General features: G+C 67.8%; 98 protein-coding genes, 1 pseudogene and 1 riboswitch (2 of these 100 only partly in view). Of the genes and pseudogenes, 61 read left to right on the top strand and 38 right to left on the bottom strand.

The features are described 5' to 3' along the window. The 4 genes from ON22_RS14185 to ON22_RS14170 all read left to right on the top strand — a co-directional run. Positions 1 to 11: the 3' end of an HAD family hydrolase gene (locus ON22_RS14185; RefSeq protein ID WP_033241745.1), read on the top strand. Its footprint begins 682 nt before the window's first position; only the last 11 of its 693 coding nucleotides appear in the window; its start codon lies beyond the left edge, outside the window; its stop codon occupies positions 9 to 11. A gap of 224 nt (positions 12 to 235) precedes the next feature. Then, complete coding sequence (locus ON22_RS14180) at positions 236 to 1,096, top strand: HalD/BesD family halogenase (protein WP_033241746.1); 861 nt, start codon at positions 236 to 238, stop codon at positions 1,094 to 1,096. Positions 1,097 to 1,143: 47 nt separating this feature from the next. Continuing rightward, on the top strand, positions 1,144 to 1,947 hold the full coding sequence (locus ON22_RS14175) for a class I SAM-dependent methyltransferase (RefSeq protein WP_051157636.1): 804 nt from the start codon (positions 1,144 to 1,146) through the stop codon (positions 1,945 to 1,947). A 71-nt stretch (positions 1,948 to 2,018) separates the two neighbouring features. Beyond that, positions 2,019 to 3,833 carry a choline/carnitine O-acyltransferase gene (locus ON22_RS14170; protein ID WP_033241748.1) on the top strand — a complete coding sequence of 605 codons (1,815 nt, stop codon included), beginning with the start codon at positions 2,019 to 2,021 and terminating at the stop codon, positions 3,831 to 3,833. Positions 3,834 to 3,883: 50 nt separating this feature from the next. Here ON22_RS14170 and ON22_RS14165 read toward each other — a convergent pair whose 3' ends face one another. Continuing rightward, positions 3,884 to 4,534 (bottom strand): TetR/AcrR family transcriptional regulator, encoded by a 651-nt coding sequence (locus ON22_RS14165; RefSeq protein WP_051157608.1) that lies wholly within the window; start codon positions 4,532 to 4,534, stop codon positions 3,884 to 3,886. 173 nt (positions 4,535 to 4,707) lie between these two features. Between ON22_RS14165 and ON22_RS14160 the strand changes: the two genes are divergently transcribed. Further along, entirely contained in the window at positions 4,708 to 4,971 is a 264-nt protein-coding gene (locus ON22_RS14160) for a phosphoribosyl-ATP diphosphatase (RefSeq protein WP_030521337.1), read from the top strand. A gap of 40 nt (positions 4,972 to 5,011) precedes the next feature. Further along, positions 5,012 to 5,863 (top strand): ATP phosphoribosyltransferase, encoded by an 852-nt coding sequence (gene hisG, locus ON22_RS14155; RefSeq protein ID WP_033241749.1) that lies wholly within the window; start codon positions 5,012 to 5,014, stop codon positions 5,861 to 5,863. 64 nt (positions 5,864 to 5,927) lie between these two features. On the opposite strand, the gene ON22_RS14150 is transcribed toward hisG, so the two are convergent. Further along, positions 5,928 to 6,824, bottom strand: coding sequence for a RecB family exonuclease (locus tag ON22_RS14150; RefSeq protein WP_081595580.1), 897 nt, complete (start codon positions 6,822 to 6,824; stop codon positions 5,928 to 5,930). A 73-nt stretch (positions 6,825 to 6,897) separates the two neighbouring features. On the opposite strand from ON22_RS14150, the gene ON22_RS14145 reads away from it, so the two are divergent. Next, positions 6,898 to 7,731, top strand: a complete 834-nt coding sequence (locus tag ON22_RS14145) for a tRNA (adenine-N1)-methyltransferase (protein ID WP_033241750.1) — start codon at positions 6,898 to 6,900, stop codon at positions 7,729 to 7,731. A 71-nt stretch (positions 7,732 to 7,802) separates the two neighbouring features. Here ON22_RS14145 and ON22_RS14140 read toward each other — a convergent pair whose 3' ends face one another. After that, positions 7,803 to 8,345, bottom strand: coding sequence for a nuclear transport factor 2 family protein (locus ON22_RS14140; protein WP_033241751.1), 543 nt, complete (start codon positions 8,343 to 8,345; stop codon positions 7,803 to 7,805). Positions 8,346 to 8,525: 180 nt separating this feature from the next. On the opposite strand from ON22_RS14140, the gene arc reads away from it, so the two are divergent. The 5 genes from arc to ON22_RS14115 all read left to right on the top strand — a co-directional run bounded on the left by arc (position 8,526) and on the right by ON22_RS14115 (position 13,710). Further along, positions 8,526 to 10,286 carry a proteasome ATPase gene (gene arc, locus ON22_RS14135; RefSeq protein WP_033241752.1) on the top strand — a complete coding sequence of 587 codons (1,761 nt, stop codon included), beginning with the start codon at positions 8,526 to 8,528 and terminating at the stop codon, positions 10,284 to 10,286. Between the two features lie 205 nt (positions 10,287 to 10,491). After that, entirely contained in the window at positions 10,492 to 12,030 is a 1,539-nt protein-coding gene (locus ON22_RS14130; RefSeq protein ID WP_231507974.1) for an ArnT family glycosyltransferase, read from the top strand. A gap of 79 nt (positions 12,031 to 12,109) precedes the next feature. Then, a complete protein-coding gene (locus ON22_RS14125) occupies positions 12,110 to 12,478 on the top strand; it encodes an arsenate reductase family protein (RefSeq protein ID WP_033241753.1) in 369 nt (122 codons plus the stop codon). A 64-nt stretch (positions 12,479 to 12,542) separates the two neighbouring features. Then, positions 12,543 to 12,923, top strand: coding sequence for a hypothetical protein (locus ON22_RS14120; RefSeq protein WP_231507988.1), 381 nt, complete (start codon positions 12,543 to 12,545; stop codon positions 12,921 to 12,923). A gap of 109 nt (positions 12,924 to 13,032) precedes the next feature. Beyond that, positions 13,033 to 13,710: a TIGR00266 family protein gene (locus tag ON22_RS14115; RefSeq protein WP_033241754.1), complete on the top strand. Its 678-nt coding sequence runs from the start codon at positions 13,033 to 13,035 to the stop codon at positions 13,708 to 13,710. On the opposite strand, the gene ON22_RS37555 is transcribed toward ON22_RS14115, so the two are convergent. Beyond that, positions 13,707 to 14,387: a hypothetical protein gene (locus ON22_RS37555; protein ID WP_197039609.1), complete on the bottom strand. Its 681-nt coding sequence runs from the start codon at positions 14,385 to 14,387 to the stop codon at positions 13,707 to 13,709. The two genes, ON22_RS14115 and ON22_RS37555, sit on opposite strands and share 4 nt — an antisense overlap. Before the next feature lie 52 nt (positions 14,388 to 14,439). On the opposite strand from ON22_RS37555, the gene ON22_RS37550 reads away from it, so the two are divergent. Continuing rightward, positions 14,440 to 14,706: a hypothetical protein gene (locus ON22_RS37550; RefSeq protein ID WP_033241756.1), complete on the top strand. Its 267-nt coding sequence runs from the start codon at positions 14,440 to 14,442 to the stop codon at positions 14,704 to 14,706. A gap of 452 nt (positions 14,707 to 15,158) precedes the next feature. Here the strand turns inward: ON22_RS37550 and ON22_RS14100 are convergent, their stop codons facing one another. From ON22_RS14100 to ON22_RS14075, 6 genes are all read right to left on the bottom strand, one after another. Further along, positions 15,159 to 15,764 (bottom strand): dihydrofolate reductase family protein, encoded by a 606-nt coding sequence (locus ON22_RS14100; RefSeq protein WP_051157607.1) that lies wholly within the window; start codon positions 15,762 to 15,764, stop codon positions 15,159 to 15,161. 1 nt (position 15,765) lies between these two features. Next, positions 15,766 to 16,689: a helix-turn-helix domain-containing protein gene (locus tag ON22_RS14095; protein WP_033241757.1), complete on the bottom strand. Its 924-nt coding sequence runs from the start codon at positions 16,687 to 16,689 to the stop codon at positions 15,766 to 15,768. A 139-nt stretch (positions 16,690 to 16,828) separates the two neighbouring features. Beyond that, positions 16,829 to 18,160, bottom strand: a complete 1,332-nt coding sequence (locus ON22_RS14090; RefSeq protein ID WP_081595578.1) for a YhgE/Pip domain-containing protein — start codon at positions 18,158 to 18,160, stop codon at positions 16,829 to 16,831. Positions 18,161 to 18,420: 260 nt separating this feature from the next. After that, a complete protein-coding gene (locus ON22_RS14085) occupies positions 18,421 to 20,010 on the bottom strand; it encodes an FAD-dependent monooxygenase (RefSeq protein ID WP_033241758.1) in 1,590 nt (529 codons plus the stop codon). Positions 20,011 to 20,469: 459 nt separating this feature from the next. Further along, positions 20,470 to 21,078: a TetR/AcrR family transcriptional regulator gene (locus ON22_RS14080; protein WP_033241759.1), complete on the bottom strand. Its 609-nt coding sequence runs from the start codon at positions 21,076 to 21,078 to the stop codon at positions 20,470 to 20,472. Between the two features lie 65 nt (positions 21,079 to 21,143). Next, positions 21,144 to 22,328, bottom strand: coding sequence for a DUF418 domain-containing protein (locus ON22_RS14075; RefSeq protein WP_033242362.1), 1,185 nt, complete (start codon positions 22,326 to 22,328; stop codon positions 21,144 to 21,146). 126 nt (positions 22,329 to 22,454) lie between these two features. On the opposite strand from ON22_RS14075, the gene dop reads away from it, so the two are divergent. From dop to ON22_RS34650, 11 genes are all read left to right on the top strand, one after another. Further along, positions 22,455 to 23,954, top strand: coding sequence for a depupylase/deamidase Dop (gene dop / locus ON22_RS14070; RefSeq protein ID WP_033241760.1), 1,500 nt, complete (start codon positions 22,455 to 22,457; stop codon positions 23,952 to 23,954). A 167-nt stretch (positions 23,955 to 24,121) separates the two neighbouring features. After that, the gene (locus tag ON22_RS14065) at positions 24,122 to 24,316 is read left to right on the top strand and encodes a ubiquitin-like protein Pup (protein WP_030521323.1); all 195 of its coding nucleotides are present in this window, start codon (positions 24,122 to 24,124) and stop codon (positions 24,314 to 24,316) included. Then, entirely contained in the window at positions 24,313 to 25,185 is an 873-nt protein-coding gene (gene prcB, locus ON22_RS14060) for a proteasome subunit beta (RefSeq protein ID WP_033241761.1), read from the top strand. The genes ON22_RS14065 and prcB overlap by 4 nt, the downstream gene beginning before the upstream one ends. Then, the gene (prcA, locus tag ON22_RS14055) at positions 25,182 to 25,919 is read left to right on the top strand and encodes a proteasome subunit alpha (protein WP_033241762.1); all 738 of its coding nucleotides are present in this window, start codon (positions 25,182 to 25,184) and stop codon (positions 25,917 to 25,919) included. Before prcB ends, prcA begins: the two co-directional genes overlap by 4 nt. Positions 25,920 to 26,231: 312 nt before the next feature. Continuing rightward, on the top strand, positions 26,232 to 27,590 hold the full coding sequence (pafA, locus tag ON22_RS14050) for a Pup--protein ligase (protein WP_033241763.1): 1,359 nt from the start codon (positions 26,232 to 26,234) through the stop codon (positions 27,588 to 27,590). A 51-nt stretch (positions 27,591 to 27,641) separates the two neighbouring features. Then, on the top strand, positions 27,642 to 28,637 hold the full coding sequence (locus tag ON22_RS14045) for a helix-turn-helix transcriptional regulator (RefSeq protein WP_086007727.1): 996 nt from the start codon (positions 27,642 to 27,644) through the stop codon (positions 28,635 to 28,637). Then, positions 28,634 to 29,602: a helix-turn-helix transcriptional regulator gene (locus ON22_RS14040; protein ID WP_033241764.1), complete on the top strand. Its 969-nt coding sequence runs from the start codon at positions 28,634 to 28,636 to the stop codon at positions 29,600 to 29,602. Before ON22_RS14045 ends, ON22_RS14040 begins: the two co-directional genes overlap by 4 nt. 164 nt (positions 29,603 to 29,766) lie before the next feature. Beyond that, positions 29,767 to 30,021, top strand: coding sequence for a Sec-independent protein translocase subunit TatA (tatA, locus tag ON22_RS14035; protein ID WP_033241765.1), 255 nt, complete (start codon positions 29,767 to 29,769; stop codon positions 30,019 to 30,021). 167 nt (positions 30,022 to 30,188) lie between these two features. Beyond that, entirely contained in the window at positions 30,189 to 31,157 is a 969-nt protein-coding gene (tatC, locus tag ON22_RS14030; RefSeq protein WP_033241766.1) for a twin-arginine translocase subunit TatC, read from the top strand. 79 nt (positions 31,158 to 31,236) lie between these two features. Next, on the top strand, positions 31,237 to 33,942 hold the full coding sequence (locus tag ON22_RS14025; protein WP_033241767.1) for a DEAD/DEAH box helicase: 2,706 nt from the start codon (positions 31,237 to 31,239) through the stop codon (positions 33,940 to 33,942). Positions 33,943 to 34,019: 77 nt separating this feature from the next. After that, on the top strand, positions 34,020 to 34,862 hold the full coding sequence (locus ON22_RS34650) for a DUF4333 domain-containing protein (RefSeq protein WP_051157633.1): 843 nt from the start codon (positions 34,020 to 34,022) through the stop codon (positions 34,860 to 34,862). Between the two features lie 260 nt (positions 34,863 to 35,122). Here ON22_RS34650 and ON22_RS14015 read toward each other — a convergent pair whose 3' ends face one another. Beyond that, positions 35,123 to 36,091: a 5'-3' exonuclease gene (locus ON22_RS14015; protein ID WP_033241769.1), complete on the bottom strand. Its 969-nt coding sequence runs from the start codon at positions 36,089 to 36,091 to the stop codon at positions 35,123 to 35,125. 71 nt (positions 36,092 to 36,162) lie between these two features. Here ON22_RS14015 and ON22_RS14010 point away from each other — a divergent pair, with 71 nt between their 5' ends. Continuing rightward, a complete protein-coding gene (locus tag ON22_RS14010; protein WP_033242364.1) occupies positions 36,163 to 37,296 on the top strand; it encodes a M24 family metallopeptidase in 1,134 nt (377 codons plus the stop codon). A gap of 39 nt (positions 37,297 to 37,335) precedes the next feature. Here the strand turns inward: ON22_RS14010 and ON22_RS14005 are convergent, their stop codons facing one another. Continuing rightward, positions 37,336 to 37,740, bottom strand: coding sequence for a pyridoxamine 5'-phosphate oxidase family protein (locus ON22_RS14005; RefSeq protein ID WP_033241770.1), 405 nt, complete (start codon positions 37,738 to 37,740; stop codon positions 37,336 to 37,338). Positions 37,741 to 37,824: 84 nt separating this feature from the next. On the opposite strand from ON22_RS14005, the gene dprE2 reads away from it, so the two are divergent. The 4 genes from dprE2 to ON22_RS13985 all read left to right on the top strand — a co-directional run bounded on the left by dprE2 (position 37,825) and on the right by ON22_RS13985 (position 41,471). Further along, on the top strand, positions 37,825 to 38,589 hold the full coding sequence (dprE2, locus tag ON22_RS14000; RefSeq protein WP_033241771.1) for a decaprenylphospho-beta-D-erythro-pentofuranosid-2-ulose 2-reductase: 765 nt from the start codon (positions 37,825 to 37,827) through the stop codon (positions 38,587 to 38,589). Positions 38,590 to 38,719: 130 nt separating this feature from the next. Further along, the gene (locus ON22_RS13995) at positions 38,720 to 39,964 is read left to right on the top strand and encodes a bifunctional cobalt-precorrin-7 (C(5))-methyltransferase/cobalt-precorrin-6B (C(15))-methyltransferase (RefSeq protein WP_033241772.1); all 1,245 of its coding nucleotides are present in this window, start codon (positions 38,720 to 38,722) and stop codon (positions 39,962 to 39,964) included. Positions 39,965 to 40,080: 116 nt separating this feature from the next. Then, positions 40,081 to 40,704 (top strand): DUF8020 domain-containing protein, encoded by a 624-nt coding sequence (locus tag ON22_RS13990; RefSeq protein WP_033241773.1) that lies wholly within the window; start codon positions 40,081 to 40,083, stop codon positions 40,702 to 40,704. Further along, positions 40,701 to 41,471, top strand: a complete 771-nt coding sequence (locus tag ON22_RS13985) for a cobalt-precorrin-6A reductase (protein ID WP_051157632.1) — start codon at positions 40,701 to 40,703, stop codon at positions 41,469 to 41,471. The genes ON22_RS13990 and ON22_RS13985 overlap by 4 nt, the downstream gene beginning before the upstream one ends. Positions 41,472 to 41,541: 70 nt before the next feature. Here ON22_RS13985 and ON22_RS13980 read toward each other — a convergent pair whose 3' ends face one another. The 3 genes from ON22_RS13980 to ON22_RS13970 are packed head-to-tail and all read right to left on the bottom strand — an operon-like array spanning position 41,542 to position 44,520. Further along, complete coding sequence (locus ON22_RS13980) at positions 41,542 to 42,078, bottom strand: PadR family transcriptional regulator (RefSeq protein ID WP_033241774.1); 537 nt, start codon at positions 42,076 to 42,078, stop codon at positions 41,542 to 41,544. A 52-nt stretch (positions 42,079 to 42,130) separates the two neighbouring features. Continuing rightward, positions 42,131 to 43,888 (bottom strand): precorrin-2 C(20)-methyltransferase, encoded by a 1,758-nt coding sequence (locus ON22_RS13975; protein WP_033241775.1) that lies wholly within the window; start codon positions 43,886 to 43,888, stop codon positions 42,131 to 42,133. Further along, entirely contained in the window at positions 43,885 to 44,520 is a 636-nt protein-coding gene (locus ON22_RS13970; RefSeq protein ID WP_051157606.1) for a precorrin-8X methylmutase, read from the bottom strand. The genes ON22_RS13975 and ON22_RS13970 overlap by 4 nt, the downstream gene beginning before the upstream one ends. A gap of 321 nt (positions 44,521 to 44,841) precedes the next feature. On the opposite strand from ON22_RS13970, the gene ON22_RS38380 reads away from it, so the two are divergent. Both ON22_RS38380 and ON22_RS13960 read left to right on the top strand, forming a co-directional pair. Next, positions 44,842 to 45,498, top strand: a complete 657-nt coding sequence (locus tag ON22_RS38380; RefSeq protein ID WP_269322773.1) for a CatB-related O-acetyltransferase — start codon at positions 44,842 to 44,844, stop codon at positions 45,496 to 45,498. 133 nt (positions 45,499 to 45,631) lie between these two features. Further along, positions 45,632 to 46,243, top strand: coding sequence for a lipocalin family protein (locus tag ON22_RS13960; RefSeq protein ID WP_231507992.1), 612 nt, complete (start codon positions 45,632 to 45,634; stop codon positions 46,241 to 46,243). A gap of 86 nt (positions 46,244 to 46,329) precedes the next feature. On the opposite strand, the gene ON22_RS13955 is transcribed toward ON22_RS13960, so the two are convergent. After that, positions 46,330 to 46,740: a PPOX class F420-dependent oxidoreductase gene (locus tag ON22_RS13955; protein WP_051743100.1), complete on the bottom strand. Its 411-nt coding sequence runs from the start codon at positions 46,738 to 46,740 to the stop codon at positions 46,330 to 46,332. 115 nt (positions 46,741 to 46,855) lie between these two features. On the opposite strand from ON22_RS13955, the gene ON22_RS13950 reads away from it, so the two are divergent. Then, positions 46,856 to 47,281 (top strand): nitroreductase family deazaflavin-dependent oxidoreductase, encoded by a 426-nt coding sequence (locus tag ON22_RS13950; RefSeq protein WP_033241776.1) that lies wholly within the window; start codon positions 46,856 to 46,858, stop codon positions 47,279 to 47,281. A gap of 10 nt (positions 47,282 to 47,291) precedes the next feature. Here the strand turns inward: ON22_RS13950 and ON22_RS13945 are convergent, their stop codons facing one another. Next, positions 47,292 to 48,419: an NDMA-dependent alcohol dehydrogenase gene (locus tag ON22_RS13945; RefSeq protein ID WP_033241777.1), complete on the bottom strand. Its 1,128-nt coding sequence runs from the start codon at positions 48,417 to 48,419 to the stop codon at positions 47,292 to 47,294. A gap of 235 nt (positions 48,420 to 48,654) precedes the next feature. On the opposite strand from ON22_RS13945, the gene ON22_RS13940 reads away from it, so the two are divergent. Further along, entirely contained in the window at positions 48,655 to 49,506 is an 852-nt protein-coding gene (locus ON22_RS13940; RefSeq protein ID WP_033241778.1) for an oxygenase MpaB family protein, read from the top strand. 15 nt (positions 49,507 to 49,521) lie between these two features. On the opposite strand, the gene cobG is transcribed toward ON22_RS13940, so the two are convergent. Continuing rightward, positions 49,522 to 50,703: a precorrin-3B synthase gene (gene cobG, locus ON22_RS13935; RefSeq protein ID WP_033241779.1), complete on the bottom strand. Its 1,182-nt coding sequence runs from the start codon at positions 50,701 to 50,703 to the stop codon at positions 49,522 to 49,524. A 528-nt stretch (positions 50,704 to 51,231) separates the two neighbouring features. Between cobG and ON22_RS13930 the strand changes: the two genes are divergently transcribed. Next, positions 51,232 to 52,671 carry a wax ester/triacylglycerol synthase family O-acyltransferase gene (locus ON22_RS13930; RefSeq protein WP_051157603.1) on the top strand — a complete coding sequence of 480 codons (1,440 nt, stop codon included), beginning with the start codon at positions 51,232 to 51,234 and terminating at the stop codon, positions 52,669 to 52,671. Positions 52,672 to 52,712: 41 nt separating this feature from the next. Here the strand turns inward: ON22_RS13930 and ON22_RS13925 are convergent, their stop codons facing one another. Continuing rightward, positions 52,713 to 53,738, bottom strand: coding sequence for an alpha/beta hydrolase (locus tag ON22_RS13925; protein ID WP_033241780.1), 1,026 nt, complete (start codon positions 53,736 to 53,738; stop codon positions 52,713 to 52,715). Positions 53,739 to 54,602: 864 nt separating this feature from the next. Between ON22_RS13925 and cobN the strand changes: the two genes are divergently transcribed. Then, positions 54,603 to 58,235: a cobaltochelatase subunit CobN gene (gene cobN, locus ON22_RS13920; protein WP_033241781.1), complete on the top strand. Its 3,633-nt coding sequence runs from the start codon at positions 54,603 to 54,605 to the stop codon at positions 58,233 to 58,235. 307 nt (positions 58,236 to 58,542) lie between these two features. Here the strand turns inward: cobN and ON22_RS13915 are convergent, their stop codons facing one another. The 4 genes from ON22_RS13915 to ON22_RS13900 all read right to left on the bottom strand — a co-directional run bounded on the left by ON22_RS13915 (position 58,543) and on the right by ON22_RS13900 (position 61,565). Continuing rightward, positions 58,543 to 59,034 (bottom strand): hypothetical protein, encoded by a 492-nt coding sequence (locus ON22_RS13915; RefSeq protein WP_033241782.1) that lies wholly within the window; start codon positions 59,032 to 59,034, stop codon positions 58,543 to 58,545. A 258-nt stretch (positions 59,035 to 59,292) separates the two neighbouring features. Continuing rightward, on the bottom strand, positions 59,293 to 59,784 hold the full coding sequence (locus ON22_RS13910) for a hypothetical protein (RefSeq protein ID WP_033241783.1): 492 nt from the start codon (positions 59,782 to 59,784) through the stop codon (positions 59,293 to 59,295). A 220-nt stretch (positions 59,785 to 60,004) separates the two neighbouring features. Continuing rightward, entirely contained in the window at positions 60,005 to 60,778 is a 774-nt protein-coding gene (locus ON22_RS13905) for a nucleotidyltransferase domain-containing protein (RefSeq protein WP_033241784.1), read from the bottom strand. Between the two features lie 34 nt (positions 60,779 to 60,812). After that, positions 60,813 to 61,565, bottom strand: coding sequence for a TetR/AcrR family transcriptional regulator (locus tag ON22_RS13900; RefSeq protein ID WP_033241785.1), 753 nt, complete (start codon positions 61,563 to 61,565; stop codon positions 60,813 to 60,815). Positions 61,566 to 61,619: 54 nt separating this feature from the next. Here ON22_RS13900 and ON22_RS13895 point away from each other — a divergent pair, with 54 nt between their 5' ends. Next, positions 61,620 to 63,077 carry an MFS transporter gene (locus ON22_RS13895; protein WP_033241786.1) on the top strand — a complete coding sequence of 486 codons (1,458 nt, stop codon included), beginning with the start codon at positions 61,620 to 61,622 and terminating at the stop codon, positions 63,075 to 63,077. 211 nt (positions 63,078 to 63,288) lie between these two features. Here ON22_RS13895 and ON22_RS34645 read toward each other — a convergent pair whose 3' ends face one another. Further along, positions 63,289 to 64,119 (bottom strand): SDR family NAD(P)-dependent oxidoreductase, encoded by an 831-nt coding sequence (locus ON22_RS34645; protein ID WP_081595559.1) that lies wholly within the window; start codon positions 64,117 to 64,119, stop codon positions 63,289 to 63,291. An 81-nt stretch (positions 64,120 to 64,200) separates the two neighbouring features. On the opposite strand from ON22_RS34645, the gene ON22_RS34640 reads away from it, so the two are divergent. The 4 genes from ON22_RS34640 (at position 64,201) to ON22_RS13870 (ending at position 67,393) form a co-directional block, all read left to right on the top strand. Beyond that, on the top strand, positions 64,201 to 64,755 hold the full coding sequence (locus tag ON22_RS34640) for a TetR/AcrR family transcriptional regulator (RefSeq protein ID WP_086007726.1): 555 nt from the start codon (positions 64,201 to 64,203) through the stop codon (positions 64,753 to 64,755). A gap of 357 nt (positions 64,756 to 65,112) precedes the next feature. After that, positions 65,113 to 66,060, top strand: a complete 948-nt coding sequence (locus tag ON22_RS13880; protein WP_063820589.1) for an endonuclease/exonuclease/phosphatase family protein — start codon at positions 65,113 to 65,115, stop codon at positions 66,058 to 66,060. Between the two features lie 50 nt (positions 66,061 to 66,110). Next, positions 66,111 to 66,347: a hypothetical protein gene (locus ON22_RS13875; protein ID WP_051157600.1), complete on the top strand. Its 237-nt coding sequence runs from the start codon at positions 66,111 to 66,113 to the stop codon at positions 66,345 to 66,347. Positions 66,348 to 66,595: 248 nt separating this feature from the next. Then, positions 66,596 to 67,393 (top strand): polysaccharide deacetylase family protein, encoded by a 798-nt coding sequence (locus ON22_RS13870; protein WP_033242375.1) that lies wholly within the window; start codon positions 66,596 to 66,598, stop codon positions 67,391 to 67,393. Positions 67,394 to 67,399: 6 nt separating this feature from the next. Here the strand turns inward: ON22_RS13870 and ON22_RS13865 are convergent, their stop codons facing one another. Further along, complete coding sequence (locus ON22_RS13865; RefSeq protein WP_033241787.1) at positions 67,400 to 68,638, bottom strand: cytochrome P450 family protein; 1,239 nt, start codon at positions 68,636 to 68,638, stop codon at positions 67,400 to 67,402. Between the two features lie 234 nt (positions 68,639 to 68,872). Between ON22_RS13865 and ON22_RS13860 the strand changes: the two genes are divergently transcribed. Next, entirely contained in the window at positions 68,873 to 69,700 is an 828-nt protein-coding gene (locus ON22_RS13860) for a mycofactocin-coupled SDR family oxidoreductase (RefSeq protein ID WP_033241788.1), read from the top strand. Positions 69,701 to 69,746: 46 nt separating this feature from the next. Here the strand turns inward: ON22_RS13860 and ON22_RS13855 are convergent, their stop codons facing one another. Next, a complete protein-coding gene (locus ON22_RS13855; RefSeq protein ID WP_033241789.1) occupies positions 69,747 to 70,010 on the bottom strand; it encodes a helix-turn-helix transcriptional regulator in 264 nt (87 codons plus the stop codon). 75 nt (positions 70,011 to 70,085) lie between these two features. Here ON22_RS13855 and map point away from each other — a divergent pair, with 75 nt between their 5' ends. Continuing rightward, positions 70,086 to 70,853 carry a type I methionyl aminopeptidase gene (map, locus tag ON22_RS13850; protein WP_033242376.1) on the top strand — a complete coding sequence of 256 codons (768 nt, stop codon included), beginning with the start codon at positions 70,086 to 70,088 and terminating at the stop codon, positions 70,851 to 70,853. Between the two features lie 103 nt (positions 70,854 to 70,956). Here the strand turns inward: map and ON22_RS13845 are convergent, their stop codons facing one another. The 4 genes from ON22_RS13845 to ON22_RS13830 all read right to left on the bottom strand — a co-directional run bounded on the left by ON22_RS13845 (position 70,957) and on the right by ON22_RS13830 (position 75,001). After that, a complete protein-coding gene (locus tag ON22_RS13845) occupies positions 70,957 to 72,333 on the bottom strand; it encodes a metallopeptidase TldD-related protein (RefSeq protein ID WP_033242377.1) in 1,377 nt (458 codons plus the stop codon). A 20-nt stretch (positions 72,334 to 72,353) separates the two neighbouring features. Next, a complete protein-coding gene (locus ON22_RS13840) occupies positions 72,354 to 73,904 on the bottom strand; it encodes a TldD/PmbA family protein (RefSeq protein WP_033241790.1) in 1,551 nt (516 codons plus the stop codon). 66 nt (positions 73,905 to 73,970) lie between these two features. Next, positions 73,971 to 74,444 carry a redoxin domain-containing protein gene (locus ON22_RS13835; RefSeq protein ID WP_033241791.1) on the bottom strand — a complete coding sequence of 158 codons (474 nt, stop codon included), beginning with the start codon at positions 74,442 to 74,444 and terminating at the stop codon, positions 73,971 to 73,973. A gap of 17 nt (positions 74,445 to 74,461) precedes the next feature. Then, positions 74,462 to 75,001: an RNA polymerase sigma factor gene (locus ON22_RS13830; protein ID WP_033241792.1), complete on the bottom strand. Its 540-nt coding sequence runs from the start codon at positions 74,999 to 75,001 to the stop codon at positions 74,462 to 74,464. Between the two features lie 257 nt (positions 75,002 to 75,258). Between ON22_RS13830 and ON22_RS13825 the strand changes: the two genes are divergently transcribed. Further along, entirely contained in the window at positions 75,259 to 75,849 is a 591-nt protein-coding gene (locus ON22_RS13825) for an SDR family NAD(P)-dependent oxidoreductase (protein ID WP_051157599.1), read from the top strand. Positions 75,850 to 75,876: 27 nt separating this feature from the next. On the opposite strand, the gene ON22_RS13820 is transcribed toward ON22_RS13825, so the two are convergent. Beyond that, entirely contained in the window at positions 75,877 to 76,644 is a 768-nt protein-coding gene (locus ON22_RS13820; protein WP_033241793.1) for a TSUP family transporter, read from the bottom strand. A 232-nt stretch (positions 76,645 to 76,876) separates the two neighbouring features. Here ON22_RS13820 and ON22_RS13815 point away from each other — a divergent pair, with 232 nt between their 5' ends. From ON22_RS13815 to ON22_RS13805, 3 genes are all read left to right on the top strand, one after another. Next, complete coding sequence (locus ON22_RS13815) at positions 76,877 to 78,046, top strand: sensor histidine kinase (protein ID WP_033241794.1); 1,170 nt, start codon at positions 76,877 to 76,879, stop codon at positions 78,044 to 78,046. Between the two features lie 28 nt (positions 78,047 to 78,074). Continuing rightward, positions 78,075 to 78,734, top strand: a complete 660-nt coding sequence (locus ON22_RS13810; RefSeq protein WP_033242379.1) for a response regulator — start codon at positions 78,075 to 78,077, stop codon at positions 78,732 to 78,734. Positions 78,735 to 78,873: 139 nt separating this feature from the next. After that, positions 78,874 to 79,395 (top strand): FxsA family protein, encoded by a 522-nt coding sequence (locus ON22_RS13805; RefSeq protein WP_051157631.1) that lies wholly within the window; start codon positions 78,874 to 78,876, stop codon positions 79,393 to 79,395. A 28-nt stretch (positions 79,396 to 79,423) separates the two neighbouring features. Here the strand turns inward: ON22_RS13805 and ON22_RS37965 are convergent, their stop codons facing one another. Both ON22_RS37965 and ON22_RS13800 read right to left on the bottom strand, forming a co-directional pair. Continuing rightward, positions 79,424 to 79,558, bottom strand: coding sequence for a hypothetical protein (locus ON22_RS37965; protein ID WP_255218533.1), 135 nt, complete (start codon positions 79,556 to 79,558; stop codon positions 79,424 to 79,426). Positions 79,559 to 79,601: 43 nt separating this feature from the next. Beyond that, complete coding sequence (locus ON22_RS13800) at positions 79,602 to 80,174, bottom strand: PadR family transcriptional regulator (protein ID WP_033241795.1); 573 nt, start codon at positions 80,172 to 80,174, stop codon at positions 79,602 to 79,604. 100 nt (positions 80,175 to 80,274) lie between these two features. Here ON22_RS13800 and ON22_RS13795 point away from each other — a divergent pair, with 100 nt between their 5' ends. Continuing rightward, the gene (locus ON22_RS13795) at positions 80,275 to 81,024 is read left to right on the top strand and encodes a DUF8817 family protein (protein WP_033242381.1); all 750 of its coding nucleotides are present in this window, start codon (positions 80,275 to 80,277) and stop codon (positions 81,022 to 81,024) included. Positions 81,025 to 81,359: 335 nt separating this feature from the next. Here ON22_RS13795 and ON22_RS13790 read toward each other — a convergent pair whose 3' ends face one another. Further along, complete coding sequence (locus ON22_RS13790; RefSeq protein WP_033242382.1) at positions 81,360 to 81,758, bottom strand: PPOX class F420-dependent oxidoreductase; 399 nt, start codon at positions 81,756 to 81,758, stop codon at positions 81,360 to 81,362. A gap of 85 nt (positions 81,759 to 81,843) precedes the next feature. Between ON22_RS13790 and ON22_RS13785 the strand changes: the two genes are divergently transcribed. From ON22_RS13785 to ON22_RS13765, 5 genes and pseudogenes are all read left to right on the top strand, one after another. Next, on the top strand, positions 81,844 to 83,442 hold the full coding sequence (locus ON22_RS13785; protein WP_033242383.1) for an amidohydrolase: 1,599 nt from the start codon (positions 81,844 to 81,846) through the stop codon (positions 83,440 to 83,442). 544 nt (positions 83,443 to 83,986) lie between these two features. Further along, entirely contained in the window at positions 83,987 to 85,564 is a 1,578-nt protein-coding gene (gene lnt / locus ON22_RS13780) for an apolipoprotein N-acyltransferase (protein WP_051157630.1), read from the top strand. Between the two features lie 374 nt (positions 85,565 to 85,938). Then, positions 85,939 to 99,438 (top strand): non-ribosomal peptide synthetase, encoded by a 13,500-nt coding sequence (locus ON22_RS13775; protein ID WP_081595555.1) that lies wholly within the window; start codon positions 85,939 to 85,941, stop codon positions 99,436 to 99,438. A gap of 57 nt (positions 99,439 to 99,495) precedes the next feature. Next, positions 99,496 to 100,484: pseudogene (locus ON22_RS13770) on the top strand (ATP-binding cassette domain-containing protein). Between the two features lie 122 nt (positions 100,485 to 100,606). Next, positions 100,607 to 101,389 carry an ABC transporter permease gene (locus tag ON22_RS13765; RefSeq protein WP_086007731.1) on the top strand — a complete coding sequence of 261 codons (783 nt, stop codon included), beginning with the start codon at positions 100,607 to 100,609 and terminating at the stop codon, positions 101,387 to 101,389. Between the two features lie 125 nt (positions 101,390 to 101,514). Here the strand turns inward: ON22_RS13765 and ON22_RS13760 are convergent, their stop codons facing one another. Further along, entirely contained in the window at positions 101,515 to 101,850 is a 336-nt protein-coding gene (locus ON22_RS13760; protein WP_033241797.1) for an RNA polymerase-binding protein RbpA, read from the bottom strand. 423 nt (positions 101,851 to 102,273) lie between these two features. On the opposite strand from ON22_RS13760, the gene ON22_RS13755 reads away from it, so the two are divergent. Next, positions 102,274 to 102,597, top strand: coding sequence for a hypothetical protein (locus ON22_RS13755; RefSeq protein WP_081595554.1), 324 nt, complete (start codon positions 102,274 to 102,276; stop codon positions 102,595 to 102,597). A gap of 316 nt (positions 102,598 to 102,913) precedes the next feature. Here ON22_RS13755 and ON22_RS13750 read toward each other — a convergent pair whose 3' ends face one another. Beyond that, a complete protein-coding gene (locus ON22_RS13750) occupies positions 102,914 to 103,627 on the bottom strand; it encodes a M23 family metallopeptidase (protein ID WP_033241798.1) in 714 nt (237 codons plus the stop codon). Between the two features lie 187 nt (positions 103,628 to 103,814). On the opposite strand from ON22_RS13750, the gene ON22_RS13745 reads away from it, so the two are divergent. Then, the gene (locus ON22_RS13745; protein ID WP_033241799.1) at positions 103,815 to 104,132 is read left to right on the top strand and encodes an ArsR/SmtB family transcription factor; all 318 of its coding nucleotides are present in this window, start codon (positions 103,815 to 103,817) and stop codon (positions 104,130 to 104,132) included. Between the two features lie 28 nt (positions 104,133 to 104,160). Here the strand turns inward: ON22_RS13745 and ON22_RS13740 are convergent, their stop codons facing one another. Next, positions 104,161 to 105,138, bottom strand: coding sequence for a glycosyltransferase family 9 protein (locus ON22_RS13740; RefSeq protein WP_033241800.1), 978 nt, complete (start codon positions 105,136 to 105,138; stop codon positions 104,161 to 104,163). 234 nt (positions 105,139 to 105,372) lie between these two features. Next, positions 105,373 to 105,510: riboswitch (cobalamin riboswitch) on the top strand. Between the two features lie 110 nt (positions 105,511 to 105,620). On the opposite strand from ON22_RS13740, the gene ON22_RS13735 reads away from it, so the two are divergent. From ON22_RS13735 to ON22_RS13715, 5 genes are read left to right on the top strand one after another with little or no spacing between them, the layout of a single operon-like run. After that, on the top strand, positions 105,621 to 107,147 hold the full coding sequence (locus ON22_RS13735) for an ABC transporter substrate-binding protein (RefSeq protein ID WP_033241801.1): 1,527 nt from the start codon (positions 105,621 to 105,623) through the stop codon (positions 107,145 to 107,147). After that, the gene (locus tag ON22_RS13730) at positions 107,144 to 107,908 is read left to right on the top strand and encodes a class I SAM-dependent methyltransferase (protein ID WP_033241802.1); all 765 of its coding nucleotides are present in this window, start codon (positions 107,144 to 107,146) and stop codon (positions 107,906 to 107,908) included. Before ON22_RS13735 ends, ON22_RS13730 begins: the two co-directional genes overlap by 4 nt. Positions 107,909 to 107,939: 31 nt before the next feature. Continuing rightward, positions 107,940 to 108,890: an ABC transporter permease gene (locus ON22_RS13725; RefSeq protein ID WP_033241803.1), complete on the top strand. Its 951-nt coding sequence runs from the start codon at positions 107,940 to 107,942 to the stop codon at positions 108,888 to 108,890. Next, positions 108,887 to 109,768, top strand: coding sequence for an ABC transporter permease (locus tag ON22_RS13720; RefSeq protein WP_063820587.1), 882 nt, complete (start codon positions 108,887 to 108,889; stop codon positions 109,766 to 109,768). The genes ON22_RS13725 and ON22_RS13720 overlap by 4 nt, the downstream gene beginning before the upstream one ends. Further along, entirely contained in the window at positions 109,761 to 111,260 is a 1,500-nt protein-coding gene (locus tag ON22_RS13715) for an ABC transporter ATP-binding protein (RefSeq protein ID WP_033241804.1), read from the top strand. The genes ON22_RS13720 and ON22_RS13715 overlap by 8 nt, the downstream gene beginning before the upstream one ends. A gap of 62 nt (positions 111,261 to 111,322) precedes the next feature. On the opposite strand, the gene ON22_RS13710 is transcribed toward ON22_RS13715, so the two are convergent. Continuing rightward, positions 111,323 to 113,008 carry a hypothetical protein gene (locus ON22_RS13710; protein ID WP_156052197.1) on the bottom strand — a complete coding sequence of 562 codons (1,686 nt, stop codon included), beginning with the start codon at positions 113,006 to 113,008 and terminating at the stop codon, positions 111,323 to 111,325. Positions 113,009 to 113,118: 110 nt separating this feature from the next. Here ON22_RS13710 and ON22_RS13705 point away from each other — a divergent pair, with 110 nt between their 5' ends. Both ON22_RS13705 and ON22_RS13700 read left to right on the top strand, forming a co-directional pair. Continuing rightward, positions 113,119 to 114,666, top strand: a complete 1,548-nt coding sequence (locus tag ON22_RS13705; RefSeq protein WP_033241806.1) for an acyl-CoA carboxylase subunit beta — start codon at positions 113,119 to 113,121, stop codon at positions 114,664 to 114,666. Between the two features lie 100 nt (positions 114,667 to 114,766). Then, positions 114,767 to 115,343, top strand: the 5' portion of a protein-coding gene (locus ON22_RS13700) for a TetR/AcrR family transcriptional regulator (RefSeq protein WP_033241807.1). Its footprint extends 17 nt past the window's final position; the window shows 577 of its 594 coding nt (coding positions 1-577); it begins with the start codon at positions 114,767 to 114,769; its stop codon lies beyond the right edge, outside the window.

The raw sequence follows: 115,343 nt of genomic DNA, 5'->3' as shown, positions 1-115,343 counted from the left end.
AGACCTGCTGACGCCTGGCCGTGCTTTCCTCTCGGTGACAATCGGCCGCCCCGGAGAAGGGCAGGCATCGGAAGTGCACTGTCCAACCGAGTGCGCCAATAAACGGTGCGGAATGACAACGTTGCGCTGCGAATGGTGTTGCGGATCAACAAAACCGGATGGTCCGTGACCTGTCTCACCAGGCATCTCGCGGATTCGCCGGGCGTGTCGGCCTTCCGGCGGCAACAATATCGCTATGGCCGCCACGGTGACCTTGGACGAGATCGTCGATACTTCCCGCTACCCGCTCGCGGAGCCCGATACGCCCGGCTGGCATGCCGCAGTCGGGGCCGCGCGGGCCGATCTCGCGGAGGACGGTTGCACCGTACTGCGCGAGTTCATCCGGCCGGAGCTGCACGCTCTGCTGGCGCAACAAGGGGAGCAGATGGCTCCGCACGCCTACTACCGGACCGAACGGGTGAACGCCTACAACATTCCGCTCGATACCGAACTGCCCGCGGACCATCCGGGCCGGATCATCTTCGAACGCGGTAATGCCTTCGTTCCACGCGACCGGATCCCGGCCGGCGCGCTGATCCACCAGCTGTACACCGGCACCGAATTCCAGCGGTTTCTCGCCGCCTGCTTCGGCCGGCCACACCTGCATGAATTCGCCGACCCGCTGGCCGGCCTCGTACTGAACGTGGTGGCCCCCGGCAATTCGCATCCATGGCATTTCGACACCAACGAGTTCACCGTCAGCATGCTCACGGCGGCACCGGAATCGGGGGGTGTGTTCGAGTACTGCCCGAATATCCGCTCCCCGCATACCGAGAACCTCGGCGATGTGCACGCCGTGCTCACCGGCAGCGGCGGCGGACTCATCCGGCGGCTGGAACTGCGCCCCGGTGACCTGCAGCTTTTCCAGGGAAGATTCTCACTGCACCGGGTGTCGCCGGTGCAGGGCGCGACCCCTCGGCATACGGCGATCTTCGCCTACAGTGACCGCCCCGGTGTCATCGGCACCGTGGAACGTACCCGCCAGCTCTTCGGGCGGGTGCTGCCGGACCATCACGCTGCGGCCGACGCCGTCCGTGGCGACCGGCTGCTGGATTGATCAGGGACCCGATCGAGTGGGTACCGCCCTACCGAGAGGAACACAACGTGCCAGTGCCGTTGCACACCACCGGGAAAGCATCCTTCGACGATATCTACTCGAGGCCCGACCCCCGCGACTACTACGCACGCATGTCCGAACTGGGTTATCGGATACCGGAACTGGCCAAACCGTATCTGCGTGAGCAGATCGCGGAGTATCAGGCGGTGGCCGGGTCTGCCCCCACGGTGCTGGACATCGGATGTTCCTACGGTGTGAACGCCGCCCTGCTCCGCCTGGATATGAGCCTCGCCGAGCTGGCCGGCTCCTATACCGAATCGGTGCTCGGGACCGGTGATCTCATCGCCCGCGATCGTGACCGTGTCCGCGACGCCACCGCCCTGCCCGGCGTCCGGTTCCTCGGAATGGACGCCTCCGCGCCGGCCCTGGACTACGCCCGGGCGGCCGGGCTGCTGGACAGCGTCGTGCACGCCGACCTGGAGTCCGCCGACCCCACCGACGAGCAACGCGCGATCCTCGCCACGGCCGAACTGGTGATATCCACCGGCTGTATCGGCTATGTCACGGAGAAGACACTCGTCCGGATAGCGACCGCCGACCCGGACCGCCGCCCCTGGATGGCACACTTCGTCCTGCGCATGTACGGTTTCGGTCCGGTCGAGGCGGAACTGGACGCCCTCGGATATCGCACCCGGCGGATGCCGGGCGAGTTCGCCCAGCGCAGATTCGCCTCCGACACCGAACGCGAGCAGGTACTGGACACCCTCAGCACCAACGGCATCGACCCCACCGGCCTGGAGTCCGAAGGCCGGCTGTATGCCAATCTCTATGTGTCCCGGCCGGTTTCGTAATACGACGAAACCGTGCGACACCGGGACCAGCCCGACCGTCGAGCAGCACCGACCCGAACCGGAGAGACGACTTGACCGAACGCACCTTTGCCGCCGAAGACCAACTGCCCAGGGTCCCGCTGCCCACCCTGGAGGACAGCTGCGCCCGCTTCGTGCAGTGGTGTACGCCCCTGCTGACCGCCGAGGAACTGGCGGCCACCGAGAACGCCGTGGCCGATCTGCTGCGGCCCGACGGCGCCGGCCGGACCCTGCACGCGGCCCTGCGTGAATACGACGAAACCCCCGGCGTCGGCAGTTGGCTGGACCGGTTCTGGCCGTCGCGCTACCTGGGGCGGCGCGACCGGATCGCGCTGAACGCCAACTTCTTCTTCCTGTTCCGCGACGATACCGCGCTGGCCGCCTCCACCGCGGCGGGGCAGGCGGACCGTGCCGCGGCGCTGGTCGCGGCGGCCGTCGACTACAAACTGGCCCTGGACCGGGAAGAAATCCCGCCGGTCACCCAGCGCGGGCAGCGGTTGTCGATGTGGCAGAACAAGTACCTGTTCTCCGAAACCCGGATCCCCGGCGCCGAACAGGACACCGTGCGCGTGCCCTACACCGAGGAGTGGCCGGGTCCGTCCGACGCCCGCCACATCCTGGTACTGCACCGCGGCAATATGTTCCGGCTGGATGTGCTCGGCGCCGACGGCGACCCGTACGCCTACGAGGATCTGCTCGGCGGTCTGTGCGCCATCCTCAAATCCGCGACCGAACCTGCGCCCGCCGGGACGTCGGTGGGACATCTGACCACCGCGGCCCGGGCCGACTGGGCGCACGCCCGCGCCGAACTGCTCACCGATCCACACAACGCCGCCGCGCTGGATACCGTCGAAACGGCGCTGTTCTGCGTCTGCCTCGAGGATTTCGCGCCCCGCGACGAACTGCACGCCAGTGACACCCTCTTGCACGGTGACAGCGCCAACCGCTGGTTCGACAAATCGGTGTCGTTCATCGTGTTCGCCGACGGCCAGACCGGGATCAATATCGAGCACTGCGGGCTGGACGGGACGACCGTGCTGTCCTTCGTCGACGCGCTGCTGGAAACACCGGTGACCGGGCATACGGAACGATCCGGGGCACGGGACCAGGGGCTGCCGCCGGTCGAACAGATCGAATTCCGGCTCACCGATGAGCAGCGCGCCGCGGTGACCGCCGCCGGTGCGGCCTTCGCCCGGTACGCCGCCGATAACGCCACCACCACGGTGTCCTTCAACGATTTCGGCACGGCCCGTGCCAAACAGCTCGGCATCTCGCCCGACGCCTTCGCGCAGCTGAGCTATCAGCTGGCCCACCGCCGCAGCAAAGGTCTCACCGGCGCCACCTACGAATCCATCGCGACCCGGCAGTACCGCAACGGCCGGACCGAGGCGATGCGGGTGATCACCCCGGAGATGATCGCCTTCGTCGACACCATGCAGGATCCCGCCGCCGATACCGCCGCGAAACTCGCCGCCGCCCGCGCCGCCGCCGGCGCGCATGTGGCCCGGGCCAAACAGTGCCAGTCCGGTGAAGCGCCGGAACAGCATCTGTGGGAACTCGAATGGATCCAGCGGCGCCGCGGCACCGAACTCGGCGTCACCGATCCCATCCCGCTGTATACCAGCCCCGGCTGGACGATCATGCGCGACGACTACCTCAGCACCAGTTCGGCACCGTCGGTGAACATCCGGTACTTCGGCTTCGGGTCCACCAGCCCGAAGTGCATCGGTATCGCCTACGTCCTGCTCCCGGACCGGTGGAACCTCTACCTGGCCACCCCGGCCGCGGTGGCCGGCGAGATGCACGCCTTCGCCGACCACCTCCGCACCGCGGTCGCCGAACTGGAGGAGTTGCTCGCCGAGCAGTAGACCGCGCCGGCCCAGGCCCGGACGGCTCCTGCCGTCCGGGCACCCAGCCGCTACATCCGCGCGTCGGACGCCGGCCGACTCGTCTCGGTGGGCTCCGGGTTTTTCGGCGCCTGCTGGATACCGGACAGGCCGGTCCAGCACAGGCCCGCGGTCGTGGCGACGGCCTCGTGCCGGGGGAGCGGCTTTCCGGTGAGAACCCAGTGCCGCGCACAGGACTGAGCGATCGCGACCACTTCCGCCGTGATCAGCCAGCCCCGTTCGGCCTGCGCCGGCGGATAGGGTGCCAGGGCCTGCAGGAGGGTATCGGTGCAGATCGTCGTGGCCTGGTGGGCCACCCGCTGCGCCGACGGCTCGTCGACCACCGCGGCACCGGCCAGCAGGGCGGCGCTGCGTGGATGGGTGTCGGCGAAATCGAATATCGCGGCCACCGTCGCCGATACGATCGATCGCATGCCCTGAGCAGGCGCGAGCGCCGTCGCGAGCGTTTCCCCCAGCACCCGCAGCGCCTCGTGCAGAACCGCCAGGTAGAGCTCCAACTTGCTGGTGAAGGAGTTGTACAGGACCGGTTTGCTGACCCCCGCCCGGCAGGCGATCTCGTCCATACTCGCCGCTCGGTAGCCGCACGCGGCGAACAATCCGGACGCAGCGGTCACGATCAGGTGCCGGCGCTCTTGCCGGGCCTGCGCTATGTTCTCGTCCACAGTCGGTGACCACCTCCTCGGATCCTCACAGTACCGATGACGTGGGTCCGGCCCGGCGGTGGCAGTCCGGGGCGGGGTACGGAGAGCTCCGGAGGCGGCCGGATGAGGGCTACGGCACAGCGGTGTGCAGTCGGGGACAAGCGTGCGGGGGTGGTCTGAAACAATGACCTGCCGTGAAGACTTTCGAGGCCCTGTTCGCCGAGCTCCAGGATCGCGCAGCCACCCGTCCCGCCGGGTCGGGTACCGTCGCCGCACTGGACGCGGGCGTCCATACCCAGGGCAAGAAGGTGCTGGAGGAGGCCGGTGAGGTGTGGCTGGCCGCCGAACACGAGGGCGACGAGGCGCTCGCCGAGGAGATATCGCAGCTCCTGTACTGGGTGCAGGTCCTGATGGTGGGCCGCGGGCTGCGGCTGGAGGACGTCTACCGACATCTGTAGACGCCCCGACCGTTCCCCGAAACCGAAAGGACCTGCCATCATGCTGCGCGTCGCAGTACCCAACAAGGGTGCGCTCTCCGAATCGGCCGTCGCCATCCTCACCGAGGCCGGTTACCGCAAACGCACCGATTCGCGTGACCTCACCGTCCTCGACCCCGCCAACCAGGTGGAATTCTTCTTCCTGCGGCCCAAGGACATCGCCATCTACGTCGGATCCGGGGAACTGGATCTCGGCATCACCGGCCGCGATCTCGCCCTGGACTCCGGTGCGCCGGTATCCGAACGTCTCTCGCTGGGATTCGGCGGCTCCACCTTCCGCTATGCCGCCCCGCAGGGACGCGACTGGACGGTGCAGGATCTGCAGGACAAGCGGATCGCTACCTCCTACCCGAATCTGGTGCTGGCCGATCTGGCCCGGCACGGAATCGAGGCGGAAGTGATCCGGCTCGACGGTGCGGTCGAGATCTCGATCCAGCTCGGTGTCGCCGATGCCATCGCCGATGTGGTGGGTTCCGGGCGGACCCTGCGCCAGCACAACCTGGTGGCATTCGGGGAGTCGCTGTGTGATTCCGAAGCGGTGCTCATCGAACAGGCCGAAGCCGACCGGGACGACCGGGCGCGTAACCAGTTGATTGCCCGGGTCAAGGGTGTGGTGTTCGCCCAGCAGTATCTGATGCTGGACTACGACTGCCCGAAGGGGCTGCTCGAACGCGCCGCGCAGATCACCCCCGGCTTGGAATCGCCCACCGTGGCGCCCTTGGCCGACGAGGGCTGGGTGGCGGTGCGTGCCCTGGTACCCCGCAAACAGGGCAACGAACTGATGGACCGGCTGGCCGATATCGGCGCCCGCGCCATCCTCGCCACCGATATCCGTTCCTGCCGCGCCTTCTGAGTTTTCGGCGCCGTCCCCGGCCCGGCATCGGCTGCCGGACCGGGGGCAGCGGCACCGAAAGGACTCAGTCCGATACCGATTCGGCGAAGGTCTCGGCGGCGGATTCGCCCTCGGCGGGCCGGCCGGGATACGGCGGCGGGGTTCCGTCGAACGCGGGGCAGAGTTTTTTGTAGGCGCAGTAATCACACAGCCAACCCGGATTCGGCGGAAAATCTCCGGTTTCGGCGGCCGTGGACACTGCTTCCCACAGGGCCATGAGGGTGCGTTCGAAGCGGAGGAGTTCGGCTTCCTCCGGCGTATAGGTGAGTAGCTGCGCGCCGGCGAGATACACCAGGCGCAACTGCGCCGGGACCACGCCGCGCAGACGGAGCAGCATCAGGCCGTAGAACTTGAGCTGGAACAGGGCCCGGGTCTCCTGATTCGGACCCGGCACCCGGCCGGTCTTGTAATCCACCACCCGCAGCTCTCCGGTAGGTGCCACATCGATCCGGTCCACGAAGCCGCGTAACGGGGCGCCGTCGGCGAGCTCGACCTCGAGCCGGGTCTCACAGGATTGCGGTTCGAAGCGACGCGGATCCTCCAGGCGGTAGTAGCCGCGCACCAACGTGCGGACCTCGCCGAGGAGTGTCTCGAGCTCGTCGTCGCCGTCGACCACCTGCGCCGCCTCCGGTTCCGCCGCGACCACACGCTCCCACGCGGGACCGGCGAGCGCCGCTGCCCGCTCGGGTTCGCGTTCGGCGGCCGGTAGGGCGTACAGATCCTCCAGTACCGCATGCACCACGGTTCCGCGAACCGCCTGCCGGGTGGCCGGTTCGGGGATCCGGTCTATCGCCCGCAGACGATACTTGAGCGGGCATTGTTTGAAATCGGCTGCGCGCGAGGGCGACAGCGCGGGCCGGGCGGGCCGGGGCGGTGCCTCGGGATCGGGACTCGCCGGGGGTGTGCTCGGAGGCGCTGACATACCTGGCAGGCTATCCGTCGGCACCGACACGGTGCCGCGCGCGAATACGCGGACATCGCGGGAACGGAGATTCATGACGGCCAGACGGACCGGGCCATTCGTCGTCGGCGACCGGGTGCAGCTGACCGATGCCAAGGGCAGGCTGTACACGGTGCTGCTGGAGCCGGGGAAGCAGTTCCACACCCACCGCGGCGCCATCGACCACGACGAACTGATCGGCGCCGAGGAGGGCACGCTCGCGCACTCCACCAACGGCACCCCGTACCTGGCGCTGCGCCCGCTGCTGACCGATTATGTGATGTCCATGCCGCGCGGGGCGGCGGTGATCTACCCGAAGGACGCCGCCCAGATCGTGCACGAGGGCGATATCTTCCCGGGCGCCCGGGTGCTCGAGGCGGGTGCCGGTTCCGGTGCGCTGACCTGCTCGTTGCTGCGCGCGGTGGGTCCCGAGGGTGCTGTGGAGTCCTACGAGATCCGGGACGATCATGCCGAGCACGCCGTCCGGAACGTGGAACGGTTCTTCGGGGAGCGGCCCGCGAACTGGGAGCTGACCGTCGCCGATGTGGCCGACTACTCGGGGGAGCCGGTGGACCGCGTGATCCTGGACATGCTGGCCCCGTGGGACGCCCTACCGGCCGTGTCACAGGCCCTGGTCCCCGGCGGGGTACTGATGATCTACGTCGCGACCGTGACGCAGCTGTCGAAGATCGTGGAGGCGCTGCGCGAACAGCAGTGCTGGACCGAACCGCGGTCGTGGGAGTCGATGGTGCGCGGCTGGCACGTGGTGGGTCTGGCGGTGCGGCCCGAACACCGGATGCAGGGCCATACGGCCTTTCTGGTGAGCGCTCGGCGGCTGGCGGAAGGTGTGGTCACCCCCAAGCCGCAACGGCGCCCGTCCAAGGGCTGAGCGGCACCAAGGCGGTGTGAAAACGAGCGGGTCGCGGTGGAGTTCCACCGCGACCCGCCTCGTTGCAAGGGTTACGCCGGAGCGCAGGGAATCTGTGCGAAGCCGAGCAGCAGGCAGGCCCCGTCGTCGGACAACTTCCAGGCGCCGTCGTCTTCCTCCCAGGTGACCGGCGCCGGCGGCGCGCTACCGCCCCGCGGGCTGGTGATGGTGGTCTGGCCGGTGGCCGTATCGCCCTCGACGGTGATATCGGTGACGGTGTAGCTGAGCCCGCGGTAGTTCTGCAGGGCGGCGTTGAGCTGCTCGAGCAGGCCGCGCCTGTTCTCGCCGTCGACGATGAGGTTCACCTTCTCGTCCACGGTGACGTCCGGATTTGTGATCTGTTCGAGGATGGACTGTAGGCTCTGCGCGGTGGGTGCGTCCGCGGAATCGCCGTGCTCGGGGTCGTCGCCGTGATCATGCGCCGACGCGCTGGTGGTGACCGCGACGCTGGAGGTTGCAGTGGTGCCGGTGTCGTCATCGGATCCACAGGCAGTCGATCCCAGCGCCAGTGCAACGGCCGCGGCTGTCGCCGCCGCGATGCGGAACAGCCTCGGTGTCCGTGCGGGAAGGTGCATAGCTGGCAACCTTTCGGCTAGTCGGTGGGGAACCCCACCGGTCGAGGGTTAGGGCAGGCTAACATGGTCTGACCAGCATGATGGTCGCGGGCCAGATGTGATCACCACGAAATCATGTCGGACAGCGCAAACGGGTCGCGCCCGGTAGCGTTGATAGACCGGGACTGGGAGGAGCAGCACATGAGCCCCATCGAGAATTCGGATTCGGCGGCCTGGAGAGAACTCGAGGCAGTACGCGCCGAAGCGGCTGCACTCCGGAGGCAACTCGCCGACTCACCGGATCGCTCACGGGAATTGGAAGCCCGTATCGATTCGCTGACCATTCGCAACACCAAACTGATGGATACCCTGAAGGAAGCGCGGCAGCAACTCGTCGCGTTGCGTGAGGAGGTCGACCGGCTCGGTCAGCCGCCCAGCGGTTACGGGATTCTGATCGGTGTCTACGAGGATCAGACCGTCGACGTATTCACCTCCGGCCGCAAGATGCGCCTGACGTGCTCGCCGAACATCGATACGTCCACTCTCGCCTACGGCCAGACCGTCCGCCTGAACGAGGCGCTGACGGTGGTGGAGGCGGGCACGTTCGATTCCATCGGTGAGATCGGCAGCCTGCGCGAAGTCCTCGACGGGGGCCGCCGTGCCCTGGTCGTCGGGCATGCCGATGAGGAGCGGGTGGTGTGGCTGTCCGGTCCGCTGTCCAAACTCGCCGAGGCCGACGATCTGGACGATCCGGATTCCCCGATCCGCAAGCTGCGGCCGGGGGATTCCCTGCTGGTCGATACCAAGGCCGGGTTCGCGTTCGAGCGCATCCCCAAGGCCGAGGTCGAGGATCTGGTCCTCGAAGAGGTGCCCGATGTCGGCTACCACGATATTGGCGGCCTGGGCCGGCAGATCGAGCAGATCCGCGATGCCGTGGAGCTGCCGTTCCTGCACAAGGACCTGTTCCGCGAGTACGCATTGCGGCCGCCCAAGGGCGTCCTGCTCTACGGCCCGCCCGGCTGCGGTAAAACGCTGATCGCCAAGGCGGTGGCCAATTCACTGGCCAAGAAGATCGCCGAGGCGCGGGGCGAGGATGCCAAGGAAGCGAAGTCCTACTTCCTGAACATCAAGGGCCCCGAACTGCTGAACAAGTTCGTCGGTGAAACCGAGCGCCATATCCGGATCATCTTCCAGCGGGCCCGGGAGAAGGCCTCCGAGGGCACGCCGGTGATCGTGTTCTTCGACGAGATGGACTCGATCTTCCGGACTCGCGGGTCCGGTGTCTCCTCCGATGTGGAGACCACCGTGGTGCCCCAGTTGCTCAGTGAGATCGACGGTGTGGAAGGGCTGGAGAACGTCATCGTCATCGGCGCCTCCAACCGCGAGGATATGATCGACCCCGCGATCCTGCGGCCCGGCCGCCTGGACGTGAAGATCAAGATCGAGCGCCCGGATGCCGAATCCGCGCAGGACATCTTCTCGAAGTACCTCACCGAGTTCCTGCCGCTGCACGCCGACGATCTGGCCGAGTTCAACGGCGACAAGGTGGCCTGCATCCGCGCGATGATCGAGCGGGTGGTGGACCGGATGTACGCCGAGAGCGAGGACAACCGCTTCCTGGAGGTCACCTACGCCAACGGTGACAAGGAGGTCCTGTACTTCAAGGACTTCAACTCCGGCGCCATGATCCAGAACATCGTGGACCGGTCCAAGAAGTACGCCATCAAATCGGTTCTGGACACCGGCAATCCGGGTCTGCGGATTCAGCATCTCTACGATTCGATCGTGGACGAGTTCTCCGAGAACGAGGACCTGCCCAACACCACGAATCCCGATGACTGGGCCCGTATCTCGGGTAAGAAGGGCGAACGGATCGTTTACATCCGCACGCTGGTCACCGGCAAGAACGCCAGCGCCAGCCGGGCGATCGATACCGAATCCAACACCGGCCAGTACCTGTAAAGGCACTGCTGTCAGGGCCGCGCTCCGCTGGGGCGCGGTCCTGATTCGTTTGCGGCCCAGGCCGGTCCGGTACCCCGGGCGATAGTCCTGTGGGTGGATATCGCGACCCCCGATACCCGACCCCGGGTCGTTCCGGAGGTGGACGGCAGGGACCTGGTGGCACGGATATGTTCCGAGGGACAGGCGCCCACCATCAGGAGATTTCGTGACCACCACCCGCATGGCAGGCCCGCCCCGTCGCGAGACCGCGGCCCTGCCCGCATTCGCCACGGCGCCGGTGCTCGGTGTGGGCGCCGTATCGGCGCTCGTTCTGTTGTTCTCGGCAACCCGCTACGGCTATTTCGGTGACGAACTGTACTTCCTGGCGGCCGGTCGGCGATTGTCCTTCGGTTATGCCGATCAGGGACCGGTGCTGCCCGTCCTCGCCTGGCTGATGGACGGACTCGCGCCGGGTTCTCTGGTGGCGCTGCGGTTACCGGCGATCGTGCTCGCCGTCGTCGCCGTTGTGGTGAGCGCGCAGATTGCCCGCGAATTCGGTGGCGGACGCGGCGCCCAGGTCCTCACCGCCGTCGCCTACGCCACCTCGCCGTTTCTGCTGCTGCAGGCGAAGAATCTGTCCACCAATGCCCTCGACACGGCTCTGTGGGTGCTGATCACCTGGCTGGTCGTGCGCTGGGTACGGACCAGGCGTGACGCTCTGCTGCTGGCCGCTGCCGCCGTGACGTCCATAGATATGCAGGTCAAATGGCTCATTCCGTTCTTCTGGCTGGCGCTGGCCGTCGGAGTCCTCGCTGTGGGGCCCCGCGAGCTGCTCCGCCGGCCGCTGCTCTGGGTGGGCGGGGTGATTACTGTGCTCGTTTCCGTGCCGGCACTGGTGTGGCAGGCCGAGCACGGCTGGCCGCAGCTCGCCCTGACCGCCGCGGTGCGCGAGGAACAGCAGTACACGGGCGGCATGGTGGGGTTCGTTCCCTTGGCGGTGCTGGTCGCGGGGGCGCTGGGCGCGGTGCTGCTGTGCTACGGAGTCTGGTCCCTGCTGCGGCACCCGGGGCTGCGGCCGTACCGCTTCCTGGGCATCACCACGGTCCTGCTCGTCGTGATCTTCATGGTCACCGGCGGCCGGATGTACTACGTGGCCGGAATGTATGCCGCGATGTTCGCGGCGGGCGCGGTGGCGGCCACGGAGCTGGTTCGCCGGGCGTCGTCGCCGCTGCGCCGGCGCCTGCTCCTCGGGTCCGGGGCAGTGCTGACCGCCGTCTCCGTGCTGGTGGTCCTGGACTCCACGCCGTGGCGGCCGGCCGCGGATATTCCGGCGCCGGAGAGCGAGGCCGCGGCCGCGATGCAGATCGGTCTCTACGGCGAGTTCGGCTGGCCGGAGCTGGCCGCCCGTGTGGTCGCGGCCTATGAATCACTACCACCTCGCGAACGTGAGCAGTCCGCCGTGATCACCGGCAGCTATTGGCAGGCGGGTGCGCTCGACCAGCTGGCGGCCGACCGGCTGCCGCCCGTCCACAGCCCCGCCCGCGGATTCGGCTACTTCGGCGCGCCGCCGGAAACCGCGACCACCATGGTCTGCGTGGGCGGCGATCCCGAGCGGCTGCGGGCACAGTTCGCCGTACTGGAGCCGCTGGGCCGCGTCGATACGCGGCTCGGTTTCCTCGACAACACCAAGGACGTCACGGTGTGGAAATGCGCTGAGCCGCGGGTCGCGTGGTCGCGCGTATGGCCGGAATGGATGCATATGTGACCGTCGGACGCTCCCGTCCGGCCGGCGAGGACCCGGCGGATGCACAGGTCGTGGGGTACGTCGCGGTTAGGCTCGCGGTATGAGTACTCCGGAAACCGAGATCTGGCACAACCCCCGCTGCACCAAGAGCCGGGCGGCGCTCGCGCATCTGGACGCGGCCGGCGCGGCGTACTCGGTGCGCCGGTACCTCGACGATCCGCCGAGCGCGGAGGAGCTGCGGGCTGTCCTGGACCGGCTCGGCGCCGAACCCTGGGAGATCACCCGGACCGGCGAGGACATCGCCAAGGAACTCGGTATGTCCGGCTGGGGTCGCACCGCCGCGGACCGGGAACGCTGGATCGCCGCACTCGCCGAACATCCCCGGTTGATCCAGCGCCCGATCGTGTTCACGGCCGACGGGCGTGCGGTCGTGGCCCGCGACGAGGATGCCCTGCGGTTGCTGGAGTGAGTCCGCGTCGGTTTGCCGGGGTGTAACCCTGGTCCGTTCCTGTGTGACCTAAAACACATAGGAGGTGGTCTTCGGGCCTGATCGGATCAGCGTGGATCGCGCGACCGCTTGCCCCACGCGGTGGGAGGTAGTCATATCGGTCCTCGAGAAAACTCTCGTCCCGGCCTCGGTGGTGATACTGCTCGGGGCCGGTTCCCTGCTCGGCGCAGGAACGGCCGGGGCGCAGCCGGACCCGTTCTGCTCGGTCAACCCGGTCGCCGGTACCGCCGCGTACTCGCAGTGCGGCGGTCCGGTCTGGCTCCAGGTCCGGGTGGCCTGCTGGGCCTGGTGGAACTGGTTCAGCAGCTACGAGCGGTGGGGTAATCCGGCGTTCGGCGCGCAACAGTCGTGGATGAGCTGTGATCTGCCGTTCTCCATGCAGCGCTGGGAAGTGATCGTCCACTGAGCGTGGGCCGGATCGGGCGCCGACCTCGGTGAACGCGGTGCATGGCCGTTCGGGGGCGGTCGCGCACCGAACATCGGCCGGTGTCACACGGGGGCGGTAGTGTCGGCTCATGAAAGTTGAACTGCGGCACAACCCCTCGTCCACCGTGGCGCGTTGTGTGCTGGCGGGCGGGGAACCGGTGCGGGTGGAAAGCGGCGCCATGGTGGCGCATTCGGCCGGAGTGACGCTGGAAGCCAAGGCTGAGGGCGGTATCCTGGCCGGGATCAAACGTTCGGTGCTCTCGGGCGAATCGTTCTTCGTCTCCACCTTCACCGCACCCGCGAACGGCGGCTGGGTGGATGTGGCCCCCTCGCTGCCCGGTGACATGCTCGCGCTGCCGATCACCGCGGACCGCCCGTACTTCATCAGCCGCGGCGGCTGGATCGCGCATTCGGCCGGGGTGCGAGTGGAGAGTCAGTGGGGCGGTTTCGCGAACCTCTTCGGGGGTGAAGGTGGCTTCGGGCTCCGCGCGGAGGGCCAGGGGGAGGTGGTGGTCGGCGTGTTCGGTGCCATCGACGCATTCGATCTGGCGCCCGGCGAGCAGGTCAGCATCGATACCGGGCATGTGGTTGCCTACGACCTCGCGATGCAGTTCACCATCCGCCGCGCGGTTTCCGGGCGCTCGCTGCAATCGCTGAAATCGGGGGAGGGGCTGGTCTTCGATTTCACCGGCCCCGGCCGGGTGCTGCTGCAAACCCGCAATCCGCGGGCCTTCGCGTCCTGGACGGCTTCCGTTTCCGCCGGCTAGTGTCTCGCGCCGGGAATTCGTTGCAAATATGAGGCGAGCCGTTCCAGGATCTCATCAGAGGTCTTGGTCCAGACGAACGGTGTGGGGTTCTCGTTCCAGGCGGCTATCCAGTCGCGTATCGATTTCTCCAGTGCGGCAACATTTTTGTGGGCACCGCGGCGGAGTTGCTGATCGGTGAGCAGGCCGAACCAGCGTTCGACCTGGTTGAGCCAGGACGAATGGGTCGGGGTGAATGCATGTGGAACCGCGGATACGACGCGAGCCACTTCGCCACGGTCGGTGTCTTGTGGGTGCTGTAGTTGTCGCCGACCAGCAAAATCAACCAACCCGAACCCGGCCGAACGAACCCCACAACTCGAGAAAATAATCGAGGTTAACCTGTCGTCATGACAGCATGGGACCTCAACGGACACCGAGCCGACTTCGCGGAATACCCAGGGGGAGAACAGAACATTGACGGCTGACCCGACACCTTTCGGAGGCGGCAGTGGTGGCGGGCCTACCGGCCCCAACTGGCCGAAGATCGGCGGGATAGCCGCGGTCGTCGCAATCCCCATCGCGATCCTCGCGATCGTCGTGGAGTGGGCCACCAGCACGCCGCCCACCACTGCTGATTCCAGCAGTGGTGGGACATCGGTCATCAACTCCGCCCCGGCATCCCCGGTCTCGTCGACCACGCCTCCTGGACAGGAGTTGTGTGACGGTCCGAGTAATCTGCGGATCTGCGTGATGAAGGACAACTCCGGCACTCTCAGCTATTGGAGCACCACGAATGTCTCGGACGACTGCACCATCACGCTTGGTCTGTACGACGACGTCAGCGACGACCCCGGGCCGGTCTTCACGCCGACTGAGGGACCGTGTGAGCTGGACAAGTCGTATCGCCCAGGGCCCCTGGGCGACCCGACCGCCGGCCGCAAGTACCACTCCGAGCTGGCGGTGAAATGGGGCGACGGCAGAGTCGAGGTCTACAAGAGTCCAACTCTCGTGTGGTGATCCGACCGGCGGCGCCGTCCCGGCACAGGCCCGGGTGTCACCGGGCGGTTTCCAGGGGTCGTTGCCACACGAATTGATCAACTGGCTCCGGCCGGCGGCCTTGCTCGAGTTTTAACCTCCGAGCTGGTGTCTTGTGACCCCGGGTGATCATGGATGAAGCCCTTGGTTGATCATGTCCTCTTGCGACAGAAAGACTTTCGACCACCAAGGGCTTCAGGTGAACAGTGTGCACGACACCGGCTGCGCCGGCACGGTCGGGGACCTTTCTCGGGGTTTCGGCGGGAGTTCTACCAGTGCCTGGCTCGGCGGGCGGATGCGGCGTTCGATCTGGTGGATGCAGTGTTGTGCGCGGACCTCCCCGGAAAGCTGCGCCGCGACCTCGCGGAAACTCCAGAAACCACCAGCTGAGAGGTAAAAACTCGAGCTAGCAGGGTGCAAGGGGCCTACGGGGTCTACCGGGCAGCGTGCTCGCCCTGATCACCGTCTGCGGGCCCGGTTGTTCCGGCCGGTTCACGGACCATCTCATAACGGACGCAGGCGAATTCGCCGTTGGCCGCCACCTCGGTGACCCGCAGTTCCAGTTCGCGGGGCAGCAGTGGGGCGCCGGCGCCCAGGGTTACCGGGGCGATGGAGACGATGATCTCGTCCAGTAGGCCGTGGTCGGCGAATGCGCCCGCGAGTTCGCCGCCGCCGACGACCCAGAGGTTCTTACCGCCCGCCACCTCGGTCATCACCTTGTGCAACTCGGGAATATCCGCACGGGTGAAACGGATATCGGCGTCGGTGCGGGCCGGGAAGTCACGGTGGGTGCACACCCAGGACGGCACTTCGTAGGGCCACGGCTCCGCGCCTTCGTGGTCGAGGATCCACTGGTAGGTGTTGGCGCCCATGACGATCGCACCCACTCCGGCGAGGAATTCGGTGAAACCCATCGGCCCGGATTCGTCGGCTTCGCGCGACAGCAGCCAGTCCAGTGAGTGATCCGGGGTGGCGATATAGCCGTCCAGGCTGGTCGCCGTGTTGTAGACGGTGCGCGGGGAGGTCTGCGGGTTGGTCAATTCAGTCTCGCTTTCGTAGCCATTCGATCGGATCGCCCCAGCCGACGGCATCGTCGGCCGGTGCGTCCCCGCGAATCCAGTACCGCACCTGCTGGCGGCGATACGCGGAGTAGGTGAGCACATGGGCGATGACGCTGCCGAGCAGGAAACTCTCCGGCGGATCGCATAGTGCGTCGATCAGGGTGTCACCCCAGCCGCCGCGCCGATCGATCTCGCGGACTGTGTCCAGCCAGCGCGGGCCCACATCGTCGAGCCGGGCCAGCAGCGTGGGGATATCGTCGCCGCCGTGCTCGGGTGTATCTGCGCCGTCGATCGAGGCGAGCCACGATTCCTTGGTCCGGATCAGATGGTCCAGTACCGCGGCGATCGACTCCTCCGGCCCGTCCCACGGCAGTACGGTCGCCGCGCCGGCGCGGGAACACCGATACTGTTCCTCGCTCAATCCGGTCGCCGCTTTCAACAGCAGCCGAGTGTCGTCGAGATCGTGGTGCAGCAGCAGCGCGGTCGGATCCATATCGGACCGTCCTTTCGGTTCCCCTTCGACCCACAGCGACATGGGGGGATGGAAATGGATCCCGTTCGCCGCGGGCAACCAGCGGGGTGCCCGGCCGACCGGCGGCGGGGTCGCGCTCGGCGGATGACCGAACGCGCGGGTGAACGCCCGGCTGAACCCCTCGACGGTGTCGTAGCCCGCGGCGAAGGCCACCTCGGTCACGGTGGCGCCCGCGCCGAGCTGCCAGCAGGCCCGTTCCAGCAGTACGCGACGCCGCAGGCTCACCGGTGATTCGCCGGTGCCCCGGCTGAACTGCCGGGCGAAATGGAACGGCGAAGAGTAGACGCCCGCGGCCATCCGGCCGAGGGTGGTGTTGTCCTCGTCGAGAACGGCATCCAGTAGTTCGCGCAGTCGGTCGCGTCGGGTGGTCACGGATAGAGTCTGTCGGCTCGGCACACCGATCCGCTTGACCGATATTGCGCAGTGTCGCGCGGCAGCCCGCTCAGCGCTGTGACACTGTGCCGCTCAGCGCTGTGACACTGTGCCGCTCAGCGTCGTGACACCGTGCCGCTCAGCGGCTGCGCCGTTCCAGGCCCTTCCGGTCGTAGACGAAGGTGGTGACCGCGCCCAGGACGAGTCCTATCGCCAATCCGGCCAGACTCATCCAGACCGCGTGCACGAGGCCGTTGCCGAGGTCGAAGTACAGAATCGCCCGGACACCGAGATAGATCTGGTGCATCGGCTCGAAGGCGGCCAGCCACGCCATATACCGCGGAGTCGCCTCGAGTGGGATTGTGGCCCCGGCGGAGGGCAGGCCGAGAACGATGAACAGCACCAGATTGATCAGCAGACCGGCCGAGCCGAACGTCGCCAGAACAGAAAGCGCGGTCACCCCGACGGCCACGATCGCCAGCGTGCTGAACAGGAACAGCGCCGGGCCATGGGTGATCGGCATATTCAGCAGATGTCCGATTCCGAGGAAGACCCCGGAGACAATCGGCGCCGTCACCGCGATCACCCCCCATTTCAGCAGCAGCGTGCGGAGCCGCGAATGCGGCGCGGTGGGGTGGTGGACGAACCAGGGGCCGTACTCGGTGGGAATGAAACCGAGCGCCGAATCGACCATGGTGTGCACGATCATGGCGCCGGTGAACCCGGCCAGAACCACCAGCAGCGTGTAGAAGAACGCGGACAGTCCTTGCCCGGTCCCGTCCGGCAGCGGTCGGTAGGGCTCGGTGATCACGTCGATCGGATCCGCCAGGACGAGGCGGGCGGCGCCGCTGAGTTCGGGGCCACCGCCGGGCGCGGAACCCAGTTCGGCTTCGACAGTCGCGGTGAGCTGCTTACCGACCTCGGTGTCGACCTGCGTCAGGGCTCGATCGGTCACTGTTTGCAAGATCTGGGTGGCATAGGTGCCGGTGCGGGGGTTGGTGATCACGGTGATCGCCGGGCGGTCGATATCACCGGGAACCACCGAGCCGGCGCCGAGGATGGACAGTCGCTTCGACAGATCACTGGGCAACACGATCGCCCCGTAGATCTCGCCGTTGCCGAGCAGCCGCTGAGCCTCCGCGATACCGGTCACCCGCAGGTCGATCTTGTCCGCCGGAATCTGTTCGGTGAGTGCGCCGGTGATCTGGTCACCGATATTGATCGGCGTGCCGTCGCGTATCTCACCGTCGTCCTGATTCACCAGCGCGATCGGGAACTCGTGCAGGTTCTTCTCCGGGTCGATCACGTAGCCCAGGTACATGGTCGACAGCAGGCCCATCAGCGCGGTGATGACCAGGATGGGGCCCAGCCACGCCCGTACGGCGGTTCGGCGCCGGGTCGGTCCGGTCTCCGCTCGCGCCGCGACCGCGGTGCCGTTCTCCGACTCGCTGCCGGTGCCGTTCGGCTGCATCCCGTACTCCCTCCGGATCAGGGCGGCCGTCCGCGGGGCGTGCGCCGGCCGGTATCCGATCAGGATCATCGTGGCAGCCGGGCGGCAAGTACAGCCGGAACGCCGCAGTGTGTCGGACAACTCGACAGTGGCTCGGCGTGCGCGAATTCACCCTCGCGGGCCGGTTGCGAGCCCGGCCACCCAGTGGCGGGCGGCGGTCGCGTGCTGGTCGGGGCTTGTTCGCGACTCGACCGCTGGTGATCGACCGAGCCCCGGCGTCGTCAGACGATGTGCGGAGGAGCCGGTCGCGCCGGGCCGAGCCAGCGGTCGAGGGCCGTCTGCAGGCCTGTGATGGAATTATCTGTGGCCCAGGCGATATAGCCGTCGGGCCGGATGAGCAGGGCAGTCGCCTCGGTATCGGAGCTGGTGGCGGTGACGACCGCGAGATCGCCCCGGTTGCCCGCGGTCGCGGCGACCCCGGCTCCGAGATCCAGCAGCAGCGGGCGAGCGTTGTGCAGCAGATCGGCGACCCGCCGCGTACCGTCCGCGGTCTCCATGGCGAGATCGGGGACCAGGCGCCCCGCGAGCGCGTGGTTATCGCCGACGTCGTAGCGCACATCGGAGCCGGCGAGCAGATGCCCGATATGCCCGGCTACCTGGGGGATTTCGAGCAACTCGGCGAACAGTTCGCGCAGCGCGGTCACTTCCGGGCCGGGGGCCAGCAGCGCGGTCTGGGAGAGGCTGTGCAGGATGACACGTTCGGCAACCGGTCGCCGTTCGCTCTCGTAGGTGTCGAGCAGCCCGTGCGGTGCCGTTCCGCGCAGGTACGCGGCCAGCTTCCACCCCAGATTGACGGCATCCTGCAAACCCAGGTTCAGGCCGGGGCCGCCGATGGCCGAATGGACATGGGCCGCATCGCCGAGCAGCAGAACCCGGCCTTTCCGGTAGTGATCGGCCAGGCGGGTGTTCTGGTCGACGATACGCCGCAACGCATGTGGTCCCGGACCTGCCGGCGGCCGCATCGGCAGATCCGCGCCGATAACGCGGCGAACGCTGTCCCGCAGCTCGTCGAAGGTCATCGGGGTATCCGGCGCGACCGGCGCGGCATTGTGTTCGTGCACGCTGACCAGAGGTTTACCGGGGATCAATTCGGCGAATACGAACATCCCCCCGTTTTCGATCCTGTTGTGCCCGAAATGGAAGTATCCGGCGCCGGGAATCTCGAGCCCTCCGTCGGGCGTGCGGAGTTCGGCCGGGATCTCGGCGTGGCCCAGCCGGCCGATGTGGTTGCCGGCGGTGATCCCGGAGAAACCGATCCCGAGCTTCTTGCGGACCGGGCTGCGACCCCCGTCCGCCGCGACCAGGATCTGCGCGGTGACCCGGTAACTAACACCGCCGCAGCGGCTTACCGTCGCGGTGATCGCCTCGTCGGATTCGGTGAAATCCCCGAGGCTGTGTCCCCACCGGATATCGGCGCCGAGTTCGCGGGCGCGGTCGGCGAGCAGCCGGACCAGAACTGGCTGCGGGACCGGTAGGCCGTAGAGCGGGGTGTCCGGTACCTCCGCCAGTTCCAGTGTCATTCCGGCGAAGATATAGCGCGGCGCGGGCTCCGGAATCCCGGGCTCGATGGGGAAGCCGAGCCGCGCGAGTTCCGCCGCGAAACCCGGGTACAGCCCGCGCATATCGAGAAGCCGCACCACCTGGCCGACTAGCCCGTTGGCCTTGGGTTCATCACTCGGTCCGGGCAGCGGGTCGAGAACGACCGGGCGGATCCCGCCGAGCGCGAGTTCACAGGCCAGCATCAGTCCGTTCGGCCCGGCGCCGGCAATGATCACGTCGTGCTCGGATTCGTGGGTTCTGTTTTCGGACATGCGCGGACTTCCTTTTCGAGGCGGGACTTCGCCGTTCGGTTCGAGCGTCGAAATGTGGACAGCGGTGGCGCGCCTACAACTGGGAGGCGGGTGCGTAGGGCATGCGGGCGAGTGCTGGGGTGAGCGGGTGTCTGGTGGCCCGGGTATTCGGACGAATTTCGGCGGCTACCGGCAGGAGGAACCTCTGCAGTTCGTGGATGTTCGGTGGCTGCGTCCCGGCGATGCGTTGTATGGCGAGGGAGCCGTGTGAAGCCAGGGCGCGATCCCTGGCAGTCCGGCCGTGACGGCGTGCGGGTGAGCAGGTGTGTACGAGCCGGGCGAGGTCTCTTGCGGTCCGGTCGTGACGGTGTGCGCAGATGGGAACGGAATCGGGTCGGTGCGGCCGGACGGTATCGACGCCGGTTTCTGCCGGTGCCGAGGCGGTGGCGTGCCGTCCCGGTGCCGGAGTGCCCGGGATGTTCAGTCGGCCGGTGCCGGGAGCCCCTGGGACAGTTGCGCCAGGACCTCGCGCAGGACGGTCGTGACCGGGGTCGGCGGGTCGGAGTGCGAGTAGGCGTCGAGCGCGACCAGATAGGCGGCGTTGACCGTGGCCGCGACCAGTTCGGGGTACAGGTCGGTGGGCCGGGTGCCAGTACGCTGCGCGATCGCAACGGTGAGCTCGTCGCCGAGTGCTTTCGCCGCGGCGGCCTGCATCTCGGGTGCGGCCCGCAGTTTGCGGGTTTCGGCGAGCATCTCGGGTGTGGGCGGACCGCCGGCGCCGTCTTCGCGCAGGGGTTCGACGAGTGCCTCGGTCAGCGCGGTCCACAGGGGTTCGCCGGTCGGGCGGGTGAGTAGCAGGGCGGCGCTGCGGCGCAGGCGTTCTATATGCCGGTAGGCCAGGGCTTCGAATTTTCCGGCGAAGTAGTTGTTGAAGGTGCGTACCGATACCCCGGCGCGTTCGGCGATGTCCTCCCGGACCACATTGTCGATGCCGCGCTCGAACATCAGCTCCAGCGCGGCATCGCTGAGTGCCTTGCGGGTATCGCGCTTCTTTCGTTCCCGCAGGCCCGGGGGTGGTTTCTCGGCCATGCATCCAGCCTCCCATAAACCTGCCCGCTGGGCAATAATTCCTAGTGGGCAAAATTGTTGGGTTGCTACGACCCGGCGACCCGCCGATAGCCGGCATGCCAGAGCCATTCGACCGGCCCGCGTTCGAACCGGCGCAGCCAGAAATGCGCGAAGAGCGCGACCACCAGGACCACCACCAGATAGGTGGCGATTGTGAACGGGACCCGGGCGTCCGGCGCGAACCGCGCGGCCAGCCCGAAGCCCCAGCCGTAGCAGATGATCGCTGCCACCAGGTTCTGCAGGATGTAGCAGCTGAGCGCGGCGCGGCCGATCTCCGACAACCTCCGGCCGGTGAATCCGGTCGCGGGCCGGCGTACGTAGAACTCGGCGACCAGGGCCAGGATGGCCAGCGATACCAGCGGTGCGACCGCGTACCGGGTCACCAGCACCCAGTCACCGCCGCCGAACACGCCGAGCAGCAGATCGACAGGCGCGGCGATGCCGAAACCGAGCACCAGCAGCCGGCGGCGCAATCGGGTACCACCAGGCGCGAAGACACCCGCGTGGAACAGCCGGGCGCCGACGAGGAACAACGCGATCGACAGCGGCAGGATCAGCACCGCCTCGACCCGGAACAGACCGGCGTTCTCTATCCGGAACAGCACCAGGTCCCAGAACGATCCGTCGGCGTAAGGATTGGGCGACAGTGGTTCGGCGCCGGAACTGTCCGTGGACCCGGCCACGGTGAGACTCAGGGCGTACAACGCGATCAAGGTGAGGTGCAGGCACAGCATGCCGATCAGCCACCGTCCCTGGGCCCGCGGACTCCGGGCGAGCAGGAACGCGACGATCAGGGCCGTCACCGCATACCCCATCAGTACATCGAACTCCGCGATCAGCAGGAAATTGAGCAGACCGTCGAGGAACAGCAGCGCAGCCCGCCACGGATACTTACCGGGCCAGCGCCGGTCACCTCGCCGGGCCGAGGCCTGCTGGATGGCCAGACCGATCCCGAACATGACGGTGAGCAGCCCCAGGAACTTCCCCTGGGCGAGTTGCTGCAGCACCTTTTCCGCCCACATCCAGCCGTCCTCGGGGGCGGTGACGAGCCGGTTCAGGTACCCGACCATGCCCTCCGGGTCGGTGAGAATCCAGATATTGGTGCCGAGGGTGCCGAGAATGGCGATACCGCGCAGCACATCGAGCGCCACCAGGCGCGCGGGGCGCGGCGGTGCTCCGGCCGGTGCGGAATCGGCTGCGGTACTGGTCATATCCCGAGCATGGGCGCAGTGCCCCGGCCGGGCATCCGCCATAAGTACGACTCGGGGGATGATTCGCCGGAGCGGGCCGGGCGCCGATCGCCTGCCGAATGCGAATTGTCGCCTACGCTCGATAGCATGCAGCGCATCATCGGTATCGAGGTCGAGTACGGGATATCCACACCGACCGAACCGTCGGCCAACCCGATCCTCACCTCTACCCAGGCGGTACTGGCATACGCCGCGGCCGAGGGGGTGCCCCGCGCCAAGCGCACCCGGTGGGACTACGAGGTGGAATCACCGCTGCGCGACGCCCGCGGTTTCGATCTGAGCCGGATGAACGGCCCCGCGCCGGTGATCGACGCCGACGAGGTCGGGGCGGCGAATATGATCCTGACCAACGGCGCCCGGCTCTACGTCGACCACGCCCACCCCGAATACTCCGCCCCCGAGGTCACCGACCCCATGGACGCGGTGATCTGGGACAAGGCCGGTGAACGGGTCATGGAGGCCGCCGCCCGGCACGCCTCCAGTGTGCCCGGTGCGCCCCGGATGCAGTTGTACAAGAACAACGTCGACGGTAAGGGTGCCTCCTACGGCACCCACGAGAACTATCTGATGAGCCGGGACACCCCGTTCAACGCGGTCATTCTCGGGCTCACCCCGTTCTTCGTCTCCCGTCAGGTGATCTGCGGCTCCGGGCGGGTCGGCATGGGGCAATCCGGGGACAACGCGGGGTTCCAGCTATCGCAGCGGTCCGACTATATCGAGGTCGAGGTCGGCCTGGAGACCACGCTCAAACGCGGCATCATCAACACCCGCGACGAACCGCACGCCGACGCCGACAAATACCGCCGGCTGCACGTCATCATCGGCGACGCCAATCTGGCCGAGATGTCGACGTACCTGAAGGTCGGTACGACCGCGCTCGTCCTCGACCTCATCGAATCGGGCGCGGATCTGTCCGAGTTCCAGCTGGCCCGTCCGGTCACCGCGGTGCACACCATCAGCCACGACCCCACTTTGCAGGCGAAGGTCGCCCTGGCCGACGGCCGGGAACTCACCGGGCTCGCGATCCAGCGGCTGTACCACGAACGTGTTGCGAAATTCGTCGAGGAACAGGGCAACGACGACCCGCGTGTCCGCGATATCCTCGACAACTGGTCGATGATCCTGGACAAGCTCGAACGCGATCCGATGGAATGCGCCGACCTGCTCGACTGGCCGGCCAAACTGCGCCTGCTGGAGGGGATGCGCAGCCGGGAGGGGCTGGGCTGGGCCGCCCCCAAACTGCATCTGATGGATCTGCAGTATTCCGATGTCCGCCTCGACAAGGGGCTGTACAACCGGCTCGTGGCCCGCGGCTCGATGAAACGCCTGGTCACCGAACAGCAGGTACTGGACGCCATGACCAAGCCGCCCACCGATACCCGGGCCTATTTCCGCGGTGAATGCCTGCGCCGTTTCGGTGCCGATATCGCGGCCGCGAGCTGGGACTCGGTGATCTTCGATCTGGGCGGCGATTCGCTCGTGCGGATCCCCACTCTCGAACCCCGGCGTGGGACCAAAGCTCATGTGGGCGATCTGCTCGACGGCGTCGATACCGCCGCTGACCTGGTGCAGAAGCTTACCGCCTGACCGCTGGGCCCGGCCGGCACGCGGGTTTCCTCGCTTCGAGGTGGGGCGTAATCCGACTACGTGTCGGCCCGGCTGGGTAGTGTTGAATGACGAGCACACCAGGCTGCTCACGATTCGTCCGGTGCGAACGAGCGCCGGTCGGTGGAAAACAGAGGAGGTCGGCTGCGATGGCACAAGAGCAGACCAAACGCGCCGGGGGCGGCGACGATGACGAAGGCGTCGACGGCGTAGACGCCGCCGGTCAGGAGCGGCGCGAGAAGCTGGCGGAGGACACCGACGACCTGCTCGACGAGATCGACGATGTGCTCGAAGAGAACGCCGAAGACTTCGTTCGCGCCTACGTGCAGAAAGGTGGCCAGTGACCGCAGGTGACCCCTTGCGTCTCCATCTGGGGTACGCCCTGTCATCCTTTTCCGAACATTTGCGCCAGCACGCGCCGGATCTGCTGCCCAGCAACAGATTCGACACGCTGGGGCAGCCCACCGCCGCCGGGAATCCCGGCGGCGGTGCCGCGGGAGATATCGCACCGCACGGTACGACCGTGGTCGCGGTGTCCTACCGCGGCGGTGTGCTGATCGCCGGCGACCGGCGCTCCACCCAGGGCAACCTGCTGGCCGGTCGTGACGTGGAGAAGGTCCACATCACCGATACCTTCTCGGCGACCGGTATCGCCGGAACAGTGGGTATGGCCATCGAACTGGTGCGGTTGTTCGCGGTGGAACTCGAACACTACGAGAAGATCGAGGGCGTTTCGCTCACCTTCGACGGCAAGGCCAACAAGCTGTCGAAGATGGTGCGCGACAACCTCCCGGCCGCCATGCAGGGCCTGGCCGTGGTACCGCTGCTGGTCGGTTTCGACCCGCAGGTCACGGATCCGGACCGGGCCGGGCGCATCGTCTCCTACGACGTGGTCGGCGGGCGCAGCGAGGAGCGGTTCGGTTTCACCGCCGTCGGCTCCGGTTCGATGTTCGCCAGGACATCGTTGAAGAAGCTGTACGCCAAGGGAATAGACGCCGATCGAGCCTTGCGGATCGCGGTCGAATCCCTCGTCGACGCCTCGGACGACGATACCGCCACCGGCGGGCCCGATCTGCTGCGCGGTATCTACCCGACGGCGATCCTCATCGACGAGGAGGGTGCGGTCGAGGTGGCCGAATCCCGGCTCGAGGAGATCGCCCGCGGTATCGCCGCGGACCGCCAGGCCGCCGAAGAAGGGAGCGCACGGGCATGACCATGCCGCTGTATGCGTCCGCCGAGCAGATCATGCGCGACAAGACCGAGCTCGCGCGTAAAGGGATCGGCCGGGGCCGCAGTGTTGTCGTGCTCTCCTACGCCGAAGGTGTGGTGTTCGTGGCGGAGAACCCGTCGGCCACCCTGCACAAGGTGAGCGAACTCTACGACCGCACCGGGTTCGCGGCGGTCGGCAAGTACAACGAATTCGAGAGCCTGCGCCGCGGCGGCATCCTGCAGGCCGACCTGCGGGGTTACCAGTACGACCGGCGCGATGTCACCGGCCGGGCGCTGGCCAATGCCTACGCGCAAACTCTCGGGTCGATCTTCACCGACCAGCTCAAACCCTTCGAGGTGGAGATCTGCGTCGCCGAGGTGAGCTATCCCGAGCAGGAACCGGAATCGGTGCTCTACCGCATCACCTTCGACGGCTCGATCGTCGACGAACGCGACTATGTGGTGATGGGCGGTACGACCGAACCCATCGTCACCGCCCTGAAGGAGTCCTACCGGCCGGGCCTGGACCTGTCGGGCGCGATCCGGGTCGCGGTCGAGGCACTGCAGGTGACCGAGGGACCGGACAAGGAAAAGCGCACGCTCGGCTTCGATTCCCTCGAGGTGGCCACCCTCGAACACGCCCGGCCGCGGCGCGCGTTCCGCAGGATCGGCAATACCGCCCTCGAACGGCTGCTCGCCTCGTCGGGCGAGGGCGAGCAGGAGAACAGCGAAAAATAGCCGATAGGCCACGTCATCGAGACGCATCGACCGGATGCGGCCCGGTGACGTGGCCCGTGCAGTTCTCGGACCAAACCCCTCCCGGAGCCCCCAGGCGCCCCCGCTGGTGCCGAGAAGCGCATCAGGGCACCCGAGGCGGTCACCGCACCGGACCGCACCCGGCAGTACGGGCGAGCTCGGCGAGTGCTGGCAGCAGGGACCTCGAGGGGCCGAAACCGGCGGAGCCGAAGGCGCCGCAAAACAACACCTCCAAAATCATTACGTTTTTCGCACTCACCCGCAGGAATCATTCCGCGCTGTAACCTCGATAGTGTGCAGCGACGAATCTTGGGGATCGAGACCGAATTCGGTGTGACGTGCACCTTCCACGGGCACCGCAGGCTCAGCCCCGACGAGGTGGCCCGGTATCTGTTCCGCCGGGTGGTGTCATGGGGGCGTAGTTCCAATGTGTTCCTCCGGAACGGCGCCCGGCTCTACCTCGATGTCGGTTCGCATCCGGAGTACGCCACCGCCGAATGCGACAGCCTGGTCCAGTTGGTCACCCATGACCGGGCCGGGGAGCGAGTGCTGGAGGAACTGCTCATCGACGCCGAGCAGCGCCTCGCGGAGGAGGGTATCGGCGGGGATATCTACCTGTTCAAGAACAACACCGATTCGGCCGGCAATTCCTACGGTTGCCACGAGAACTTCCTGGTCGTGCGGGCCGGTGAGTTCTCCCGGATCTCCGACGTTCTGCTGCCGTTCCTGGTGACCCGGCAGTTGATCTGCGGCGCCGGGAAGGTGTTGCAGACGCCGAAGGCGGCTACGTACTGCCTGTCGCAGCGGGCCGAGCACATCTGGGAGGGGGTCTCCTCGGCAACCACCCGGTCGCGTCCGATCATCAATACCCGCGACGAGCCGCATGCCGATGCCGAGAAGTACCGGCGCCTGCATGTGATCGTCGGCGATTCGAATATGGCCGAGACCACCACCATGCTGAAGGTCGGGACGGCCGCGCTGGTGCTGGAGATGATCGAGGCCGGTGTGTCGTTCCGCGATTTCGCGCTCGACAACCCGATCCGCGCCATCCGCGAGGTCAGCCACGATCTGACCGGCCGTCGTCCCGTGCGGCTGGCCGGCGGGCGGCAGGCCAGCGCCCTCGATATCCAGCGCGAGTACTACGCCCGCGCCGTCGAGCATCTGCGCAACCGCGAGCGGGATCCGCAGGTCGACCAGGTCGTGGATCTGTGGGGCCGGACCTTGGACGCGGTGGAATCCCAGGATTTCGCCAAGGTCGATACCGAGATCGACTGGGTGATCAAACGGAAACTGTTCCAGCGCTACCAGGAGCGGTACGGGATGGAGTTGTCCGACCCGAAGATCGCTCAGCTGGATCTCGCCTACCACGACATCAAACGCGGCCGCGGGGTGTTCGATCTGCTGCAGCGTAAGGGTCTGGCGAAGCGGATCACCGAGGACGATGCGGTCGATGCGGCCGTGGACACGCCCCCGCAGACCACGCGCGCCAAGCTCCGCGGCGATTTCATCACCGCGGCGCAGGCCGCCGGCCGCGATTTCACCGTCGACTGGGTACACCTCAAGCTGAACGATCAGGCCCAGCGCACCGTGCTGTGCAAGGACCCGTTCCGTTCGGTCGACGAACGCGTGGACCGGCTCATCGCCTCGATGTAGTTTCGCGGCGTCGAAGGCGCCGCGTACCCGGCCTGCATTACGCTGTGTCGGGTGGCGATATCCAAGGTCGAGCGCCTGATGAATCTGGTCATCGCGCTACTGTCGACCCGGCAGTTCCTGACTGCGGAGCGGATCCGGGAGAGTGTCGCGGGGTACGAGGAGTGCGCCAGCGACGAGGCGTTCAGCCGGATGTTCGAGCGGGACAAGAACGAGCTCCGTGATCTGGGCATTCCGCTGGAGGTGGGCGCCTCGGGCCGGTTCTCGACGGTGGAGGGGTACCGGATCAACCGGGATGCCTATGAGCTACCCGATATCGATCTGAGCAGCGAGGAATCGGCGGCGGTAGCGGTGGCGCTGCAGATGTGGGAGTCCCCCGAGCTGGCGTCCGCGGCGGCCGGTGCGTTGCTGAAGTTGCGGGCCGCCGGGATCCATGTGGAAACCGATACCGCGTTCGCCGCGATGCCCGCGGTGCCGGCGCGGACGCGGGGGTCCGAACCGGTGCTGGGCAAGTTGCTGGCGGCCATCGACGCCGGTCAGGCAGTGCGGTTCGAGCATCGCGGAGCCAGTAACGCGCCGTATCTGATGCGTGATGTCGAACCGTGGGGGGTGGTCACCCTGCGGGGCCGGTGGTATCTGGTGGGGCACGATCGGGACCGGGACGCCGTGCGAACCTTCCGGTTGTCCCGTATCGGCGAAGAAATCACCCCTTACGGGCCGCGTAACGCGGTGAAGGCGCCCGCCGGAACCGATCTGCGGGGGATCGTCGCGCAGGTCACCGGGACCGCGCCGGTCACCGGGTCCGCGACGATCTGGGTGGCGCAGGGGCGCGGGCGGGACCTGCGCCGGATCGGTGAGGTCGTCGGCAACCGCAGTTTCGGTGGCCGGCCGGGCAGTGTGCTGGAGGTGCCGATCCGGTCGCAGCATTGGCTGGCCCGCCTGATCACCGGCTTGGGTCCGGACGCGCTGGTCCTCGAGCCCGCAGACCTGCGTGCGGATGTGGTGGCGCGCTTGCATTCGGTATTCGATAGGACCGAGGTGGCGCTGTGAGTACCCGGTTGTCGGCGCGGCTGTCGCGCCTGCTGAACATGGTGCCGTATTTCGTGGCCAACCCCGGTATCAGTGCCGCGGAGGCGGCAGGGGACCTGGGAGTCACCACCAAACAGCTCATGGCGGATCTGAATCAGCTGTGGATGTGTGGTCTGCCGGGCTATGGGCCCGGCGATCTGATCGATCTGTCGTTCTCCGAGGAGAGCGTGCAGGTCACCTTCACCGCCGGTATCGAGCGACCGCTGCGCCTGACCTCCATCGAGGCGACCGCGGTGCTGGTGGCGTTGCGGTCGATCGTCGATCTGCCCGGCATGGTGGATCCGACCGCGGCCCATGCGGCGATCGCGAAACTCGAGGCGGCGATCTCCGGGGGCGCACCGGCCGCGACCTCGGTCGGGCCCCCCGAGGAGGCTCCGGCGGTCACCACTGTTCGTTCCGCAGTGGCGGCGGGCCGGGCGCTGCGGCTCGAGTACTACTCGGCCAGCCGTGACGTGGTGTCGACGCGGGTGGTGGATCCCATTCGTATCGTCGCGGTGGACGACAACAGCTATCTGCAGGGCTGGTGCCGGGAAGCCGAGGGTGTGCGGCTGTTCCGGTTCGACCGGATCGAATCGGCCGAGGAACTGGCCGAACCGTCGCAGCCGCCGCAGGAGGCGCGGGCGACCGATGCGGGTCTGGATCTGTTCCAGGACGATCCCGCCGTACCGCTGGCCCGGCTGTTGATCGCTCCCGATTACGGCTGGGTGCTCGACCAGTATCCGATGCATCGAATGGCGGTACACCCGGACGGCAGCCTGGAGGCGACGATGCGGTTCGCCACGCTGGACTGGATGGCGCGCCTGGTCCTCGGGTTCGGTTCCGGAGTGACGGTACTGAGTCCGCCGGAATTGGTGGCGGCGGTCCGGGACCGGTCCGAGGCCGCGCTGGCGGCGTATCACGGCGCCGGACTGGACGAATCGGCCTGAACCGGACTGCTCCGCGCCGGCCGTGCGGGTGCCGCGGAAGCGGCGTGGCGGTGAACGGCGGTCGACAACGGCTGTGACATGCCTGTGAGTGGCCCCGCTCCGGTCCGGTGCCGGCATTACGGCAGGTAGCATCAGAGAGACCACAGTCTTGGGAGGTTTCCACAATGGGCTCTATGAGCATCTGGCACTGGGTGATCGTTGCGGCGGTGTTCTTGGTGTTCTTCGGCGCGAAGCGGATGCCCGAGGCGGCTCGCGGGCTCGGCCGGTCGCTGCGGATCTTCAAGAGCGAGGTGAGCGAGATGCACAACGACAGCAAGTCCGCGAGCACCGGTGTCGCCACGCCCGCTCCGGAACTGCCGTCGGGCCGGGAGGCGAACGCATCGCCCACCGAGAACCGGAGCGAGTCGAAAACGCTCTGAGACCCGTCCGGCGTGGGCCAGGGTTCGCCCGGGCCCGTTGCGACGGCTGTCCACCCGGCGCTGCCGACCGGGCACCGATCCCCACCCCGCGCAGGTGAGCGCCGGGGTGGGTTCAGTGCCGCAGGCCGAGCGGAGCGAGGCACGCTGATACGAGGGCATACACACATATGCGAATTCCGTTCGACCCCCGGCGCAGCAAACGGCGCACGAATCCCGACGGCACGATGTCGCTGGTCGAGCATCTCCGAGAGCTGCGCACCCGGCTGCTGATCTCCCTCGCGGCCATTCTCGTCACCACCGTCCTGGGATTCCTGTGGTATGCGAATTCGTTCCTCTGGATGGACAGCCTCGGCGAGGTCCTGCGCGGCCCGTACTGCGATCTGCCCGATTCGACGCGGGCGGCGTTGTCCCCGGACGGAGAGTGCCGGCTGCTGGCGACCGGGCCGTTCGAGCAGTTCATGCTGCGGTTGAAGGTCGGTATGACCGCCGGGGTGGTGATGGCCTGCCCGGTCTGGCTGTATCAGCTGTGGGCGTTCATCACACCGGGTCTGTACCCGAAGGAACGTAAGTACGGGATCGGTTTCGTGGCCTCCGGGTCGGTGCTGTTCGTGGCCGGCGCGGTCCTGGCCTACTGGCTCGTCGCGCACGCCCTGAGCTTCCTGCTCAGCATCGGCGACAATGTGCAGATCACCGCGTTGAGCGGTTCGCAGTACTTCAGCTTCATCATTCAGCTGCTGATCATCTTCGGGGTCAGCTTCGAGACGCCGCTGCTCATCATCGGCCTCAACCTGATCGGGATCCTCACCTACGAACGGTTGAAGGCGTGGCGCCGCGGCATCATCTTCGGACTGTTCGTTTTCGCGGCCATCGTCACCCCGCAGGACCCGTTCTCGATGCTGGCGCTGGCCCTGGCGCTGACCGTGCTGTTCGAGGTGGCGGTGCAGTTCGCGCGGATCAACGACCGGCGGCGGGCCAAACGCGCCGAACAGGAGCTGGGGACTCTCGACGACGAGCAGGCATCGCGGATCGGAGCGCCCTCCCCGGTCGACCCGGCAGCCCCGATCACCGCGGACGACCCGGTGCGCGCACCCGGCCCCGCCAAGGGTTCGGCACCGGACTATTCGGACACGCTCTGAGCCTCCCGGCGCCGCCGGGGCCGACCGCGGGATTTTATCGGCGCGACCGGTGTCGTAATCCTCCATTAGTCTCGGACACGTGACACCGAACGCGTCGCTGACCGCCGAACTGTCCCGGTTCGCCGCCGAGCTGACATTCGAGCTGGACCCGTTTCAGCGCCAAGCCTGTACCGCCCTGGAAAACGGCCACGGGGTGCTGGTGTGCGCGCCCACCGGGGCCGGGAAGACCGTGGTCGGGGAATTCGCGGTGCATCTGGCGCTGGCCTCCGGCGGCAAATGTTTCTACACCACGCCCATCAAGGCATTGTCGAACCAGAAGTTCGCCGACCTGACCGAACGGTACGGCCGGGGCCGGGTAGGACTGCTCACCGGCGATCAGTCCATCAATCCGGACGCGCAGGTGGTGGTGATGACCACCGAGGTACTGCGCAATATGATCTACGCGTCGTCGGATGCCCTGCGTGCGCTGTCGTATGTGGTGATGGACGAGGTGCACTACCTGGCCGACCGGTTCCGCGGCGCGGTCTGGGAAGAAGTGATCCTGCACCTGCCGCCCGAGGTGCGGCTGGTGAGCCTGTCCGCGACGGTATCCAACGCCGAGGAGTTCGGCGCCTGGATGGAGACCGTGCGCGGCGATACCGCGGTGGTGGTGGACGAGACCCGGCCGGTGCCGCTGTGGCAGCACGTGATGGTCGGCCGCCGGATGTTCGACCTGTTCGACAGCGAATCCTCCGATCAGCGCGTACTCGTCGATTCCGATCTGGTCCGCTACATCAAACAGCGGGAGGCCGCCGACCGGATGGATGGCTGGGGCGGTGGCGGCCCGCGCGGCCGGGGCGGCCCGCGCCGGTTCTTCCGCCCGATGCCCCGGCCCGAGGTACTGGCCCGGCTCGACGAGGAAGGGTTGCTCCCCGCTATCACCTTCATCTTCAGCCGGGCCGGATGCGACGGCGCGCTGGCCCAATGCTTGCGGTCGGGGCTGAATCTGAGCGGTGCGGCCGACCCCGAGGTCGTGGACGCGATCATCGACAAGCACACCGGCGAGCTGCCGCGCGCGGATCTGGAAGTGCTCGGTTACTGGGAGTGGCGCGAGGCGCTGCACCGAGGGCTGGCCTCGCACCATGCCGGGATGTTGCCCGCGTTCCGGCACACGGTCGAGGAGTTGTTCGTCAAAGGTCTGGTGCGGGCCGTGTTCGCCACCGAAACCCTGGCTCTGGGGATCAATATGCCTGCGCGCACCGTCGTGCTGGAGCGGCTGGTGAAATTCAACGGCGAAACGCATGCCGAACTCACGCCGGGGGAGTACACGCAGCTCACCGGACGCGCGGGCCGCCGTGGTATCGATGTCGAGGGGCATGCGGTGGTCCTCTGGCAACCGGAGGTCGATACCAGCGCGGTCGCCGGTCTGGCGTCCACGCGCACCTATCCGCTGCGCAGCTCCTTCAAACCGGGTTACAACATGTCGATCAACCTGATCGACCGGCTGGGGTCCGATGAGGCGCGGATGCTGCTGGAGCGGTCGTTCGCGCAGTTCCAGGCCGATCGTTCGGTGGTGGGTCTGGTGCGGGGTATCGAGCGCAACGAAGGCCAGTTGCGCAAACTTGCTGCCCAGCTCGGCGGCGAGGAGGGTGATTTCCTCGAATACTTCGGCCTGCGGGAACGGATCAAACAGCGAGAACGGCAGCTGAACCACCAGACCCGCAGTGACCGGCGTACCGCCGGTGTCGCGGCGCTCACCGAATTGCGGCGCGGTGATGTGGTCGCTATCGGCGCGGGCCGCCGGGCCGGTCTGGCGGTGATCCTGGAACCCGATGCCACACCGGGTGATCCGCGTCCGCTGGTGCTCACCGAGGACAAATGGGCGGGCCGGGTGTCGGTGGCCGATTTCCCGGTGCCCGCCGAACCGCTGGGCCGGATGCGGTTACCGCGCCGGGTCGACCATCGCACGGCCCGCACGCGCCGGGATCTGGCGTCGGCATTGCGCAGTACCGGGATCACCGCACCCAGCCGTGGCCGCCGCGATAAACGCGCCCGCGGTGCGGATGATCCGGAACTGGCGACACTGCGGCGCACACTGCGTGCCCATCCCGCGCATTCCCGGCCCGATCGCGAACAACTGGCCCGGGTGGGGGAGCGCTACAACCGGGTGCGCCGGGAGACCGAGGCCCTGCGGCAGAAGGTCGCGACAACCACGAATTCGCTGGCCCGCACCTTCGACCGGATCGTCGGCCTCCTGGAGGAACGCGGATTCGTGCACGACGGCGAGGTCACCGCGGACGGGCGGCGGTTGGCCCGGATCTATGCCGAAAGCGATCTGCTGGTGGCCGAATGTCTGCGCCAGGGGCTGTGGCGCGGGCTGGGGCCGGCCGAACTGGCGGCCGTTGTCTCCATACTCGTCTTCGAATCTCGTAGTGAGGGAGGCTATCTCGGGGCAAGCGGGCCGACGGCACCGATCCGGCGGGCGGTGGCCGATACCATCGCCCAGTGGTCCCGGCTGCGCACCGACGAATCCGAGCACCGGCTCGCGCCGACCCGGGAACCCGATCTCGGTTTCGTCGACGGAATCTACAAATGGGCCCGCGGTGATGCCCTTGTGGACGCCATGCTGGCCGGTGGGGATCAGGGCACGCCGTTGTCGGCCGGCGACTTCGTGCGCTGGTGCCGGCAGGTGATCGATCTGCTCGACCAGATCCACAGCACCGCAGACGATACCGAGGTCGCGGCCACCGCGGCCAAGGCCGTACGGGCGATTCGGCGCGGTGTCGTTGCCGTGGACGCAGCGTGAGACCATCGATTGTGATTTGATTTCAACCGCACGCGGGGGGCTACCGTGTGTTTGACGATGCGAGTGGAGGCAACCAGATGAGTGGGCCGTACGGACCGAACGACGCCCCGGGACCCGGGGAGGGACGTAACGATCCCACCCAGGTCTGGGGTGGGCAGCAGCCGCCCGGCGCAGCGCCGCAGTGGGGGAACCAGCCGCCCGCACAGCCCCCGAACGATCCACAGCAGGCGCAGGCCACCCAGCAATGGGGCAGTGGTGACCAGAGCGGTCAGCAGTGGCAGCCGCAACCGCAGCAGTGGAGTCAGCCGCAACCCCAACCACAACAGCCCCAGCCGCAGCAGTGGAGCGACCCGACTCAGCAACAGTGGGGTCAGCAGCCGCCGCCGCAGCAGTGGGGCGATCCGAATCAGCCGCAGCAGCCGCTACAGGCGCAGCAGCAGTGGGGTGACCCGACTCAGCAGCCGCAGCAGCCGCAGCAGCAATGGGGCGACCCGAACCAGCAGCAACAGCAGCAGTGGGGTCAGCAGCCGCAGGCACAATCCGGGCAGTGGGGGCAGCCGGCCCAGCAGCAGTGGGGTGCGCAGCAGCAGCAACCCACCGGCGGGGGCGGTAAGAAAACCGGCATGATCGTCGGGCTCGTGCTGCTCGGTGTGGTGGTCGTGGCCGGTGTGGTGGTCGCGATCCTGATGCTGACCGCCAAGGACGAACTCGATCAGGCCGCGGTGCAGACCGGGGTGGCCAAGGTGCTCGAGGAGTCCTACGGGATCGAGGACGTCAAGGATGTCCAGTGCCCGGCGGGGCAGGAGGTCGCGGTGGACGCGACGTTCACCTGCGATCTGAAGGTGGGCGGCGAGGACAAGACCGTCAATATCAAGATCACCAAGGAAGACGGGACCTACGAGGTCGGCCGACCGAGCTGATTGTCTCCGGTTGCGGCGCCGCGGTTTTCGGCCCGTTTCTGCTGGTGGCATTCGACCCTTGCGGCTTCGCTGCATGGCGTCGAGCGCTGACAGCAGGGGCGGGCCGAACTCTTTCCGGCCTTGCCGGACTCGACTCCGGACCTTGCCGACCCCATGCCGCTGGTTCACAGGGAAAAAATCTCCATATGACGATATGCGCATCTAACAGATGCCGCCGCCGGGGCACCCGGACCTTGTCCAGGCGCCCGGTAGTGGACCGGTCAGGCGCAGGCAGCGAGGGCGGCGATCAAACGTTTGACGGGGCTTTCGGCGTTGTAGGTGGTGGCCAATTCCTGCAGCGCCTCCGCGTCGGCCGGGATGGGGTGCAGGATATCGGGGCGGGACAGGATCACATCCGCGTCGCGGACCACCCGCACCACCGGGGCCGCGGCGTCGAGATAGTCGGCGGCGGCGCGGAGTTTGGCGCGGATGCCCTGGGCGAGCTCGGCGCCGGGATCGTCCACGGCGGCGCGTAACGCCTCGAGTGAACCGAACCGGCTGATCAGGGTGGCGGCGGTTTTCTCGCCGATTCCCGGCGCACCGGGCAGCCCATCGGACGAATCACCACGCAATGTGGCCATATCGGCATAGGCGGGGCCGGCGTTCACCAGCGGGACGCCGTATTTGGCCGCCATCTCGGCGGGGCCGAAGAGTTCGGCTTTGGCCAGTCCGCGACCGGCGTAGAGCACCCGCACCGGCGGTTCGGGGGTATCGCGTACGAGTTGCAGCAGATCGCGGTCACCACTGACCACGACCACCGGATCGGTGCGTTCGGTGGAGGCGAGGGTGCCGAGCACATCGTCGGCTTCGAGACCGGCCGCGCCGCCGGTGGCTATACCTGCGGCCGCCAGCACCTCCAGGATCATCTCGACCTGCGGCGTCAACCGGTCCGGCACCACTTCGGCACCCGGTTCGGCATCCGTGGAGGTATCCAGGCGATGCGTTTTGTAGGTCGGCACCAGATCCACCCGGAACTGCGGGCGCCAATCCAGATCCAGGCAGACCACCAGGCGGGCGGGGCGATGCCGGGTGATCAGGGCGGCCACCATATCGGTGAACCCGCGCAGGGCGTTCACCGATCTGCCGTCCGGCGCGGTGATCTTGTCCGGGATGGCGTGGAAAGCCCGGAACCACAGACTCGCTCCGTCCAGCAGCAGCAGTGGACGCGGTGCGGATTCGGTCGTAGTCACCTGCCGGAATCTACCGGGCCCCACCGACCGATCCGGTGTACCGCCCCCGGACACCGGGTAAGTTCGAGATCATGAGCGCGCACACGGAGTCACGGTTCGCGGCGGAAATCTACGAGCAGCGGCTGGAGCGGGCGGTACAACTGATCCGCGAAGCGCATTTGGACGCGCTGCTCATCACTCCCGGCCCCGACCTGCGGTATCTCATCGGTTCCTCCGCGCAATCGTTCGAGCGGCTCACCTGCCTGGTGATCACCTCCGATAAGGCCACACCCTCGGTCGTCGTGCCGAAACTGGAGGTCGCCGGGCTGCGGGAGTCTGCGGTGGACGAGCTGGGATTGCGCGTCCTGGACTGGGTGGACGGCGTGAACCCCTACGACCTGGTGCAGTCGGCACTGCATATCGGGTCGCGGGTGGCGGTCGCCGATGCCATGCCCGCGCTGCATCTCCTGCCGCTCGCGCACAGTTTCAGCGGGTTGCCCGTTTCCGCGACCCCGGTGCTGCGGGAACTACGCATGATCAAGGACGACGCCGAAATCGAGGCACTGCGGCGCGCGGGCGCCGCCATCGACCGGGTCCATGCCCGGATGGGCGAATTCCTGCAAGTGGGGCGTACCGAGGCCGAGGTCGGGAAGGACATCACCGACGCGATCGTGGCCGAGGGGCATACCGGGGCCGAGTTCGTCATCGTCGGCAGCGGGCCCAACGGTGCCATACCGCACCACGAGGTGTCGGACCGGCGAATCGCGGCCGGTGATGTGGTGGTCATCGATATCGGCGGCCCGGTGGAACCCGGCTACTACTCCGATTCCACCCGCACCTACGTGCTCGGCGAACCCGATCCGGAGATCGCCGCCCGCTGCGCCGAACTGGAACGGGCGCAGGCCGCCGCCGTCGCCGCCGTACGCCCGGGGGTACGGGCGGCCGCGGTGGATGCGGCGGCCCGCGAACCGCTCGAGGCCGCCGGGTTCGGTGCGGCGTTCGTCCACCGCACCGGGCACGGGATCGGCCTGTCGGTGCACGAGGAGCCGTATATCGTCGCGGGCAACGATCTGGAGCTGCGCCCCGGCATGGCCTTCAGTATCGAACCGGGGATCTATTTCCCCGGTGAATGGGGTGCGCGGATCGAGGACATCGTCGTGGTCACCGAGGACGGTTGTGTCTCGATGAACCAGCAGCCGCACGGCCTCACCGTCCTGCCCGCCTGACAATCTGTCGAGCGGAGGCTGCGGCCGGCGCCCGGGTCGTCAGGCGGTCCGCAAGGCGATCCCGCACAGCGCCCGGCGGACTTCGACCGCGAGTACCACCCGGGCCGGATTCTCCCGCGGGGTGCGGTAGCGCTCGGCGTAGCGGCGTTCGGCTTCCCGGACCTGCTCCGGTTCGTCGAGAACCGTGGCCGGGCCCTCCAGGGTGAGCCAGCGCCGGCCGTCGACCTGGCCCACCGAGGCATAGCCCGACCGTCGAATGTTGCGGGCCTTCACCGAGCTGCCGTTGGTGATCACGCGGACCAGTCCGGCGGCATCGTCCCAGGTGAAGCCCACCGGCACCACATGGGGCGTGCCGTCCGCACGCAGGGTGGTGAGGGTGGCCAGATGCCGTTCGGTGAGGAACTCGACGGCGGCGGCCGACAATTCGACTGTATGGGTTCCCATACGAGGACCGTAGCGGGTGACCTGGACCGGACTCGGGGGCTCCCGGTGCGGGTCGTGACCGGCCCCGGATGACAGACTGAGCGCATGGTTGTGCGTCGTAGACGAGGGATCGACCCGGGCACAGTGCTGGTGCTGGGCGGACGCAGCGAAATCGGGTTGCAGGTGGCGCTGCGGCTGGCACCCGGCCGGGCCGTGGTCCTGGCCGCGCGGCGGTGCGAGGAACTGCACACCGAAACCGCGGCGCTCACCGCGGCCGGGGCGACGGCCGTTCATCCGGTCGAATTCGATGCCGCCGATACCGCGAGCCATCCGGCACTGCTGGCCAAGATCGTCGCCGACTACGGCCCGGTCGGTGTCGCGGTCCTGGCGTTCGGCGTACTGGGTGATCAGGCCCTGGCCGAAGCGGACCCCGCCCACGCCCTGGCCGTGGTGCACACCGATTACACCGCCCAGGTCAGCGTCCTGACCGTACTGGCCAACGAATTCCGCGCCCAGCGCCGCGGACATCTCGTCGTCTTCAGCTCGGTGGCGGGGGTGCGCGTTCGGCGGGCGAACTACGTCTACGGGTCGGCCAAGGCCGGGCTGGACGGTTTCGCCAGCGGTCTGGCCGATGCGCTGCACGGCAGCGGGGTGCACCTGCTGCTCGCCCGCCCGGGATTCGTGATCGGCCGGATGACCGAGGGGATGAGTCCGGCGCCGTTCTCCAGCACGCCCGACCAGGTCGCCGACGCGGTCGTGGGTGCGCTGGGCCGTCGCGCCGCCCGGGTCTGGATACCCGGGATTCTGCGCCCCGTGTTTTTCGGCATGCGCCTGCTGCCCCAGGCGGTCTGGCGGCGGCTGCCGAGGTGAGCGCACGTGCCGGCCGCCGGCAGCATGATCCTTGCGTCGCCGGAGCCGGGTGGCGCCGCGTCGACCGGGAGCAACCGATACCGGCTCTCCGCGATCGTGGTGCTGCCGGAGCAACTCTGGGCGGCGCGGTATGAGCGCCGACCCGGCGATGCGGTGGAACGGGCCTCGTGTTCCCGTGGTCGGTATCGGTGCCGACGGCTGGGCGGGGCTGTCGGAGACATCGCGGGAGGCGTTGCGGGAATGCACGGTGCTGCTGGGGTCGGATCGGCAGCTCGCCCTGCTACCTCCCGAGATCATTGCCGACCGGCAGTCCTGGCCGTCTCCGCTGGTGCCCGCGTTACCGGGCCTGCTGGCGGATCTGCGCGATACCCGGCTCGGCATACTCGCCAGCGGCGACCCGATGTTCTACGGCATCGGCACGACCCTGGCGCGGTTGCTCGGCCCCGAATCGCTGCGGGTGCTGCCCCAGCCGTCGTCGGCCTCGCTGGCCTGCGCCCGGCTCGGCTGGCCGCTTCCCGAGGTCGGCATCGTGAGCGTGGTCGGCCGGCCGGTCCAACGGGTGCTGCCGGAACTGATCGACGGCCGGCGGATACTCGTCCTCAGCGCGGACGCCGGGACTCCCGCCGAGATCGTAGAACTGCTGCGCTCCCACGGTTTCGGGCCCTCCCGGGTGACGTTGCTGGAGCAATTGGGTGGCCCGGCCGAACGAATCGTCTCGGGCGTCGCCGCGGACTGGCGGGAAGTCCCCGGTGATCCGCTCAATATTGTCGCGATAGCGGTGACCGGCAAACCCGGGAATCCGCGTCGCACCCGGCAACCGGGGCTACCTGATTCCGCGTATACCGGCGACGGTCAGCTCACCAAATCGGAGATCCGGGCGCTGACCCTCGCCGCACTCGCACCGGGACCGGGCGAGACCCTCTGGGATATCGGCGGCGGTTCCGGCAGTATCGCCATCGAATGGTGCCGCACCCATCCGTCCTGCCGGTCGGTGATATTCGAAGTCCTGGACCGGCGCCGCGAGCAGATCACCGGAAATGCCCGCGCGCTGGGCGTTCCCGATATCGAGGTGCGTGGCGAGGCGGTTGCCGAACTCACCGGTGAGGCCGTAGCGGGCGCGCCCGACGCGATCTTCCTCGGGGGCGGCCTCACCACGCCGCAACTGTTCGATCTGTGCTGGTCGCGGCTGCCCGCGGGTGGGCGGCTCGTGGCCAATGCCGTCACCGCGGAATCGGAATCACTGCTGATCTCGTGGGCCGGGGAGCACGGCGGGGAATTACGCCGGTTCCAGATCTACCGCGGGGAGCCGCTGGGACGTTTCACGACCTGGCGTCCGCAGCTACCGGTGACACAGTGGTCTGTTGTGAAGGGCTGATCGGCCGCCACTGCGTGACTGTGACATTCGAATGGACGAATCGGACAGCGGGAGTATTCTCGGTGGGCGTTCCGAGCGTGGGTCACCGGGCTCGCGCGCAACCTCGGAGAACACAAGTGAAATACAAGAAATTCGCCGCCACCGCGATCATGGCGGCCGCGGCCACCGGGATCGCCGCCGGCACCGGCTACGCCGCTCCTGCCCCCGCGGCACCGGCCGTCGAACAGCAGGCGAACGCGGTACCGGAGGTCACCGGCCACGATGGCGGCGTCGATTACACCCTGGCCCTCGCCGAGGCCGGTAAATCGCTGGTCACCACGGTTTCCGGGGGTGTGTTCAGTCTGGACGCCGCCAACAACGCGGTGGTGCTGACCAATGCTGCCGGGGAACGTCTCACCAGTATTCCGCTGAGCCAGCAGGCCGGCGGCCAGGTCGTTGCCGTCGCCGCCACCATCGACGAGGACAGCAGCCGGCTGACCCTCACCCCGCAGGCCACCCCCGTGGCGGGTGCGCCCGCGCAGGCCCAATTCATCGGTGCCCAGCAGTGGTTCATGAACGAACTGCAGGACGCCTCGCTGGGTGCGGCCGTCGGTGCGGCCATCGGCGCGGGTATCGGGTTCCTGTTCCTGGGAATCGGCCTGCTCCCGGGTGCCATCATCGGCGCCGGAATCGGGCTCGCGGTGGCCGGTGGTCCGCCGCTGCTGGATTCGGCCATGGCCTACTTCAGCGGGCAGCCCTGAGAATTCTGCTGCTGGGCGGTACCGGGGAGGCCCGGGAGCTGGCCCATGCATTGGCCGGCGAGCGAGGACTCGAGATCGTGTCCTCGCTCGCCGGTCGCGTATCCGATCCGGTCCGTCCCGGCGGGACCGTTCGGGTCGGCGGCTTCGGCGGTGTCGAGGGCCTGCGGAACTGGTCGACGGGCAACGCGATAGAGCTGATCGTCGACGCCACCCATCCGTTCGCCGCGACCATGACCGCGCATGCCGCGCGGGCGAGTGTGGAGCTGGGCCTGCCGATGATCCGGCTGAACCGGCCGGGCTGGACCGCCGGCCCCGGCGATCACTGGTTGCGAGTCCCGGACCTGGCCGCGGCCGCCGAGGTATCCGCGGACACCGGTGACCGGATCCTGCTCACCATCGGCAGGCAGGGTGTCGGTGCTTTCGCCGGATACACCCGCCCGTGGTACCTGATCCGTGCCATCGATCCACCCGACGCCGCGCTGCCACCGTGTCACGAGATCCTGCTCGCCCGCGGTCCTTTCACAGTGGAGTCGGAAAGCGCATTACTGGCGCGACAACGTATCGAGGTGCTCGTCACCAAGGACAGCGGCGGTGCGGCCACCGCGGCCAAACTCGTCGCGGCCCGGGAAGCGGGTATTCCCGTGGTGATGGTCGATCGGCCGCCGACGCCTCCCGGGCTCGTCGAGGTCACATCTGTCGCCGCCGCGCGTGAATGGGTAGTCGATTATGCGGCTGCGCAACGTGATCGGACCTCGGAGCGCGGGTAGTGCCGTTTCGTGCGGCCACCCGGCCGATGCCGGACGAACCGGAACCCTGCACGGTGAGGCCCGTGGCGGTTCAGCCGCCCGCCGGGGCCAGGATTTCCGGTAACCGATCGAACCACTCCAGAACGGCACGCTCGTAACCGATCCCGAACTCGAGGGTGGCGCGCGCGTACGGGGGCATCGTCTGCGCCGACTCGGCCTGGTAATGGTCCAGCCGCTCCTGATGCACCTTTCGACTGTTCTCGATGATGGCGGCCAGATGGGCACGGTCCAGGTGGCCGCCGAAATGCAGGGTGAGCAGCAGCGGGAATCGGATGGTCTCCGCGCTCGGATCGCGGGCGATCCATTCGGCGAACTCCGCGCGCCCGGCCTCGGTGATCCGGTACGGGGTGCGTTCCCGGGCGCCGGTTTCGCCCTTCACCACCAGACCGGCCGCGTCCATCGTGGCCAGCTCCCGGTAGACCTGGCTCTGGGTGATGGTCCAGAAATCGCCGATCCGCTCCTGCGCGAGGGTCACCAGATCCCACCCGGACATCGGTCCGTCGTGCAGGAAACCCAATAATGAGGCGGCCGTGGAGTTCAATGGCCGCTTTCGATTGCCGTTCACCACGTAACCCCTTTCCCCGACGTTATTCCATAGTGGAATGCTATCGGATCGGGTTTCAGCCGTGATATCGCCGTGCGGTGAAAACCCGTGGCGCGTCGCCGCCACCGACCAGGGCGGTGGTGGAGGCACCGATGATCAGCAGGGTGCGCATATCCACCTCGGCCGGTTCGAGCTCGCCGAGCGGCACCACCCGCACCGACTCCTGTGGGCCCCCGACATCGCGGCCGAGAACCACAGGAGTTTCCGGCGCGCGATGTTCGAGCAGGATGTCCTTCATCGCTCCGACCTGCCATCTGCGTTTACTGGACGCCGGGTTGTAGATCGCGATCGCCATATCGGCGGCAGCGACGGCCGCCAGGCGGCGCGCCACCACTTCCCACGGCTTCAGGCGGTCCGACAGTGAGATGGTCGCGTAATCGTGGCCCAGCGGTGCGCCTACCCGGCTGGCTACGGCATTCGCCGCCGTCACTCCGGGAAGTACCCGTATCGGCACTCCGGCCCACTGCGGGCCGGCGGATTCCTCGAGAACCGCGGCTGCCATGGCGAACACTCCGGGGTCGCCGGAGGACACCACGACGACCTGCCCGCCGCGGGCGGCCAAGTCCAGGGCCATGGCGGCGCGTTCGGATTCCACTCGGTTGTCGCTGGCATGGCGGCGCTGACCGGCACGCAGCGGGACCCGGTCGATATAGGTGGTGTAGCCGACGAGATCGGTCGCGGCGGCGAGCGCCGCGGTGACCTCCGGGGTGGTCCACGCGGTATCGCCCGGGCCGAGTCCGACGACGACAACTTCACCCGTGCCCGTTCCGGGTCGAGTCGTTCCGGCGGGATCCGGTTCGCGGTGTGAGTCGTGGGCTTCGGATGCGGAGCTCGGGCCGGGGCCGGTTGCCGCTGTTGTCCATTCGCCGATATCGCGTGTCGCGGCACCGCGGTTTCCGTCCCGAGCCTGCAGGTCGCCGGCAGTATCGAGGTCCGGGGCCGGTTGTGGGATCGCGACTCCTGTGCCGGTCGAGTGGTGGCCGTGGTCCGCGCCGGTGTCGTCCGATGACATCGTCCCGGGACGTTTACCCACGGGCAGTACGGTCGTCGGTTCCGGTCCCGGGACGATGGTGATCGCGAAATAGGGGACCTGCGATTCGTCCACATCGCCGGCGGCCAAGACGCGTTCGCGGCCGGTGCTGGCCCGTTCCACGTAGTAGGCGCGGTCGAGCCGGCCGGAGTCGGCGAGCGCTTTGCGGACGGCCGGATAGGTGCGGCCGAGTTTCATGATCGCGGCCGCATCGCTGGCGGCGAGGCGGCGGGTGAGTTCGTCCGGTGCCATGGTGCCGGGGAGTACGGTGAGTACCTGCTCGCCCTCGACGAGTGGCGTTCCCAGCGCCGCTGTCGCCGCGCTCACCGAGGTGATACCGGGAATGATCTCCGCCTCGAACCGGTCGGCCAGCCGGCGATGCATATGCATATAGGAGCTGTAGAACAACGGATCCCCAGCGGCCAGCAACGCCACCGACCGGCCCGCCGCCAGATGCGCGGCCAGCCGCTCGGCGGCCGCGGCGTAGAACTCGTCGATGGCGCCCTGATAGCCGCCCGGATGGTCGGTGGTCTCGGTGGTCACCGGATAGACCAGATGCTCCTCGAGCTGACCCGGCCGCATATACGGTTCCGCGATCGCGCGCGAGATACTGCGGCCGTGGCGGGCACTGTGGAACGCGATCACATCGGCTTCGGCGATGATCCGCGCCGCCTTCACCGTCACCAGTTCGGGGTCCCCGGGACCCAGTCCGACACCCCAGAGTTTTCCGGTCCGCACGGTCATTCCTCTTCGCTCGCGATCGAGTTCAGGGCCGAGGCGGTGATCGCGCTACCGCCGCGCCGTCCACGGACCGTCAGATATTCCAGCCCCGAACTCTCGGTGAGGGCTTCCTTGGATTCGACGGCGCCGACGAAGCCCACCGGGATGCCCAGTACCGCAGCGGGTGCGGGGCCACCGGCCGCGACCATGTCCAGCAAGTGGAACAGCGCGGTGGGCGCGTTCCCGATGGCCACCACGGCACCCTCGAGGCGGTCGCGCCACAGTTCCAGCGCGGCCGCCGAGCGGGTGGTCCCGAGCCGGGCCGCGAGATCGGGGACCCGCGGATCGCGCAGCAGGCACAGGACCTCGTTGTCGGCGGGTAAGCGGGTACGAGTGACGCCCGACGCCACCATGTTCGCATCGCACAGGATGGGCGCGCCGCCCCGCAGAGCATCCCGCGCCGCCGCCACCACACCGGGCGTGAACGCGATATCGCCCGCCAGATCGACCTGGCCGCAACCGTGGATCATCCGCACCACCACCTGCGCGATATCCGCCGGAAACCGGTCCAGCTCGGCCTCGGAGCGAATGATCGAGAACGATCGGCGATAGATCTCGCCCGCGTCGGTGAGATAGCCGGTGCGTGTGTCGGACATGGGCACACCTTATGCGGGGCCGCGCCGGATGGGCAGGTGTGGGTCGGGCCGCCTGTACGGGCCCCGTGCCGCGCATCGCGTCCTGCGCCCTACGGCGCGTGCGGTCGCGCCAGAAGAATTATCTACCTCGCTCCGATCGGGCTCGATCTCCCCTGGGACGCGGGCACACTATGGCCGGATGACCGGCCGGTCGCGGATTCGCCAGGGGTGAAACGCGGACCGTTCGAGGGTTCGCGGGCCGGCCGGCGGCCCTGCTCCGTAGAGTCGGCACGGTCGGCCGGTGCTCGAAGCGCCGGCGTCGGTGCGAAAAGGGAGGAAGCATTGGCCGCGCCCGATCCGATGCAGTTGCATCCGTCCACACGTCCGGACCTGACGAATGTGGTGTTCCTGGCGAATCAGGTCGACTCTTCGTTCATCGAGGTGGGTGCGTTCACCTACTTCGACGACGAGGGCAGTGGTGTGCCGTTCCAGGAAGGCAATGTCCTCTACAACTACGGCCCGCAACGGCTGGTGATCGGCCGGTTCACCGCGATCGCGCCCCGCGCGACCTTCCTGATGCCCGGGGGCAACCATCCCATGGTCGGCCCGTCCACCTACCCGTTCACCATGTTCGGCGGTACGTGGGCAGAGAACACCCTCGAGGTTTTCACCGCGATCGATCCACTGCCCGATACGGTGATCGGCAACGATGTGTGGATCGGCCGGTCGGCCACGATCATGCCCGGGGTAAAGATCGGTGACGGCGCCGTGGTCGCCGCGCATTCGGTGGTGACCAAGGATGTCGAACCGTATGCGATCGTCGCGGGTAACCCCGCCCGTGCCATCCGGACCCGTTTCGCCCCCGACGAGGTCGAGACGCTGCTGCGGGTCCGATGGTGGGACTGGCCGACCGAGGCGATCACCGAGCACGCTGCCCTCATCATGGGCGGCACTCCGGACGACCTGCTGGCCGTGGCGGAGACGCTCGGAAGAGTGTGAACCGCCTGATCCCGGCGGTGTCTCATTTCCACCAACTCGGACCCACCTCTGTACGGCGACGGGGCGTCTTCTGGATCACCGCAGCTCACGGTTCCGTAGGATGGGTCCATCCGCCGATTCACGAGGAGCCACCGTGACCACGTATCGCGCAGTTCATCGCATTCTCGGCTTCATCTCCGCACTCGCCGCCGGGGTCGCGCTCACCGCCGGCACCGTCGCCGCGCAGCCACCACCCACCGGTCCGGCGCCCGTACCCGCCCTGGATCTGGACCGGTATCTCGGGACCTGGAATCAACTCGCGGCCGTCCCGCAGCCGTTCAATCTGGAATGTGCCCGCGATACCCGCGCCGAATACACGCCGGACGCGCAGGGGAATATCGCGGTGTACAACCGGTGCACGACCTGGACGGGCGGTAGCAACGAGATCCGGGGTACCGCGAAGGTCACCGATCCGTTCACCCGGGCGCAACTGCACGTGAGTTTCGCCGGTGTGCCCGGTCAGGACTCGATCGACGGGCCGCCCAACTACATCGTCACCGCACTCGCTCCCGACTACTCCTGGGCCGTGGTCACCGACCCGAGCCGGCTCTCCGGATTCGTGCTGGCGCGCGGGGTCGCGCTGGACGCCCCGGCCTGGCGGCAGGTGCGTACCGCAATCGAAGCGGCGGGGCAGAGCCCATGCATATACCTCACGTCACCGACCACCGGCGGCATACCCGATATCGCTCCGCTGTGCGTGCGCTGAGATACCTGGCCGCGGAGGGGTGCGGACCGGGCCGACCGGGAACCCGCTCCGAGCGTTTCAGGACAGCGGCGTGTGCCTCCCCGGTTTCAGCGCCGCAACACCGGTAGTCCGTCCGGAATATAGATTTCCAGCCCCACTGCCTGCCCGCCGTGGCGGCGGAAACGGCCCAGTAGGAGGGTGAGTACGAAGACCCGGAACTTGGTGCCGTACTTGGCTGTCAGCGCCCGCTTCGCCGAGCGCACCTGGTCGGCGGGTATTACCCGGGCGGTTCCGGATTGCCAGGGGCCCGTCGGCGTGCCGTCGAATGTGCTGCGGGCGACGTCGACCCGGGAATCCGCGCGGATTCGGCGGACCTTCCAGGACCGGCCCGGTGTGTACCCGTACCAGCGGCCGCCGGCGGGTGCCAGCCAGATCGGGGTGCTCACCGGGGAACCATCGGCGCGGTAGGTGCGCAATGCGAAGAACTGGTCGCCGTCGGGGTCGTTGCTGAACGCCATGGACACCAGTGTGACAACCGTGGAACGTCGGATACCCGCGCGCAGGCAGGGGCATCCGCGCCACACGTCTGCGATACCGGGCGTGGCGGTCCGGCCGGCGGCATAATCCTCGGGTATGGCCGACAACTGGAACACACAGATCATCGAGGAATTCCGGGCCAACGAGGGCCGCGTCGGTGGGCCTTTCGAGGGTGCGCCGATGCTGCTGGTGCATCACCGCGGCCGCAGAAGCGGGCGCGAATCCGTGGCGCCGACCATGTACCTGCCCGACGAGCAGAATCCCGGCGACGTCATCTACGTATTCGCCAGTAAGGCCGGTGCTCCCACCAATCCGGACTGGTACTACAACCTCACCGCGGCCGGGCAGGCCACGGTGGAGCGTGGCACCGAGACCTATCCGGTCACCGTCGCCGAGGTATCGGGCGCGGAACGGGACCGGATCTATGCCGAACAGGCCCGCCGCTACCCGGGTTTCGCAGAGTACGAGGAGAAGGCCCGCGGGATCCGCACGATTCCGGTGCTCGCTCTGCGGCGCGCGTAACGCATCGGGGTTACCGGTCGGCGTCGGTGTAGCGGATGATCCCGCGGATATTGCGTCCGGCGAGCATGTCCTGATAGCCCTCGTTGATATCTTCGAGCCGGTACTGCCGGGTGACCATATCGTCGAGATTCAGCTTCCCCACCTGGTACATCGACAGCAGATGCGGGATATCGTAGTGCGGGTTGCCGCCGCCGAAAATGGTGCCCTGCAGGTTCTTCTGCAGCAGCGAGAGCATGGACAGGTTCAGGGTGGCCTGGTTCTCGGTGAGGCTGCCCATGGCGGTGAGTACGCAGGTGCCCGCCTTGGCGGTGATCCCCATCCAACTGTCGACATCTTCACCGTGCACCTCGCCGACGGTGACGATCACCTTCTTGGCCATACCGCCCCAGGTGATCTCCGCGCATGCGGCGGTCGCCTCTTCGATGGTGGCGTAGGCGTGGGTGGCGCCGAATTTCAGTGCCTGTTCGCGCTTCCACGGCACCGGGTCGACCGTGAAGATGTATCGGGCCCCGGCATGGACGGCGCCCTGCAGCGCCGAGATACCCACTCCGCCCAGGCCGATGATCGCGACATCGTCGCCGGGCCGGATATCGGCGGTGCGCACCGCCGACCCGTAGCCGGTGGTGACGCCGCAACCCACCAGGCAGGCGACCTCGAACGGGATCGACGGATCGATTTTCACCACCGAGCTCTCGTGCACCACCATGTACGGCGAGAAGGTGCCCAGCAGGGCCATCGGGTAGACGTCCTGGCCGCGGGCCTGGATCCGGAACGACCCGTCGGTCACCGAGGTGCCCGCGAGCAGTAGCGCGCCCAGATCGCAGAGGTTGCGCAACCCGGCCTGACACGACCGGCATTTCCCGCAGGACGGGATGAAGGACAGCACCACGTGATCGCCCACCGCGAGGTCCTCGACCGCCTCGCCGACCTCGATGACCTTGCCCGCCCCTTCGTGACCGCCGAGGACCGGGAAACCCATCATCGGAATACCGCCGGTGACCAGATGGTGGTCGGAATGGCACATCCCCGCGGCTTCGAGCTGGACTTTGACCTCGTGTTTACGAGGGTCGCCGATTTCGATCTCCTCGATCTGCCACGGCTGGTTGAATTCCCAGATGAGAGCGCCTTTGGTCTTCATCGTGTACTCGCTTTCTCAGCGCCCCGGGCCCGTCGCGCGGCCGGGCGGACGGGCTCCGAACTCACATGAACAACTGTATGGACAAGAGTCCGGACAACGATACGACAAAGTTGCTCCGGCGGGGTCGCTATTCGCCGAGCGCGGTGTCCTTCGGCACCCGAGGAGACGAGAGAGTGAGATGGTGAACTAACATCCGTCTCATAGCTTCGCCTCGGAGAGAGAAGGAGATCGGACCATGGGTGCTCCGAACACCGCCGTTCCGTCCGCCCCGGCCGGCGCACCGATCGGCCCCGGTTCGCTGACCTGGAAATACGCCGGCGATCTGCGGAACATGCTGTTCCTCGGGCGCACCGGCATCCTGCAGAACATGCATCCGGCGGTAGGTGCCGCGCTCCAGGACCATTCGAATTTCTTCGCCGACCCCTGGGATCGCCTGATCCGCTCCCTGCCGCAGATCCAGGGCATGATCTACGACGCCGATGCCGAGGCGCAGGCCGGCCGCGTCCGCGACTACCACCGCCCGTTGAAGGGCACCGACTCCCGCGGCGAGCGCTACCACGCGCTGAACCCGGACGTGTACTGGTGGACCCACGCCACATTCGTCGAACTCACCCTCGCCCTGAACGAGCATTTCGGCACCCCGCTGACCGCCGCGGAGAAGGATCAGCTGATCGCCGAAGGGGTCACCTGGTGGCGGATGTACGGACTGTCCGACCGGGTGCTGGTCTCGAATTACGCCGAGTTCGAGGAATACTGGAACCGCACCATCGACGAGGTGCTGGAAGCCAATGCGACCACCGATTTCGCGCTCGGCCTCGGCAGTACCCGGATCCCCGCCATGCCCGGTATCCCGGAGCCGGTGTGGTCGGTGATCTGGCGGCCGGTCATGGCGTTCAATGTCTGGCTGGCCAATGCGCTCATGCCCCAACGAGCCCGCGAAATTCTGGACCTGCGCTGGCGCCCGCTCGATCAGAAACTCTTCGGCCTCTTCGCGACAACGGTGCGTACCGTCTGGCCGCTGCTCCCGGAGCGCCTGCGCTACGCGCCGCGTGCGTACGCCGGAATCGAGCGGGTTCGCAAGGCCTGAGGGGCGGGGCGGGTTTCAGTCGATGGGAGAGACGACCTGGTAACCGTCCGGTGTAGCCGTGACCTCGGTGATCGGCCCGGCCGGTCGCCCGCAGTGCCGGTCACAACCGGACCAGTGTTGCCGGCCGGCCGTCACGATTGACGCCGCGGGGACCGCATCGGCTTCGGCAGTAGCTGCTGCGGTGGTGCGGCCGGCTTCGACAGCGGCCGCGGCGTCGGCGCGGATATCGGTATGCGATTTCGCGCAACCCGGCCGGCCCGCGCAGGCGGTGATCCGCAGCCACGGTGAGCCGGCGTCGAAGAGCAGCCCCATCGGCGCCAGTACTCGGACCACCTGCTCGGCCGGTCCCTCGTCGAGATCGGTGATCACCAGGCTGCGCCACGGGGTGAGCAGGATCGGGCGTTCGATCGCGGCCAGGAATTCGGCGGTGCGGGCGGATAGGGAGCCCAAGCGCACACCGGCGCCGAGTGCGACGAGCCCATCGTTCTGCGGGAGCCAGCCGATCGGAGGGCCGGCCTGCTCGGCGAATTCCAGACGTTCGGTGCCGGGGGAGCGGCCCAGCCGGGCGGTGAGGCGTTCGGTGCCGCCGTCGATCTCCTGGAGTCGCCACTGGCCGGTCCCGATTTCCAGGAAGCCGTGCGCGGCGGCCAGGAGGGTATCGACCGCCTCGGTGGTCGATACCCGTACTCCGCTGTCCCGGCCGGCCAGCACCAGGGCGAAACGGTCGTCGCCGAGGGCGTGTATCCCGATATCGGGGTGCAGGGCGCTCACATCGCCGCGGCCGTCGTCCAGCGTGAACAGCACTCGGCCGGGGAGGCCGGCCAGCTGCGGGGAGTCGAGCAGGCCGGTATCGAGTGCGGTTACCAGCGGCCGGATATCGGGGTGCGGGCCGATACGCCCGGACAGTGGGGAGGCGACGATATTGCGGACCCGCTCATGGGTCCGGCTCGGCAGAAGTCCGGCGTCGCCCAGGAGGTCGGCGAGTGCGCCGGCGTTATGTACCCGCCGGAGCTGGACGTTGCCGCGGGAGGTCAGTTCGATATTTCCGTCGCCCAGCCGGTGCGCGGCCTGCGCGAGTGCCTGGACCTGTGCGGGGGGCAGTCGTCCGCCGGGTACGCGGATCCGCGCCAGCGGTCCGTCGGCGGCCTCGTGCAGCCGGAGGACGCCGGGGCAGGAATCGGCGGTGGTGCGTGACATAACCCGACCAGGATACGAGGTCGGAATCGGGTGCCCGGCGGTCGCCGTCACTGCCGGGCTGCATTCTCCGGAACGATGTGCCGGTCGGTTCGGCTCCGGTGGAACTGCGATGCTCGCGGTACGGGGTTACAGCTAATCCTCAGCAAAGAATCTGTCGCTATCTCGCGCGGTGTCCCGGACACTCCGGGGCGCCGGTGGCTCGGCTGCCGGTGAGGTTGCGGAGCGTGGGTGCCGCCCTCTTCCAGGGAGCCGGCCGAAACCGTGTGGACCCGCGGCGGCGGGCTCGACGGAAAGGTCGATCCGGTGCTGTTCTGTCCTGAAGGTGGGGGTCGGAAAGGGAATTCCCCTGAGAATTCCGGTCCGGTCTGTGGCGGACTGTTGCCCACCGTTTTCCCTGTTCTGAAATTTTACTGCTCCAGAACATACCTGTTCCGCCTCACGTCGGGTCGGGATCGCGATAATGTCGATCGGTCTGCCTGCTTTCCGCGGGCATTCTTTTCACCACGAAATCGGTCCGTAGGAACAGGTATGAGCGCAGGAATTGACAGCGCGGTCGACGCGGCCACGGCGAAAACCTCAGCGGTGACGGAACAGTTGGCCCCGCGGGATGCCGTGTTCTACTACGACGAAACCGACCGGCATCCCTCGACCATCGTTGCTGTCTACGTATTCGATTGCCGCGGCGCGGAACCGCTCGATACCGCCGCGGCAGTGTGCTGGGCGCAGGAGCGGGTGGGGCTCGCGCCGCTGTTCCGGCGCAGGTTGCGGCGGGTGCCATTCAACCTGGACCTGCCCTACTGGGTTCCCGATCCGGCCTTCGATATCGCCGGCCATGTGCTTGTCGAACCGGCCGGTGCGGACTGGGATACGGTGCGGCGCCGGCTGGGTGAGATAACAGTGGCACGAGTCGATCTCGGACGTCCACCGTGGATGTTCCATTTCTTCGATCGAGTCCACGGGGTGCCGGGCGCCCCCGGGCCGACGACGATACTCGCACTGAAGTTCCACCACAGCGCCGGTGACGGTGTGGCGACCCGGGAGCTGGAAGCGCAACTGTTCAGCGGGCGTACGGCCCCGGCCGTGCCGGGTGGTGCCCCCTGGCGGCCGGCGATCGTGGGTATCCGTGCCGCACTACTGTTTCCCTACCGCCTGGCGTGTTTCGTGACCGGCCTGCGTCGCTCCGCCGCGGCCGGGACGGAAGTACGTGCCCGGGCCGCGGCCGGGCTGCTGGGCGAACCGCTGCCCATCCGGCCCGCCACTCGGTTCAATCGCCCGGCCGGTCCCGGCCGTACGGTCGATCAGGTGACGCTGGCGTTATCGGAGGTCAAAGCTGTGTGCGCCCGCTGTCCCGAACGTACGACAGTCAACGATGTAATGCTGACCGTTGTATCCGGGGCGCTGGCTGCCTACCTGGGTGAGAAGCAGGAAACTCCGCCTGATTCGCTGGCCGCCATGGTGCCGATATCGTTGCGCGGTATCGCGGAGTGGGATTCGGCGAACCGACTCAGTCAGATGGCCGTCGATCTGCACACCGGTGTCACCGATCCGCCGGCCCGGCTGGCGGCGATCCGGGAATCGGTGCGCCGGGAACGCCGCCGCAACATCGATCCGGCGGTTCTGCGGTATGCCGCTCGGGTGGAGACCTCGCCGGCCTGGTTGCTGCGGCTGGCCGGCTGGGCCCGGGCCCAGCGATCGTTCGCCGACGTCGATTCGATTCCGCTGAGCAACACCACGATCAGCAATGTTCCGCCGACCGGCGAGGGTTTGGCCTTCCGTGGTGCACCGCTGCTCCGCGCGTTCGGCGTGCTACCGGTTCTGGACGGGGACGGCCTGCGGCATCTCGTTTCCTCGCAGGGCGACGAACTGGTGCTCACCTTCCAGGTGGATTCGGCGATGATGCCCGATGCCGAACGTTACCGGGAACTGCTGATGCAGTCGTTCCGCGATCTGGCCGACGCCCTCGGCTGAGGTGGGATGCCGGTTCCGGATGCCGCCCCGCGGATCCGGAATCAGGCACCCAGCGCTGCGGCCAGCAGTGGCCAGGAACGATGCAGATCGTCCTCCCAGTACCCCCAGGAATGGGTACCGGAGGGGCGCAGATCGAAGACGATATCGGTGCGGCCGAGCTCGTGGGTGCGCTGCTGAAGTGCGCGGGTGCAGTAATCGGCCGCGGCCTCGATCCCGCCGCCGACCAGTAGCTGGTTCCACAGCATCTTCTGGTCTCCGTGTAGGCGGGGGCTCGTCGCCGTGTCATGGCGGCCGGGTAGTCCGCTGCCGCTGGAGATGTACATCGGGATATCAGGGAGCCGGTGCGCCTGCAGGTAGGGATCGTGTTCCTGCCAGCCCGGACCACCGATCGGGCCCCACATGTTCTCGGAGTCGGCGCCGCCGAGGCCGACGACCAGCGTGACGAAGGCCTGTCCCAGTGGATCGCTGGTCATCGCGCAACCGCTGTAAGCTGCCGCAGCGCGATACAGTTCGGGCGCGCGGATGGTGAGGTCGAGAACCGAGGTCGCGGCCATGGAGATACCGGCTATGGCATTGGCGCCCGTGGTGGCGAAGGCGGCGTCGACCACCGGTGGTAGCTCCTCGGTGAGGAAGGTCGCCCACATATTGCGACCGTTGTTCCCGAGGTTTTCCGCCAGCCCGGCATCGGGCTGCTGCCAGTCGGTGTAGTAACTGAAGGCGCCTTCCAGTGGGATCACGATATTCACGTGTTTGTCCGCGAAGAAACCGGCCACGTCGGTTTGCGCCGACCAGCTCGCGGCATCCTCACCGCCGCCTGCGCCGTTCAGCAGGTAAAGCGTGGGCGCGGGCGTCCCGGTGTCGGCCGGGCGCAGCACCTGCAGGGCGATATCGCGCTGCATGGAGGGGGAGTACACCGTGATCTCGAGCGAACGTCCGGTGCCGGGTGTCCGGGAAACGATGGATGCGTCGGGATCGGCGGACGTAGTCGCCGCGGTGCCGAATGTCAGAAGGGCCGCCGACGCGAGCAGAACAAGTGCCCGCCGAGGGCCCCGCAGGAGTGATTTCATTTGCGCCTCAGGGGTATCGTCCGGCGTGGTCCCGACCGCGGAACGTGCCCGACGGCACGGGTTGCAGGGGTACGCCATGGCTCATGGCGGAGGGGTCCATCCGTCGTATCGGATGGACCCCTCGTCTGGTCCCGGATCTACTTGCCGGGAGCGGGCGTGCCACCGCTGAGGGTGACCAAGGCATTCACCAGGTTGGTGCCGAGTCCGCCGGCGCTGGCGGTACCCATGCCCAAAATTTCCGCGAGGGATCCCATGTGTTTCTCCTTGTATCACTGGAAATCGGAATTCCGGCCGGAATTCCGATGAATGAATGGTTTGCTCAGTCCCGAATCATGCGATGATGGCCTGGAGGGAACCCAGGAAAACCTCGAAGAGGCCGTCGCCCGCTACGGCAGATCCGAGAGCCGGAAGCACTGCCACGAGCATATCGCTCAACGAACCCATGGTGAATATCTCCTTCGGAGGGTTGAAGCGCCCTCTCCGGTGTGGCCTGCACGCCGTGAGGGGCGGTCACGGCCGGTGCGGCCGTTGGTGACCCAGGCAACATAGCAAGCGTCCAATTTTCCCGCAACGAATTCCTCTAAATTCATTCATGCCTTGGTCAGCAAATATTGGGCAATGATGCCGCCCTGCTGTCTGGGCTAGCGGATACCGGCGCCCGCCGGCGGTACCCGGCTCACCCGCGAGCTCGCCCGTCCGGTGTGCCGACGGACCCGGCCGGCCGTCGCGATACCATGCGAGCGCTCGACGGGTGACGAGGAAACCGGTGGAACTCCGGTGCGGTCGCGCCACTGACACAGCCAGACCCTCTCCGGCGAGCACACCGAACCCCGACGGGCGCGTCACCCCAGGAAGGTCACCCTTGTGATTCTGCTGCTGTCCACCTCCGATACCGATCTGCTCAGCGCACGTGCGAGCGGCGCCGATTACCGGTGGGGAAATCCGGCCCGCCTGCTGGTGGACGATCTGCCCGGCCTGCTCGACGGCGTGGAACTGGTGATCGTGCGCATCCTCGGCGGTAAACGAGCCTGGGAGGACGGACTGGCCGCGGTGCGCGACAGCGGACTTCCCGTGGTGGCCGTCGGCGGGGAGATGGCACCCGACGCCGAACTCATGGAATGCTCCACCGTCCCGGTAGGTGTGGCCTCCGACGCCCACAACTATCTGGCAGCCGGCGGCCCGCAGAATCTACGGCAGTTGCACAACTTCCTCTCCGATACGGTCCTGCTCACCGGGCACGGATTCGAACCGCCGGTCCAGCTGCCCAGCTGGGGCCGCCTCGAACGCGACGCGCGATATCCCGAGCCGGTGGCCGGGAAACCCACGGTCGGCGTCGTCTACTACCGGGCCCAGCATCTGGCGGGGAACACCGGCTATATCGACGCCCTGTGCACCGCGATCGAGGACGCCGGCGCGGTACCGCTGCCGATCTACTGCGCCTCGCTGCGAACCGCCGAGCCGGAACTGCTTACCACCCTCCGGCAGGCCGACGCGCTGGTGGTCACCGTGCTGGCGGCAGGCGGGACCAAACCCGCCACGGCCTCCGCGGGGGGCGACGACGAAGCCTGGGATATCGGCGCGCTCGCCGAACTGGATGTGCCGATCCTGCAGGGGCTGTGCCTGACCGGCGGCCGCGCCCAGTGGGAAGCCAACGACGACGGTCTGTCCCCGCTCGATGTCGCGACTCAGGTCGCGGTACCGGAATTCGACGGGCGCATCATCACCGTGCCGTTCTCCTTCAAAGAGTTCGACGCCGACGGACTGTCCGCCTACGTACCCGACCCCGAACGCGCTGCCCGGGTCGCGGGGATCGCGGTCCGGCACGCCCGGCTGCGGTATATACCGGCCGAACGGAAACGGCTGGCGCTCATGCTGTCCGCCTACCCGACCAAACACGCCCGGATCGGGAACGCCGTCGGCCTGGACACTCCGGCCAGCGCAATCGCCCTGCTCGATGAGCTCCGCGCGGCCGGCTACGACCTCGGCGCGGCCGGCGAGGTGCCCGGCCTGGAGCAAGGTGACGGCGATGCGCTCATGCACGCCCTCATCGCCGCCGGTGGCCAGGATCCCGACTGGCTCACCGCCGAACAGCTGGAGGGCAATCCCATCCGGATCGGCGCCCAGGTGTACACCGCGTGGTTCGACACCTTGCCCGCCGAACTGCGCGAGGCCGTGGTCGAGGCGTGGGGTCCGCCGCCGGGCGAACTCTATGTGGACACCTCCGCCGATCTGCGCGGCGAAATCGTCATCGCCGCCCTGCGTTTCGGCAATATCGTGCTGATGGTGCAGCCGCCGCGCGGGTTCGGCGAGAACCCGGTGGCCATCTACCACGACCCCGACCTCCCGCCCAGTCACCACTACCTCGCCGCCTACCGCTGGCTGTCCACCGACATCGAATCGGGCGGTTTCGGTGCCGACGCGATGGTGCATATCGGTAAGCACGGCAATCTGGAATGGCTGCCGGGTAAAACGCTGGGGATGTCGGCCGCGTGCGGCACCGACGCGGCGCTCGGTGATCTGCCGCTGATCTACCCGTTCCTGGTGAACGATCCGGGGGAGGGTACGCAGGCCAAGCGGCGCGCGCACGCCACCCTGGTGGATCACCTGATTCCGCCGATGGCGCGGGCGGAGAGCTACGGCGATATCTCGCGGCTCGAACAACTGCTCGACGAGCATGCCAATATCTCCGCGCTCGACCCGGCGAAACTGCCCGCGATCCGGCAGCAGATCTGGACCTTGATGCGGGCCGCGAAAATGGACCACGATCTGGGGCTGGCCGAACGCCCGGACGAAGAGGTCTTCGACGATATGCTGCTGCACGTCGACGGCTGGTTGTGCGAGATCAAGGATGTGCAGATCCGGGACGGCCTGCATATCCTGGGCCGCGCGCCGGCCGGGGCGAGCGAGGTCGATCTGGTACTCGCCATGTTGCGCGCCCGGCAGCTGTGGGGTGGCGAGATGTCGGTGCCGGGTCTGCGGGAAGCGCTGGGACTCAGCGAATCCGGCGACGAAGCCCGGGAACGGGTCGACGCCGTGGAATCGCGGGCCCGCGAACTGCTGGTGGCGCTGCAGGCTGCGGAATGGTCACCCGGGGCCGTGGAGGAACTGGTCGAACGGTTCTCCGGCAACCTTTTCGGTGACGCCGGTGGTGATCGGGACGCCGTGGCGGCCGTGCTGCGGTTCGCCGCGACGGAAGTCGTTCCGCGGCTGCGCGGAACCGAGGTCGAGATCGACCGTGTCCTGCACGCGCTCAACGGTGGATTCATTCCTGCCGGGCCCAGCGGGTCGCCACTACGCGGCCTGATCAATGTCCTGCCCACCGGCCGCAACTTCTATTCGGTGGACCCGAAGGCGGTGCCCTCGCGACTGGCCTGGGAAACCGGCCGGGCCATGGCGGATTCGCTGCTGGAACGCTACCTGGCGGATCACGGCGAATACCCGCGTTCGGTGGGCCTTTCGGTGTGGGGCACTTCCGCGATGCGTACTTCCGGCGACGATATCGCCGAGGTACTGGCACTGCTCGGAGTGCGCCCGGTCTGGGACGAGGCGAGCCGCCGTGTCACCTCGCTCGAGGTCGTCGACCTCGCGGAACTGGGGCGGCCGCGGATCGACGTCACCGTCCGGATCAGCGGTTTCTTCCGCGATGCCTTCCCGCACGTACTGGCTCTGCTGGATGATGCCGTGCGCCTGGTCGCCGCACTCGACGAACCCGCGGAATCCAACTACATTCGCGCCCACACGCTGTTGGATCTGGCCGAGCACGGTGACGAACGCCGTGCCACCACCCGCATCTTCGGTTCGAAACCGGGCACCTACGGCGCGGGCCTGCTGCAGCTCATCGATTCCAAGAGCTGGCGTACCGACGACGATCTCGCACAGGTCTACACCACCTGGGGTGGTTACGCCTACGGCCGCGACCTCGACGGCGCCCCCGCGGCCGACGATATGCGCACCACGTACCGCCGGATCACGGTGGCCGCGAAGAACACCGATACCCGCGAACACGATATCGCCGATTCCGACGACTATTTCCAGTACCACGGCGGAATGGTCGCCACGGTGCGGGCGCTGACGGGGAAGAACCCGGAGGCCTATATCGGTGACAGCACCCGCCCGGATTCGGTACGCACCCGCACCCTGTCGGAGGAGACGACCCGGGTGTTCCGCGCCCGTGTGGTGAACCCCCGCTGGCTCGAGGCCATGCGCCGCCACGGTTACAAGGGCGCATTCGAGATGGCGGCCACGGTGGACTACCTGTTCGGCTACGACGCCACGACCGATGTGGTTGCCGACTGGATGTACGAGAAGCTCGCCGAAAGCTATGTTTTCGACGAGACGAACCGCAAGTTCATGGAGCAGTCCAATCCGTGGGCGCTGCACGGTATCGCCGAACGCCTGCTCGAGGCCGCCGAACGGAAGATGTGGGCCGAACCGGAACAGGAAACTCTCGACCGGCTGCGCCAGGTCTATCTCGAAGCGGAGGGGGAACTGGAGTAGCAACTCCGTTCTGGAAGCTCGCGGGATCGCCAAAGCATCCCGCGAGCCGGATACCGAAACCTCGGACCGGTTGTGTCAGATCTACCTGGAGGCCGAGGGTGAACTGCAGTGGCCGTCGGCCCTTCGAATGCCGACTACCGCAGTCTGCGGCAAGCGGGCCCGATATCGCCGGCGCCGGTTCGGTCATGGTTTTTCTGAATGCCGTGCAACGGATCCGGTGCGCTGGATCCGCGGCAGGACCGGACTCCACCTGACCGTCCGCGCACCGGACGCGTCCTCCTGGCGAGCGGGGAGTGAGGACCCGGACTTACGAAGCCCAGGTGCCCTGGATGTAGCCGTTACTCGTTGCGAAGACTACCGCGACGGGTTCCTGGCCGTGAGGTAGTTCGAACGCCACCAGTCCGCGCCGTACTTCGCCGGGATCCAGCAGCCCGAACTGCAATCCACCCGGGATATCGGCGAGCGCGCCGAGGTTCTCGCCGCCCGTGGTGGCCAGGTTCATGTCGTACGGGCCGATAGCCGCCATATCGCCCTGGGCTTCGACCTCGACCTCGTACACGACTACGCTCGCGTCGTTCATCCGGGGTGGCATGGTCTGATCGGTTGCTCGCACGGTGATCGTCATCGGGCCCATGCTCTGGACCTGGATGGGTGTGCCCAGTGGCACCGCTTCGGTGGGCTGCTCGGCACGGACATCTACCTGCGATGGTGGTGGTTCGGCGGGGTCGGGAGCGGCCACGGCCGGGGCTCCGGACAGGGCGGGAAGGGCGATTGCGAATGCGGCGATGAGCTTTCTCATGGTGCATCCTTCGGCGGTTTCGGTCGCTACCGGACACTGGTCGCTTGGTTTCCGGACCTACGGGCGAACCGGCCGGCTCACCGCGACGCCTGGAAACGCTGATACCGCAAGGCCATACGCTTACGCACAATCGCTCAAACGCGTGCAGGTCGGCCTACAGCGAGGGTATGCCCTGTCCGGCTGTGACCGAACCCGGTGACCGTGATCTTGCCGAAGGCGTAGTACTCGATCTTGACGATGCCGCGTCGTGACAGACCGTCAGAGAGTCCAGGCGCCCTGGACGAAATCGTCGTTGGTGGCGAAAACGATTTCCTTCGGCTGCTGCTCGCCGGTGAGCTCGAACGCGACCAGCCCGCTGCGCGGCTGCTCCGGTTCCACGAAACCACCGGGATACTCCCCGGGGACACCGGTGAGCGGATAGACCATATCGCCGTTCGTGGTGATCAGCCGCAGGTCCAGGGTCGGCAGAAAGTACGGTTTACCGGCGGTCTGTTCGGCGCTGACATCGAAGACGAGTACCGAACCATCCGCAGCGCGGGGCGCAACCTCGGCCTCGGAAGGATGGACCGTCACCGTCATATCGCCACCCGTACGAATCGGGAAGGCGGTGCCCAGCGGGCCGGTGGCTGCGGGTTCGGCGAGCACTGCGGCGGGTGGGCCGGGTTCCACCGGGGTGGGTTCGGAAACGGCCGGGCCCGCGAAAACGAGGGGCAGGACGACCGCAGCGGCGGTCACGACGATCTTCTTCATCCCAATCCTTCTCCGGGGTCTCGGTCCTCCGCGAGCCTAGGGGCGACACGCCGCTGTGCCCAACCCGGGAGACCATTGGTACCGAAGCTGTGATGTTCGATCTTGGAGAGACCGCACCGTTACCAGGGGCCGTCGCGGCGCTGTCGCGGGCGAGTCGCGAACTGCCCGAGCTGCGGCGCACCGTGTTCCGTACGGTCGGCAGTCGCTGCGCCTGCGGTAATCAGGGTCGAGGGCCCGGTTCCTGAACGTCGGCGTTTTCCAGTATCTGGCGGGCGGTATCGATCTGCTCCGCCAGCACCGCCGGAGCCGGGCTCAACCGAGGGATGATCGTGTCCATTTCACGCAGACCGGCGCGTTCCAGTAGGCGTTTCTCGTTGGTCACCCATTCGCCGCGGGCCGCAAGGATCGCATGTGCCGTCTGCATCGCCGCGGTCGCCAGCGCGCCGGCGGTTTCGGTGACCCGGCCGTGCGGCGCATACGCGGCGCGGGCATAGCGCAGGCCGAGATCTGCCTGTCGCCGCCAGATCGGCGGCGCCACCTTCCTCATCGCGTCCGGAAATGCGGGTTTCGGCAGCTCACCACGTAACACCCGGGAGACGGCGAGTTCGCCCACCACCAGATAGCTGGGAATGCCCGCCAGATGGAACGCCAGCGGCTCCCAGCGGAAGTGGCCCTGTTCGGCCTCGGCGAGTTCGTGTTCGATCACCGTGAGATCGCGGTAGTGCACATCGACGGCGCGGCCGTCGATCGTCAGCCAGGCGCCGCCGTTGAAGACCCCGCCCCAGGCTCCGATATCGGAGACCTCGCCTGGCCAGCCGACGGCTCGTAAACTGGCCGGGTCGAAATTGTCGCGGTAGTAGAGCGCGAAATCCCAGTCGCTGTCCGGTCCATGGGTGCCCTGGGCCCGGGAGCCGCCGAGCGAGACGGCGACGACCCCGGGAAGGTCTGCCAGGCGGTCGGCGACGTGGGCTACGAAATCGTCGTCGGGGCGCACGGGTTCCTTCCTGCGGTGACGGCCCGGAACGGTCTCACGCCGGTCCGGTGGTATCGGCTCCGCCGGACACCGTATCGACGTTCGGCTGTGCACGCAGCCGGTTTTCCAGCCCGTCCAGCACGCAGATGAGCCCGAAATCGAAGCCGACTGCCTGGCCGACCGTCGAATCCTCGGGCATCACGGTGTGGTAATCGGCGCGCATTTCCGGATAGTCCGCCGCCAGCTCGTCCATTGTTTCCAGCACATCGGCCCCCCGGACCGGGCCGGCGTGGGCCTTCTGCATGGCGATCATCGGAACAACCTGACCGAGAACGTAACTGTTCACGGTGCCGCCCGCGAGGTACACGTCCAACTCGCGGAAGCCGGCCTCGTGAAATATCCGGCGCAGTTGGTCCCCGAGCCGGAACGCGCGGGGCCCGAAGCTCGGGAGCCGGCCGATGAGGGCGGCTGCCCAGGGGTGGGCGAGCAGGACCGCCCGCAGGTTGTAGGCGTAGGTGGTGAGTGATTCGCGCAGATCGCCCGGCCGGTCCAGCCCGCCGCCGTCGTCGACCAGACCCCAGAACTCGTCGAGTGCGAGCTCGAGCAGTTCGTCTTTGTTCGCGACGTGCCAGTACAGGCTGGTGGCGCCCGCGCCGAGGCGCGCGCCGAGTTTGCGCATACTCAACGCCTCGAGGCCTTCCTCGTCCAGCAGGGCGACGGCGGCTCGCACGATCTGGTCCCTGGTCAGGCCCGAGGTCCGGGGTTGCCGGGATGGGCGGGTCCATACGGAGTCGAACTTCTTGGCCACGGGGAGATTCTAGCCTGGCTCGCACAACGTTCGATCTCGTCGTACAGTGTTCGAGTGGAATCGAACACTGTACGAGACCCGCGTCGATGGCTGATCCTCGCGGCACTCTGCCTATCCCTGCTGGTGCTCATGATCGACAGCACCGTGCTCAATATCGCGATCCCCTCACTGATCCGTGAGCTGGACGCGACCCCCGCCGATATCCAGTGGATCCTCGACTCCTACGTCCTGGTCTTCGCCGGCCTGCTGCTCACCGCCGGGAGCCTCTCGGACCGGTTCGGGCGCCGGCGGATGCTGATCCTCGGCCTGGTCGTGCTGGCGATGGGTTCACTGGCGGCGGTCGTGGTGGCCGAACCGTGGCAGCTGGTCGCCGCCCGCGCGGTGATGGGCCTCGGCGGGGCGCTGCTCATGCCCTCGACGCTGTCCATCCTCATGACCACCTTCGACGAGACCGAACGCCGGATGGCTCTGGCGGCATGGTCCAGTGTGTCGATCCTCGGCATCGTTGCCGGGCCCGTCCTGGGCGGTCTGCTGCTGGAGCATTTCTGGTGGGGATCGGTGTTCCTGCTGAATATTCCGGTGGCGGTCCTGGCCATCGTGGCCGCCCTCGTCCTCATGCCGGAAACCACCGGCGAGCAACGTCCCATCGACCTGGTGGGTGTGGTGCTGTCGGTGGTCGCTCTCGGATCCACGGTCTACCTGATCATCGAACGCGAGTGGAATGTCGCGGGCCTGGCGCTTGCCGCCGGGTCGGCGGTCGCGTTCGTACTGTGGGAGCGGCGGCAGGAACATCCGATGCTGCCGCTGGGCCTGTTCGCCAACCGGGATTTCACCGGCACCTGCGCCACGGTGCTGCTGATGGTATTCGGGATGGGGGCGGTGATGCTGATGCTCACCCAGTACCTGCAGTTCGTCCTCGGCTACGGGCCCATGAAGGCCGGCCTGGCACTACTGCCCTATGCGCTCGCCGGGGCGGTGTTCAACGGTATCGGCGCCACCCTGGGCAAGAACCTCCCGAACAAAACCCTCATCGTCGCCGGTCTGACCGTGATGGCGCTGGCGTTCACCGTTCTCGCGGTCGGCGACGGGTATCTGTGGGTGCTGGTCAGCATGCTGTTCATGGGTGTCGGTGGCGGCCTCGCCGGTCCGGCCGCCTATACCGCCATCATGAACACCATTCCGCTGCGGCACGCGGGCGTGGGCTCGGCCCTCAACGACACACTGCAACAGGTGGGTATGGCCCTCAGTATCGCGATCCTGGGCAGTGTGCTGGCCGGTGTGTTCACCGCACAGATGCCGGCCGACGCCCCGGCGGCGGCCCGGGAATCCATCGGCGCCGCTTTCGAACTCGGTTACAGCGATGTCGCGAAAGTGGCGTTCACCGAGGCGGTTTCGGTGGGTGCGTGGGTGAGCGCCGGTTTCAGTCTCGCGGCCGCGCTACTGGGGCTGATCCTGCTGCGCTCGCGTCCGGCGCCTGCCGATCATCGCGACCCGGTGGCGGTATCGGACTGAGCGCGGTCGGCAGCGGGGCTCGTCGCCACCCGGCCATGGGGCAACTGTTACCGGGCGCCGGCGCGTTCATACCGCAGCACGCCGCCGCCCGGTACGACATCGGCCGCGCACCGACGAACCCTCTCCGCGGCCACAAGCCTTTCTATAGAGCGGCAGGGGCAGCGAGGATTGCGAATCGCCGAGCGTTCCCTCCCGGCGCCGGCCGTGCCCGTTACCGGAAGTCGCGTTCGATCATCTGCGCGAGTCGTGCGATGTCCTCGCGGTCGTGCTCGCCTTCGACGAGCGCTGTGGGCTTGGCGCCGCGGTAGGCGGCCCGGCCCGGTGCAGGGTCATCGATCAGATCGATGATCGGGCGTACCGCGGCGTCCGGTCGTTTGCCCAGGACGGTGCCCAATACCGCTGCGGAGATCTTCATCCCCGGACCTACCTCACCGGCGAAACTTGTTCTGACCAGCCCGCTGGGCCCCCAGGTGACATAGGCGAGGTTCGGATCTTCCGCAGTGGCGAGCAGGCCCAGGAGTTCGTTGGCGCGTCGCTGCTGCGCGTTGGAGCGGGCGAAGGAGAACCCCCGGCTCATGCCCGGGTCGGTGAAGTCGATGGCATCGGCTCGGGCCCCGGGGACCGCCGTGTTCACCACGATCGGGTGTCCGGCCGCGCGGAGGCGTTCGGCAAGTCCCGTGACGAGCAGGTATTTCGATACGAAGAAGAGCACCCACGATGCTTCGTGCCTCTCGGATGTCAGATGCCGGCGCTGCCGGATGAACGACGCGGCGAGCACCAGCGCATCGATACGTTCGTACTCCCGCCGCAACTGCTCGACCACCCGGCGGCTGTCGGCGACCGTCGACAGGTCGGCCGCGACGAAATTCGCGTGCACCGCGCCGGAGTCCGGAACCGGCCGTGCCTCCACTGCGGCTAGCAGTGCTTCGAACTTGGCCCGGTCGCGGCCGATCACGACGACACGGTCGCCCGCGGTGAGGTAGTGCCGGGCGAGCGCGGCACCCATACCGTCCGTACCGCCGGTGATCACGATCGTTCGCATATCCTCAACCTTTCCGGAACATCAGTTCCGGATCAGAATACCTCGAGCGGAACGGATGTTCCGGTTCGCTATAGTGAGGCGGTGGCAGCAGATCGGAAACCGCGGCGCGATGGCGTCGCCAACCGTGAGCGAATCCTGGCCGCAGCACGCATTACCTTGCGGGACACCGGCATATCGGCGGATATGCGCGCCATCGCCGCCGCGGCCGGCGTCGGCGTCGGCACGCTCTATCGGCATTTCCCCACCCGGGAGAGCCTGGTGCAGGCCGTTACCGGGGCCGACCTCGACCAACTCGCCGGCGCGGGCCTTCCGGAGGGGATGTCCGCCCTGGCGGGCCTCCGGGTCCTCTTCACCGCCGCAACCACGCAGCTCCTCGAGAACCAGGCCATGATGGACCTACTGACCGCCGGGCCACCGTCGAACGCCGACCTGGAACGCTGCCTGGCACACCTCACCGAAATCGGGCGGGAGGCCGTCCATCGCGCGCGCACCGACCACACCCTCGCTCCCGATGTGACCGCCACCGATATCGCCTACCAGCTTCTCGGGCTCATCCGTATTGCCCAGTTGATCCCCGATGCGCGAACCCGCGCGCATCACATCGAAATCGTTCTCCGCGGACTGGCCGCTACCTGAGCTTTGTTCTTCACGGTCGCCTGCCACGGATCCGCATGCGCTGGCACGAGCATTCGCGCTGGCCGGATCCGCCCGCAGCATCGCCTCCGCGCCACCATGCCGGCCTGCAACGGGAGCGTCCTTTCGATTGTGCTCGGTGCAGCGGCGGGTGCCCAGCTCTGCCCAGTGGTGGTCAGCCGATACCCGCTGTCCTCCCAGGTGATTCCCCACCAACGCACCGAGAGCACGATTCGACGGCGGTTATGTCCCTGATCGGGGCTCCGGTCGGCGGGTACCTCGGCGATCGTTTCCCGGCTGCTGAGACGGATGCAAGTCCGCGGAAAGGTTTTCGCAACCGCAGCGGATAAGTTGACCGGTATGAGGCATGGGGTGTATCGCCGGGTTCTGCTCGGCGCGGGGTGGTGTGCGCTGTTCGCCGCGCTGGCCGGGATCGCGCTCTATCTGGGCGGGTGGCAGCGGCGCGAGCTCATCCTGCTCGCGTCCGGAGCGACCTACCTGATGCTCGGTGCGCTGGCGGCCCTGCTGTTGTTCCTGTTCGCCCGGGGCTGGCGTAGCGCCGTCGCCGCCGGAATCGTGCTGACCGGTGTGCTGTGGACCCAGGTCCCGCTGTATGTGCCGGACAGCAACGCCGCCACCGGCACCGAGTTGACGGTCTTGCAGACGAACCTGCTGTTCGGCGGAGCCGATACCGATGCGGTCGTCGCAGCCGTTCGGGAACAACAGGTCGATGTGCTCACGGTCGACGAACTCACCCCGGATTCGGTGTCGAGGCTGACGGTTTCCGGTATCGACGCATTCCTCCCGTACCACTACCTGGACCCCGGCCTCGGTGGCGGCGGAACCGGTATCTACAGCCGGTTCCCGCTGTCGGACACCGTCCGTCACCAGGAATTCGTCATGGCCAACCTGTCGGGCACGCTCACGCATCCCGCGATCGGCCCGGTCACGGTTTTCGCGTTCCATCCGCTGCCGCCGAATATCGACCACCGGGTATGGCTGAAGGAATTGGCCGCCGCCGCAACCATTCTGGAGGCGACCGAAGGACCGGCGGTCGTCGGCGCCGATTTCAACGCCACCAGCGATCACGCCGCCTTCCGCAAGCTCGTGAGCGGCCGTTTCGCGGCCGCGGCGGAACAGGCGGGCGCGGGCCGGATGCTCACCTATCCGAACGACCGATCCTGGGGTCCGGTGATCGGGATCGATCACATCCTTGTCGCGGGCGGAACCACCGACGACATAGAAACCCTCACCATTCCCGGCTCGGACCATCGGGCCGTGCTCGCCCGGCTCCGGTTGTCGGCTTGATCCTTTCGTCTGCACGCCGAAATTCCGATAACCCGCACAGGAGATAGACCATGTTTTCCGGCACCCGTCTGCGCACCGTCACCTGCACCGCAATCATCGCCCTCGCCGCCGGCCTCGGATCGGCCGCCTGCAGCAGCGACCGCTGGTGTGAATTCGACGCCACCGATACCAAGGTCGCCGATTCCTACTGTGAAAAAGGCACACCTGGTTACGAATGGGAGCCGGACAGCGACGGTAAGAGCAAGAGCAAGAAATCGAAGTCCACCACCTCGAAACGCAATAAGTAGGCGATCGCGGCCGAGCCCTCGAATCGGGGTCGAAATGCTGGGCCGAGTCGAGCGGCGGCCGCAGGGATCGAACACGCGCCAGGTATCGGCCCGGTCGGCGTAACGGTGCTGTCCGGGCTCGTCCGGATAGGCGGGGTGTCTGCGTGGCGTTCCTCGGTTCGCGTATCCCGCGCCGGTAGAGTGCCGAGCACGTAACAGCACGTCAGTAGGTCTTCTCGGTAGCGCGATGCGATGTGATCGGGGTGGCGATGGACAGGCGGTCGATGTTGTCGATGCTGGCTGCGGGGACGGCGGTGGCGCTGACCGGATGTAGTGCGGCGCAGGGCGATACCGCTGCCGCGGACGTCCCCGATGCGCCGGAGGCAGCGGGGCAGGTACCTGTTCGTCCGGCATTGCTGCCGCCCCCGCCCGGTGGTCCGAAGACGGCCATTCCGCCCGCCACCATTACGGCGCTGCCGGGGCCGGGGAGCTGTATGGCGCTCACCGTCGACGATGGTGCGAGCGAAGAAGTCGTCGGCGCGTATATCGAGTTCGCGAAGGATACCGGGGCGCGGTTCACCTTTTTCGTTACGGCCTATTACCCGGCGTGGACAGCGCATCGCGACGAACTGCGTCCGCTGGTGGAGTCCGGGCAGATCCAGTTGGCCAACCACACCTGGGATCACGCCGATCTGAGGGCCCTGTCCGAATCGGAGGTGGCCGACGAACTGTCCCGATGCAAATTGTTCCTGCGCAACACTTTCGGTGTGGACGGCAGCCCCTACTATCGGCCGCCGTTCGGCCGGCACAATGCGACCGTCGACCGGATCGCCGCCGACCTCGGCTATACGGTGCCGGTGATGTGGTACGGATCGCTGTCGGACTCCGGGCTCATCACCGAGCAGTATCTGGTCGAATGCGCGCGCAAGTACTTCAATCCGCAGACCATCGTGATCGGGCATGCCAATTTCGCGCCCGTCACCCGCTGCTACGGGCAATTGGTGGACATCATCCGAGAACGCAATCTGTCGCTGGTGACACTCGACGATGTGCTCACCGTCGCCTGAGGGAACTCAGGGAATGTGCAGCGGCGGTGAGGGCGGGAAAGTAACGGGCAAAGCGGCGAGAGTGCGGTGCAGCGGGCCGGGACGCCAGGTCAGTTCCTCGGCGGAAATCGCCAGTTCGAGTTCGGGCAGGGCATCGAGTAGCTGATCGATGGCCTCCTGCGCGACCACATACGCCGTGTGCTGGGCGGGGCAGGCGTGCGGGCCCGCGCCCCAGGCCAGATGGGCGCGGTTACCGGTGTGGTTGCCGGTCCGGATCTCCGGGTCGTTGTTGCAGCCGGCGAGGCTGATCACCACGGGCTGATGCGCGGGCAGCCAGGTGCCGCCGACCAGGACCGGCTGGCGGGGATAGGTGACGCTGGCGTTGGGGAGCGGCGGATCGTCGAACAGCACATCGTCGAGCGCGTCGCGGGTCGATACGGCGCCGCTGAGCATTTCGTCGGCGAAACGGTCGTCGTTCAGCATGAGGCTCACGGCGTTGATGATCAGGCTCTGCATCGGCCCCATGCCGACGCCGTAGAGCGCCAGCACCTGATGCACCATCTCCTCTTCGTCGAACCGGGCGGAGTCGTTCAGCAGCCGGGTGGTGATGTCGTCACCCGGAGTCCTGCGTTTGAACTCCACGAGGTCCGCAACCGCCTCGCCGAACATCCGGTTGCCTTCTTCGGCGTCCACACCGTCGAAGATCGCGGCGGTCGCGGCGGCGGCGCGCTCACTGATTTCCGGCGGGCAGCCCAGCATCGCGTTGATGACCTCGAAGGTGAGCGGGAAGGCATACTCACGTACCAGATCGGCCGATCCCGCCGAGCAGAATTTGTTGATCAGCGGGACCGCGAACTGCTCCACGGTGCGGCGCGCGGCGTGCAGGTCGACTCCGTCGAGGGCCGCGGTGGCCGCCCGGCGATACCGGGTGTGTGCGGTGCCCGCGCTGCGCGGGGCGTTCGGCCGCCACTGCAGGACCGGCAGTACCGGGCTGTCCTCGGCGACGGTTTTCTCCCAGCTGCGGGGGTCGGCGGGGAAGCGGTCGGGATCGTTGAGAATCCGCAATGCGCTGCGATACCCGATGACCAGCGTTGCGGGGACCCCGGGAGCCAGTTCCACCGGTACCAGGGAGCCGTAGTGTTCGCGCATTCGGCGGTATGCGCGGTGCGGGTGGGCGGCGAATTCGGCGGTGTACAGCGGGACGCGCTCTTCGACGCCTCGACCGGGTGCGTTCTGCGCACGCCCGGTATCCGGCGGGGTGGTCATGGCTTGCTCCAGGCAGGTCTGCGGACAACGGCATAGGAAACGAGTCGTCGGTCCTGGTGGGATCGGGCCGTACCGCGGCGCTGCGGGATATTCGAGATCATAGGACATGGCCGGGTATCGGTCCGGACCAACGTCTTCCCGCAGCCGATGGCACGGTCGACTTTTGGCAGTTGATGTCATATTCTCGCTGGTGCGCCGGGCGGCGGATCACCCACTGCGGATCGGGAGTAGTTCATGGGCATACTGGACGGCAAGGTCGCATTCATCACCGGCGCGGGACGCGGTCAAGGACGTAGTCACGCAGTGGGTTTCGCGCGTGAGGGTGCCGATATCATCGCGGTCGACACCACCGCGAAGGTCGACAGTGTGCCCTATCCGCTGGCCGGGGCCGACGATCTCGCGGAGACGGCTCGCCTGGTCGAAGCCGCCGGTCGCCGGATCATTGCCCGCGACGCCGATGTCCGTGACTACGCCGCCCTGGCTGCCGTGGTATCCGAAGGTGTGAACGCCTTCGGCCGGCTCGATATCGTGGTCGCCAACGCCGGAATCTCCAGTCCCGCCCCGACGCTCGAGATGAGCGAAGAGGTCTGGCAGGACATGATGGATATCAACCTCACCGGAGTGTGGAAGACATTGAAGGCCGCGGTCCCGCACGTGATCGAGGGCGGCCGCGGCGGTTCCGTCGTGATCACGAGTTCATTGGCCGCTGTTCACGCCAACGAAAATACCGCGCACTACTCGGCTTCCAAGGCCGGTCTGGTGATGCTGATGAAAGTCCTGGCCAAAGAGCTGGCCCCGCACAGTATTCGGGTGAACACGGTGCATCCGTCGACGGTGGCCACCCCCATGATTCTCAACGACGCGACCTACCGGCTGTTCCGGCCGGATCTGGAGAACCCCACCCGCGCCGATTTCGAAGAGGCGGCGCGCACTCTCAACCGGCTCCCGGTCGTGGCGGCGGAGCCGGAGGACATCACCGATACGGTGCTGCACCTGGTCTCCGACGCTGCCCGTTATGTCACCGGAACCACCCAGATGGTCGACGCAGGAGGGGCGCTGTAGGCGGCGTTCGACTCGGCCGACCTGTGCGGCCGGTCTCCGGAATCGGTCAGGCGGATTCGGCGAGTTTGTCTGCGGTCCAGATCTCGGCGAGCTCTTCGAGGGGGAGTTGTAGTGCCCGGCTCAGTGAGACCACGGTGCCGAAACTGGGGGAGGGCAACCGGCCGGTTTCGATTTTGCGCAGGGTTTCCGGGGAGATACCGGCCGCGCGGGCGACCTCGCCGAGGTCGCGATCGGCGCGGGCGGTCCGGATCCGGACGCCGAGGCGGCGGCCGGCTTCGATCTGGGCGGGGGTCAGGGGGAGGCGGACCATGGACCTCAGCTTAGAAGTGGTATTAAAGTACCGCAAGCGTTGGTATTGAAATACCGCTGAATGGTGGAGGTTGTCATGGTGGAACTGAAAACGCCCGAGGAGATCGGGCAGATGCGGGTGACCGGGGCGTTCGTGGCGCAGACCCTGGCCGAACTGCGCGAAAAGGCCGCGGTGGGGGTTAATTTGCTCGAGCTGGAACTGATTGTGCGGGAACGGATCCGGGAGCGTGGCGCCCAATCGTGCTACTGGGATTACGCGCCGTCGTTCGGGCGCGGCCCGTTTCGCAATACGGTCTGCCTGTCGGTCAACGACGCCGTTCTGCACGGACTACCGTTCGACTACGCACTGCGCGACGGCGATGTGCTGACCGCGGACCTGGCGGTGAGTATCGACGGCTGGGTCGCCGACGCCGCCACCACCGTTATCGTCGGTACACCCGACCCGGAGGACCAGCGCCTGGTGGGAGCCACCGAGGAGGCCCTCGCGGCCGCGATCGAAGCGGCGCAACCCGGTAAGCGGATGGGTGATATCTCGGCGGCGATCTCCGCCGTCGCCCGCGCCCATGGTTACCCGGTGAACACCGAATTCGGTGGTCACGGGCTCGGCCGCACCATGCACGAAGACCCGCACGTCGCCAACCACGGCCGGGCTGGCCGCGGATTCCCGCTGAAACCCGGGCTGACCATCGCGATCGAACCGTGGTTCGCGAAAACCACCGACCGGATCGTCACCGACCCCGACGGCTGGACCATCCGCTCGGCCGACGGGTCACGCACCGCGCATTCCGAGCACACCATCGCGATCACCCCGGACGGGCCCCAGGTGCTCACCACCGCCGATTGATCGGACGCGGCGACCGCAGGCCGACGGTCCGCTGCCCTCGGCCGGTCGTTCCGTTGCCTACGGAGCGCGCGTGATCGAGGTCGAGCGACTCGATCCGAGGAACTCAGGTGGCCTGGCTCACGGAGGACATATGGAAATCCGGGATCCGCAGCGGGGGCATGGCTGTCCGGGTGAACCAGTCCTTCCATTCGCGGGGCAGTGTCTGTTCGGTCGCGCCGGCTTCGGTGACCCGGCGCAGCAGGTCCAGCGGGCTCTCGTTGAATCGGAAATTGTTCACAGCCGCGGTCACCTCCCCGTTCTCCACCAGATACACCCCGTCGCGGGTGAGCCCGGTGAGCAGCAGGGTGGTCGGATCGACCTCGCGGATGTACCAGAGCGTGGTGAGCAGCAGTCCGCGTTCGGTGCGGGCGATCATCTCGTCGAGGCTCGCCGACGAACCGCCGGTGAGCAGCAGATTCTGTACCGGGACGGTGGGGGAGGTGGTGTAGTCGGCGGCGGTGGCGCGCGGATACACCAGATCGGCGATCGCGCCGTCGCGCAGCCAGTCGGCGCGCTGCGCGGCCATCCCGTTGTCGAAGACAGAGACCGTTTCCGACGACGCCTGCGTGGCCACGAACGGGAGGCATTCGAGGCCGGGCGCGGCGGGATCGGAGGTGAGGGTCAGCGGGATATCGGTGAGTTTCTCCCCGATTCGGGTACCACCCGGGGCGGCGAACGCCGTATGGCCCTCGTGTGCGCCGCGGCCCTGCATCGACCAGTACATATAGATCAGCAGATCGGCGACCGCCGACGGTGGCAGCAGGGTTTCGTAGCGCCCCGCCGGCAGCTCCACCCGCCGCGCCGACCAGTCGAGCCGCCGGGACAGTTCGCTGAGCAGGCCGGAAGTATCCACATCGCGGAAATCCGTGGTTCCGGCGCCCACCCAGGCGCTGGCCAGATCCGCGCCGTCGCCGCGTTTACCGTTGATCTCCACCGACCCGGTGGGCTGGGTGTAGCGGCGGCGGATACCGGTGGAGGTGCCGAGCCAGGTGGTGTGCACCTGGTGGTGCGCGAAACCGTAGAGCCGGTCGGCGCCGTCGAATCCGGTGGACAGGTCGGCGGCCAGGCCGGAGAACACGTCGATACCGGTGCCGGCGCCCGGCTGCTCCCAATCCGGGGCCGGATCCGGTGCGTCGAGTAGCGGCATGGCGTCGCGGGCAGGCTCGGCGGCCGCGGCGGCGTCTTCGCTGGCTCGCACCACGGCCTCGATATCGGCCGGATCCACGCTGGTGGAGGCCACACTGCCGACCCGCGCCGACCGGGGGCCGTCACGCAGTACCGAGATCACCGACCAGCGCCGCGCCACCGAGGTGCCGTTGGTGGTCATGGAATTACCGGCCCAGCGCAGCGACGCCTCGGCTTCGTCGGTGACGATCACCATCGCCTCGTCGGCCCGGGACAACCTCAGCGCCCGTTCGACCACCGCGTTCGCGGGCAGCACCCCCGTACCGGTCAGTGTCGTCATCGGCCCGCCTCCGTCCGCGTGTTGAGCACATTCACACCGCGCACCAGGACCGAGGGGCAGCCGTGACTGACGGCCGCCACCTGTCCCGGTTGCGCTTTACCGCAGTTGAACGCGCCACCCAGCTGCCAGGTCGACGGGCCGCCGACCGCTTCCATCGAACCCCAGAAATCCGTGGTGGTGGCCTGGTAGGCCACATCGCGGAGCTGGCCGTCCAGTTCGCCGTTGCGGATCCGGAAGAATCGCTGGCCGGTGAACTGGAAGTTGTAGCGCTGCATATCGATCGACCAGCTCTTATCGCCCACGATGTAGATACCGTCGGTGACTCGTGAGATCAGTTCCTGGGTGCTGGTGTCGCGCTCCGGATCCGGTTGCAGGGAAACGTTCGCCATCCGCTGGATCGGCACGTGATGTGGGGAATCGGCGTACGAACAGCCGTTGGACCGGTCCAGGCCGAGGCGGGGGGCGAATACGCGATCGAGCTGATAGCCCACCAGGACACCGTCGCGAACCAGGTCCCAGCGCTGGCCGGCCACCCCCTCGTCGTCGTAGCCGACGGACGCCAGACCGTGCCGCTGCACCCGGTCGGCGGTGACGTGCATGACCGGGGTTCCGTACTGCAACGTGCCGAGCAGATCGGGGGTCGCGAACGACGTGCCGGCATAGGCGGATTCATAGCCGATGGCGCGGTCGTACTCGGTGGCGTGCCCGATGGATTCGTGAATGGTCAGCCACAGGTTGGTGGGGTCGATCACCAGATCGGTCGGGCCCGGCGTCACCGTCGGGGCCTTCACCTTCTCGGCCAGCCATTCCGGGATCCGGCTCAGTTCCGTATTCCAGTCCCACACACCGTCCGCGCCGGTGACGTATTCCCAGCCCCGTCCGACCGGCGGCGCAAGCGTTCGCATGGTTTCGAACGCGCCGGACGCGGTATCGACCGTGATCGCCTCCAGTTCGGGTTCCAGGCGCACCCGCTGCTGGATGATCGACGAGCCCGCCGTATCGGCGTAGTAGGTCTGTTCCTTGACCTGCAACAGGGTCGCGGTGACGTGATCGACCCCGTCGGCGGCCGACAGACGCCCCGAATAATCCTGCAGTAGGGCTACTTTGTCGGCGGAGGGGATCGTGAAGGGGTCGATATCGTAGGCCGACACCCAGCGCGCGTTGTCGTAGCGGGGTTCGTCCGCCAAGGTGACCCGTTCCCGGTTCAGCGCCCGCAGACTCGTCGCGACGGCGACCGCGGACCGCGCGACCTCCGCCGCGGTATCCGCGGTCAAGACCGCATGCGAGGCGAAACCCCAGGTGCCGTCCACGATGACCCGTACCGCGAAACCCAGTTCCACGGTATCGGTCAACGCCTCTACCCGGCCGTCCCGCAAACGGATCGACTGCGTACACAGCCGGTGCACCCGCAGATCCGCATGCTCGGCACCGGCCGCGCGGGCCGCGGACAGCGCCGCATCGGCCAGGCTCCGCAGCGGTAGGCCCGCGAATTCGGGATCGATATCGTGCCCGGAAGAGTGCCCGCCGGGTTCGGTGGACGTCGCCATGTTCACCCGACCAACCTACCCACTGCGCAACATTTCCGGGCGACCCCTCGATTCACGCCACCGGTGTCATCCGATCGGCCGGCCGAGCACGGAATCGATAGCGGCGAGGAGCCCCTTCCTGTCGTAGCTGTTCAGGGGCAGGGTGGCGCCGTGGGCGTGCCGGACGATGCCGCCGAGGTCCACGAGGACGGTGCCGGACTGCTGGAGCGAACCGAAGACTTTACGAGTGAGTCCGAACGATTCGTGAGGGCTTGCCGCCGCGTCGGACAGGACGGGGAACGGGATACCGCGCTCGGTTTTCCATGCCAGGCCTGGACTGCGTCCCTCGGGCACCACGACCGCGACATGGATGTTGTCCTCGTCGAACCTGTCTTGCCGAGCGGCGAGATCGCGAACGTGCCGGTTGCACAGCGGGCACGATGTCGACCGCATGAAATACAGGAGAACATTGTGCACGCCGCGGTGCTGGGACAACCGCCACGCCTGCCCGGTGGTGTCTTCGAGTTCGAGGTCGGGTGCGGGGGATCCGGAGATGAGCATGGAAACTTCCCTTCGATTCACGGAGTAGGGCGGAGGTCGCGCCGGACCGCGGCGCGTGCACGGTGCAACTGCGATTTCATTGCCGCGGTGCTCAGGCCGAGGGCATCGGCTGTCGCGCGCCCCGGGTGGCCGAGCACATCGCGCATGATCAAGACCCTGCGCTGGAGGTCGGGCAAGGCGCTGATCGCCTGTGTGAGCTGGTCGGCGTCGAGGCGGCGCAGCGCCTCCTCTTCGGCGGAGGCGACGATCTCCGGGGCGGCATCAGCGATCTGCGGTCCGCGGTCGAGCACGTATCGGGCCCGGCGCAGGCATTCGTTGCGAACGATGCGGAACATCCACGACGCGAGAGCCGCTGTGGCATTCAGGGTGCCGATTTTCCGATACAGCGTGATCAACGCCTCCTGCGCGGCGTCCTCGGCTTCGGCGGACGACGCACACAGATGGTGTGCGAAGCGCCGTACATGCGGATGAGCCCCGTGCACGATCGCCGAGATCGCCTCCGGATCGCCGCGCTGGGCCGCTCGGACGAGCTGTTCACCGGCCCAGCCACGGTCCAAACCCCTCACCTCCTCGACGATCTGCCGGAGCGGCCGGTGAGTGTGGTGCGCGGAATATCGCGCTGCTTCGTTTCGGTCGGACTCTCATAAGCATAAGAGCGTGCTCGACCGCGAAAGGATTCGAACCGAATCGAAAACGACATCGGGATCGGCGGCGCCGGTGTCTGTCCATGGCCACTCCGGCAATACGACGCCCGGAGTGAGGATCGCAAGATCTGCCGACGGGTCAGCGGCCCCTGCGCGGTATCTCGATCGACGTGCTCGTCAACAACGCCGGCTTCGGCAGCGCGGGCCGGTACGAAGATATCGCCGCCGAAACAGATCACAGCCAGCTGATGGTCAACGTTGTTGCGCTGGAAGGACTCACCCACCGGCTGATTCCGGGAATGGTGGCGCGCGGACACGGCGAAGTGGTCAACATCGCATCCACCGCGGCCTTACAACCCGCCCCGTACTTCGCGACCTATGCCGCGGGCAAAGCCTTCGTGCTCAATTTCAGCCTGGCGTTGTGGAGCGAATACCGCGATCGCGGTATCAAGGTGCTCGCAGTCTGCCCCGGCCCCACCGAAACCGGATTCTTCGACGTGGTCGGCACCCGCGATGCCGCCGTCACCGGCTCGATGGGCACTGCAGCCGACGTCGTGCAGGCTTCGTTGCAGGCGCTGGCGCGTAACAAGGGCTATATCGTTCCCCGCCGGCAGAACTTCGCGGCCGCGCACCTGATGCCACGGCGGCCGCGCACCCTGGTGGCCCGAATCGCGAAGCGGGTGACAGGGGTGGTCGCCGATGCGGCAGGCTCGCATGCCCACCAGGAATTTCCGGACCGTCCGGTCCGCGCCGCCGAGTGACCGGGGGACCGGCCGGGAATGCGGGGCTCAGCCGAACTGCTGCCAGCCCAGCCGGATCACCATTCCCACAACGACCACCAGTAGCACCACCCGAACGAATTCCGCACCCCGGGCCAGCGCCATCCGCGATCCCACCACCGCCCCCGCGATATTGGCCACGGCCATGGCCGCGCCCAGCGCCCACAACACGTTGCCGGTGAACCCGAAGAAGAGCAGCGCACCGATATTCGAGCCGCAGTTGATCACCTTGGCCATCGCGGCAGCCCGCACGAACTCGGTGCCCAGCAGGGTCGCGAAGGTGATGATGAGGAAGGTTCCCGTGCCCGGGCCGAGTAGCCCGTCGTAGGCACCGATCAGCCCGGCGGCCAGTGCGATCACCAGTATCGTTTTCCGGCGAGACGGCGGATGGGTCGCCAGGGTGATACCGATCGACGGCCGGGCCGTGACGAAAATCGCCACCCCCACCAGCACCACCAGCACGATCGGGATGAACAGGTCGCGATCGATCAGGGAGACGGCCGCCGCGCCCGCCGCGGCGGTGAGCGCCGCCAGTATTGCGGCCGGAACCAGTAACCGCCACTGCAGCGGAACCCTGCGGGCGAAGGTGATCGCGGCGGTCGCGGTACCCGCCACCGCGGCGAGCTTATTGGTCCCCAGCGCGGTCTGCGGCGCGATACCGGGCGCCACCAGCAGCAGAGTCGGCAGCACGATCAGCCCGCCACCACCCACCACCGCATCGACCCAGCCGGCCGCCGTCGCCGCGGACAGCAGCACCACCCAGTCGGTCACATCCATCATGCGAAAGGACTATTGGCAGCAAAAAGATAATGACCAGCGGAGATGATGAATGCACGACAAGCGAGGATATACAGCCGGGTCAGTCGGGACGCGGGCGGACCAGGCTCGGGCCCGCGGCGGTTCCCGGGCCGCAAGATCGCCAGGCACGATCGCGCAACGCTCGTGGCCTGTCGGCAGATGACGGACGTAGCTGCGGCAACCGGCCCGCTTCCGGCTCTAGTCTGGGGGCGTGCGCCGATTCAGTTTGTGGCTTCGAGACAAACCCGTCGTCGCCGATTCCACGCTCGCACTGCTACTGCTGATCCTCGATCTCGTGATCGCCCGCGACAGCACGAACCCGGCCGCATTCCTGGTGTTCTCGATGCTGCTCCCACTGCCGATCGCTTTGCGGCGGGTCTACCCGCGGGCGATGGCGGTGACGTTCATGGTGTTGTCGTTCTGCACCAGCACCATCGGCTTCATCGTCGGCGACCCCACCGTGCACGCCGCGCTGCTCGGGCACGGAATCATGCTGTACACGCTGGTCGCGTATGTCGGGCGACGTGAAGGTTTCTGGTACGCGCTGGCGCTGGTCGCCGATACCGCCTACGGGATGGCGGTGGTGACCGGGTTCAAACTCAGCGATCTGGCGTTCGTCGGGATCTACTTCGCCTTCTGCTGGGTGCTGGCCGAGTTCGCCGGCGCCCGGCGCGCCTATGACGCCGAGGTGGCGGCCCGCCACGCCGTGGCCGAATCCGAGCGGGAGCGGCGCGCCCACGATGCGGTCTCGGCCGAGCGCACCCGGATCGCCCGCGAGCTGCACGATGTGGTCGCGCACGCGGTGAGCGTGATGATCGTCCAGGCCGACGGCGCCCGCTATGCGCTGCGCACCGCCCCGGACACCACCGAGCAGGCTCTGGTCACGATTGCCGGTACCGGGCGCGAGGCGCTGCGTGAGCTGCGCCGCACCGTCGCGTTGCTGCGTACCGAACACGCACCCGACCAGGTGCCGCAGCACGGCACGGCGGGCCTGGCCAAAGTGGCGCAGCTCATGCGCGACGCAGGGCTGGCCGTCGAGCTGGAACTCTCCGGCGAACTGGACGATCTCGCGCCCGAGGTCGGACTGGGCGTGCACCGCATCGTGCAAGAAGCGCTGACCAACACACTCCGGCACGCCGGAGCCCATCCGAAGGCGTGGGTCCGGGTGCACCGGCACACCGGCGACGTCGAAATCGAGGTCACCGATTCCGGTGGAGTGCCGGTGCACCCGGAAGCCCGGATCCGGGGCAGCGGCCTGGGATTGGCCGGTATGCGGGAACGGATGGCGGTGCTCGGCGGCAGCCTGGAAGCCGGCCGGACTGCGGAGGGTGCCTGGCGGGTGTGGGCCCGGATCCCGCTGGCCGCACCGGATACGGAATAACGGGCTGCCCCCAACTACATTGGTGTCCGTGCCGATCACCGTGCTCGTCGTCGACGACCAGGAACTGATGCGTGTCGGCCTGAAGATGGTGCTCGGCGCCCACCCCGATCTGGAAGTTGTCGGCGAGGCCGAGAACGGCGCCACCGCCATCAGCCAGGCCGCCGAACTGAAACCCGATATCGTGCTGATGGACGTCCGGATGCCGGTGGTCGACGGTGTTGCCGCCACCGGCCGGATCCTGGAGGCCGGGCACGGCACCCGGGTACTGGTGATGACGACCTTCGACCTCGACGAACACGCCTTGGGTGCGCTGCGCGCCGGGGCCAGCGGGTTCCTGCTCAAGGACACTCCGCCCGAGGATCTGATCTCCGCCATCCGCAGCGTCGCGGCCGGTGACGCGGTGGTTTCGCCGAAGGTCACCAAACGCCTGCTCGACCGCCTGATCGCCGAGCAGCCCGCGCCGTCCCGCGATCCTTCGGTGCTGGATGTCCTCACCGCGCGGGAACGGGAAGTGCTGGAAGAAATCGCCGCGGGCCGGTCGAACGCCGAGATCGCGGGCCGGTTGTTCCTGTCCGAGGCGACGGTCAAAACCCATGTCGGCCGGGTACTGACCAAACTCGACCTGCGTGACCGCGTCCAGGCGGTCGTGCTGGCCTACGAAACCGGGCTGGTCCGGCCCGGCGGTTGACCGGTCCGGGAGCAAAACGGACATCTCGTGCGTTGTACGAGTAGTCCGACCGAAAGGTTCGTCCATGCAGTATCCATCCGGCAGGCGCGAGGGCCCTGCGTGGTCACGCTCCGCTACCGCCTCCGGGCCTGACTCGCGCCTGCCTGTCCTCGGCTTCATCGTGTATCTCGTCGTCGAGATCGCTGTTTTCGCCGCCGTCGTCTCCTGGCTCGGTGCGGTCCCGGCGATCCTGCTGCTCATCGCCAGCTCCGCCGCCGGCATGCTGTTGCTCGGCTCCCAGTGGCGCCGCGTGGGTGAACAGTTCCGTCGCGCCTCCCGTGCGGAGATCACCCCGGGTGCCGCGGTCGCCGACGGTGCGTTGGTGGCATTGGGCAGTGTCCTCATGTTCGTCCCCGGCCTGGTCAGCTCGGTGGTGGGTTTGCTCATGCTGCTCCCGCCCACCCGCGCGCTGTTCCGTCCGCTACTCGCCGCCCTGGCCGCCCGCCGGGTCGCCGAGCTCGCCTCGACCATGCCGCGGCAGTCGGTGACGGTCGTCGACGCCGATATCGTCGACGGCGTCGTAGTGGACGAGTGGTACACGGACGAGCCCCCGCGCCCGGCGATCGCACTGGACAAGCGCGTGATCTCCGCCGACGGTTTCGAAACCGGCCCGCGTAGCTGATCTGCCATCGGGCGGCGCGCCGGCCTCGTCAGCGCGTTACTTCGATCTCGTGGGGTCGCGGCCGGCGGTTCGGCGGTGCTTCGGTGATCCAGGCGTATTCCAGTCCGGAAAGACGGCCCGCCGGCTCGGAAATCGTCTCGTAGGTGCCGGGGTTCAAAACCATTCCTCCTGCGCTGCCGGAGCTGCGCCCGGACCGGTCTGCGCGCTCAAGGGCCGGTGTGCGGGGGTTTCTCGTCGGACAGCACATACTCTCCGCGTTCCAGCCGGTCGAGGACACCCGAGGTCCAGCCCGCGAGATTGTCGAAGACGCCGCTCCACAGTTCCAAGAGGTCGGGGAAATGCGGGGGTTCGTGGCGGCCGGGGTAGTCGGCGATCATGGCGAGTAAGTCCCTGCGAACGGCTTCGCTGCGGGTGCGTTGTTCCTCGAGTTTGGCGATCACGCGGTCGCGGGGGAGTGCGTCCATGAAAGCGATACCGGCGCCGAGTTCTTCCATATCGACGCTGGTGAGCGCGGTGTCGAGGCGTTCGAAGAATTCGGTTTCGCCCTCGGAGGTCAGCTCGAACAGGGTTCGTCCCGGGCCGCGGCTGCCACCTTCGGTGCCCAGGGTGCGCAGTTTGCCTTCTTGGGTGAGCTGTTTGATGGCGTGATAGATGGAGCCGGGCTGCACATTGGTCCAGGTGTCCGCGCGCCAGGACAGGAGTTCGCGGCGGACCGCGTAACCGTGGGTCGGCTGTTGCCGTCGTGTCACTCCGAGGACCAGTAGCCGTACCGCCGACATCGGACTCCTTTCGTCACCGGAACAGTACGGTAGTCAAGTTTGACGACTAGGGGCGTCGCAGCTAGTTTTGGGTAGTCAAAATTGAGTATTGGAGGTTCTCATGGGCGATACCGCGGTCCCCGTACTGTCCACCCACGATCTGGCACGCACCCTGGAGTTCTGGCGCGCGCTCGGGTACACGGTCACGTACGAACAGCACAAGCCCTACGTCTATGGAGCGTTACGCGCGTACGACTGCGATATCCACTACTACGCACCGCCGGCGAGTGGGCACGAACGGCAGGCCCAGGAAACTGCCGCATGCCTGATCATGGTCGACGATGTGGCGGGCCGGCACCGCGATTTCACCGCGGCGTTAAGGACGCGGTACGGCAAGGTGCCGGCCAAGGGGGTCGGGCGTATCACCCGGTTCCGGCCGGGGCAGAGCCGATTCAGTGCGATCGACCCGGACGGCAACTGGGTCACCTACATCCAGACGGGCGAACCGGACGATGTCGAATACGGCGGCGCGGCAGAGCTTTCCGGGCTGGCGAAAGTTCTCGACAACGCCCGTATCCTGCGGGATTTCAAGGACGACGACAAAGCCGCGGAACGGGCACTCGAGGCCGGACTGCGCCGCCACGGCGCCGACGCGAGCCGCACGGATCGCGCCCGGGCGTATGCGGCGCTCGCCGAACTGGCTGTAGCGCTGGAGAATTCGGCAAAGGCCGACGCACGACGCGCCGACCTGGCGGCACTGTCGCTGACCGAATCCGAACGAGCGGAACTCGCCACCGAACTCGCCGCCGCCGACGATCTCGCCGCTTGGCTGGGCCCGGTGGGCGGTGAACACCTGCCGCCTTCGGAGTAGTCCAGGTGGTTGCTCCGTTCAGGCAGACGCCGAGCCGCACTGCGGTGAACCGAGTACGCCGGTGAATGTCGGAATGTCGCGAGCCCGAAAGAGAGGACGGCGACCCGCCGATTCCTCCTACACTCCTGTCGCTTCGAAGTCGTCGAGACTTCGCGGCGCCGGGCCGAGTCCATCCACGACAACCGGCTCGGGCATTCACAGCCGGACGAATCGGTCGGCGGGTCTACCGAAGTGGTGCGACTGTAAGACCGGCCCGACCGGGGCCCGGACCCGGCGGCCGCTTCAGTGACGAAAGGCGGCATGACCGGGCCGGTGATCAGTCGAGCCTCGGTCGGCTACTCGGTGGATGAATCAGCCCGCACGGTCAGCTCTATGCCCACTGTGCCCGTCTTGCCGCGGCGCAGCGTGCTGCCGAGCACGACCAGCGGACCGGAGAACCGGTACTTGCGGCGGATCAACTTGCGTACATGCTCGCTGCCGGACGCGTCGAGGATGCGGCCGGTGCCGTGAAGTACCTCGCCGTGCGGTTTCCCCTTGTAATCACAGGGCTGCAGCGTGACCTCGGCGTTGCGGCGCAGTCGTTTGACCTTCCACGAATCGGTGACGGTCCAGACGTAGAGCTTGCCTTCCTCGGCGACTGCCCACAGCGGGGTCGGTACCGGAGTGCCGTCCTTGCGGAAGGTGGTGAGCAGAACATAGTCGGCGGTGCCGACCGCACCGAGCGTGTTGGTCATGTACGCAGGGTAATTGGCCGGTCGGCGCAGCGCGGGGCGCGGCCGGTCGCAGCGTGCGCGGGCGGGTGCGGCAGACTGGTCCACCGTGAGTACGCAGCTGCTGGTCGGAGGCCGGATCTACAGTGCGAGCGCACCCGATGCCACGGCGCTCGCGGTCACCGACGGGGTCGTGGTGTGGCTGGGCGCCGATCACGTGGGGCGGGCCCTGCACCCCGGGGCCGAGGTGATCGACCTCGACGACGCGCTGGTGACCCCGGCATTCGTCGAGCCACACCTGCACACCACCGCGTACGGACTGCAGCGGTCAGGGCTCGACCTGTCCGAAGCGAACTCCCTGGCCCAGTGCCTGGAACTGGTGGCGAAATTCGCCGCGGCCCGGCCCGACGGGGTGATCCTGGCCGACGGCTGGGATGAAACCCGCTGGCCGGAAGGCCGGCCGCCGACGGTCACCGAGATCGATGCCGCTGTGCCACGGGGTCGCCTGGTGTATCTGGCGCGGGTCGACGGTCATTCGGCGGTGGCTTCCTCCGCGCTGCTCGATACGGTCCCGGGGCTGGTGGACGCGGCGGGGTACCGGGCCGGTGAACCTGTCCGCGCGGACGCCCACCATCTGGTGCGGGCGGCGGCCCGGGCCCTGCTCACCCGAGAGCAGCGGGATGCGGCTCGGCGGACGGCGCTGGATATCGCGGCCGCACGCGGGGTGGTCGCGGTGCACGAATGTGCCGGCCCCGATATAGAAGGAGAAACCGATCTGCGCGAGCTGCTCGCCTTCGAGCACGGCGTGCAGGTGCGGGCGTATTGGGGGCAGGCCGTGCGGACCACCGGCGAGGCGCGGGAACTGGTGCACGATCTCGGTGTGCACGGTCTGGCCGGTGACCTGTTCGTCGACGGGTCGCTGGGCTCGCATACCGCGTGGTTACGTGATCCCTACTGGGACGCGCCCGGGACCGGTGTCTCCTACCTGGATGCCACGCAGATCGCCGACCATGTGCGCGCCTGCACCGAAGCCGGTGTGCAGGCCGGGTTCCACGCGATCGGTGATGCCGCCGTGGACGCGGTCGTCGCCGGGATCGGGCAGGTCGTCGCGGAATTCGGTGGTCCCGCCGTCGCGGCCTGCGGGCACCGCGTCGAGCACGCCGAACTGCTCGACAGCTCGCAGATCGAGGCCCTCGCCCGCTGGGGCGTCATCGCGAGCGTGCAACCCGTTTTCGACCGCGAATGGGGTGGAACCGACGGTATGTACGCCGAACGCCTGGGGGTCACCCGGGCGGCGGCGCTGAACCCGTTCGCCGCTATGGCCGCAGCCGGGGTCTCACTGGCCATCGGCTCCGATGCGCCGGTCACGGCATTGGATCCGTGGGCCGCCATCCGGGCCGCCGTGCACCACCGCACTCCCGGGCACGGCCTCTCGCCCCGGGCCGCCTTCGCCGCGGCCACCCGCGGTGCGTGGCGTGCCGGGGGAGTCCGGGACGGTGTGGCCGGCACGCTGGTCCCCGGCGCCCCCGCCTCCTACGCGGTGTGGGAGGCCGACGAACTCGTGGTCTCCGCACCCGCGGATTCCGTGCAGCGCTGGTCCACCGATCCGCGCTCCCGGGTCCCCGGCCTGCCGCCGCTCACCCCCGGCGCCGACCTGCCCCGCTGCCTGCGGACCGTGCACGAGGGCACGACGATCTATACCGGTTGACCGATACACCGGGCAGTGGTCCGCTGATCGTGGTGTGCGAGTGGTCGCTGGGCGTGGTCCGCCATCCGGGCCACCGTGCACCACCAACGGTGCACGGCATGGCCCGATCACCGCACGCCGCTATTAACCGGTGGACACCGGCAGTCACAACCCGGTCGAGGGCCCGCGGAGAGGCGCGGGGGCGCGCCGTAGCGAGCACGAACCCGAGGAGGTCGGCTATTCGGCATCGGCATGTGCCCGAGGCGCTGGTGGCGGTGATCGAGGGTTCACGGCCGAATACCGGTCTGTGAACCAGGGTCCTGGGCGGCCTACGCGCCACTATCGCTCGCACCGATGTCGGCATTCCATCCGGCGCAAGGAGGTCCCCGATGATCTCCGGCGGAGCACTCGGCGGCGCCGACAAGCGACGGTGCCGCCTCGGCGGATCGCCCGGTGGTGGGGCGGGAACGACACCGGATCGAGGGAACGACAGGATGTAGGTGTGGAACAGGGTGTCAGGACAGCGAACCGGTGGTCCGAGCGGCTGGGCCGCTATCCCGCGGTGATGCGATCGCTCGCCGCGGTGATATCGGGGCTGCTGCTGTTCGGCAGCTTCCCGCCGCGGCCGTGGTGGTTCCTCGCACCTGTGGGTATCGCGGTGCTGACGCTGGTGCTGCGGAGTGGGACCGGTTTACGGTCCGGTTTCGGCTATGGGTTTCTCGCCGGTCTCGGCTTCTTCCTCCCGCTGCTGCCGTGGACCGGTATCTACGTGGGCCCGGTGCCGTGGATCGCGCTGTCGACCGCGTGCGCGGTGTATATCGGGTTGTTCGGGGTATTGGCCCGGCTACTCGGCCGGCTGCCCGGCCGGCCGGTGTGGGTCGCGCTGGCCTGGACCGCCGCCGAATGGGGGAGGTCGAGTTTCCCGTTCGGCGGGTTCCCGTGGGGTCGCCTGGCCTTCGGGCAGGCCGACGGATGGTTTCTGCCGCTGGCGATGCTGGGTGGGGCGCCGCTGGTGAGTTTCGCCGTCGCGCTCACCGGCACCTGTGCCGCGGCAGTCCTGTGGGCGGTCCGTCACGAACTCCTCGGTGACCATGAGCCGAAGACAACCTCCGAAGCGGTGGCGCGCGGGCGCCGGGCGGCCCCGATCGCCGCCGCACTGGCCTGCCTGCTGCTGCCCGTTGCCGGTCTCGGCCTGCGCGTGGCGTTGCCCGCACCGATGGCAGGGGACAGCACTCTGACAGTGGCGGCGATCCAGGGCAGCGTGCCGCGCCTGGGCCTCGATTTCAACGCCCAGCGCCGGGCTGTCCTCGACAACCATGTCCGGCGGACCGAACAGCTGGCCGACGAGGTGGCAGCAGGCCGGTCTCCGGCCCCGGATGTGGTCGTGTGGCCCGAAAACTCCTCGGATATCGACCCGTTACGCAATCCCGACGCGGCCGCGCTGATCTCCGAAGCCGCTCGCCGCATCGCGGCACCGATTCTGGTGGGCGCGGTACTCGTGAACGGCGATCGCACCACAACGAATTCGGTAATGGTCTGGACCGCAGAAGGCGGACCGGGGGAGCGGCACGACAAAAAAATAGTACAGCCTTTCGGTGAATACCTGCCGATGCGCGGATTCTTCCGGCTCTTTTCCGACTATGCGGACCGTGCCGGTTACTTCGTGCCGGGTCACGGGGACGGAACAATTCGGGCTTCAGGTACGGAAATCGGGATCGCAACCTGTTACGAGGTTGCTTTCGACCGGGCTTTCCGGGATTCGCTGCAGTCCGGCGCGCAATTGCTGGCGGTGCCTACGAATAATGCGACTTTCGGTGACAGTGAAATGACTTACCAGCAACTGGCGATGTCCAGGGTGCGGGCGGTGGAGCACGGGCGGTCGCTGGTCGTCGCCGCGACCTCGGGTGTCAGTGCGATCATCGCCGCCGACGGAAGCATCCGGCAGGAAAGTGCGTTGTTCGTACCGGAAGCGCTGGTTGCGGAGGTTCCGCTGCGTACCTCGACCACTCCGGCGACAGCTCTCGGGCCGTGGCCGGAACTGGCCGTCGTGCTCGTGACAGTGGCGGGTGTGGCCGCCGCGCTGGTCGGCCGGCGGGCGGGTCGGCGGAGTGCGGACGGGCTGGAAACAGCCGTTCGCGCCTGATTGCCGGACCTGTTCGCCGCCCACGACGACAGGTTTGCCGGAACTTCGCCGACCGTCGATGCGGTAACGGCAAGTGGCCGGTTTATTTTTTGTCGGCAGAGGGTAAACAGACCCGCTCGTAGTGCGTAGTATCTAGGCAGCGCCCGGGTCGCCGGGTAAGAAGTAAGGCGGAATTCCGCCTGGAAGTGTAGGTCTGCGCCGGAATTCGGACATCGTCGTCCGAAGGCTGTTCCGGCGCCAGGTAACCATTCGGTTTCGACTGCCAATCCATTCAAGGTGACGCTCCGAATAACCAGTCGTGAATCACACCCACGACCGGAAACGGTCGGCCGTGGGCTGTTCGGGGAGTGTCGAGCTGTAGAACGGAGTGATTGATGAGATCGTCGGCCACCGGGGTCGATAACGGTTCGTCGGCAGAACTTTCGGCCGAACCCTTTCCGCTCACACCGGCACAGACCGCGATGTGGTATGCCCAGCGGATTCAGCCGGAGATCCCTCTCATCATCGCCGAATATGTGGAGTTCCACGGTGATCTGGACCCGGGCCTGCTGCTGTATGCGATCGAACGCTTCGGCGTGGAAACCGAGGTGGTACTCCAGCGCATCGTGCAGATCGACGGGGTACCGCATCAGGTGGTCGACCCCGCCTCGCGACCCGGCTGGGCCCGCCTGGACCTGCGTGACGAGCCCGACCCGCATGCCGCGGCGCTGCGCTGGATGCACGACGACACCCGCACACCGATCGATATCGACCACGATCCGCTGGTCTTCAATGCCGTTCTGCGTACGGGGGAACGCGATTACATCTGGTACTCCCGCGTGCACCACATCGTGCTCGACGGCTACGCCGCGATGAACGCGCTGATCCGTACTTCCGAGATCTACACCGCCTACGCAGAGGGTCGCGAACCGGCGGTATCGCGGGCGACGCCGCTGGCCGAGTTGTACGCCGGCGAGATCGATTACCGGAACTCGCAGCGCCGCGCCGCCGACGGCACGTACTGGAAGGACATGCTCGACGGGGCAGGTGAAGTCGTCAGCTTGTCCACCGTGACCAATGCGCCGGCCACGGCGATCGCCGGGCGCCGGCTGGCCACCGGTGTCCTGAGCGCGGAGACGGAGGCCCTGGTAGCCACCGCCGCCGAACAGCGCGATTCCTCGAATCCGGTCCTGTTCGCCGCGGCGATGGCCTGCTATGTGCGGGCGATGACCGGGCAGGACGATGTGGTGTTGAGCCTGCCGGTATCGGCGCGCACCACGGTGTCGCTGCGCCGTTCGGCGGGGGTCGTATCGAATGTGGTGCCGCTGCGGATCCGGTTCGGACCCGCGACCACTGTCGACGATGTGGTGCGTGCCGTGGGCGGCCAGATCACCGGGGCGCTGCGTCACCAGCGCTACCGGCACGACGATATCCGCCGCGATTGCGGTTACGACCGCGAAACCCGCGGGTTCTTCGGCCCGATGATCAACATCATGCTGTTCGCCCGGCCGCTGCGGTTCGCCGACCTCGACGTTTCCGTGCATGTACTGGCAACAGGGCCGGTCGAAGACCTTTCGGTCAACCTCTACAACAGTGACGGTGACGGGATCCACCTCGATTTCGAGGCCAATCCGCAGCTCTACAGTGAGGCCGAAGTCGCGGCCCATCGCCGGCGCTACCTGGATTTCCTGGATCGTTTCCTCACCAGTGAGCGTGACACCCCCGTGCGGGACCTCACCGCGCCCACCGAGACCGAGCACCGCCAGGTCCTGCACCTGTGGAACGACACCGCCGCCGAGGTGGAACCGGCCACGCTGGCACGTATTTTCGCCGATCGCGTGGCGCGCACCCCGGATGCCGAGGCCGTGCGATTCGAGGGCACGGCGCTGACCTACGGGGAACTCGACGCCCGCGCGAACCGGCTGGCGCGCCTGCTGATCGCGCAGGGTGCGGGCCCGGAGCAGGTGGTGGCACTGTGCCTGCGCCGCAGCCTCGACGTGGTGGTCGCGATGTACGCCGTGATCAAGTCCGGCGCCGCCTATCTGCCGCTGGATCCCGAACATCCGGTCCAGCGGCTGGAACAGATCGTCCATCGGGCCCGGCCCGTCGCCCTCCTGGCGGCCGCCCGCGACGGTCTCGCTCTGCCCGGCACCATCGCGGCGATCACCGTCGATACGGTGGACCTGTCCGAGCGGGACCCGGCGCCGATCACCGACAGTGACCGGACCGTACCGCTGCGTGGCGATCACCTCGCCTATCTGCTCTATACCTCCGGATCTACCGGTACCCCGAAGGGTGTCGGCGTCACCCACCGCGCGATCGTGAACCGGCTGCGCTGGATGCAGCACGAATACCCGCTCGATCACACCGATGCGGTGCTGCAGAAAACCCCGGCGACCTTCGACGTCTCGGTCTGGGAGTTCTTCTGGCCGTTGCAAACCGGAGCCCGGCTGGTGGTGGCCCGGCCCGACGGCCACCGCGATCCGGCCTACCTGGCCCGGCTCATCCGCGAAGAACACGTCACCACGGCACATTTCGTACCGTCCATGCTCTCGGTCTTCGTCACCGATACCGAGGTGGGTGACTGCGTCACGCTGCGGCGCGTCTTCTGCAGCGGGGAGGCGTTGCCGCCCGCGACAGTTCGTGACTTCCGGGCGGCGCTGCCCGTGCCGCAGTTGCACAACCTGTACGGCCCCACCGAGGCCGCGGTCGATGTGACCTACTGGGAGTGCCCGCCGGATCCGGTCACCGTGCCGATCGGCTCACCGGTCTGGAACACCCGGACCTATGTGCTCGATCATGCGCTGCGCCCGGTGGCTCCCGGCGCGGTGGGCGAACTGTATCTGTCCGGTGTGCAGCTGGCGCGTGGATACCTCGGTCAGGCCCCGCTGACCGCCGAACGATTCGTCGCCGACCCGTTCCATGCCGGTGAGCGGATGTACCGGACGGGCGATCTGGCGCGCTGGCAGCTCGGGGATACCCGCCGCGGCGTCCTGGAATACCTGGGCCGCACCGATTTCCAGGTGAAGATTCGTGGTCTGCGAATCGAGCTCGGCGAAATAGAGGCCGCACTGCTCGACGACGAGCGCATCGCGCGCGCGGTCTGTATCGCCCACGCGACCCCCGCAGGTGATCAACTGGCCGCCTACGTGGTCGTTCGCGGTGACGAGGAGCTCGATACCGCGGAGCTGCGGGCCCGGCTGGCACGCACGCTTCCGGGATATATGGTGCCCGCGACGGTGACCCGGCTACCCGAGCTACCGCTGAACAGCAACGGCAAGATCGATCGGTCCGCACTGCCGGCCCCCGGGCCCACCGGCGACCGGGTGCGGACAGCGCCGCGCACGGAGGTCGAAGAGGTACTGGCCGCGATCTTCGCCGAACTGCTCGGCGTACCCGAGGTCGGTATCGACGACGGTTTCTTCGAACTGGGCGGAAACTCCCTGGTGGCCGCACGTGCGGTGGCGCGGATCAATACTGCGCTGGGGACCGCCCTGACGATCCGCGACCTGTTCGAAGCCGGCAGTATCGCCGCGCTCACCGACCGGTTCACCGTGCACGAACCGGATCTCACCTCCCCGCGACTCGTTCCGGTGGCACGCCCCGAGCGGATCCCGCTCTCCCCGGCGCAGCAGCGGCTGTGGATCCTCAACCGGTTCGCCGAACACGCCGCCGCCTACAACATGCCGCTGGCCGTGCAGCTGGACGGCAACCTCGATATCGATGTGCTGCGCGCCGGTCTGCGCGATGTGCTCGAACGGCACGAAAGCCTGCGCACCACCTTCCCCGACCTGGGGGAGGGCCCGCAGCAGCTGGTACATCCTCTGTCGGAGGTACCGCTGACGCTCGAGCCGGTAGAGGTTGCGGCCGCCGGAGTCCGGGAACTTGCCGCCGAATTCGTGACGCGACCGTTCGACCTGCGTACGGAGTTCCCGTTCCGGGTCGCGCTGTACGCCGTCGACACCGATTGCCATGTGCTGGTGCTGGTGCTGCACCATATCTGCGGCGACGGCTGGTCGGTGGCTCCGCTGGTCCGCGACCTCACCGTCGCGGTCACCGCCCGGGCCGCGGGCATGGCGCCCGGCTGGACCCCGCTGCCCGTGCAGTACGCCGATTTCGCGTTGTGGCAGCGGGAGTTGCTCGGTGAGGAATCCGATCCGGCCAGCGCGCTGAGCCGGCAGATCACCCATTGGCGCGCCGAACTCGCCGGCCTGCCGGATCAGCTCGACCTCCCGCTCGACCGGCCGCGTCCCGCGCACCGTTCCACCGAGGGCGGGCGGGTCGCGTTCACCATCCCCGCGGGCACCCGCGGTGCGGCGGCGGAACTGGCGGCCAGCCGCGGTGCGAGCATGTTCATGGTGGTGCATGCCGCACTGGCGACACTGCTGTCCCGGATCTGCGGCAGTACCGATATCGTCATCGGCACCCCGATCGCAGGCCGCAGCGATCCCGCGCTGGACGAGCTGGTCGGGATGTTCGTCAACACTCTGGTCCTGCGTACCGAAGTCGATCCCGCCGGTGATTTCGACCGGATGCTCGATATCGTGCGGGAAACCGATCTCAACGCTTTCGCCAACGCCGATGTGCCGTTCGAGCGGCTCGTGGAGGTGGTGAATCCGGAGCGCTCCGGTGCACGCCATCCGCTGTTCCAGGTGATGCTGTCCTACGACAACGCCGGTGAAATCGACCTGAACCTGCCCGGGGTGCGGACCGAGATCCTGGCGCTGGATGCCGGGATCGCGAAATTCGACCTCCAGCTCGAGGTGCACGACGACAACTCCGGCGGCGAGCTGCACGCCGAAATCGGCTATGCCACGGATGTGTTCGACGAGCGGACCGTGCAGTCGATCGCGCGGCGGTTCGTCGCGGTCCTCGATGCCGCGGTGGCCGCGCCGCGGCGCTCGGTCGGTGATATCGATGTGCTGGACCGGCGCGAATACGGCAATCTCGTACCGCTGGCGGGCGGTCCGGCGGAACCTCCGGTTTCGCTGGCCGAACTGCTCGGCCGGTCCGCGGTCCGCGATCCGGACGGTGTCGCGGTGCGTTTCCGCGGCCGCGATACGACCTACCGGGAACTGGATGAGCGGGCCAACCGCCTGGCCCGGTTGCTGATCGGGCAGGGGGCCGGCCCGGAAACCGTGGTCGCGCTCGCACTGCCCCGTGGTCTGGACGCGATCACCGCTATCTGGGCCGTCGCCAAGACCGGCGCGGCGTATGTGCCGGTCGATCCCGGATATCCGCGCGACCGGATCGCGCATATGCTCACCGATTCCGGTGCGCTGCTGGGAGTTACGAGCCCGGAACAGCTCGATGTGCTGCCGGGGCGTCCCGGCGCCGTCCGGCGATGGCTGGTGCTCGGCGACCCTGCGCTGGAATCCGCGTGCGCGGCAGTCTCGTCCGCGCCGGTGACCGATGCCGACCGGATCCGGCCGATACGCACCATCCACCCCGCCTACCTGATCTACACCTCCGGATCCACCGGCACCCCGAAGGCCGTGGTCGTCACCCATGGCGGGCTGGCCTCGTTCGCCGCGGAACAGTGCTACCTGTTCGGGGTCACCCCGGCCGCGCGCACACTGCATTTCTCCTCACCCAGTTTCGATGCGTCGGTGCTGGAACTGCTGCTCGGGTTCGCCTGCGGGGCGACGGTCGTGATCGCACCCCCGCAGATCTACGGCGGTAACGAACTCGCCACCTTCCTGCAGGTCGAGCGCGTCACTCACGCGTTCGTCACCCCGGCCGCGCTGGCCACCGTCGACCCGGCCGGCCTGGACCGGCTGCAGACGGTCATGGTGGGCGGTGAGGCCTGCGGGCCCGAACTGGTGGACACCTGGGCCGACCGGTACCGCATGCACAATATGTACGGTCCGTCCGAAGCCACCGTCGCCGCCACCATGTCCGGACCCATGCGGCCCGGACGGCCGGTACCTCTCGGCCATCCGGTGCGGGGTATGCGGCTTTTCGTGCTCGACTCCCGGTTGCGGCCGGTACCGCCGGGCACGCCCGGCGAGCTGTACCTGTCCGGGCCGGGCGTGGCCCGCGGATATCACGGGCGGCACGCGCTCACCGCCGCCCGGTTCCCTGCCAACCCGTACGGCCGTCGCGGCGAACGGATGTACCGCACCGGTGACCTGGTCGTAGCCGACCGGTCCGGCCGGCTGCGGTTCCTGGGCCGCGCGGACGATCAGGTGAAACTGCGTGGTTTCCGGATCGAACTGTCCGAGATCGACCATGTCCTGCGCAGCCATCCCGGGGTGCGTCGCGCGCTGACCGCGGTGCATACGGACCCGCAGGGGCGGCAACGTCTCGCCGCCTATATCGTCGCCGACTCCGGCGTCGACCCGGCCGAGGTGCGGGCCACGGTCCGCGGCCGGTTGCCCGGCTATATGGTCCCCGATGCCGTCACCGTGCTGCCGGAATTCCCCACCGCCCCCTCCGGCAAGCTCGACCGGAAGGCGTTGCCGGAACCGGACTTCGCCGGCGCGACCACGAACTCCCGACCGCCGGCCAACGATATCGAACGGCGGGTCGCCGAGGTATTCGCCGAGGTGCTGGGCCGGGAGGTCACCGGCGTGGAGGACGGCTTCTTCGATCTCGGCGGCAATTCGCTGCTGGCCACCCGGCTGGTGGGCGGTCTGTACGACCGCTTCGGGGTGGACCTGCCGGTGCGGACCGTATTCGAGGCACCGACCGTGGCGGCGCTGGCCGAACACGTCACCCGCACTCCGGTGACGGTCCGGGTGCCGCTGACCGCCCGGAATCCGCGGCCCGACCGGATCCCGTTGTCGCTGCCCCAGCAGCGGCTCTGGTTCCTCAACCGCTTCGCGCCCGAATCCAGCGCCTACAACATCGCCTTCGTTCTCGATATCGACGGCGATCTCGATGTGGCGGCGTTGCGTCTGGCGCTCGGCGATATCGTCGAACGGCACGAGGTTCTGCGCACCGCCTATCCCGACGACGGAAACGGTGCCCAGCAACGGATCCTGCCCGTCACGTGGGCGCTGCCCGCCCTGGAAGTCCGTGATACCGATCCGGCCGGTGCCGCCGCGGCCCTGCACGAAACGGCGACCACCGGTTTCGACCTCACCACCGGCACGCCGTTGCGCGCGGTCCTGTTGCGGACCGGTCCGACCCGCTACCGGCTCGGTGTGGTGGTGCACCATATCGCCGCGGACGGTTGGTCGCTCGCACCGCTCACCCGCGACCTCGCCGTCGCCTACCAGGCACGGTGTGCCGGCTCCGCGCCCGAGTGGGGCCCGCTCGAGGTGCAGTACGCCGACTTCGGACTCTGGCAGCGCGAGCATCTCGGCGCCGCCACCGACCCGGAAAGCCTCGCCGCCCGGCAACTCGGCTACTGGCGTGAACAGCTCGCCGGACTGCCCGAGGAACTGCCCCTGCCCTACACCCGGCCCCGTCCGGCCGAACCGCAACAGACCGCGGGAACCGTGCGATACACGATCCCGGCGCCGATGCGGCAGGCACTCACGGAACTTGCGCGCGCCCACGGCGTGAGCCCGTTCATGCTGCTGCGGTCGGCGCTCGCCGTGCTGTTGCGTTCGGTGACCGGTGGCCGCGATATCGCCATCGGCACGCCGGTAGCCGGGCGGACCGATCGGCGGCTCGACGAGCTGGTCGGCATGTTCGTCAATACGCTCGTATTGCGTTCCGACGTCGACCCGGCCCGTTCCTTCACCGATCTGCTGCGGGCCGACCGGGATACCGAACTCGCCGCCCTGGCCCATGCCGATATCCCGTTCGAACAGGTGGTTTCGGCCCTGGGCAACGATCCGCGCGCCACCGGCCGGCATCCGCTGTTCCAGGTCGCGCTGACCGTGCAGGACACCCCGGTACCGACGCTGGAACTGCCCGGACTCGCGGTGGACGCGGCCGCGCTCGATATCGCCCGCGCCAAATTCGACCTCGAACTCCGGGCGGGAGATCTCGACGCCGGTGAACTCGAATTCGTCTACGCCGACGAGATTTTCGACGCGGACACGGTGCAAACCCTGGCCGACCGGTTCCTGCGCGTTCTGGCCGCCGTCGCCGCGCGACCCGATATCGCGGTGGGCGATATCGATACGCGTACCGATTCCGAACGGGCCACCTACAGCCCCGCCCGCGGTCCGGTTCCCGGAATCCCGCGCACCCTGGCAGGTCTGTTCGCCTCGACCGTCCTCGCACACAGTGCGCGGCCGGCCCTCTACGCCGAGGACACCGTTCTCACCTACGCCGAACTGGACCGCCGGGCCAACCGGCTGGCGCGGGCCTTGATCGGGCGCGGTCTGGGCGCGGGGGACCGGGTCGCGCTGGGGCTCACCCGGTCCGCCGATTCGGTCACCGCCATGCTGGCCATCGCCAAATCCGGGGCGGCGTTCGTTCCGGTGGATCCGAACTATCCGGTCGAACGGGTCGCGCATATGCTCGCCGATTCCGGTTGCACCGTCGGTATCAGCCGCGCGGGGCATGCGGAAACGCTGCGCGCCGCGGGCGGAGACCATATCGATTGGCTGTTGCTCGATACACCGGCCGGCCGGCGGGAGACCGGTGTTCCGGCCGATCCGGTGACCGACGTCGACCGGGTCCGCCCGGTGCGGGTCACCGATCCGGCATACCTGATCTACACCTCCGGATCCACGGGTAAACCCAAGGGCGTCACCGCCACCCACGGTTCGCTGGCCGATCTCGCCGACGAATTCCGCGACCGGCTGGCCATCACCCCCGGCGCGCGGACACTGCATTTCTCGTCGCCGAGCTTCGATGCCGCGGTTCTGGACCTGTTGCTCGCCATCGGCCCCGGCGCCGCCATGGTGATCGTCCCGCCCGAGGTGTACGGCGGTGACGAACTGGCCGAACTCATGACCCGCACCGAGGTGACCCACACCTTCATCACTCCGGCCGCCCTCGCCACCATCGACCCGGACCGGTGGCCGCTGCCGCGGCTGCGCGGCCTGATGGTCGGCGGCGAACATGTCGGCCCCGAACTGGTGGCGCGCTGGGCACCGGGCCGGCGGATGTTCAACGCCTACGGGCCCACCGAAACCACCGTCGTGGTTTCGGTGACCCCGGTGGTACCGGACCGCCCGGCCGGTCTGGCCTCGCTGATCCGCGGGGTGCGCGCGGTGGTCCTCGACGAACGCCTGCGACCCGTACCCACCGGTGTCCCCGGCGAGCTGTATCTCGGTGGCCCCGGGCTGGCCCAGGGCTATCACGGCCGGTTCGGCCTGACCGCGGGACGTTTCGTCGCCGACCCGTACGGTCCCGCCGGCGCCCGGATGTACCGCACCGGCGATGTGGTCCGCTGGACCCCCGACGGCGATCTGCGCTATCTGGGCCGCAGCGACAACCAGGTCAAGATGCGCGGTTTCCGGATCGAACTCGGGGAGATCACCGGCGCGCTCACCGCCCACCCGACGGTGCATTTCGCCCATACCGAAGTGCGCCGGGTCGCCGGCGTGGATCGGCTGGTGGCCTATGTTCAACCGGCCGATGCCGGCCGCCGCCCCGAACCCGAGGAGTTGCGCGAATATCTGGCGCAGCGGCTGCCCCGGCATATGGTGCCCACCGCGTTCACCCTGCTGGACGAGATCCCGCTGACCCCGGTCGGCAAACTGGATATCGCCGCGCTGCCCGAACCGCAGGCGCTGCCCACCGGATCCGCCGGGCGGGCTCCGCATACCGCCACCGAACGCCTGGTTGCGGCGGTGATGGGCGATCTGGTGGATGCCCCGGTCACCGATACCGGCGATAATTTCTTCGAGATCGGCGGTAACTCGCTGCTGGCGACCCAGCTGGTCGGACGCCTGGAAGCGGCCACCGGGGTACGGCTGGCGGTGCGTTCGGTATTCACCGCACCCACCGTCGCCGAACTGGCCGCCCGGCTGGACGGTGAGAACGCCGGCGGGGTCGGACCCGCGCTGGAACGCCGCGAGCGCCCCGCCCGGATCCCGCTCTCCCCGGCCCAGCAGCGGCTGTGGTTCCTCAACCGGTTCGGTGGTTCCGATCCGGCGGCGACACCCGGTGCCTACAACGTTCCGGTGGTACTGCGCTTGCGCGGTCCGCTCGACCGGGCAGCCCTGGCGACCGCCCTGCACACGGTGCAGCAGCAGCACGAAACCCTGCGCACGGTGTTCCCGGAGATCGACGGGGAACCTGCGCAGCTGGTCCGCGATCTCCCCGGTGCCGCGGTCGAGCTGCAGACCCCGGCGACCGAAGGCGACCCGCGTCCCGATATCGAGCGGTTCATCGCACCGGGTTTCGACCTGGCCACCCAGATCCCGTTGCGGGCAGGGTTGTTCATCGTCGCCCCGGACGACCACATCCTCGTTCTCGTGGTGCATCACATCGCGATGGACGGCTGGTCGCTGGAACCGCTCGCTGCCGATGTGGCAGAGGCGTACCGGACGGTACGGCTCGGTGCCGAGCCTCGCCCCGACACCGAACAGCTGCAATACATCGACTACACGCTGTGGCAGCGGGAACTGCTCGGCGACGAGAACGATCCGAACTCGGTGATCAGTGGTCAGCTCGACTACTGGCGGAACGCACTCGACGGATTGCCCGAGCTCCTCGCCGTACCCGCCGACCGCCCCCGGCCGCCGGTTCCGTCCTACCGCGGCGGCACCGTGGAGGAACGGCTCGACGCTCGCGCGCATCGGGATCTGCGCGATCTCGCGGCCCGCCACAACGTGAGCGTGTTCATGGTGTTGCACGCCGCGCTCGCGGTACTGCTGCACCGCCTCACCGGATCCGGCGATATCGCCGTCGGTTCCCCGGTTGCGGGCCGCGGCCATCCCGAGCTCGACCGGATGATCGGTATGTTCGTCAACACCCTGGTGCTGCGGACACCGGTCGATTCCGGCCGGCAGTTCACCGAACTGCTCGATACGGTGCGGGAGGCCGATCTCGACGCCTTCGCGCACGCCGAGCTGCCGTTCGAACGGCTCGTCGAGGTGCTGAACCCGGTACGGTCGCAATCGCATCACCCACTGTTCCAGGTGATGCTGTCGGTGCGCGACGAACCGGTGCGGGCCCTGGAACTGCCGGGGCTGAGTATCGAGGCGATGGATATCGACGCCGGTATCGCGAAATTCGATCTCCAGTTCACGCTCACCGAATGCCGGGGCGAGAATCGGTCGCCGGATGGGATAGCCGTCGCGGTGAACTACAGCGCGGACCTGTTCGACGAGGCGACCGCGGCCCGGCTCGGCCGCCGGCTGGTCCGGCTGCTCGCTGCGATAGCGGACGATCCGGCCGTGGTCATCGGCGAGCTGGAGCTGCTGGAACCGGCGGAATGGTCGGCGCTGGCTCCGCTGCGCCGGGCAGATGCCGATCAGCCGGTCACGCTGCCGGAGGTTTTCGCGGCGGCGGCGTCGGTCGACAGGCGCGCGGTCGCGCTGGCCGCCGCGGGCGTGGAGGTCACCTATGACGCGCTCGACCGCTGGAGCAACCGGCTCGCGCGGGTTCTCATCGGTTACGGTGTGGGCCCGGAAACGCTTGTTGCGCTGGGTATTCCACGCACGGTGGAATCGGTGGCGACAGTCTTGGCGGTGACCAAGACCGGTGCGGCCTTCGTCCCGGTCGACCCCGGCTATCCGGCCGCCCGGATCAGCCATATGCTCACCGATTCCGGGGCCGCACTCGGGCTCACGCTCGCCGAGTACCGGCCGCAATTGGTGGGCGAAGTCCAATGGCTGGCCCTCGACGATCCCGATTTCCGGGAAGAAGTGCTGGACGCATCCAGCGCACCGATCGCCGAGGCGGAGCGAAACGGCCCGCTGCGGATGGACAATCCGGCCTACGTCATCTACACCTCCGGATCCACCGGTACGCCGAAGGGCGTGGTCGTCACCCATCGCGGTCTGTCCAACTTCGCGGCGGAAACCGCCAAACGGTTCGACGTCCGGCCCGACAGCCGTATCCTGCATTTCGCGACGCCGAGTTTCGACGCCGCCATGCTGGATCTGCTGTTCGCGCTCGGCGGCGGCGCCACCCTGGTGCTCACCCCGCCGGGTGTGGTCGGTGGAACGGAACTGGCACGGGTTCTGATCGCCGAACGCATCACCCACGCGTTCATCACCACGGCCGCCCTGGCCACGGTGGATCCGACCGGTATCACCGATTTCCAGCATGTACTCGTGGGCGGTGAGGCGCTGCCCGCCGAGGTCGTGGCCCGCTGGGCGCCGGGCCGTAACCTGCACAATGTCTACGGTCCCACCGAAACCACCATCGTCACGGTGGTCTCGCAGCCGCTGGTACCGGCGGGCCCGATCCCGATCGGGGAACCGATCCGCGGGGTCGCCGCGATGGTGCTGGATTCCCGGCTGCGGCCGGCCCCGCTCGGCGTCACCGGTGAGCTGTATCTCGCGGGCGGCGCGCTGGCCCGCGGATACCACGACCGCCCCGGTCTCACCGCGCAGCGGTTCGTCGCCAACCCCTTCGGGAAGCCGGGCGAGCGGATGTACCGCACCGGCGATCTGGTCCGGATCCGGACCGGTGCCGACGGCGGTCCCGGCGATATCGAATACGTCGGCCGCACCGACCACCAGGTGAAGATCCGCGGATTCCGGATCGAACTCGGCGAAATCGACGCCGCCTTGAGCCGGCATCCGGCGGTGGATTTCTCGCATACCGCCGGGCATCGCACTCCGGCGGGCGCCACCGCGCTGGTGTCGTATGTGAAGGCCGCATCGGACACCACCGCGGCCGAACTGACCGCACACCTGTCCGAATTCGTGCCCAACTACATGGTTCCGCAGTCGATCATGCTGATCGACCGGCTGCCGCTGACGCCGGTGGGCAAACTCGACCGCGCGGCCCTGCCCGAACCGGTGTTCTCCGCCGTCGAGGGCTACCGGGCGCCGGCCAACCCCATCGAAGCCGCCCTGTGCGATATCTTCGCCGATGTCCTCGAGGTGGAGCGGGTCGGCACCGCAGACGGGTTCTTCGAATTGGGCGGTAACTCCCTGCTCGCCACCAAGGTGGTCGCGCAAGCCCGGGAGGCCGGATTCGACCTGCCGATGCAACTGCTGTTCGGTGAATCCACCCCGGCCGCCCTGGCCGCCCGGCTCGGCGACGGCACCGCAAGCGATGCGATGGATCTCGCGCTCGCTCCGCTGCTGCGGCTGCGGCCCGATTCCGGATCGGACCGCGCTCCGCTGTTCTGTATCCACCCAGCCATCGGGCTGTCCTGGTGTTACGCCGGTCTGCTCGCCGAACTGCCCGCCGATCAGCCGGTGTACGGACTGCAGGCACCGCAGGCGGCCGGCGAACCCGGGTTCTCCTCGATCGCCGAGGTCGCCGAGCACTATCTGACCCATATCCGGTCGGTGCAGCCGCACGGGCCGTACCAGTTGCTCGGCTGGTCGCTGGGCGGTCTCATCGCGCACGAGATCGCTGTGCGGCTGCAGGAGGACGGCGAGGAAGTAGAAACGCTGACCATGCTGGACAGTTACCGTCTCTCCGACGATCTGGCCGAACATGCGATGCCGACCGTCACCGAGATCCTCGGCGAATTCGGCGGCGACCTCGTCGCCGACGGTGTGGAGCCGACCCTGGCCGAGGCCGCCGAAATGTTGCGCTCACGGCCGGGACCGTTCGCGGCACTCACCCTCGAACATCTGGAACGGCTCTACGCCGGCTATGCCGACGGCACGGTGCAGGCCAACGGGTTCCGGCCCGGCGTCTTCGACGGCGACCTGCTGTTCTTTGCCGCCGCCACCGACCCGGTCAACCGCGCGACACCCGACCGGCACCCCGGCGCGTGGAAAGAATTCGTCACCGGCACGGTGACAGCCCACGAGATCGAATGCACACACGCGGAGATGACCACGGCGCAATCCCTCGCGGTGATCGGACCCGTACTGCGCGAACACCTCCGCGCGCGACTGCGCACCTAACCGTGCGCGCAGGAGTTCGCGCCCCCAGCCCGGTACCGAAACGAAGGAGAACGCTCAGTGAAGCCCGCGGTACAGATCACCGGCCTGGTGAAGAACTACGGCCGGGTCTGCGTTTTGGACGATGTCGATCTCGAAATACCCACCGGCACCGTGATGGGTCTGCTCGGACCCAACGGTGCCGGTAAAACCACCACCGTCCGCATCGTGACCACGCTGTTGCGGCCCAATGCCGGAACGGTGCGGGTCGCGGGGGTCGATGTGCTGCACGATCCGGCGGCCGCCCGGCGCCTGATCGGGTTGTCCGGCCAGTACGCGGCAGTCGATGCCAACCTCACCGGCTACGAGAACCTGCGCATGGTTGCGCGGCTCTACGGTATGAGCCGCGAGAGCGCCACCGAACGGGCCCGGGAACTGCTGGCGCAGTTCGGGCTCGAGGAGGCAGCCGATCGCCGCGCCGGAACCTATTCCGGCGGTATGACCCGCCGCCTCGACCTGGCCGGCGCACTGATCGCCCGCCCGCCGGTGGTGGTTCTCGACGAACCGACCACCGGCCTGGACCCGCGGGCCCGCACCGATATTGGGGGGTCATCGGTGATCTCGTCCGCGACGGCACCACCGTCCTGCTGACCACCCAGTATCTGGAGGAGGCCGACCGGCTGGCCGATCAGATCACGGTGATCGACAAGGGCCGCGTCATCGCCCGCGGATCGTCGGACGAACTCAAATCCTCGATCGGCGGGGATCGCCTCACCGTCACCCTGGCACCCGGACAGGATCCGGCGCCCGCGCTGCGGGTACTCGCCGATGTCGGTCTCGGCGAACCCGCGCACGAAGCGAGTGTCGCCGAGGTGTCGGTGGTGGTCGCCGACGGTTCCCGCACCATGGTCGAAGCGCTGCGCCGCCTCGACGACGCAGATGTGCTGGCCGTCGATGCCCGCGTGCACCGGCCCAGCCTCGACGACGTTTTCCTGTCCCTCACCGGCACTCCGGCGACCCCGGACACCGAGCCGGAAACCAGCGATGTACCCGAGGAGATCATGTCGTGAGTACCGCAGAAATGGCGGTCGAGAAAACCGAAACCACCGATCGGACCGAGGAGGACACCGCGGATACCGAACACGCGCCCGCCTCGCACCGGATCCCGAAATCGGCCGAGCCCCGGATGCGGATCATTCGCGACAGCGCGATCGTCGCCCACCGCAACCTGCTCACCATCATGCGGGTGCCCACACTGCTGGTCACCGCCACCGTGCAGCCGCTGATGTTCGTCTTCCTGTTCGCCTACGTATTCGGCGCCTCGCTCGGCGGCGGTGAGTACCGGGAATTCCTGATCGCCGGGATCATGGCGCAGACGGTCGCATTCAGTGCCGCGTTCACCACCGTCGGTCTGGCCGGTGACCTCGAGAAGGGCATCATCGACCGGATGCGTGCGCTGCCCATGTCGCGGCTGGCGGTGCTGATGGGCCGGACCCTGTCGGATCTCGTGGTGAGCATGCTGAGCCTGCTGGTGATGACCGTCTGCGGTTATATCGTCGGCTGGAGCATCGAGGGGAGCCTGGCCGATGCCGCGCTCGCCTACGGAGTGATCCTGTTGTTCGCCTTCGCCATGTCGTGGGTGGGCGCACTCACCGGCCTGCTCGCTCCGAATGTCGAGGTCGCGCAGAGCGCCGGGCTGATCTGGTTGTTCCCGCTGTCGTTCATCTCCTCGGCGTTCATCTCCGCGGAGACCCTGCCCGGGCCGTTGCGCACCATCGCCGAATGGAATCCGATCACCGCGGTCGCGGCCACCGGCCGGAAGCTGTTCGAGAACAGTGCGCCGCCGACCTTCGAGGCGCCGACCGGATGGCCGGCCGAGCACTGTGTCGAATATGCCGTGATCTGCTCGGTGGTGATCCTGCTCATCGCGATGCCGCTGGCCCTGCTGCGCTACCGCCGGGTGGCCAGCCGCTGAACCCGCGCGCCGGCTCCGCCGCCGAAACGACAAAGGCCGTACCCACCGGATGATCCGGTGGGTACGGCCTTATCAGCCGGTGTTCGGGACCTGAGCCCGAACCGAGACTCCCGAAGGGCTGTGACTCAGCCCCGGCGGCGGGTCTTGAGCAGCTCCAGGCGCTCCTTCAGCAGCTCCTCGAGTTCTTCCTTACTGCGCCGCTCCAGCAGCATGTCCCAATGCGTGCGCGGCGGCTTCACCTTCTTGGCCTCCTGCGAGGTGCCTTCGAGCAGCACACCTTCCTGGCCGTTCTTGCACAGCCAGGTCGGCGGGATCTCGGCCTCGTCGGCGAACGGGACATCGAATTCTTCACCATTGTCGGTCCGGTACCGGGCGATCCGGCGGGGAGCCAGATCATGGTCGCGGTCGGTTTCGTAGCTCACCGCTCCGAGCCGGCTGCCCCGGAGTACGCGATCTGCCATCTGTACAGGTCCTCTCTGTGTTGTCGGCGCGTTACCGCGCGCAGGTCCGCGGGTCCCGGGTGTTCGGTTCCGGATCACCGGATCGGAAACACCTCTCGGCGTATCCGCTGCGGTGCACCGGAACCCGCCCGGGGCGAACCGGTGGGTTGACCCCTGTGGTTGTGCTGTTGCGAACTTCGTGGGTTCGCATGTCGCCGGCCGTTGCCTTCCGTCGACCGTTCGGGTCACGTCTGCGAGCCGATCCCTGCACACGAACCGCGGTTCGTGCCGGTTACGGCCTTGCGCCCTATTTCTTGTCAACGTTCGCGAGGGTCGATCCGTTCCCAGTTCGGGAGAGCCTATTGATTGTACGGCGTCGGCCCGGGAACTCTGCGCGGTGTGCGGTGTGTGCTGCTGCGCGAAGGCCTATTAGGGTGTCGGGTCATGTCGCGCCGGTTGCAGTCCTGTCTGTGGTGTGGTCGGGAAATCGTTGATACGGAAGCGGGGCGGCGGCGCCGGTATTGCCGGCAATCCTGCCGTCAGCGCGCCTATGAGCACCGCAACAATGTGAAGGGCACTGGTATCCCCGCCGATTCGGTGGTGCTCAGTGCCGCCGAGGCCACCGCCCTCGCGGACCGCTGGTTCGCGGCGCGCTGTGCGGCCGAGGATGTGGCGACCGCCATCGACGAAGGCGCCGGTAACGACGAGCTCGCGCGTCTCAGTGTGGTCCTGGTGGAACTCGCCCGCGACGCCGAACGGTTGCGCTGACTCGGGTCGCGGACCGGGCGCAGCCGAGAGTCCGCTGCGCTTCCCGGGCCGGCAGCACGACGTCGCCCAGCAGTGCGGTTCGATCCGCTCCGGCCGTATCGAAACGATTACGGTGGTCGGTGAATTCGCAACGAAAGGTGTGTAGCCCGAACCTGATCGGCTGCTCATCATCGAAAACCATGGCCACCGGGCCGAAAACGCCAGACCGGCCATCGCTGCGGTACAGAGCAGCAATGGCCGGTGCAGGCATCCGATCACCCGACGAAGATCGGAGGTTGTGGGGCGGCCGGTGTTTCCGGCCCGCCGGGAAGTAGGGTCAGCCCGGGAAGTTCATGACGTCCATGCCGCGCCCGGCGAACCACGGCATCGGGTCGACCTTGCCGACACCCGGCTGATGCACCTCGAAGTGCAGATGCGGTCCGGTGGACTGGCCACGGCTGCCGACGGTGGCGATCACATCGCCTGCCTTCACCGGCTGGCCGACATGGACCAGGATGTCCTGCATATGGCCGTACACGCCGACGGTTCCGTCGTCCTGCTGGACGCGCACCCACAGGCCGAAACCGGTGGCCGGACCGGCTTCGATCACCACACCGTCGGTGACCGAACGGATCGGCACACCCTGCTGGCCGGCGAAGTCGATACCGAAGTGGTTGGCGCCCCAGCGCGGGCCGAAACCGGAGCTCACGATCGCATCGACCGGACGCACGGTGGTGGGCCGCGGCGGCGGCGGAGGCGGGAAGGGGAACGCGACGGGCTGATTGTCCGCAGCGGGCTTGTTCGGGTCCCACGCCGCGGGATCGTGGGAGTGGGCCTGCTGTTCGGCGGCGGGCGCGTCGGTGGCGGCCGGGGCGGGCGCGGTGGCCGCCACGTTCTTGATCGTTTCGTTATCGGAATCGGCCCCTGCGGCGAGGAGACCGAAACCGGCACAGAGCGCAGTCGTGGTGGCGACAACCTGCGTCGTTACGCGACGACGGCCGATCGACGGCACCGTGAGCTTGCGGAGAGGTAACGGAAGGGTCACGGGCATGAGTTACAAGCTAGGGGACGTGCAGGCCGAGTCAGCAAGCATGTGGTTACCGTCACCTCGGGTGCATAAGCCCAGGTCGCTTATAACCGTACGGTAACGAAACCTGTAATTTCCCGCGTCGAGCTGCACAAATGAGACATCCGCCGGGGGTTTGACCGAGGGGTTGCCCGATGGAGACACTGTATGAGTGGTCGCTAACAGAGTTGCGCCGCTGATCGCCCTCGCCGACCCCACCCGGCGGGCGATATTCGAAGCGTTGCCCTCGGGGCCGCGCTCGGTGGGTGAGTTGGCGAAACAGGTGGGGATCAGCAGTTCGGCCGTATCGCAGCACCTGCGGGTACTGCGCGAAGCGCGCCTGGTGATGGTGCGTCCGATCGGCAACCGCCGGCTGTACTCCCTCGACCCGCGCGGCCTCGGGGACGCCCGCGACTACCTGGAACAGTTCTGGCCGAGCGCCCTCGCCGCCTATGCCGCAGCAGTGAGCGAGGCACGCGGGCGCGTATGAGACCGGGTGGCCGGTGTCCCGTACGTGGTCAGCCCACCCGGCGGTACGCGGCGCTCGTCACCCCGGCCTCGGAGCGGCGCTTGCTCAGCTGCCGGTCCAATGCCGCGATCACCTCGGCGGCGCCGATCTGCAGGAGGCCGGGATCGGGTGTGGTGCCCTCGCGGTCACCGGTACGACCCGCCCACAGCACTTCGTGCCGGTTGAGCAGATGCCCGGGCGGTCCGCTCTGCGCGGGGGAGGTGGGCCCGAACAGTTGCACCGTGCGGGTCCCGAACGCGGTCGCGAGATGGGCGACACCGGTATCGCCGCACAGCAGCACCGAGGCTTCGGCCACAGTGGCCGACAGTTCGATCAGATTCTGGTTACCGGCCAGCACCCGCTGCCCGGCCAGCCCGGCCCGGTCAGCGATACCGTGGGCGCGCTCGCGATCGCCTTCGTTGCCGGTGAGGACCACCTCGTGGCCCAGTACCAGCAAATGCCGGATCACCGCCGCAAAACGATCGGCCGGCCACTGCCGCGCAGTGGCGCCCGCACCGACGTGCACGACCACACTGTCGCGGTGGCTGGTGGTGGCCACCGGCGGTACCAGCCCGAGATTGCGCCGGTCGGCGCCGATCCCGTCGAATTCGAGCAGATGGCACCAGCGGTCGATCGGATGCCGATCGTCGTGCCAGTCCGGGCCGGGAATTTCCGGGAACGCCGGATTGCGGTAGGTGAGGATACGTTCGGCACCGGTCTTGGCGAGTTCCACGATCGGCGTGGCCTCGGCGCCGTGCAGGTTGATGGCAAGCTTGGGTGGCGGTCCGTCCCAGCGCAACCCCTGCGGGTCGGCGATCGGCACCATCTCGTCCACCAGTGCGATGAGTTCGACCATCGGGCGCAGACGATGCGGGGTGGCGAGAACAAGATGATCGTTACGCCGGGCCCGCCGCAGGGCACGCAACGCCGGAACAGCGGTGAGCAGCTCACCGAGACCGCGTGCCTGAAGCACGAGAACTACCGACACCCGACTCTCCTAGCCACCTGTTGCCCATTGCGCCCCCTCCCCGCACCATCCCGAGGGCTGGACCACGACGAGAGCATTCCCTTGGTTGACTACCCGTGGGCTCGGTGGGCAAACGTTGGCCGATCGCGGCCTGGATCACATGTCGTGGCTCACAGAATATGTGGTGATCCGCCGTGCTCGGCCGCTGTACCGGCCGGTCGGCGGGCGTGGTTCGGAGGGACGGCCGCGGCGGGGGTATGGTTCCGCGGCGTGCGCTTCGGTAATGTCGGCGCGGTCCGCAGGGAAGACCGGTGCGAGTCCGGGGCTGTCCCGCAACTGTGAGGTTCGCTGCGCGAACCGAAGCCAGATACCTGCGGATGAAGTACTGAACGGTCATGATCACGTGGGTATTGATCTCTGTGCCGGACCAGCCGCCTGTGCGCGGCCGGTTTCGCATATCTGTGTCGTGTCGCGTGAACTGCCTGACGCGACGGGAGTCGGATATGCGTGGTACGCCACCGGAGTGGAATCGCCGGACATTCCTGCTGGGCAGCGCGGTGGCCGCGGGTGCGGTGGCCGCCGGGTGCGGCAGCGGATCCGGGTCCGCCTCGGATACGTTCACCGCGGCCTTCCAAGGATCGGGGGCGGGGGAGGGGATCGATCCGGGGGTGAACACCCTGTTCATCGACGAAGCCCGGATGAAGGCGGTGTACGACGGGTTGTTCGAGGTGGATTCGGCAATGGCGCCGATCCCGCGCCTGGCGGAATCGGGGGAACCCAACGCCGACGGCACCCGCTGGCGGATCGCGCTGCGCGATACGCAGTGGCACGACGGGAAGAAATTCACCGCGCGCGATGTGCTCTACACCCTGTCCCGGGTGCTCGGGCCCGCCCCGCAGCGCCCCTTCATCGCGGCGTCCTCGCTGGACGGGGTCGATCTGTCCGGGTGCCGGGCGGTCGACGACCGAACCGTCGAGATCGCGCTGAAGGAACCTTCTTTCGAGTTCCTCATCGCCCTCTCGGTCTACGGGACCAAGATCGTGCAGGACGGTGCCACCGATTTCCACCGGCCGGTGGGCACCGGCCCCTTCGTATTCGAATCCTTCGACGCCGGCCGCCGGTTCACCGCCACCCGTAACGAGCGCTACTGGGCCGGCGCCCCCGGAATCGGTGAACTCCGGATCGTCAGCGCCGAGGCCGACGCCCGGGTGAACGCGGTACAGAGCGGGGAGATCGACTACGCGGACAACCTCACCCCCTCGGCGGCCCGGACCCTCGAGGGCCGGACCGGAACCACGCTCGTATCCACACCGAACAGCGGTATCTACTTCTTCGCCATGAAAACCGACCGCCCGCCGTTCGACAACCCGGATGTGCGCCGCGCAGTGATGCGGATGGTCGACCGGGCCGAACTGCTGAAGGTTGCCTTGGAAGGGCAGGGCGAGATCGGCAACGACGTCTTCGGCCAGGGCTATCAGTACTACGCCGACCTCCCGCAGCACGACTACGACCCCGACGAAGTAGGCCGGTTACTTCGCCGCGCCGGCGTGCGCGACCTCTCGTTCGACCTGTTCACCGCGCCGGTGGCCTACGGTTTCGTGGAGGCGGCACGACTCTTCGCCGATCACGCCGCCGCCTGCGGTGTGCGAGTGAACGTGGTGCTGGGCTCGAAGGACACCTACTACACCGAGGCGCTGGAGACCGGGCACCTCACGATGGGGCAGTCGGGTCCGTTGCCGATCCCCAACCATTTCGCCTCCCGGCTGCTGAGCCACTCACCGCAGAATCGCACCAAATGGTCCGATCCGGAATTCGACCGCCTCTATGCCAGGGCTCAGGGCACCCGGAGCCCGGAGGGCCGCGCGGCGCACTACCGGGCCATGCACGAAATACTGCACGACCGCGGTGGTTTCGTTTTCTTCGGCACCACCAACTGGAACAGTGCCGGTGGTGACCGGTTCGCGAACCTTCCGGCGGCCGTACCGAACTCGCACGACTGGGCCCGCTTCGACCAGGTGCGTGCCCGATGACCCCGAAGCTGGATCCGGCGCGGGCACGCTATTGGCTCGAACGCTGGGACCGCCAGCAGGAACGGTATATGCCCGATCGCGAAATGCGGTTCGAGGTGATCGGCGATGTGCTGACCGAACTGCTCGACCGGCCCGACCCGCTGATCGTCGACCTCGGTGTGGGCCCGGGAACCCTGGCCCAGCGGCTGCTGGCCCGGCTGCCGGGGGCGACGGTGGTCGGCGTCGATGCCGACCCGCTGCTGCTCGCCCTGTGCGAGGCCGCCCACGGTTCGCATCGTCTGCGCACGGTTTTCGCCGATCTGCGCGAACCCGGCTGGCCGGCAGCACTGAGCCTGGACCGCGCTCCGGATGCCTTCGTGAGCACCACCGCACTGCACTGGATGAACCGCGAACCACTCCGGGAGCTGATCGGCACCTGCGCCGCGGCCCTTCTGCCCGGCGGGGTGTTCGTCGACGGTGACCATCTCTACGAGGGGCCGCCCGGCCCGCGACTGGACGCCCTGGGCCGGGCGTTGACCGCCCGCCGGGCCGAACGCCGCGGTACCGCGGACGCCGAGGACTGGACCGCCTGGTGGGCGGCGGTGGACAACGCTCCCGAACTCGCCGAACTGGTCCGGCTGCGGGACGGCGGCTTCGAACACAAGGTGCACGACCGGCCTACCGCCCACGACTATGTCGCGTTCGCGGTCGAGGCCGGTTTCGCCGAGGCCGGAACCGTCTGGCAGTACGGGGACGACCGCGTCGTGGTCGCGATCCGGTGATCGGCCGGTGATATCGCCTGCCTGCCCGTCCGTGCGGTTGCTCGTCCGCCGCGCCGGAATCGGCGTGGGGCAGCTCGGCGTACTGCTCGTGCTGGTTTTCCTGCTGTCGTTGCTCCTGCCCGGCGATGCCGCCGATGTGCAGAACAACACCGTCCTGAGTGCCGCGCAGCAGGAGCAGGCCCGGCACCTGCTCGGTCTCGATGTCGCGCCGGTGACCAGATTCCTCGAATGGCTCGGCGAGGCGGTGCGCGGGGACTTCGGCACCTCCTATGCCAACGGCGCGAGTGTCGGATCGGTGATCGCCGGCCCGTTCCTGGTCACCGGGCTGCTCGCGGGGCTGGCGTTGCTCGCGCTCGTCCCAGTGGCGGTCACCGCGGGTTTTGCGGCCGGCCTGCGACCCGGGTCGGTGACCGACCGCTTGATCACCTCGATCAGCATCGGATTGGATTCGGTCCCCGATTTCGTCCTCGCCGTCCTGCTGGTGGCGGTGCTGTCCGTCCGGCTCGACCTCCTGCCGGCAACGTTCCTGGGTGCCGATCTACCGGCCCTGCTGGAACAGCCCGAGTATCTGGTGCTTCCGCTGGTCGTCACGGTTGCGCGGGTCGCCGCGCCGCTGGTCCGGCTGGTCCGTGCCGGCGTGATCGAGGTGGCGGACCAGCCCTATATCGCGCAGGCACAGCGGCTCGGAATCTCCCGATTTTCGCTGCTGGCCCGGCATATGGCGCCCAACGCGCTGGCCCCGGCGATGCAGGAACTCGGCCGGACGGGGGACGGTCTGCTGTCCGGGGTACTGATCGTGGAAGCGGTGTTCGCGGTACCGGGCATCGCCACCGAACTCATCGGCGCCATCGGGAACCGGGACGCTCCGGTGATCCTCGCGATCGTCGCGATCACCGGGGTGATCGCCGTCGTGGTGAACACCGCAATCGATATGGCCGGGTACCGGCTGAACCCGGCGGCCGCGGCGCAGGTGCGGATATGACCGCCCGGCGGTGGATGTACACGGCGTTCATCGCGGTACCGCTGTTGTTCGCAGTGGCCGGCCCGCTGCTTGCCCGTGGCGCGCCGGACGACCGGTCGGCGCCGTTCGGGCCGTCCCCGTGGTCACCGTTCGGAACCGACCGGCTGGGCCGGGATGTCCTGGCCGCCGCACTAACGGGCGGGCAGACCTTCCTGACCGTGGGTCTGCTCACCGTGCTGGGGGCCTATCTCGTCGGATTCCTCATCGGGGTATCCGCGGCCGCCGCACCGCGCCGGTGGCTGGACGATCTACTCATGCGGCCGGTGGATGTCCTGCTCTGCCTCCCCGCGCTGCTGCTCATCATGGTGGCTGCCCTGCGTACTCAGGGGTCGGCCGTGGCGATCGCCTGCGCCATCGGGCTCGCCCTGGTGGCGCCCATCGCCCGGTTCGTGCGGATGGCGGCCGCCGGGGTGGTGCACGGGCCGGTCATGAATGCGCTGCGGATGCAGGGCGAGAGCCGTGGCTACCGGTACGGGCGGTACGCGGTACGCGCGATGGCCCGGCCCATCGCCGCCGATGTGGGTGTCCGCTTCACTGCCGCCGTCTATTTCCTCGCGTCCGCGAATTTCCTCGGCCTGGGTTTCGACACCACCTCGACCGACTGGGCGGTTTCGGTGGCGGCCAACAAGGATGCGCTGATGATCGCGCCGTGGTCGGTGCTGCTGCCCGGTGCGCTCATCGTGCTGCTGGCGGTGGGGACGAATCTGCTGGTCGACGATCTGCTGTCGGATCCGCGTACGCGCGCCGCCGGGGCCCGCAAGCGCCGGCCGGCGGCACCACCCGAGGTGGCGAACAGCAGACGCCGCCGACGGCCTTCCCGCGTAGGCCGCCATGGCTGACCCCTTGATCTCGGTGCGCAACCTCAGCGCCCGGGCGGGAACGAGCACGATCCTGCGCGCCGCCGACCTCGATATCGAGCCGGGGCGGATCCTCACCCTGTTCGGGCCGTCCGGTGCCGGTAAGACCACCCTCGCAGCGGCCGTCGCCGGCGCGGACCGCCCCGGCATCGAGATATTCGGTGAGATCCGCCGTGCACCGGGCCTGCGGATCGGCTACCTGCCGCAATATGCGGCCGGCACCCTGAACCCGGCCCGGCGCATCGGGGCGGCGCTCGGCGAACTGGTCACACGGCAACACCGGCGCGACGGCGGCCGCCGGATGAGCGCCACGGCACGACGGGATCGGGTCGCACGGATACTCGCGACCGTCGCGATCGATACCGGCGACCGCGACCGGATACTGCGTAAGTACCCGTTCGAGTTCTCCGGCGGTGAACGGGCTCGGCTGGCGCTCGCGCAGGTGCTGGTGTGCGAGCCGGAGGTGCTGGTGGTCGACGAGCCGACAGTCGGGCTGGACTCGCTGGCCCGGGCCGCGCTGCTGAACGCGTTTCGGGACCTGCGGTATGCAGGCAAAGCCGTACTGCTGGTCACCCACGACCCCTACGTGGTCGAACAACTCAGCGACCACACACTTTTCGTCAGCGGCGGCCGGCTCGTCGAATCCGGACCTGCGCCGGTCGGGCGCGCCCGGGCTGCCGGTCCGCGACGGGAAGCACGCGGTGAACCGGCCCTCCAGGTCCGCGGTCTCGCGGCCGGCCCGCGGCACACACCGACGCTGCGGGATATCGACCTGGACCTGCACCCCGGTGAAATGGTCGGTCTCCTCGGCGTCTCCGGTGCGGGCAAATCGACTCTGGCCCGGTGTATCGCGGGACTGGACCGGCCGGTCGCCGGCGATATCCACGCGAACGGGGAGGCGCTACCGGTACTGCGCCGCCGGACCCGGCAGCAGATCGCCCGTGTTCAGTACGTCTGGCAAGAATCCGCGGCCGCCTTCGACCCACACCGCGACATCCTGGACCAGGTGTCCGCCACCGGGATCCGGCTGCGTGGGCTGGACCGGGCCCGGGCGCGCTCCGCCGCGACAGCGTTGCTGGCCGATCTCGGGATCGACGACGCACAGGCGGCCCGCCTGCCCGCCGGGCTCTCCGGCGGCCAGCTCCAACGCGCCGCCCTCGCCCGGGCCCTGCTGGCCCGGCCCCGAATCCTGCTGTGCGACGAGGTGACCACCGCGCTGGATAAACCCACTGCCGGCCTGATCCTCGACCACCTGGACGATTACCGGCGGACAACCGGTGCCGCGATCCTGTGGATCAGCCACGATCTGCGCAGCCAGCTGGACCGCGCCGACCGGCTCGCGGTACTGGACAGCGGCCGGATCGCCGATATCGGCCCACCGGCCACGCTGACCGGCAGCTCCGGCCCGGAAATCTTGGCCCGTCTCGTACATGCCGACAGAACGCACCGCGCTCCGCCGGCAGTACACCCGTGAGACCGGATGCGGCGGCGCGGCCGGCGTTCCGGGCCGAGAACCTGGATCCCGGCGCCGGTGGTTCAATTCCGGCCCGCGGTGATGTAGTCGTACATCGGGTCGACCAGTTCGAGCAATCGCGCGACTTCGGTATCGGTGAACCTGTTGCGGCGGCTGATGATGATCAGTACGAGATCGTTGATGGCTCGGACGATGCTGTCGAACTCACCCCCGGCAAGTACACCGGACGCTGCGGCGTGCGGATCACTCGGCGCCGGAATCGATTGCCGCAATTCGATGCCGGCCTGCGCGGCCCGGGCCCGGAGAACACCGGCGGATCCGCGCGGGCTGGTCACCCGGGCGGCGTGATCGTAGAACTGGACGGCGGCCTGGATCAGGCCTTCGGGTCGCGGGTGTACGAGCGACCCGGGTGCTGCTCCGGCGCCTGGTGCGGCCGGGTTCGTATCCGATTCCGCCGTAGCGAGTGACCGTGCCTTGGCGGTCAGATACTGCGCTACCAAGAGGTCTCGCAGGGGGCCGTATTCGGCCGTGCGCAGCAGATCCACGGCGGCCTGCCGGTAGTTCTCGACGGCGGTGGCCACCGCCGCGGGATCGAGGGCGCGTCCGGTACGGTGCACGAATCCGCTCAGGCGTAACAGCGCCCGGATATTGCCCTCGTGCCGCCGGCGCTCGCCGGTGGTGGCCGGGAAGCAGGCCAGCAGGTCCTGGATCAGTGTCTGCACGCCATCGCCGAACAGTGCGGCGAACTGCGCGCCGTGCTCGGGGGCACGGCTGTAGGCCATATCGACCCGGCACAGGGCGGCAATGATTTCGGCCAGTTCACCGGCTTGCAGGCGATCCTGGGGTTCGGGCCGGCGGTCCGATTCCGGCGCGCAGAGCGCAGGGAGTTCCCGGGCAACGGTATATACGGAGTGCATCTCGCGCCGGGGATCCTCCTCGGCGAGAGCACGCGCGTGTTCGATATGGAATCGGGCCAGCAGGCGGTGCAGGTCCCAGCCGAGTGCCTCGGCGAATTCGAGTTCGCGTTCCCTGATCGTACGGATGCGGCTGAGGCCGGTCGGTTCGTAGTCGAGGTTCCGCGACAGCACCGCCTCGGCTGCGGCCGCCGCCCGCGCGCAGCGGATACCCATCATGCAGTCGAGGCGGGAGCCGGGATCGGCGAGTTCCAGTCCGCGCCGCGCCCAGTCGCGGGCGTCCGCGACCCGGGTGTGGTCGCCCCGGCGGCGCTCGCGCAGTCCACGTTCGGCGAGTTCGGCGGCCCAGTAGAGCATATCGGCGTGGTCGGCCGCGGCGGCGGCGCGGTCGAACTGCTCCGCCAGTTGATCCAGGTCGTAGTGCCGGCCCGCGAGCCGCGCTTCCAGTCTCCGGGTATCCACGCCTTCCGGCGGAATGGAGGTGCGGCCCGCCGCCAGCCGGAGCACCTGGTCGGGAACCGGCCGGTCGGCGGCGGTCATGGTGTCGGCCACCGCCGCGGCCAGCGCCTCGACGGTTTTGAAGTGTTTCCACATCGTGGCCTTCGGGATCGGTCCCTCGGTGCCGTCGCGCCGGAGGTAGCCGCGGGCCTGGGCGCAGATATCGGCGGTCGTGAGATGGGCGAGCGCATCCTCGGTATCGCGCTCGGCGAGCCGGTCTGTCATCAGTTGCTCGGCCGCCGCCACGATCATCGCCTTCGTCCGTTCTTCGAGCGCCCGGCCACTGCGCTGCTGATAGCTGGGTTCCGGTGCGCGATGTATTGCAGTAGACGACATGCCGGAAAGTCTATTGCGGTGCACAGCGCTGTGAACGCGTCTATCGGAGCTAGGGTCGTCACGGCATACCGATACCGAGAGCTCGATCGAGACGACGAAGGGCGTACACAGTGGAGGCGACAACCGCTGGAAAACTGAAACAACTACGGGAGAATCTGGCGGTTGCGCACGAACCGGCCGGTCCGGTGGGTGTCGCCAAACGGGCCGCCAAAGGTGTACACAGCCCCCGCGAGCGTATCGATATGCTGCTCGACAAGGGGAGTTTCGTCGAGATCGGCGCACTCGTCCGCCAACCCGGTGATCCCGGCAGCCTCTACGGCGACGGTGTCGTCACCGGGCGCGGCACGGTCGAGGACCGCCCCGTCGTGGTCATCGCCCACGATCAGACGGTGTTCGGCGGGTCCGTCGGCGAGATGTTCGGCCGCAAGGTGGCCGCGGCGATGGATCTCGCCGCCGAGATCGGCTGCCCGTTCGTGGCGATCAACGATTCCGGAGGCGCCCGGGTACAGGACGCAGTCACGTCGCTGGCCTGGTATGCGGCCATGAGCCGGCGGCAGCTGGGGTTGTCCGGGGTGGTGCCACAGGTTTCGGTGATGCTCGGTAAATGCGCGGCCGGTGCCGTGTACTCACCGATCAACACCGATGTGCTCGTGGCGACCGAAGCCGCCTATATGTTCGTCACCGGACCGGACATCATCCGGGAGACCACCGGTGAAGAGATCACGCTCGAAGAACTCGGCGGTGCCCGCAACCAGGCCCAGAACGGCAATATCCACCATGTCGCCGCGGACGAGGAGGCGGCGTTCGCATGGGTGCGCAGCTATCTGAGCTTCATGCCGTCCAACTGCTTCGACCGGCCGCCGCTGATCAACCCCGGCCTCGAACCCGAACTCACCGATTCCGATCGGGCACTCGATTCGATCATCCCGGATTCCGATCGCGCCGGTTACGACATGTACGACGTCCTGCTGCGCCTCTTCGACGACGGTGAGTTCCACGAGGTCGGCGATGCGACGGCGCGCAATATGATCACCGGTTTCGCCCGGGTCGACGGACGCAGTGTCGGTGTGGTCGCCAATCAGCCGCTGGTGTCCAGCGGTGCGATCGACGCCCGTGCTTCGGACAAGGCGGCGCATTTCATCCGGCTGTGCGATGCGTTCGACCTCCCGCTCGTCTTCGTCGTCGACACCCCGGGCGTCCTCCCCGGGGTGGAGGAGGAAAAGATCGGTGTGATCAAACGCGGCGGCCGGTTCTTCTACGCGGTCGTCGAGGCCACCGTCCCGATCGTGACCGTGGTGGTGCGCAAGGCCTACGGCGGCGGCTATGCGGTGATGGGCTGTAAACAACTCGGTGGCGATATCAATCTCGCCTGGCCGACCGCGCGGATCGCGGTGATGGGCGCCGAGGCCGCCGTGGGGCTCACCCAGCGGCGGCAACTCGCCGCCGTGTCCGAGGAGGCGCGCCCGGTGCTGCGGGAGCAGATGGTCGACTTCTACAACACGACCGTGGCGACGCCGTGGACGGCAGCCGAACGTGGATATATCGACGCGGTGATCGAACCGTCGCAGACTCGGCTGGAGATCCGCCGGGCGTTGCGCCTGCTGCGCGATAAATCCATCCGGCACGGGCCGCGCAAACACCACCTCATGCCGCTGTAGCGCATCTGCCGTGGCGCCGGCGCCGCCGGCCGATGGGACACGGTCCGCCCAGGGGGCCGCCTGCTAGAGTGAATTCTAGTTTTTCGATCGGAGGTGGGCCGTGCCACGGATAGCGGAGCCCCGTGAGCCCGGGCAACCGTCCACCACGGGGCAGCAGGAACGCCGGCGCGCCATCCTGCGCGCGGCCGCCCGGCTGGGGGCCGCCGCAGGGCTGGAACGGGTCCAGATGTCGGAGATCGCCTCGGCCGCCGGGGTCGCGCTCGGCACACTGTATCGCTACTACCCGTCGAAACATCACCTCTACTGGGGCGTACTGACGGCCGCTGTCGAGGATCTGCCCGAGCCCCCGGAAAAGCCCGGCGACCCGGTGGGTGCGGTGGCGGATTTCCTGGAGACCGCGGTGGTCGAGCTGCTCCGGCGCCCCTTGCTGGGCCGCGCCATGCTGGTTTCGGCCAATGCGGTGCGCTCGGCCGGCGCGGTGGTCGGCGATGTCACGATGCGGGACCGGATCATCACCGTCGCCGGTATCACCGACCCGGACGCCGGCGATCACCAGCTCGCACGGCTGGTGGAACAAACCGCGTACGGCATCATGACCTGGGCCACCGCCGGACAGCTGGGGGCGGCGGAGGCCGCGGCCGATATGCGCCGGGCCTGCAGCCTGCTGCTGGCCCCGT

It is taken from the genome of Nocardia carnea NBRC 14403 (genome assembly GCF_000308515.1).
Lineage (GTDB): Bacteria > Actinomycetota > Actinomycetes > Mycobacteriales > Mycobacteriaceae > Nocardia > Nocardia carnea.
The sequence above is the reverse complement of the archived record's forward strand: the minus strand, read 5'-3'. Positions and strand labels throughout refer to the sequence as shown.

Bases quoted from the DNA above. Each gene is read 5' to 3' on its own strand.
- ON22_RS14180 (WP_033241746.1), top strand. From the start codon at position 236: ATGGCCGCCACGGTGACCTTGGACGAGATCGTCGATACTTCCCGCTAC.
- hisG (WP_033241749.1), top strand. From the start codon at position 5,012: ATGCTGCGCGTCGCAGTACCCAACAAGGGTGCGCTCTCCGAATCGGCC.
- ON22_RS14150 (WP_081595580.1), bottom strand. From the start codon at position 6,824: ATGTCAGCGCCTCCGAGCACACCCCCGGCGAGTCCCGATCCCGAGGCA.
- ON22_RS14145 (WP_033241750.1), top strand. From the start codon at position 6,898: ATGACGGCCAGACGGACCGGGCCATTCGTCGTCGGCGACCGGGTGCAG.
- ON22_RS14140 (WP_033241751.1), bottom strand. From the start codon at position 8,345: ATGCACCTTCCCGCACGGACACCGAGGCTGTTCCGCATCGCGGCGGCG.
- arc (WP_033241752.1), top strand. From the start codon at position 8,526: ATGAGCCCCATCGAGAATTCGGATTCGGCGGCCTGGAGAGAACTCGAG.
- ON22_RS14125 (WP_033241753.1), top strand. From the start codon at position 12,110: ATGAGTACTCCGGAAACCGAGATCTGGCACAACCCCCGCTGCACCAAG.
- ON22_RS14115 (WP_033241754.1), top strand. From the start codon at position 13,033: ATGAAAGTTGAACTGCGGCACAACCCCTCGTCCACCGTGGCGCGTTGT.
- ON22_RS37550 (WP_033241756.1), top strand. From the start codon at position 14,440: ATGAAGGACAACTCCGGCACTCTCAGCTATTGGAGCACCACGAATGTC.
- ON22_RS14090 (WP_081595578.1), bottom strand. From the start codon at position 18,160: ATGCAGCCGAACGGCACCGGCAGCGAGTCGGAGAACGGCACCGCGGTC.
- ON22_RS14085 (WP_033241758.1), bottom strand. From the start codon at position 20,010: ATGTCCGAAAACAGAACCCACGAATCCGAGCACGACGTGATCATTGCC.
- ON22_RS14080 (WP_033241759.1), bottom strand. From the start codon at position 21,078: ATGGCCGAGAAACCACCCCCGGGCCTGCGGGAACGAAAGAAGCGCGAT.
- ON22_RS14075 (WP_033242362.1), bottom strand. From the start codon at position 22,328: ATGACCAGTACCGCAGCCGATTCCGCACCGGCCGGAGCACCGCCGCGC.
- dop (WP_033241760.1), top strand. From the start codon at position 22,455: ATGCAGCGCATCATCGGTATCGAGGTCGAGTACGGGATATCCACACCG.
- ON22_RS14065 (WP_030521323.1), top strand. From the start codon at position 24,122: ATGGCACAAGAGCAGACCAAACGCGCCGGGGGCGGCGACGATGACGAA.
- prcA (WP_033241762.1), top strand. From the start codon at position 25,182: ATGACCATGCCGCTGTATGCGTCCGCCGAGCAGATCATGCGCGACAAG.
- tatA (WP_033241765.1), top strand. From the start codon at position 29,767: ATGGGCTCTATGAGCATCTGGCACTGGGTGATCGTTGCGGCGGTGTTC.
- tatC (WP_033241766.1), top strand. From the start codon at position 30,189: ATGCGAATTCCGTTCGACCCCCGGCGCAGCAAACGGCGCACGAATCCC.
- ON22_RS34650 (WP_051157633.1), top strand. From the start codon at position 34,020: ATGAGTGGGCCGTACGGACCGAACGACGCCCCGGGACCCGGGGAGGGA.
- ON22_RS14010 (WP_033242364.1), top strand. From the start codon at position 36,163: ATGAGCGCGCACACGGAGTCACGGTTCGCGGCGGAAATCTACGAGCAG.
- ON22_RS14005 (WP_033241770.1), bottom strand. From the start codon at position 37,740: ATGGGAACCCATACAGTCGAATTGTCGGCCGCCGCCGTCGAGTTCCTC.
- dprE2 (WP_033241771.1), top strand. From the start codon at position 37,825: ATGGTTGTGCGTCGTAGACGAGGGATCGACCCGGGCACAGTGCTGGTG.
- ON22_RS13995 (WP_033241772.1), top strand. From the start codon at position 38,720: ATGAGCGCCGACCCGGCGATGCGGTGGAACGGGCCTCGTGTTCCCGTG.
- ON22_RS13975 (WP_033241775.1), bottom strand. From the start codon at position 43,888: ATGACCGTGCGGACCGGAAAACTCTGGGGTGTCGGACTGGGTCCCGGG.
- ON22_RS13970 (WP_051157606.1), bottom strand. From the start codon at position 44,520: ATGTCCGACACACGCACCGGCTATCTCACCGACGCGGGCGAGATCTAT.
- ON22_RS13955 (WP_051743100.1), bottom strand. From the start codon at position 46,740: ATGGCGTTCAGCAACGACCCCGACGGCGACCAGTTCTTCGCATTGCGC.
- ON22_RS13950 (WP_033241776.1), top strand. From the start codon at position 46,856: ATGGCCGACAACTGGAACACACAGATCATCGAGGAATTCCGGGCCAAC.
- ON22_RS13945 (WP_033241777.1), bottom strand. From the start codon at position 48,419: ATGAAGACCAAAGGCGCTCTCATCTGGGAATTCAACCAGCCGTGGCAG.
- ON22_RS13940 (WP_033241778.1), top strand. From the start codon at position 48,655: ATGGGTGCTCCGAACACCGCCGTTCCGTCCGCCCCGGCCGGCGCACCG.
- cobG (WP_033241779.1), bottom strand. From the start codon at position 50,703: ATGTCACGCACCACCGCCGATTCCTGCCCCGGCGTCCTCCGGCTGCAC.
- ON22_RS13930 (WP_051157603.1), top strand. From the start codon at position 51,232: ATGAGCGCAGGAATTGACAGCGCGGTCGACGCGGCCACGGCGAAAACC.
- ON22_RS13925 (WP_033241780.1), bottom strand. From the start codon at position 53,738: ATGAAATCACTCCTGCGGGGCCCTCGGCGGGCACTTGTTCTGCTCGCG.
- ON22_RS13915 (WP_033241782.1), bottom strand. From the start codon at position 59,034: ATGAGAAAGCTCATCGCCGCATTCGCAATCGCCCTTCCCGCCCTGTCC.
- ON22_RS13910 (WP_033241783.1), bottom strand. From the start codon at position 59,784: ATGAAGAAGATCGTCGTGACCGCCGCTGCGGTCGTCCTGCCCCTCGTT.
- ON22_RS34645 (WP_081595559.1), bottom strand. From the start codon at position 64,119: ATGCGAACGATCGTGATCACCGGCGGTACGGACGGTATGGGTGCCGCG.
- ON22_RS13880 (WP_063820589.1), top strand. From the start codon at position 65,113: ATGAGGCATGGGGTGTATCGCCGGGTTCTGCTCGGCGCGGGGTGGTGT.
- ON22_RS13875 (WP_051157600.1), top strand. From the start codon at position 66,111: ATGTTTTCCGGCACCCGTCTGCGCACCGTCACCTGCACCGCAATCATC.
- ON22_RS13870 (WP_033242375.1), top strand. From the start codon at position 66,596: ATGGACAGGCGGTCGATGTTGTCGATGCTGGCTGCGGGGACGGCGGTG.
- ON22_RS13865 (WP_033241787.1), bottom strand. From the start codon at position 68,638: ATGACCACCCCGCCGGATACCGGGCGTGCGCAGAACGCACCCGGTCGA.
- ON22_RS13860 (WP_033241788.1), top strand. From the start codon at position 68,873: ATGGGCATACTGGACGGCAAGGTCGCATTCATCACCGGCGCGGGACGC.
- ON22_RS13855 (WP_033241789.1), bottom strand. From the start codon at position 70,010: ATGGTCCGCCTCCCCCTGACCCCCGCCCAGATCGAAGCCGGCCGCCGC.
- map (WP_033242376.1), top strand. From the start codon at position 70,086: ATGGTGGAACTGAAAACGCCCGAGGAGATCGGGCAGATGCGGGTGACC.
- ON22_RS13840 (WP_033241790.1), bottom strand. From the start codon at position 73,904: ATGGCGACGTCCACCGAACCCGGCGGGCACTCTTCCGGGCACGATATC.
- ON22_RS13835 (WP_033241791.1), bottom strand. From the start codon at position 74,444: ATGCTCATCTCCGGATCCCCCGCACCCGACCTCGAACTCGAAGACACC.
- ON22_RS13820 (WP_033241793.1), bottom strand. From the start codon at position 76,644: ATGGATGTGACCGACTGGGTGGTGCTGCTGTCCGCGGCGACGGCGGCC.
- ON22_RS37965 (WP_255218533.1), bottom strand. From the start codon at position 79,558: ATGGTTTTGAACCCCGGCACCTACGAGACGATTTCCGAGCCGGCGGGC.
- ON22_RS13800 (WP_033241795.1), bottom strand. From the start codon at position 80,174: ATGTCGGCGGTACGGCTACTGGTCCTCGGAGTGACACGACGGCAACAG.
- ON22_RS13795 (WP_033242381.1), top strand. From the start codon at position 80,275: ATGGGCGATACCGCGGTCCCCGTACTGTCCACCCACGATCTGGCACGC.
- ON22_RS13790 (WP_033242382.1), bottom strand. From the start codon at position 81,758: ATGACCAACACGCTCGGTGCGGTCGGCACCGCCGACTATGTTCTGCTC.
- lnt (WP_051157630.1), top strand. From the start codon at position 83,987: ATGCGATCGCTCGCCGCGGTGATATCGGGGCTGCTGCTGTTCGGCAGC.
- ON22_RS13775 (WP_081595555.1), top strand. From the start codon at position 85,939: ATGAGATCGTCGGCCACCGGGGTCGATAACGGTTCGTCGGCAGAACTT.
- ON22_RS13760 (WP_033241797.1), bottom strand. From the start codon at position 101,850: ATGGCAGATCGCGTACTCCGGGGCAGCCGGCTCGGAGCGGTGAGCTAC.
- ON22_RS13755 (WP_081595554.1), top strand. From the start codon at position 102,274: ATGTCGCGCCGGTTGCAGTCCTGTCTGTGGTGTGGTCGGGAAATCGTT.
- ON22_RS13750 (WP_033241798.1), bottom strand. From the start codon at position 103,627: ATGCCCGTGACCCTTCCGTTACCTCTCCGCAAGCTCACGGTGCCGTCG.
- ON22_RS13735 (WP_033241801.1), top strand. From the start codon at position 105,621: ATGCGTGGTACGCCACCGGAGTGGAATCGCCGGACATTCCTGCTGGGC.
- ON22_RS13730 (WP_033241802.1), top strand. From the start codon at position 107,144: ATGACCCCGAAGCTGGATCCGGCGCGGGCACGCTATTGGCTCGAACGC.
- ON22_RS13720 (WP_063820587.1), top strand. From the start codon at position 108,887: ATGACCGCCCGGCGGTGGATGTACACGGCGTTCATCGCGGTACCGCTG.
- ON22_RS13715 (WP_033241804.1), top strand. From the start codon at position 109,761: ATGGCTGACCCCTTGATCTCGGTGCGCAACCTCAGCGCCCGGGCGGGA.
- ON22_RS13710 (WP_156052197.1), bottom strand. From the start codon at position 113,008: ATGTCGTCTACTGCAATACATCGCGCACCGGAACCCAGCTATCAGCAG.